The 115,343-nt window shown below is 34.5% G+C and carries 89 protein-coding genes, 3 tRNA genes, 3 rRNA genes and 1 pseudogene (2 of these 96 only partly in view); 46 read left to right on the plus strand and 50 right to left on the minus strand.

The genetic code is table 11. From position 1 onward, the window contains the following. The 3 genes from O6P34_RS09785 to O6P34_RS09795 all read left to right on the plus strand — a co-directional run. A protein-coding gene (locus tag O6P34_RS09785; RefSeq protein WP_269684327.1) for a DUF6265 family protein crosses the window boundary here: on the plus strand, positions 1 to 65 show its 3' end. 415 nt of this gene lie to the left of the window's left edge; only the last 65 of its 480 coding nucleotides appear in the window; its start codon lies beyond the left edge, outside the window; its stop codon occupies positions 63 to 65. 194 nt (positions 66 to 259) lie between these two features. Continuing rightward, on the plus strand, positions 260 to 2,482 hold the full coding sequence (locus O6P34_RS09790) for a TonB-dependent siderophore receptor (RefSeq protein ID WP_269684328.1): 2,223 nt from the start codon (positions 260 to 262) through the stop codon (positions 2,480 to 2,482). Between the two features lie 58 nt (positions 2,483 to 2,540). After that, entirely contained in the window at positions 2,541 to 3,089 is a 549-nt protein-coding gene (locus O6P34_RS09795) for a PepSY-associated TM helix domain-containing protein (RefSeq protein ID WP_269684329.1), read from the plus strand. Positions 3,090 to 3,458: 369 nt separating this feature from the next. On the opposite strand, the gene O6P34_RS09800 is transcribed toward O6P34_RS09795, so the two are convergent. Beyond that, positions 3,459 to 6,092: a valine--tRNA ligase gene (locus tag O6P34_RS09800; RefSeq protein ID WP_269684330.1), complete on the minus strand. Its 2,634-nt coding sequence runs from the start codon at positions 6,090 to 6,092 to the stop codon at positions 3,459 to 3,461. Between the two features lie 204 nt (positions 6,093 to 6,296). Between O6P34_RS09800 and O6P34_RS09805 the strand changes: the two genes are divergently transcribed. Beyond that, a complete protein-coding gene (locus O6P34_RS09805; protein WP_269684331.1) occupies positions 6,297 to 6,686 on the plus strand; it encodes a DUF1573 domain-containing protein in 390 nt (129 codons plus the stop codon). A 54-nt stretch (positions 6,687 to 6,740) separates the two neighbouring features. On the opposite strand, the gene O6P34_RS09810 is transcribed toward O6P34_RS09805, so the two are convergent. Beyond that, positions 6,741 to 8,069, minus strand: a complete 1,329-nt coding sequence (locus O6P34_RS09810; protein WP_269684332.1) for a PDZ domain-containing protein — start codon at positions 8,067 to 8,069, stop codon at positions 6,741 to 6,743. Between the two features lie 125 nt (positions 8,070 to 8,194). Here O6P34_RS09810 and O6P34_RS09815 point away from each other — a divergent pair, with 125 nt between their 5' ends. Next, positions 8,195 to 9,394: a pyridoxal phosphate-dependent aminotransferase gene (locus O6P34_RS09815; protein WP_269684333.1), complete on the plus strand. Its 1,200-nt coding sequence runs from the start codon at positions 8,195 to 8,197 to the stop codon at positions 9,392 to 9,394. A gap of 76 nt (positions 9,395 to 9,470) precedes the next feature. On the opposite strand, the gene O6P34_RS09820 is transcribed toward O6P34_RS09815, so the two are convergent. Genes O6P34_RS09820 through O6P34_RS09830 form a run of 3 tightly spaced genes read right to left on the minus strand, consistent with a single transcriptional unit; the run spans position 9,471 to position 10,281 of the window. Next, positions 9,471 to 9,854, minus strand: coding sequence for a YchJ family protein (locus O6P34_RS09820; protein WP_269684334.1), 384 nt, complete (start codon positions 9,852 to 9,854; stop codon positions 9,471 to 9,473). 26 nt (positions 9,855 to 9,880) lie between these two features. Then, positions 9,881 to 10,117, minus strand: a complete 237-nt coding sequence (locus O6P34_RS09825) for a hypothetical protein (RefSeq protein ID WP_269684335.1) — start codon at positions 10,115 to 10,117, stop codon at positions 9,881 to 9,883. 11 nt (positions 10,118 to 10,128) lie between these two features. Next, on the minus strand, positions 10,129 to 10,281 hold the full coding sequence (locus tag O6P34_RS09830; protein ID WP_269684336.1) for a hypothetical protein: 153 nt from the start codon (positions 10,279 to 10,281) through the stop codon (positions 10,129 to 10,131). A gap of 290 nt (positions 10,282 to 10,571) precedes the next feature. On the opposite strand from O6P34_RS09830, the gene O6P34_RS09835 reads away from it, so the two are divergent. Together O6P34_RS09835 and O6P34_RS09840 are read left to right on the plus strand one after the other, a co-directional pair. Further along, complete coding sequence (locus O6P34_RS09835; protein ID WP_269684337.1) at positions 10,572 to 13,412, plus strand: PAS domain S-box protein; 2,841 nt, start codon at positions 10,572 to 10,574, stop codon at positions 13,410 to 13,412. Next, on the plus strand, positions 13,412 to 13,807 hold the full coding sequence (locus O6P34_RS09840) for a response regulator (RefSeq protein ID WP_269684338.1): 396 nt from the start codon (positions 13,412 to 13,414) through the stop codon (positions 13,805 to 13,807). The genes O6P34_RS09835 and O6P34_RS09840 overlap by 1 nt, the downstream gene beginning before the upstream one ends. Here O6P34_RS09840 and O6P34_RS09845 read toward each other — a convergent pair. Further along, positions 13,804 to 14,355, minus strand: a complete 552-nt coding sequence (locus O6P34_RS09845) for a hypothetical protein (RefSeq protein ID WP_269684339.1) — start codon at positions 14,353 to 14,355, stop codon at positions 13,804 to 13,806. The genes O6P34_RS09840 and O6P34_RS09845 overlap by 4 nt on opposite strands. Positions 14,356 to 14,445: 90 nt before the next feature. On the opposite strand from O6P34_RS09845, the gene O6P34_RS09850 reads away from it, so the two are divergent. The 6 genes and pseudogenes from O6P34_RS09850 (at position 14,446) to O6P34_RS09875 (ending at position 17,374) form a co-directional block, all read left to right on the plus strand. Next, complete coding sequence (locus O6P34_RS09850; protein WP_269684340.1) at positions 14,446 to 14,691, plus strand: hypothetical protein; 246 nt, start codon at positions 14,446 to 14,448, stop codon at positions 14,689 to 14,691. Positions 14,692 to 14,844: 153 nt separating this feature from the next. Beyond that, positions 14,845 to 15,285: a KTSC domain-containing protein gene (locus tag O6P34_RS09855; protein WP_269684341.1), complete on the plus strand. Its 441-nt coding sequence runs from the start codon at positions 14,845 to 14,847 to the stop codon at positions 15,283 to 15,285. Positions 15,286 to 15,463: 178 nt separating this feature from the next. Further along, on the plus strand, positions 15,464 to 15,718 hold the full coding sequence (locus O6P34_RS09860; RefSeq protein WP_269684342.1) for a hypothetical protein: 255 nt from the start codon (positions 15,464 to 15,466) through the stop codon (positions 15,716 to 15,718). Between the two features lie 228 nt (positions 15,719 to 15,946). Next, positions 15,947 to 16,714, plus strand: coding sequence for a DUF4369 domain-containing protein (locus O6P34_RS09865; RefSeq protein WP_269684343.1), 768 nt, complete (start codon positions 15,947 to 15,949; stop codon positions 16,712 to 16,714). An 18-nt stretch (positions 16,715 to 16,732) separates the two neighbouring features. Next, positions 16,733 to 17,119, plus strand: a pseudogene (locus O6P34_RS09870) (TlpA family protein disulfide reductase); the annotation flags it as partial. Positions 17,120 to 17,293: 174 nt separating this feature from the next. Beyond that, positions 17,294 to 17,374, plus strand: a tRNA-Tyr gene (locus O6P34_RS09875). Positions 17,375 to 17,818: 444 nt separating this feature from the next. Here the strand turns inward: O6P34_RS09875 and O6P34_RS09880 are convergent. The 5 genes from O6P34_RS09880 to O6P34_RS09900 form a co-directional block, all read right to left on the minus strand. Further along, a complete protein-coding gene (locus tag O6P34_RS09880; protein ID WP_269684344.1) occupies positions 17,819 to 18,022 on the minus strand; it encodes a helix-turn-helix domain-containing protein in 204 nt (67 codons plus the stop codon). A gap of 3 nt (positions 18,023 to 18,025) precedes the next feature. Continuing rightward, positions 18,026 to 18,565: a DUF2975 domain-containing protein gene (locus O6P34_RS09885; RefSeq protein WP_269684345.1), complete on the minus strand. Its 540-nt coding sequence runs from the start codon at positions 18,563 to 18,565 to the stop codon at positions 18,026 to 18,028. Between the two features lie 169 nt (positions 18,566 to 18,734). Beyond that, positions 18,735 to 19,193, minus strand: coding sequence for a hypothetical protein (locus O6P34_RS09890; RefSeq protein WP_269684346.1), 459 nt, complete (start codon positions 19,191 to 19,193; stop codon positions 18,735 to 18,737). 641 nt (positions 19,194 to 19,834) lie between these two features. Further along, positions 19,835 to 21,070 (minus strand): Kelch repeat-containing protein, encoded by a 1,236-nt coding sequence (locus tag O6P34_RS09895; protein WP_269684347.1) that lies wholly within the window; start codon positions 21,068 to 21,070, stop codon positions 19,835 to 19,837. Between the two features lie 174 nt (positions 21,071 to 21,244). After that, positions 21,245 to 21,715 carry a DUF1905 domain-containing protein gene (locus tag O6P34_RS09900; RefSeq protein ID WP_269684348.1) on the minus strand — a complete coding sequence of 157 codons (471 nt, stop codon included), beginning with the start codon at positions 21,713 to 21,715 and terminating at the stop codon, positions 21,245 to 21,247. A 560-nt stretch (positions 21,716 to 22,275) separates the two neighbouring features. Here O6P34_RS09900 and dnaK point away from each other — a divergent pair. Next, positions 22,276 to 24,162: a molecular chaperone DnaK gene (gene dnaK, locus O6P34_RS09905; protein ID WP_269684349.1), complete on the plus strand. Its 1,887-nt coding sequence runs from the start codon at positions 22,276 to 22,278 to the stop codon at positions 24,160 to 24,162. An 84-nt stretch (positions 24,163 to 24,246) separates the two neighbouring features. Here the strand turns inward: dnaK and O6P34_RS09910 are convergent, their stop codons facing one another. Next, positions 24,247 to 25,143, minus strand: a complete 897-nt coding sequence (locus tag O6P34_RS09910; protein WP_269684350.1) for a Brp/Blh family beta-carotene 15,15'-dioxygenase — start codon at positions 25,141 to 25,143, stop codon at positions 24,247 to 24,249. A gap of 110 nt (positions 25,144 to 25,253) precedes the next feature. Here O6P34_RS09910 and O6P34_RS09915 point away from each other — a divergent pair, with 110 nt between their 5' ends. Next, positions 25,254 to 25,979, plus strand: a complete 726-nt coding sequence (locus O6P34_RS09915; protein WP_269684351.1) for a bacteriorhodopsin-like — start codon at positions 25,254 to 25,256, stop codon at positions 25,977 to 25,979. Positions 25,980 to 26,176: 197 nt separating this feature from the next. On the opposite strand, the gene O6P34_RS09920 is transcribed toward O6P34_RS09915, so the two are convergent. Beyond that, complete coding sequence (locus O6P34_RS09920; protein ID WP_269684352.1) at positions 26,177 to 28,738, minus strand: zinc-dependent metalloprotease; 2,562 nt, start codon at positions 28,736 to 28,738, stop codon at positions 26,177 to 26,179. A gap of 331 nt (positions 28,739 to 29,069) precedes the next feature. Between O6P34_RS09920 and corA the strand changes: the two genes are divergently transcribed. The 12 genes from corA to O6P34_RS09980 all read left to right on the plus strand — a co-directional run bounded on the left by corA (position 29,070) and on the right by O6P34_RS09980 (position 50,202). Then, complete coding sequence (gene corA, locus O6P34_RS09925; protein WP_269684353.1) at positions 29,070 to 30,140, plus strand: magnesium/cobalt transporter CorA; 1,071 nt, start codon at positions 29,070 to 29,072, stop codon at positions 30,138 to 30,140. Between the two features lie 57 nt (positions 30,141 to 30,197). Then, the gene (gene pta, locus O6P34_RS09930; RefSeq protein ID WP_269684354.1) at positions 30,198 to 32,291 is read left to right on the plus strand and encodes a phosphate acetyltransferase; all 2,094 of its coding nucleotides are present in this window, start codon (positions 30,198 to 30,200) and stop codon (positions 32,289 to 32,291) included. Positions 32,292 to 32,326: 35 nt separating this feature from the next. After that, positions 32,327 to 33,526 carry an acetate/propionate family kinase gene (locus O6P34_RS09935; RefSeq protein ID WP_269684355.1) on the plus strand — a complete coding sequence of 400 codons (1,200 nt, stop codon included), beginning with the start codon at positions 32,327 to 32,329 and terminating at the stop codon, positions 33,524 to 33,526. 99 nt (positions 33,527 to 33,625) lie between these two features. Beyond that, positions 33,626 to 36,370 carry a helix-turn-helix and ligand-binding sensor domain-containing protein gene (locus O6P34_RS09940; RefSeq protein WP_269684356.1) on the plus strand — a complete coding sequence of 915 codons (2,745 nt, stop codon included), beginning with the start codon at positions 33,626 to 33,628 and terminating at the stop codon, positions 36,368 to 36,370. Positions 36,371 to 36,612: 242 nt separating this feature from the next. Next, positions 36,613 to 39,621, plus strand: coding sequence for a SusC/RagA family TonB-linked outer membrane protein (locus O6P34_RS09945; protein ID WP_269684357.1), 3,009 nt, complete (start codon positions 36,613 to 36,615; stop codon positions 39,619 to 39,621). A gap of 4 nt (positions 39,622 to 39,625) precedes the next feature. Further along, positions 39,626 to 41,080, plus strand: coding sequence for a RagB/SusD family nutrient uptake outer membrane protein (locus O6P34_RS09950; protein WP_269684358.1), 1,455 nt, complete (start codon positions 39,626 to 39,628; stop codon positions 41,078 to 41,080). A gap of 20 nt (positions 41,081 to 41,100) precedes the next feature. After that, on the plus strand, positions 41,101 to 42,003 hold the full coding sequence (locus O6P34_RS09955) for a LamG domain-containing protein (RefSeq protein WP_269684359.1): 903 nt from the start codon (positions 41,101 to 41,103) through the stop codon (positions 42,001 to 42,003). A gap of 75 nt (positions 42,004 to 42,078) precedes the next feature. Beyond that, complete coding sequence (locus O6P34_RS09960; protein WP_269684360.1) at positions 42,079 to 43,464, plus strand: glucoamylase family protein; 1,386 nt, start codon at positions 42,079 to 42,081, stop codon at positions 43,462 to 43,464. A 12-nt stretch (positions 43,465 to 43,476) separates the two neighbouring features. Then, a complete protein-coding gene (locus tag O6P34_RS09965; protein WP_269684361.1) occupies positions 43,477 to 44,175 on the plus strand; it encodes a carboxylesterase family protein in 699 nt (232 codons plus the stop codon). 3 nt (positions 44,176 to 44,178) lie between these two features. Next, a complete protein-coding gene (bglX, locus tag O6P34_RS09970) occupies positions 44,179 to 46,479 on the plus strand; it encodes a beta-glucosidase BglX (protein ID WP_269684362.1) in 2,301 nt (766 codons plus the stop codon). A gap of 138 nt (positions 46,480 to 46,617) precedes the next feature. Next, positions 46,618 to 48,714 carry a glycoside hydrolase family 97 protein gene (locus tag O6P34_RS09975; protein ID WP_269684363.1) on the plus strand — a complete coding sequence of 699 codons (2,097 nt, stop codon included), beginning with the start codon at positions 46,618 to 46,620 and terminating at the stop codon, positions 48,712 to 48,714. 105 nt (positions 48,715 to 48,819) lie between these two features. Next, entirely contained in the window at positions 48,820 to 50,202 is a 1,383-nt protein-coding gene (locus O6P34_RS09980; protein WP_269686751.1) for a M20/M25/M40 family metallo-hydrolase, read from the plus strand. 55 nt (positions 50,203 to 50,257) lie between these two features. Here O6P34_RS09980 and O6P34_RS09985 read toward each other — a convergent pair whose 3' ends face one another. From O6P34_RS09985 to O6P34_RS10045, 13 genes are all read right to left on the minus strand, one after another. Further along, positions 50,258 to 51,340, minus strand: a complete 1,083-nt coding sequence (locus O6P34_RS09985) for an AI-2E family transporter (RefSeq protein WP_269684364.1) — start codon at positions 51,338 to 51,340, stop codon at positions 50,258 to 50,260. 126 nt (positions 51,341 to 51,466) lie between these two features. Then, positions 51,467 to 52,555: a PAS domain-containing sensor histidine kinase gene (locus tag O6P34_RS09990; protein ID WP_269684365.1), complete on the minus strand. Its 1,089-nt coding sequence runs from the start codon at positions 52,553 to 52,555 to the stop codon at positions 51,467 to 51,469. Between the two features lie 337 nt (positions 52,556 to 52,892). After that, positions 52,893 to 53,738, minus strand: a complete 846-nt coding sequence (locus O6P34_RS09995) for a hypothetical protein (protein WP_269684366.1) — start codon at positions 53,736 to 53,738, stop codon at positions 52,893 to 52,895. Positions 53,739 to 53,759: 21 nt separating this feature from the next. Beyond that, positions 53,760 to 54,578: a 3-deoxy-8-phosphooctulonate synthase gene (gene kdsA, locus O6P34_RS10000; RefSeq protein WP_269684367.1), complete on the minus strand. Its 819-nt coding sequence runs from the start codon at positions 54,576 to 54,578 to the stop codon at positions 53,760 to 53,762. Positions 54,579 to 54,787: 209 nt separating this feature from the next. Next, entirely contained in the window at positions 54,788 to 55,354 is a 567-nt protein-coding gene (locus O6P34_RS10005) for a YceI family protein (RefSeq protein WP_269684368.1), read from the minus strand. Positions 55,355 to 55,382: 28 nt separating this feature from the next. Beyond that, positions 55,383 to 56,015, minus strand: coding sequence for an NAD(P)H-dependent oxidoreductase (locus tag O6P34_RS10010; protein WP_269684369.1), 633 nt, complete (start codon positions 56,013 to 56,015; stop codon positions 55,383 to 55,385). 21 nt (positions 56,016 to 56,036) lie between these two features. After that, positions 56,037 to 56,492, minus strand: a complete 456-nt coding sequence (locus tag O6P34_RS10015; RefSeq protein WP_269684370.1) for a MarR family winged helix-turn-helix transcriptional regulator — start codon at positions 56,490 to 56,492, stop codon at positions 56,037 to 56,039. Positions 56,493 to 56,697: 205 nt separating this feature from the next. Continuing rightward, positions 56,698 to 56,883, minus strand: a complete 186-nt coding sequence (locus O6P34_RS10020; protein WP_269684371.1) for a YgaP family membrane protein — start codon at positions 56,881 to 56,883, stop codon at positions 56,698 to 56,700. A 16-nt stretch (positions 56,884 to 56,899) separates the two neighbouring features. After that, positions 56,900 to 57,205, minus strand: coding sequence for a hypothetical protein (locus O6P34_RS10025; RefSeq protein ID WP_269684372.1), 306 nt, complete (start codon positions 57,203 to 57,205; stop codon positions 56,900 to 56,902). A gap of 17 nt (positions 57,206 to 57,222) precedes the next feature. After that, the gene (locus tag O6P34_RS10030) at positions 57,223 to 60,450 is read right to left on the minus strand and encodes an efflux RND transporter permease subunit (RefSeq protein WP_269684373.1); all 3,228 of its coding nucleotides are present in this window, start codon (positions 60,448 to 60,450) and stop codon (positions 57,223 to 57,225) included. 249 nt (positions 60,451 to 60,699) lie between these two features. Beyond that, entirely contained in the window at positions 60,700 to 61,779 is a 1,080-nt protein-coding gene (locus O6P34_RS10035; RefSeq protein WP_269684374.1) for an efflux RND transporter periplasmic adaptor subunit, read from the minus strand. Between the two features lie 58 nt (positions 61,780 to 61,837). After that, a complete protein-coding gene (locus O6P34_RS10040; RefSeq protein ID WP_269684375.1) occupies positions 61,838 to 63,151 on the minus strand; it encodes a TolC family protein in 1,314 nt (437 codons plus the stop codon). Between the two features lie 122 nt (positions 63,152 to 63,273). Then, the gene (locus O6P34_RS10045; RefSeq protein WP_269684376.1) at positions 63,274 to 63,453 is read right to left on the minus strand and encodes a hypothetical protein; all 180 of its coding nucleotides are present in this window, start codon (positions 63,451 to 63,453) and stop codon (positions 63,274 to 63,276) included. Positions 63,454 to 64,324: 871 nt separating this feature from the next. On the opposite strand from O6P34_RS10045, the gene O6P34_RS10050 reads away from it, so the two are divergent. From O6P34_RS10050 to O6P34_RS10080, 7 genes are all read left to right on the plus strand, one after another. Further along, positions 64,325 to 64,768 carry a hypothetical protein gene (locus tag O6P34_RS10050; RefSeq protein WP_269684378.1) on the plus strand — a complete coding sequence of 148 codons (444 nt, stop codon included), beginning with the start codon at positions 64,325 to 64,327 and terminating at the stop codon, positions 64,766 to 64,768. Between the two features lie 848 nt (positions 64,769 to 65,616). Continuing rightward, positions 65,617 to 66,696 carry a DUF418 domain-containing protein gene (locus O6P34_RS10055; RefSeq protein ID WP_269684379.1) on the plus strand — a complete coding sequence of 360 codons (1,080 nt, stop codon included), beginning with the start codon at positions 65,617 to 65,619 and terminating at the stop codon, positions 66,694 to 66,696. Between the two features lie 280 nt (positions 66,697 to 66,976). Further along, positions 66,977 to 68,014, plus strand: a complete 1,038-nt coding sequence (locus O6P34_RS10060; RefSeq protein ID WP_269684380.1) for an aldo/keto reductase — start codon at positions 66,977 to 66,979, stop codon at positions 68,012 to 68,014. A gap of 55 nt (positions 68,015 to 68,069) precedes the next feature. Further along, entirely contained in the window at positions 68,070 to 68,984 is a 915-nt protein-coding gene (locus tag O6P34_RS10065; RefSeq protein WP_269684381.1) for a helix-turn-helix domain-containing protein, read from the plus strand. A gap of 300 nt (positions 68,985 to 69,284) precedes the next feature. Beyond that, positions 69,285 to 73,409: a PAS domain S-box protein gene (locus tag O6P34_RS10070; RefSeq protein WP_269684382.1), complete on the plus strand. Its 4,125-nt coding sequence runs from the start codon at positions 69,285 to 69,287 to the stop codon at positions 73,407 to 73,409. Between the two features lie 822 nt (positions 73,410 to 74,231). After that, positions 74,232 to 77,543, plus strand: a complete 3,312-nt coding sequence (locus O6P34_RS10075) for a chemotaxis protein CheB (protein WP_269684383.1) — start codon at positions 74,232 to 74,234, stop codon at positions 77,541 to 77,543. A 121-nt stretch (positions 77,544 to 77,664) separates the two neighbouring features. Continuing rightward, on the plus strand, positions 77,665 to 79,413 hold the full coding sequence (locus O6P34_RS10080) for a response regulator (RefSeq protein ID WP_269684384.1): 1,749 nt from the start codon (positions 77,665 to 77,667) through the stop codon (positions 79,411 to 79,413). 23 nt (positions 79,414 to 79,436) lie between these two features. On the opposite strand, the gene O6P34_RS10085 is transcribed toward O6P34_RS10080, so the two are convergent. The 15 genes from O6P34_RS10085 to O6P34_RS10155 form a co-directional block, all read right to left on the minus strand. Then, positions 79,437 to 80,183, minus strand: coding sequence for an LOG family protein (locus O6P34_RS10085; protein WP_269684385.1), 747 nt, complete (start codon positions 80,181 to 80,183; stop codon positions 79,437 to 79,439). Positions 80,184 to 80,197: 14 nt separating this feature from the next. Further along, positions 80,198 to 81,322: an ABC transporter permease gene (locus tag O6P34_RS10090; protein WP_269684386.1), complete on the minus strand. Its 1,125-nt coding sequence runs from the start codon at positions 81,320 to 81,322 to the stop codon at positions 80,198 to 80,200. Positions 81,323 to 81,412: 90 nt separating this feature from the next. Then, positions 81,413 to 82,519 carry an ABC transporter permease gene (locus tag O6P34_RS10095; RefSeq protein ID WP_269684387.1) on the minus strand — a complete coding sequence of 369 codons (1,107 nt, stop codon included), beginning with the start codon at positions 82,517 to 82,519 and terminating at the stop codon, positions 81,413 to 81,415. Between the two features lie 35 nt (positions 82,520 to 82,554). Then, positions 82,555 to 83,289 carry an ABC transporter ATP-binding protein gene (locus O6P34_RS10100; protein ID WP_269684388.1) on the minus strand — a complete coding sequence of 245 codons (735 nt, stop codon included), beginning with the start codon at positions 83,287 to 83,289 and terminating at the stop codon, positions 82,555 to 82,557. Between the two features lie 2 nt (positions 83,290 to 83,291). Beyond that, positions 83,292 to 84,203, minus strand: a complete 912-nt coding sequence (locus O6P34_RS10105; protein WP_269684389.1) for an ABC transporter ATP-binding protein — start codon at positions 84,201 to 84,203, stop codon at positions 83,292 to 83,294. 49 nt (positions 84,204 to 84,252) lie between these two features. Then, positions 84,253 to 85,131, minus strand: coding sequence for an HlyD family secretion protein (locus O6P34_RS10110; RefSeq protein ID WP_269684390.1), 879 nt, complete (start codon positions 85,129 to 85,131; stop codon positions 84,253 to 84,255). A gap of 31 nt (positions 85,132 to 85,162) precedes the next feature. After that, positions 85,163 to 86,413 carry a TolC family protein gene (locus tag O6P34_RS10115; RefSeq protein WP_269684391.1) on the minus strand — a complete coding sequence of 417 codons (1,251 nt, stop codon included), beginning with the start codon at positions 86,411 to 86,413 and terminating at the stop codon, positions 85,163 to 85,165. Next, a complete protein-coding gene (locus tag O6P34_RS10120; RefSeq protein WP_269684392.1) occupies positions 86,410 to 87,003 on the minus strand; it encodes a TetR/AcrR family transcriptional regulator in 594 nt (197 codons plus the stop codon). Before O6P34_RS10120 ends, O6P34_RS10115 begins: the two co-directional genes overlap by 4 nt. A gap of 98 nt (positions 87,004 to 87,101) precedes the next feature. Next, a complete protein-coding gene (locus O6P34_RS10125; RefSeq protein ID WP_269684393.1) occupies positions 87,102 to 87,842 on the minus strand; it encodes an acyl-[acyl-carrier-protein] thioesterase in 741 nt (246 codons plus the stop codon). A gap of 8 nt (positions 87,843 to 87,850) precedes the next feature. Beyond that, on the minus strand, positions 87,851 to 88,777 hold the full coding sequence (miaA, locus tag O6P34_RS10130) for a tRNA (adenosine(37)-N6)-dimethylallyltransferase MiaA (protein ID WP_269684394.1): 927 nt from the start codon (positions 88,775 to 88,777) through the stop codon (positions 87,851 to 87,853). Positions 88,778 to 88,872: 95 nt separating this feature from the next. Then, positions 88,873 to 89,712, minus strand: a complete 840-nt coding sequence (locus tag O6P34_RS10135) for an ion transporter (protein WP_269684395.1) — start codon at positions 89,710 to 89,712, stop codon at positions 88,873 to 88,875. A 27-nt stretch (positions 89,713 to 89,739) separates the two neighbouring features. Continuing rightward, positions 89,740 to 91,101, minus strand: a complete 1,362-nt coding sequence (locus O6P34_RS10140; protein ID WP_269684396.1) for an exonuclease domain-containing protein — start codon at positions 91,099 to 91,101, stop codon at positions 89,740 to 89,742. A gap of 85 nt (positions 91,102 to 91,186) precedes the next feature. Continuing rightward, entirely contained in the window at positions 91,187 to 91,852 is a 666-nt protein-coding gene (locus O6P34_RS10145) for a YggS family pyridoxal phosphate-dependent enzyme (RefSeq protein WP_269684397.1), read from the minus strand. A 28-nt stretch (positions 91,853 to 91,880) separates the two neighbouring features. Then, positions 91,881 to 92,768, minus strand: a complete 888-nt coding sequence (locus O6P34_RS10150) for a 3-hydroxyacyl-CoA dehydrogenase family protein (protein ID WP_269684398.1) — start codon at positions 92,766 to 92,768, stop codon at positions 91,881 to 91,883. A gap of 88 nt (positions 92,769 to 92,856) precedes the next feature. Continuing rightward, positions 92,857 to 93,822: a Gfo/Idh/MocA family protein gene (locus O6P34_RS10155; protein WP_269684399.1), complete on the minus strand. Its 966-nt coding sequence runs from the start codon at positions 93,820 to 93,822 to the stop codon at positions 92,857 to 92,859. 145 nt (positions 93,823 to 93,967) lie between these two features. Between O6P34_RS10155 and O6P34_RS10160 the strand changes: the two genes are divergently transcribed. Next, complete coding sequence (locus tag O6P34_RS10160) at positions 93,968 to 94,609, plus strand: protein-L-isoaspartate(D-aspartate) O-methyltransferase (protein WP_269684400.1); 642 nt, start codon at positions 93,968 to 93,970, stop codon at positions 94,607 to 94,609. Between the two features lie 27 nt (positions 94,610 to 94,636). On the opposite strand, the gene O6P34_RS10165 is transcribed toward O6P34_RS10160, so the two are convergent. The 3 genes from O6P34_RS10165 to smpB form a co-directional block, all read right to left on the minus strand. Then, positions 94,637 to 95,686: a Fic family protein gene (locus O6P34_RS10165; RefSeq protein WP_269684401.1), complete on the minus strand. Its 1,050-nt coding sequence runs from the start codon at positions 95,684 to 95,686 to the stop codon at positions 94,637 to 94,639. Between the two features lie 145 nt (positions 95,687 to 95,831). Beyond that, a complete protein-coding gene (locus O6P34_RS10170; RefSeq protein WP_269684402.1) occupies positions 95,832 to 96,470 on the minus strand; it encodes a hypothetical protein in 639 nt (212 codons plus the stop codon). Between the two features lie 84 nt (positions 96,471 to 96,554). Then, a complete protein-coding gene (smpB, locus tag O6P34_RS10175) occupies positions 96,555 to 97,007 on the minus strand; it encodes an SsrA-binding protein SmpB (RefSeq protein WP_269684403.1) in 453 nt (150 codons plus the stop codon). A gap of 144 nt (positions 97,008 to 97,151) precedes the next feature. On the opposite strand from smpB, the gene O6P34_RS10180 reads away from it, so the two are divergent. Together O6P34_RS10180 and O6P34_RS10185 are read left to right on the plus strand one after the other, a co-directional pair. Next, positions 97,152 to 97,835, plus strand: a complete 684-nt coding sequence (locus tag O6P34_RS10180) for an OmpW/AlkL family protein (protein WP_269684404.1) — start codon at positions 97,152 to 97,154, stop codon at positions 97,833 to 97,835. 146 nt (positions 97,836 to 97,981) lie between these two features. Then, positions 97,982 to 98,212 carry a VF530 family protein gene (locus tag O6P34_RS10185; RefSeq protein ID WP_269684405.1) on the plus strand — a complete coding sequence of 77 codons (231 nt, stop codon included), beginning with the start codon at positions 97,982 to 97,984 and terminating at the stop codon, positions 98,210 to 98,212. Between the two features lies 1 nt (position 98,213). On the opposite strand, the gene O6P34_RS10190 is transcribed toward O6P34_RS10185, so the two are convergent. From O6P34_RS10190 to O6P34_RS10200, 3 genes are all read right to left on the minus strand, one after another. Next, a complete protein-coding gene (locus O6P34_RS10190; protein ID WP_269684406.1) occupies positions 98,214 to 98,765 on the minus strand; it encodes a DUF3575 domain-containing protein in 552 nt (183 codons plus the stop codon). A gap of 98 nt (positions 98,766 to 98,863) precedes the next feature. After that, the gene (locus tag O6P34_RS10195) at positions 98,864 to 99,412 is read right to left on the minus strand and encodes a GNAT family N-acetyltransferase (protein ID WP_269684407.1); all 549 of its coding nucleotides are present in this window, start codon (positions 99,410 to 99,412) and stop codon (positions 98,864 to 98,866) included. An 18-nt stretch (positions 99,413 to 99,430) separates the two neighbouring features. Further along, complete coding sequence (locus O6P34_RS10200) at positions 99,431 to 100,282, minus strand: aldose 1-epimerase family protein (RefSeq protein ID WP_269684408.1); 852 nt, start codon at positions 100,280 to 100,282, stop codon at positions 99,431 to 99,433. A gap of 170 nt (positions 100,283 to 100,452) precedes the next feature. Here O6P34_RS10200 and O6P34_RS10205 point away from each other — a divergent pair, with 170 nt between their 5' ends. Next, the gene (locus O6P34_RS10205; RefSeq protein WP_269684409.1) at positions 100,453 to 102,720 is read left to right on the plus strand and encodes a M1 family metallopeptidase; all 2,268 of its coding nucleotides are present in this window, start codon (positions 100,453 to 100,455) and stop codon (positions 102,718 to 102,720) included. An 83-nt stretch (positions 102,721 to 102,803) separates the two neighbouring features. On the opposite strand, the gene O6P34_RS10210 is transcribed toward O6P34_RS10205, so the two are convergent. Next, positions 102,804 to 103,844 (minus strand): agmatine deiminase family protein, encoded by a 1,041-nt coding sequence (locus tag O6P34_RS10210; protein ID WP_269684410.1) that lies wholly within the window; start codon positions 103,842 to 103,844, stop codon positions 102,804 to 102,806. 192 nt (positions 103,845 to 104,036) lie between these two features. On the opposite strand from O6P34_RS10210, the gene O6P34_RS10215 reads away from it, so the two are divergent. Then, positions 104,037 to 105,560 carry a choice-of-anchor I family protein gene (locus O6P34_RS10215; RefSeq protein ID WP_269684411.1) on the plus strand — a complete coding sequence of 508 codons (1,524 nt, stop codon included), beginning with the start codon at positions 104,037 to 104,039 and terminating at the stop codon, positions 105,558 to 105,560. 73 nt (positions 105,561 to 105,633) lie between these two features. Here O6P34_RS10215 and O6P34_RS10220 read toward each other — a convergent pair whose 3' ends face one another. Further along, positions 105,634 to 106,521, minus strand: coding sequence for a carbon-nitrogen hydrolase (locus O6P34_RS10220; protein WP_269684412.1), 888 nt, complete (start codon positions 106,519 to 106,521; stop codon positions 105,634 to 105,636). Positions 106,522 to 106,760: 239 nt separating this feature from the next. Beyond that, on the minus strand, positions 106,761 to 107,849 hold the full coding sequence (locus tag O6P34_RS10225) for a M42 family metallopeptidase (RefSeq protein ID WP_269684413.1): 1,089 nt from the start codon (positions 107,847 to 107,849) through the stop codon (positions 106,761 to 106,763). Positions 107,850 to 107,931: 82 nt separating this feature from the next. Here O6P34_RS10225 and O6P34_RS10230 point away from each other — a divergent pair, with 82 nt between their 5' ends. The 7 genes from O6P34_RS10230 to O6P34_RS10260 form a co-directional block, all read left to right on the plus strand. Beyond that, positions 107,932 to 108,609 carry a DUF4294 domain-containing protein gene (locus O6P34_RS10230; protein ID WP_269684414.1) on the plus strand — a complete coding sequence of 226 codons (678 nt, stop codon included), beginning with the start codon at positions 107,932 to 107,934 and terminating at the stop codon, positions 108,607 to 108,609. Positions 108,610 to 109,440: 831 nt separating this feature from the next. After that, positions 109,441 to 110,954 (plus strand): 16S ribosomal RNA (locus O6P34_RS10235). Positions 110,955 to 111,106: 152 nt separating this feature from the next. Further along, positions 111,107 to 111,180 (plus strand) — tRNA-Ile (locus tag O6P34_RS10240). A gap of 91 nt (positions 111,181 to 111,271) precedes the next feature. Further along, positions 111,272 to 111,345 (plus strand) — tRNA-Ala (locus tag O6P34_RS10245). A 137-nt stretch (positions 111,346 to 111,482) separates the two neighbouring features. Next, positions 111,483 to 114,365, plus strand: a 23S ribosomal RNA gene (locus tag O6P34_RS10250). Positions 114,366 to 114,556: 191 nt separating this feature from the next. Further along, positions 114,557 to 114,666 (plus strand): 5S ribosomal RNA (rrf, locus tag O6P34_RS10255). The 16S, 23S and 5S rRNA genes sit together here with 2 tRNA genes alongside, the layout of an rRNA operon. A gap of 343 nt (positions 114,667 to 115,009) precedes the next feature. Beyond that, positions 115,010 to 115,343, plus strand: the 5' end (the start) of a protein-coding gene (locus O6P34_RS10260; RefSeq protein ID WP_269684415.1) for a HipA family kinase. It continues 461 nt past the right edge of the window; only the first 334 of its 795 coding nucleotides appear in the window; it begins with the start codon at positions 115,010 to 115,012; the stop codon falls past the right edge of the window.

The following is a 115,343-nucleotide window of genomic DNA, read 5'->3' on the forward strand; positions in this document are numbered from 1 at the left end:
AAATTTCAGGAATCCAACAAGCAAAACCCACCTCCGAACAGTTTTCGATGAAAAAAATCAAATAAATTTTTAACATATCGACTTAAATTAGTGCCTTGTTCTAAAAAAACAAGGTTTTTTTATGTTTATAAAATATTGATTTTTAGAGTTTTGAAAAGTATCTTTATTTGTTGTTTATATTAAGTCTAAATAAGTTTTGTTAATTCAAATGTGGGTTTTATATTTGCACTGTTATTTTTAATTATTCCAAATAAACGATATGAAATATATTTTGTTCCCCACGTTAACCTTATTATTTAGCTTGTCAGTTTTCGCCCAAGAAACTGCAAATGTATCTGACGATAGTAAGTATGATGAAACTGTAACTTCCCCTTTTGATACTGTAAAAAATAAAAAAGGCCAAGTTCTTAAAGAAGTTATTGTTACTGCGAATAAAGAGAAAAAGCCGGTTTCTGCTCTAAGATCAGGTTTGAAACCAATGGATACTCCACAAAGTGTACAAGTAATAGGCGCTGAAATTATTGGACAACAACAAAGCATCCGATTGAGTGATGTCGTAAAAAATGTAAACGGTGTGTATGTTGGTTCTGCTCGTGGTGGCGCACAAGAATCGTTTTTTTCACGCGGATATGATATGTCTGCCAATAATATGTTTAAAAACGGATTCCGCTATAATGCAGGTTCTATTCCTGAAGTTTCTTCCTTAGAAAAAGTCGAGGTTTTAAAAGGGAGTGCTGCTTTATTATTTGGAAATGTAGCTCCGGGAGGAATATTGAATATGGTGACAAAATCACCTTCTTTCAAAAAAGGGGGAGAAATCAGCATGCAAATGGGAAGTTATTCGTTTTACAAACCTTCAATAGACATCTACGGTCCATTAAATAATACAATTGCCTACCGATTCAATGGTTCTTATGAAAATTCAGAAAGCTTTAGAGATGTTGTAAAAAGAGAACGTTATTATGTTAATCCGTCGGTTCTTTTTAAAGTGAGCGGTAAAACGGAAATTACTTTGCAAGGAGATTATTTACATGACGATTGGACGCCTGATTTTGGAACAGGAATCATCGGTAAAGAAATTGTTGATCTTCCTCGTAACTTATATTTAGGTGCGAATTGGTCTAACGGACAAACAAAACAATCATCGGTTTCCGGATTGGTAAATCATGAATTTAGTAAAAATTGGAAATTGAATTTCAATACTTCTTTTCAAAATTACAGCCGAACTTCAAAAGGAACTGAGCGTGTTCAACCTGCCGCAAATGGTGATTGGAGCAGACCTCTTGGACAAAACAAAAATTTAGAACAAATCATTGGAGAGCAATTGAGTTTACAAGGATGTTTTACTACCGGAAAAATCAAACATCAATTATTCACCGGTGTTGATTTTGAAAACTCTTTTGCGCAAGCGTACACATTCACTTTTAGCCCGACTATATACGGAAGCGGGAATATTTTTGATTTCGAAAATTTTAATCAAGGAACCGGAATTCCTGACGGGACGAATACCAGAATAGTAAAAACAACAACCAATCGTTTTGGAGTTTATGCTCAGGATTTAATCTCGATTACTGAACAGTTCAAAGTATTGGCAGGATTGCGTTGGTCTTGGCAAGAAGCTCAAGTTGATACGCACGATTTGACTAAAACTCCGGTGGTTATCACGGAAGCTAATAAGCTTAAAGATCTTGCTTTTTCTCCAAAATTAGGACTTGTATTTCAACCTACAAAAAACATGTCTTTATTTGCAAGTTATGCCAACTCTTTTACACCAAACACAGGAACAACGGTTCAAGGTGATGCAATAGAACCTTCTATCATTGACCAGTTTGAAGTTGGGGTTAAAAAAGATTTTTGGAGAGGAATCTTGAGTACAAATGTTACTTTATACCAAATTGTAAACAGCAATTTAGCTCAAACTGCCCAATTTAAAGCAGACGGTTCAGACAATACGGATACCTCAATCAAAGTTTTGAGTGGTGAAACAACCAGCAAAGGAATTGAAATTGACATTACTGCTAAACCAACAGCTGGTTTAAATATTACCGCAGGTTACAGTTATAATGACATGCGTTACACTAAAACTTCGGGATTAAACGGCAGCTTTATCGAAGGAGACCGCTTGGTTAGAACTCCAGCAAATACAGCTAATTTAAGCTTTTTCTACACCTTGCCTTCAGGGGTTTTAAAAGGGGTGTCTTTTGGAACTATGGCTAATTATATAGGGAATCGAGTAGGAGGATGGAACAGTCAAATTGTAATTAATCCAACCACTCAGGTGCAAACTATTAATGACAGAGAAATTCCGCTTGAAGGCTACACAACAATAGATTTGTCTGCAGGATATGAGTGGAAACAATTTTCGATTTTGTGTAAACTATCCAATATTACTAATGAGTTGAATTATACCGTACACGAAAATTATAGTGTGAACCCAATTGCACCTCGCCAAGTGATGACCAGCATAAAATATAAATTCTAATTGCCCCCTTATTATTTATAACTGCGTCAACCATTAGAAAAGACTAATCTTATTAAACATGAAAAAAATTAACTTTCGGAATTTACATCGCGATTTAGGGTATTTCTATATCGGACTCATTGTTTCTTTCGCTTTCTCCGGACTTTTGATGAACCACAGAGAAGCGTGGCATCCTGATAAATATACGACTCAAACCAAAGCGATTGAAGTCAAATTGCCTGCCGAAAGTGAAATCAATGAGCAGTTTGCGGAAGATTTAGGAAAACAACTGGGCATTCAAGACAAAATGAGACGGCACATGGTTAAGAAAGGAGAATTTAAAATATCCTTCGAAAACAATGACGTTGAAATTGATATGAAAACCGGAAAAGGGGAGATTGTCACTTTTATAAAAACGCCAATCATCAGTCAAACAATGAAACTACACAAAAGCACCTCTAATTTCTGGATTTACTATTCTGATATTTTTGCGATAAGCCTTATCATCATTGCGTTGACTGGTACGATAATGGTAAAAGCCGGAAAATTCAGTTGGAAGCAAAGAGGATGGAAACTAGCAGTTGCCGGAGTTGTTTTTCCTTTATTATTCTTAATTATATTCGGTTAAATAATAGGTTTTTGGTTTGTTAAAATCCGTGGTGACACGGATTTTTTTTGTTTAAATCCATCTGGAATTTCTAACTTCTAATAGTATTCAGTTATTTGGTGGCTTCTTTATTGATATTCATTAATCAATTGGTACTTTTTATCAATTGATAAATACTAAGTGCTTATTTATTAATGTTTTTTATTAAAATATAGAGGGTTAGTTGTTTATTTTTTGATGAATTTCAATTGAATTTTAATGAGATTTATATATGCATTGATGAATTTCATCAATTGATAGGTAGTTTTAATTGATTTTTAAATGTTGAATAAAAAAAATCCCATCTCCTTTTACAGGAAATGGGATTGTTAATTCTAAAGGTTTTAACGGTTATTTCAACCCCGCCAAACTATGTTCTATTGTTTCAATTTTTGCCAAAGCATCGGTTTCTTTTTGTCTTTCGTTTGCCAATACTTTCTCCGGCGCACCAGCTACAAATTTCTCATTTGCGAGTTTATTTTGAACTGATTTCAAGAAACCTTGCGTGTAAACCAATTCAGCAGTAAGTTTAGCAATCTCCGCTTCTACGTCAATATTTCCAGTGATTGGGATGAAATACTCATTCGATTTTACACGGAAAGATAACGCACCGTCCACTTTATCCGAAACATATTCTAGTGAAGTGATGTTTCCTAATTTGGTCACAACCGAATCAAAATAAGTCGAAACGTTGTCATTATTCACCACCTTCAATTCAATAGTATCTTTGAACGGAATGTTCTTGTCTTTACGAATCGTTCTAATTCCGGAAATCACTTCGATGGTGTTTTCAAAATCAGCAATTAATCCTGCATTAAATGGTTTTATTGCTGGCCAATTCGAAACGATTAAAGCTTCTTCCGGCGTTCTTTCGGCAAGAATTTGCCAAATTTCCTCTGTCAGGAACGGCATAAACGGATGCAATAATTTCAAGTTATTTTCTAACATTTCAATGGCTTTCGCCAAAGTTACGCTGTCAATTGGTTGTTGGTAGGCCGGTTTTATCATTTCAAGGAACCAAGAACAGAAATCGTCCCAAACCAATTTATAAATCCCCATCAACGCATCAGAAATTCTGTATTTCTCGAAATTATCTTCAATTTCAAGAAGGGTTTGTTGCAATTTTGCTTCATACCATTCAATTGCCACTTTTGAAGATTCCGGTTGCGGAATTGTTTCCGAAACTTCCCAACCTTTGATTAGTTTAAAAGCATTCCAGATTTTATTGGTAAACGCTTTTCCTTGATTACACAATTCTTCGTCGAACATAATATCGTTTCCTGCAGAAGCGCTCAAAAGCAATCCTACACGAACTCCGTCTGCTCCAAATTTCTCAATCAAATCTAAAGGATCAGGAGAATTTCCTAATGATTTAGACATTTTACGACGTTGTTTGTCACGAACTAAACCAGTCAAATATACATTGGTAAATGGTTTTTTGCCCGTATATTCATATCCTGCAATAATCATTCGCGCCACCCAGAAAAACAAAATATCTGGTCCGGTCACTAAATCATTCGTTGGATAATAGTATTTAAAATCTTCGTTTTCAGGATTCATAATTCCTCCAAAAACAGACATTGGCCACAGCCAAGACGAAAACCAAGTATCTAATGCATCAACATCTTGTTTTAAGTCAGCAGTTGTAAGGTGTAAGTTTTTAGTTCTTTCTTTGGCTAAAGCCAAAGCATCTTCTATGTTTTCGGCAACCACGAAATCTTCTTTTCCATCGCCATAGAAATACGCCGGAATTTGTTGTCCCCACCACAATTGACGGGAAATATTCCAGTCGCGAATGTTGTTTAACCAATGCGCGTACGTATTATTAAAACGTGCCGGATGCAATTTGATTTCACCGTCTTCTAATACCGATTTAATTGCCGGTTTCACCAAATCTTCCATTTTCAAGAACCATTGGTCTGATAAACGAGGTTCGATTACGGCTTTGGTTCTTTCGGAAGTTCCTACTTTATTTAAGTGTGTTTCGGTTTTGGCCAAAGCGCCGATGGTTTCTAATTCTTTGGCGACAGCCTCACGAACCACAAAACGATCTTGTCCTTGGTAGTGTAATCCAAAACTATTCAGCGTAGCATCTTCGTTGAAAATATCAATAATCTCCAAATTGTGTTTTTCGCCTAAGGTTTTGTCATTCATATCGTGAGCCGGAGTCACTTTCAAACAACCAGTTCCAAATTCGATATCAACATATTCATCTTCGATAATTGGAATTACTCTTCCACAAATAGGCACAATCGCTTTTTTACCTTTCAAATGGGCAAAACGTTCGTCATTTGGATTAATACAAATCGCGGTATCTCCAAAAATAGTTTCCGGACGCGTTGTTGCAATCGTCAAGAAATCTTCACTTCCTTCGATTTTATATTGTAAGAAATATAGTTTTCCTTGTTGTTCTTCATAAATTACTTCTTCATCAGACAAAGTCGTTTTGGCTTCGGGATCCCAGTTTACCATTCGGTATCCGCGATAAATCAATCCTTTGTTGTATAAATCCACAAAAGAACGAATTACTGATGCTGACATATCAGGATCCATAGTAAACTTGGTTCTGTCCCAATCACAAGAGCATCCCAATTGCTTGAGTTGTTCCAGAATTACTCCTCCATATTTGTCTGTCCATTCCCAGGCATGCGCCAAAAATTCTTCCCGAGTCAAATCATTTTTATTGATTCCTTCGGCTTTTAACTTCGCTACAACCTTAGCTTCTGTTGCAATTGAGGCGTGATCTGTTCCCGGTACCCAGCAGGCGTTGAAGCCTTTTAGACGCGCTCTTCGTATTAATACATCTTGAATGGTGTTGTTCAACATGTGTCCCATGTGTAAAACGCCAGTCACATTAGGTGGTGGAATTACAATGGTATATGGTGTTCTATGATCTGGTTCTGAGTGAAAATAATTGTTTTTCATCCAGTAGTCATACCACTTGTTTTCAATAGTCTTAGCGTCGAATTGTGCAGGAATTGTCATTTTATTGTGGAATTTGATGATTCGGTTAATTGGTCAATCAGTTATATAATTAATAGATTAAACAGTTAGCCATTACCTTTGGTCTGATTTTTGTATTTTATTGGGCACAAAAGTAAATAATTAAGTACAGTATAAAAAGAGAAATAAAAATTTGTGCGTTAATTAAAAGAAAGTAACTTTACTAAATCAATTAAAAAAAATGAAATGAAAAAAATAATCACTTTAATAGCATTCGTATTTATCAGTACTATCAGTTTTGCTCAAAATGGACCGAAAATTGAATTTTCCGCAAAAGATAATACCATTGATTACGGAAAAATTTCAAAAGGAAGTGATTCTGGTATGCGAGTATTCGAATTTACAAATACCGGAAATTCGCCCTTGATTATTACCGATGTATTATCAACTTGCGGATGTACTGTTCCTACGAAACCGAAAGATCCAATTATGCCTGGGAAAAAAGGAAAAATTGAAATCAAATACAATATGGCGCCAGGTCCAATTCGTAAAACCATTACTGTAGAGTCTAATGCAGTAAACGTTGATGGTGGTAGAGTGGCCTTAAAAATAAAAGGTGAAGTAATTACCAATTAATTTTTCAATACAAGATATTAAACGCTTTTTGATTTTTCAAAAGGCGTTTTTTTTTTATAAAATATCTGTCAGCAGGAATTTGAATGATAAAATTTGACTGTTTCGTTCCACTTCAATAGTAATCCATTTTTCTTCTTCGGGTTTTAAAAGTGAATTAATTTCCTGCAACGTGTATCTGTAGGCTTTGACTTTATTAATGCTGACAATGATATCCCCTTTTTGCAAACCGGAAAGCGCAGCTGTAGAATCTTCCCTTAAATTTAAAATCTGATACACCGGTTTCAATTCAAATTTATATCTAAAATCATTTGTAATACTGATAGCTCCGGGATCAATATCTCCAGCATCACTAGGAACTGTTTGTAGTTTAACTGTTTCCTGAACCCATTGTAAACCATGATGTTGTATTTCGATGCCACTTTTATTATAGGTAAAAGGGGTGTAGAAATCATTGTTTTTCTTCAGATACAGGAATTTATTCGGATAGTCAAAAACCAAGGTAAAGCGTTTCAATATTTCACCACCAACAGAACCCAAACGGCCCGGTATCATTTTTACGTTTTTTATCGAACTGGTATCCGGAAAAGCCACTATAGGATTTTTAAATTCAAATCCATTCAAAGAAAATTGATCGATTCGGGCTCTTTTTCCAAAAACTTCACCACTAAAACCTTGTCCTAAGTAATCTTCAAAATTTTTCTCGGGTATTTGTATCGCTTTCGAAAGATTCTGAAAAAGCCAAAGTGCATCGCTGTTGCCAATATCAATTAATAATTTAGCCGGTAATTCAACTTCTTTAAGAATGATTTTAGTCATTAAATAAGGCTTGTTTTTTTCAAGGGTAATAGGGATTTTAGTGTACTTTTTTGCTGATTTATTTCTGTTTTTTTCGTTGTTGTTATAAATGACAACTTTCTTTTTTTCGTAGTTAATTTCTACTAAATTATTTTTTAAAAAGTTGTAGCCTATAATCCCATTTACAGGGATTCCCACATGAGAAGAAAGATTAAAATCTTGATTTAAAATGACGTAAAGGGTATGGTTTGTAGATTTTATTCCGTGGGATTCTAATATATTGCGGGTTGATTTTAGGCCTTCAACAGCATCTGAACTGCCAAGTCCTCGTAAGGTTATTTTTTCAACATTAAAAAAACTGACTTCTTTTTTGTCTTCCAGACCAAACAAAATGGTTTCTTCGACTCCGGAATCCAGCAAGAAATTCAATTCTATACCATTCACTTTGATGGGGATAAAGATGAGATTGTTAATTAACTTAAAAGGAATACTGACCTTTTTATTTTGGCTGACAAAATGAAATTCATCCTGAGCTAAAAGGGGTAGGGCAAAAACAAGTAGGAAAAATATTGAGATTGTATTTTTCATTTGGAATCATTTTAATAAAATTACACAAAAAATGGATAAATTGTATGGATTTTATAACAAATACGCTTTGGTTTTGCAGAAATTTTCGAAAAAAAAATGCAATTTTGCACTTCAATAATTGAAACATGCCAGAAATATCAAACAGAGGCAAACAAATGCCTGAGTCACCAATACGAAAATTGGCCCCTTTTGCTGAAATGGCAAAGAAAAAAGGTCATAAAGTATACCATTTAAACATAGGTCAACCTGATATAAAAAGTCCAGAAGCAGCCATTCAAGCCATCAAAAATATTGACTTAACTATTATTGAATATGGTCCTTCAGCTGGTTATGAAAGTTACAGAAAAAAATTAGCTGAATTTTACATCAATCAAAATGTAAAAGTATCTTTTGAAGACATCATGATCACAACAGGTGGTTCTGAAGCGCTTCTATTTGCTTTGGGAAGTATTATGGATCAGGGAGATGAAATCATTATTCCGGAACCTTTTTATGCTAATTACAGTGCGTTTTCAGCAGAATCCGGCGCTACTGTAGTTCCGGTAGTTTCAACTATTGAATCCGGATTTGCATTGCCTCCTATTGAGGAATTTGAGAAATTGATTACGCCAAAGACCAAAGCAATTTTGATTTGTAATCCAAGTAACCCAACGGGTCATTTGTATTCTGAATCAGAAATTTTACAATTGGGTAAGCTGGCGAAACAATACGATTTGTTCCTGATTGCAGATGAGGTTTATAGAGAATTTATATACGATGACGATATTCATTATTCTGTGATGAATCTTGAAGGATTAGAACAAAATGTCATCATGATAGATTCTGTATCTAAGCGATATAGTATGTGTGGGGCAAGAATTGGTTGTATGGTTACAAAAAATAGAGAGGTGATATCGGCAGCAATGAAATTTGCTCAAGCTCGTTTGTGTCCGCCAACAATTGAACAAATAGCTTGTGAAGCAGCAATAGATACTCCGCAGCGTTATTTTGACGAAGTAATTTCAGAATACAAAGAGCGAAGAGATACTCTAATTTCAGAATTGAATAAAATTGAAGGTGTGATTGTAACCAAACCTAAAGCTGCATTTTACTGTATTGCACAACTTCCTGTTGACAATACAGATGATTTTGCACAATGGCTTTTAGAAAGTTATGATTTGAATGGGGAAACTGTTATGGTGGCTCCCGCTGCCGGTTTTTATTCGACACCAGGAATGGGACTCAATCAAGTGCGTATTGCTTATGTTCTTAAAAGAGAAGATTTAGTAAGTGCAGTTCGTATACTTAAGGAGGCTATTCCGGTATACAATTCAAGAAAGAACTAAGAAATACCGAATATACATTTACAAAATCGGTCCGAAAGTACTTTTCGGACCGATTTTTTTATTAAAAACAGTTCAATTAATGAAATGTACCATCAACATAAAACCAACTCTCGTTTTCGAATATAAAAGTAGATTTTTCATGATGAATGTATGATTGTTGTTGTTCGCTATTTAGATAATAGGCTTTGAATTCTACTGTATTTTCAGTTGTTTTCAGAATCTCTAATCGCAACCATTGATTAGCAGTTGCCCAATCTAAAATGTCTTTTTTAGAATGGTGTTTTCTTTGCAAAATGTGTGTTGTAGCGACTAAATAATCGGCATTATGAGTGGCATAAGCAGCGTATCTGGAACGCATCAAAGCTTCGGCGGTTGGTGCTTTTTGAATTCCGTTTATATAGATTTCGCAGCATTCTTTGAACGCTTTTGAAGCTCCACAATAGCATTTTTTAGAAATCATTTTGTTTTTAATAAATGAAGTTGAATTTATAAGCCAAATTGTCCGTCTAAGGCAATCATTTTTTGTTGCAATTGATTCAACAGTACTTGATATTTACTGATTTCGATCAAGTCTTCATCCTCTTCAGAATGATCCAACAGTTCATCTAGTTCTTCACTAACATCTACCAGCTTGTTATTTGCCTCTTTGTAGTTTTTATGAGCAATCAAATCAATGATTTCCTGAACGCCGTTTTTGAATTCGCTGAATTTATTATTTTCCATTATATATTGCTTTAATTGTTCTCTGAAGCTTTAGTTTCGTTAAATTTTTTAACTATTTGTTTCAACTTTTCTTTACGAAGGATTTCGGCATTTTTTACTTTATCTTGTGCTTTATGCAACTTATCGTTATGCTTTTTTATATTTCGTTCGTTATTTCTGCCCATGGTATTTATACTTTTATTTTTTAATCAATAGGGCAAAGGTAGAAATTAGTTCTGTTGTTTCTTGTATTGGTTTAAATAATAGAAAAAAACAGGGTAAAATACAGTTAATTATCTAGCTTCTCTATTATTTTATTGCTCAATACGTATAAGGAATTAATAAATTTCTTAATTTTAAAATATTAATATAAAATTTTGGTTTAACAGTATTTAATAAATATTTCAGTTGCTGAAAAATTATATTTGTAAATTAGCGAATAATCAGCTTTGCCCTAAGCCTATCAAATTAATAAATGAGTACCGAAACTAAGTGGTCAAATTTCGTAGATTGGTTTGTAATTAGACCTAAAACTTCAGGATTTTTAATTTTCCTGGTTTTTAGTGTTGGAGTTGTTTTTCTCAATACACTTCGGTATCAGATATTGAAAGACAGCGAGCAAAATGAAATGAATATTATTCTTAAAAATATTCATCAAAATATTGAAGAATCTCTTAGAACCAGTTACGGAACAACAGTTTCATTAGCACTTTGTATTGATGACAATGGTATTCCACAGAATTTTGAAGAGATATCACGTAAACTTATAGAATCAAATCCAGTTGTAAGTGCTGTTGAATTAGTGCCAAACGGAGCTATAAAGTACATCTATCCATTAAAGGGAAATGAGGCCGCATTAAATCTAAATATTTTAGATTCCTCAACACTTCAACAAGAAGCTAGAAAATCAATAAAAACCCAACAAATTTATTTTGCCGGTCCGTTAAAGTTAAAACAAGGAGGAATGGGCATTGTTGGTAGAATACCTGTTTACAATCAAAATAAGTTTTGGGGATTTACCGCTGTAGTTATTAAATTTGAAACGTTACTAAATACTGCCGGAATCAACTCTCTAGATCAAACCAAGTATTATTTTCAGTTTTCTAAGGTAAGTCCTATTACGAATAAAGAAGTATTTTTTCTGCCGATTCAAAGTGATTTGTCTAAAGACCAGTATGTTTCTTATGTCATGCCTCAGAGTGATTGGAAGCTTTATTTGATCAAAAAAGAAACAAATAGTTTTTTGCATATTTTTATATTACCATTGCTTTTTGGGATTATTATTGCCGCTTTTTTAGGTGTTTTGACCACTAAGTTATTAAATAAACCAAAAAAATTACAGCTTTTAGTTGATGCCCAAGTAAATGAACTTCAGAAAAATGAAATGAAGTTTAAGTCTATATTTGATCAAGCCACTGTGGGTTTTGCAATTGTTGATGCAAATTCGGGTGATTTAGTTCAGGTCAACGAAAAATATTGTAGCATGTTAGGCTATTCTGAAGAAGAGATAAACAAGAAAAACCTAACTTTATTTACGCATCCGGATGATGTTTCGATAAGTTTATTACATTTAAAAAACCTCAGGGAGGGTGTTGTTCGAGAGTACTCTTCGGAAAAGCGATATGTGACAAAAACGGGAGAAATTATTTGGGTAAGTTTGACGGTTTCTCCACTTTGGAAAGTAAATGAAAAACCTACAGTAAATATTGCTTTTATAAAAGATATCACAATAACAAAACAAGCTCAGGAATTAATAAAAAAAAGTGAAACACGATTTAGATCCCTTTTTGATAATTCGCTTATGCCGTTATGGGAAGAGGATTTTTCTGGAGTGAAAAACTATCTTATTGAGCTGGATTTAATGAATAAAAGCCCCGAGTATGTTTACTCTTTTTTTAATGAAAATCCAGATGAATTTTACAAATGCATTTCGTTAGTTAAAATTATTGATGTTAATTATGAGTGTTTAAAACTTCATAAAGTCAAAGATAAAGCTACATTAATGGACAATCTAAGTCAATTAATTGACTCTGGGTCGTTTGATGAAGTAAAGAAACAATTGGTTGCCATTTCTCAAAATGCGAAACAATTTAGTATTGATTCGAGAATAAAAAATATGAATGGAGAATATCGCGATATTAATTTGAGATGGAGTGTTATTCAAGGTTACGAAGAATCGTTTGAAAGAGTAATCCTTTCTACCGAAGATATCACAGAGCGAAAAACTTCTGAAAAAATAATTATTAATTCTCAAAAAAATATAAAATCATTAATAGACACTATTGATGGTATTGTATGGGAATTTGATTTAGTAACTGCTACTTTGACTTTCATCAGTAAAAAAGTGGAGAAAATATTGGGCTATTCTGTAAAAGAATATTTGTCATGCTCCACTTTTTGGGAAGACCACATCTATTCTGAGGATAAAAAATGGGTTTTAGAATACTCAGCATCTTTAAATAAAAAAGGTTTAAACCATGATTATGAATACCGAATGGTTAATAAAAAAGGCGAAATAGTATGGATTAGAGATATCATAAATTTTGTTTTTGAAAATGATGTGCCAGTAAGTTCTCGTGGAATTATGATTGATATTACCAAAATGAAACAGGCCGAAAATGATTTAAGCAGCTCTTTAGATTTAGTCACAGAACAGAACAAGAGATTACTTAATTTTTCTTATATTGTATCTCATAATTTAAGATCCCATTCCAGTAACATTGAATCTATAACTTCATTGATAGAATTTTCGGAATCAGAAGAGGAAACGTTGGAAATGGTACAATTACTAAAAAAAGTTACCCAGTCGCTTAATGATACCATGCACAATCTTAATGAAGTTGTTAATATAAAAGCAAATATAGATATTGTATACGAATCTTTGAATTTGAAGCAATATAGTGAGGAAGCCATTGCCATTCTTACGGAACAAATTGCGATAAAAGATGTTCAAATAATAAATAATATTCCATCCGATGTTGTTGTAATGTACAATCCGGCTTATATGCAAAGTGTTTTTCTTAATTTGATTTCAAATGCTATTCGGTACAGTCATCCGGATCGCAAACCAGAAATTACAATTGATTTTTATACGGAGAAAGATAAAAAAGTGCTTCAAATCACGGATAATGGAATTGGGATTGATCTTCACAAAAATGGAGATAAAATATTTGGTATGTACAAAACATTCAGCACTAATTCTGATTCAAAAGGGATTGGGTTGTTTATCACCAAAAATCAAATTGATGCTATGGGCGGTAGTATCTCTATAGAAAGCGAACCCAATATAGGGACCACATTTAAAATCTATATTTAATGAAAAAAAAAGAGATATGGATAGTTGATGATGACAATATATACCAAATAATTGTCCGTAAAATCATTAGTAAAATAGAGTTGTTTTCATCTTTTTCTTCCTATAAAAACGGAAAAGATGCTATTGATGCTTTGAAAAAAGCAATCGAAAACAACGAAAATATACCAGATGTCATTTTATTAGATATTAATATGCCTATCATGGACGGATGGGAATTCATGGATGAAATAGTATCCTATAAATCAAAACTAAAGCAAAAAATAGCCATTTATATAGTTAGTTCATCAATTGCAGTTCAAGATAAAGATAAAGCTAAAACGTATACCGAAATTTTAGGTTTCTTGTCAAAACCCATTACTATGGATGCTTTGTATGAAATCGTATCCGAAATTTAAGCTACTTGTATTTCTCTTTTTATTTCTTCTAATGTTTTATTGGTAAAAATTAGTTCTTCAATGATTTGTTGTCTCAAAACAGTTAAATCATCATATTCAAAATACTTAGCCCAAGAAGTCAGATTTTGTAAATTTCTAATTTGTTTGATTCTTTTTGTCGTTTCAAAACTGGTGCGAAGTAATGCTTTATGATCGTAGTTGGGATTATTTTTGTGTTGGTAATTGACTGTGTTTTTTAAATAATCCGCTTCTAAATAATACAATTCTTCCAGAGCATTATCTGGATAAAATTCTGTCCAAGCGGCAAAACCTACTTTTGTTTTAGAATCTGTTTCGGGTTCCATTGGTTCTAAACGCCATTTGCTGTTAGCCAATCGTCCCCAATGATTTGATAATCGGTACATTCCGATTGTGGTGTAATAATAGCAACTGCCAGATTTACTTTGGAATTGCAATTTTAAATTCTCGATAGATTTTAAGTTTTGTTCCTTAAAAACACAAAAGGTGTTTTTGAATGAATTAGGGTTGGGTCGAAATGTTTTTTCCATAAAACAAAGATAATGAGAAAGCCTGAAAGCGCATAAGAGAAACAATAATTGATTAACTTTGCAAAATTAAATCTTTAAATTAAATTGATTATGACCAAGCCTTCTCATGAAAAAATGTTACAAAAAGGAATTTTTACCGGAATAATGGAGCAAGATGAAAACGGCAATTTTTTTTGTGGTGAATATCTTTTAGACTATAAGATGGCACAAGCCCATACTATTGGAGACTGGATTACAATAAAATCAATTATCGAAAATCCAAGCGATATCAGTTACAATAAATACCCAAAAAAGTCAAAAAACTTCGATAAAGCCAATAATAAACCGCAACAGTAGTCTTTTTTTTTATTCCAAAAAGAGTTCAATTTTCGATTATTTTTTTTGGATAAACTAAAAAGTTAAAAAAAAGTGTACCTTTGCAAAAAATTTGTCGATTTTGAATTTAAATGATATTGAATTCATGTTAAAAGACAAGTAGTTACCTTATTTATGAAAAAAATAGTTGAATACCGCAAACTGCTAAATGTAGACAAAACTGCTGAGCTTAAAGATTTAAAAACGATTTACCGTAATGCGATGAAAGAAGCGCATCCGGATAAATTTCAAGGCGATGAAATCGGATTGAAAGCTGCTGAAGAAAACAGTAAAAAAATTATTGAAGCATATCATTTCTTGGTAAGCATCAATCCTGAAACAATCAAACAAAACTTACCTGAATACACAGAAACTATTTCAACTTCTACCATTACGGATTATAAATTCGTAGAAGGAAGATTGATCATTAACTTTTCTAACGGTAGTGTTTATGAATACATTAGTGTTCCTAAAGCGACTTACGTGAAAATGGTAAATGCTGATTCTCCAGGAAGATTTGCAAAAAGACATATCTTAAATTCTTTTACTTGGAGAAAAACAATCAACCAAGACTAAGCTGGTTTTTTAGATAAAAATTCAAAAGCACTCCTTAAAAGAGTGCTTTTTTTATGGGATGAAAGGCTGTTTTTTACTTTGAGAATAATTTTTAGAAAATACCCACTTTTAGTGATTGTGTAATTCACTTGTTTTTAGTATTTTAGCCATTTATTCGACCCCGAAACCTAACCAGATTATGAACAGCTCTTTCAAACTATACCAATCTCAATACAAGAAAGCCAAGGAAACTCTTGATATGTTAAAAATGCAAAAGGATGAAATTGATTTTAAATTACAATCAAGTCCTATTTGTTCTGATTTGCACAAAGCATTGCGAATGGTCAATCTAGATATCAAAATTACATTGAATGAAATAGAACATGCTGAATCAAATATCAAAGCATGTCAATTGAAAAATAATTTTTCTGATACGGAATCCCAATCTGTATAACTATAATTTAAGTTGCGGATAACGCTTTTCAGCTGTTTGTCTCTTCCTTTTTTCCTTGTTTAACAACTTACTCTTATTAACAATCTATCATTAAATTGGCTAAATAGGAAATAGTATCTTCAAAACAATTAAAAAATAAAAACTATAACAAAAATTTAGGGTATAAAATTATTGATACTTTATAATTTTAAATACTTTTGCAGACTTAAATCAATTAACTAATTTATAATGAAAAAAATAATTTTATTACTTTCTGCTACTGTTGTTTTATTTTCTTGTAGCAAAGTGGGCAAAGATGAATACATCATTTCAGGTACTGCAACAGGAATCGAAAATGGTAAAACAATTATCTTAGAGACTCAAGATGCTAATGGTATGGGTTTAGTTGCCAAGGATACTGTAAAAGTTGAGAATGGTAAATTTGAAATGAAAGGAAAAATCACTGAGCCTTCATTTTACACTATTCAATTAGAAGGAGCACAAGCTAAAATACCGTTTATTTTAGAAAATGGAGAAGTAACCATCGCCATCAATAAAGACAGTATTGCAAAATCTAAAGTTTCAGGAACTTACAATAATGATGAGTATGCTACTTTTAACGAAGAAATTACTAAAGTTCAAAAGAAATTAATTGATTTTCAAACTAAGAATACACAATTAATGAATACTGCTCAACAAACTAAAGATACTGCTGTAATCAATGGTTTGATGAAAGAGTTTTCTAAAATTCAACAAGAAGTTGGTGAAGCTTCAAAAGCGAAATATTTGACTTATGCTGAATCTCATCCAAAATCATTTATCACGGCTTTAATCGTACAAGGAATGCTTAATGACCCAAGTACTGATGTGAAAAAAGCTGAAGCAATATACAATGGTTTGGAAGAATCATTAAAAAATACTAAACCAGGTAAAGCGATTAAATTGAGACTTTCTGAATTGAAAGGTTCTGGCGTAGGAGCAACTGCACCGGCACCAGCTCCAGCTGAGAGTAAATGAAGAACGGATTTTTCCGGACCTAATCCAGAGGGAAAAACCATTTCTCTGAAGGAAAGTTTAGGAAAAGTTACTATAGTTGATTTCTGGGCTTCATGGTGTGGTCCTTGTCGTCAGGAAAATCCAAATGTAGTGGCTATTTACAAAGAGTTACATGCTAAAGGACTTAATATTATTGGTGTTTCTTTAGATAAAGATGCAAAAGCTTGGAAAGAAGCAATTGCAAAAGATAAATTAACTTGGAATCATGTTTCTAATTTGAAATTTTGGGATGAGCCTATAGCTATTCAATACAAAGTAGAATCTATTCCTGCGACTTTTATACTTGATGCGTCTGGTAAAATTGTAGCAAAAGATTTAAGAGGCGATGCGCTTAGAGCAAAAATTATTGAACTTTTGGCTAAATAAATCCTTTCTTACTATTTAAATATAAAAAATCTCCCTAGTGGAGATTTTTTTATTTTATTCAAAGCCAACTGATTAAAAATAATACCAAAATTAAGTGCAAATTTAATTTGGAAACCCGAAAACAGTTTTTATATTTGCACCCGGTTAGCCGAATAAGTTTACTTATTTAGTCTTGGGGAGATACTCAAGCGGCCAACGAGGGCAGACTGTAAATCTGCTGTGTAAACTTCGCAGGTTCGAATCCTGCTCTCCCCACTAAAACTCTTCAATTTACTTTGAAGAGTTTTTTTTTGTACTAAAATTAAAGTTGATTTTAGAAACATTTTAAGTGAATAGTGAAAAATTCTAAATGGGCATGGTAATATCGTAACTGCAGCCACAAGAATCATAACTACAGATAGGAGAATCTTAACTTCAGGTACAAGAATCATAATTACAGGTAGAAAAATCGTAACTGCAGGTAGAAGAATCATAACTACAGATAGGAGAATCGTGACTGCAGCCACAAGAATCGCAATTGCAGGTACAAGAATGGTAACTGCAGGCAGGAGAATTCTCCCTTTTCCATTTAGGAATATCTTAAATGAATATACTGTCGCATTTTTGGTTTTAATAAAGAGATGTGATCCTTGTGGAGAGCGGTGTAGTTTTGTCTCTAATATGGAGCTGAAATGGAGTTTTGGTGGTGTTATCAAAAAGTTAGTCTGTGTATTCTAACAAATCCCCGGGCTGACAATCTAATGCTTTACAAATGGCCTCTAATGTACTGAAACGAATGGCTTTTGCTTTTCCGGTTTTTAAAATGGAAAGATTAGATAAGGTTAAATCTACCATCGCAGAAAGTTCGTTCAGCGAAATTTTACGTTTTGCCATCATTACATCTAAGTTTACTATTATTGCCATAGTTTAAATTGTTAGTTCGTTTTCTGATTGAATTTCAATTCCTTTTTTGAAAATTGCTGCTATGACATAGACCACAGCTGCCATCAAAATAAACGCCTGACTGTCAATCCAAAATTGATTTAATTGGTCGATTTCGTATCCATGCTGCTGCAAGTTTTTAGCAGTTTCTCTCGCTATGTAGCTCAAAAGTCCAATAGAAAAAGTGAAATAGCTAATTTGTGTAATTTGTTTCGAAACATAATTATTGAATGGTTTTTCCAAATCGAGTTTACTGATGAGTCGGATAACGATATAAAATAAGATGGCTTTCAGGATTGAAATGACTAAAACAAAACTATACATACCGTAGAAAGCCCATTGGCTGCGATTGTACAATTCGCTTAAATCCATTTTTTGATATAAATTATGGACCATTTCAGGTTTGAGAATACTGAATATAAAATTGACTATTAAACCTCCGGCTTCAATACATAAGCCAACGAAAATGATCCAAGCCACAATACTCAGAGCTTTAAATACGAAGTTATTTTTTTTTGACATCATTGTTTCAGATTTTTAAAGTATTTGGCTAAAATAATAAATATTTATTGATAAACAATAAATATGTACTGATAAAAGTAATTTTAAAAACTCTATAGAAAGAATTGTATGTGTTTTTTGAAATAAGAAAGCACGGATATTCATCCGTGCTTTCTACTTATTAATGCTTTTTTTAAAGGGTTTGATTTATGATTTTATGCCATTTTACACTTATTTCGATTTCATTTACTAAAGACATACTTTGGTCTTTGTCGTAAAATTCTAAACTGACATTGGGTTTGTTTTTGTCATAAAATTCCAGTTGTAATTTCAGTTTGCCGATTGCTCTATTTGTGCTTTCGGTTCTGACCAAATTGCATTTTTGTATTTGTGACAAATCAATTGTTTTATAAATGGCTGCACCATCTGTTTTTCGGGTGAAGAAAAGCATTTTGTTTGATTGGTCGATTCCGATGGCTGTTAAGTGCCAAAATTCACTTTTTTCGATGGTGCAATTGTTGGTTTTTGCGGTGTCAGAAAGATGTTGAAGTGTTTTTTTTCGTTTTTTGTTATTGTTAAAACCGATTAAAATAAAGGGTAAAATGCATATTGCTACTATTATTATGCCTATGATTGAGGTTCCTAAATCCATTGTATTTTGTTATTTAAGGTATGTAAATTGTTGTTTTGTACTTGAAAAGCAGTCGTTTTCAAATAGTAAAAAAAAAAGGGTTTGCGTACGCAATTTTCGCGGATTTACATTACCAAAAATAGTGGAAAGGGAAAATGATATCGGTTTGTTTGAACCGGGCTAAAACATTTTTTGCATAAAAATTATATTGCGTGTAGGCAATATTAAAAATCCTTTCGATTGTTTTGGTATGGACAAAAAAGGAATTATGAAATGTTTTGAATGAAGTATTCGGATTGTTTTTGGAAAAAGAAAAAGGAACGTTTGTTCGGGTTGACAAAACGATACAATCTTTTGAAACAAATGATTTTACTTTTTGTTTTTCAGGGAATTCGGTATGTGATTCGGTGTGAGTTTTTAATTCGGAAGCTCCTTTGTTTGTACTTAAAAGAAAGTAAAACAAAATAGAAAAGATAGATAGGAGAACTATTTTTAAGGGCTTTTTCACCCGCCAAAGATAGTGTTTATTTGTGATTCTATATAATTGCGAGGTACGAAGTCGGGAGACTTCGTACAGCACATCTAGCTTTTAAGAACGTTTTTTTTTGGAAGCTGCGTTTTGACTTTCTATTTGGATAATAAATTATTCTCGTTTACTGTTTTTATTTGTAAATTATTTCTAAAGGATTGAATTTCCATACGAATGTTGAAAAAGCGGTAAAAGGGTTTCTGTAAATGATATAACTATTGTTTGTCGTACTCACACTTCCGATACCCCAAGCATTGTCATATGCGTAAGGAAAAGAGGCCAATTGTTTCCAATTATTTGTATCTAAATTCAATTCATAGATATCATAAAAAGATTCATGGCCCGGATAATGGTAATTATGAGCGAGACCAATATATACTTTGTTGTTAATAACGAAGCTTACAACACTTTGGCTTTTATTTCCGGGATAGGTTGCTTTGTACTCCCAACTGCCCGTTGAAGTGTTGAACCTACGAATTTCGAAATTTTTATTAATGGCATATATATTCAAGTTTGTCTGGAAGGTATTGATGAATTCTTCCTCCACATAACTAGATAGTTGCGTAAATGAATTTGTACTTACATCGTATCGGTAGCTTTTTCTTGTATCGAAAAAATAACCAATATCATTTACTTGTCCACCAAAATATTTTGTATAATTATATAAATTTGTTGTGCCAAGGTTTTCCCAATTATTTGTTTCTGAATCGTATCGATAAAGGTCTGTTGAATCAGAAGATTTAAAATAACCATACTTACCAATTGTAAAAATACCATATTCTACCCCTGTATTTCCGGACAGTGGAAAAGGTGATTTTTGTGTTAATACTGATTCATCTTCAACGCTATAAAAAGAGTTATTTTGAAATATAATATATGGTTTATTATTAATTGAAACTCCAAAAGATCTGTCGTAACCTGTGTCATTTTTAAAGATAGAAGCACACCAAGGCGAAGGAATAAATGACTTAAGAGCGGTAAAGTATTCTAGTTTTGAAGTACAAACCGTATTATCTGTAGTAGTGATTGTAGCTTTAATTTCATACTCCAAACCACAAACCAGTGAATCCAAAAGAATAGTATTTAAATTATCTGCCAGAGGTTGGGTACTTTCGATAGTTCTTTTTTTGAGATCGCCCACCACGCCATATGTTATACTATAACTTTTTACATTGGCAGTTTGCATATTTGCTTCAATAGCTAGACCGATATTTAGTCCTTTTTCATTGTAATCCAGAACGGTGGGTTTAAGGTTGCTAAAGTATTCACAGCTGATTAGTGGCCCGTTTGGAACTGGGGTTTCTTCTTGACCGCTTTCACAAGATATAAATGTTGTGACTAACACAATCAGAATAAGTATTTTTTTCATTGGTTTTGTATTAACGATTCGTTTTTAAATTGCTGCTACATTCTGGTAATATAGCGGATTTGGTACTAAAGTAAGCTCATTATTCGGATTTAGCAAATCATCCCAAATACAAAATCAACTTTCCATTAAGCCAATTGCCAAAATCTATTATAGTAGCTTTTAGCGATAGTGTTTTTAATTTAATTGTTCAAGTTTTGCAATGAATTTTACAATTTTTTCGACTTTCTGATTTTCAGTAGCGGCTGAATTTATATTTTGAATTATTTCATTTTGTTCCTCAATTTTGAGTTTTTTGAATGTTTCTAATACTTCAGCATCTTTAAAGCATTCATTAATCATTTTATTCTCATTCTTTTTTTCAGTGTTTTCATTCACAAGATAAAGCGTAACGTTTACAGATTCTCCACCGCCTTTTCCTATAAAATTTCTTATTTCCGAATTCAAAGACATTTTTTTGTCTGAATTTTTTAAAGGAGCTAAATTTTTATTATTTATTTCATAATCATCAATTTTTCCTGAGACTTTTAAATCGCCCCATTTTCCTTTTATATTTTTAGTATTTGGTATTATAAGGTGATAAGTCCAAGCGCCATTTCCAGGAATATATTGAATCTCTAATTTTTCATTTTCTACTATAAAATTCATAGTTCAAATTCAAAGGGTTTAAGTTTCGTTTTTTTGTGATGTTGAGGAAACGGAACTGCTAACTATTTATAAGCGAATAAAACAACTGTTTTTTGTACTAATTTGGACTGTTACATGTAAGTTTTGTTCTTATTTGCGCACATTGTTTTTAGTAACGCCATACAAAAATAAAAATATTTCTTACATGTCAAAGGGGGCGAAAGTGTTTTTTAAAGAAGAGCGACTCTTTTATTTACTTGATTTGGAATGGGTTTTATCCAGTGGAAGTATTGGTTCTTTTTTGCCAGGATGCCCGCGTGAGGGATAGCAGCAAGTACCGCAGTACTGCGTATAGCCCGACAGCAGTATAAAAAGGGGCGATTAGCACTGTTGTGGAGCTGCCCCTTTTTATAGTGGTGGCACGCCCAAAGGAGAATTGAAAATGTCATCTTGTCATATATTTTTACGACAATTTTAACAAAAACTGACAATTTATGGACTGTCATTGTATTGGCACAGTGATTGACTTATCGACTTCGAGAAGTTAAAACGAGTATACAATAAAATTAAATATATTAAAAATGGGTAAAATAATCGGAATTGATTTAGGTACGACCAACTCTTGTGTTTCTGTAATGGAAGGTAATGAAGCAGTTGTTATTCCTAACGCAGAAGGAAAAAGAACAACGCCATCTATCATCGCTTTTGTTGAAGGTGGAGAAATTAAAGTAGGAGATCCTGCTAAAAGACAAGCGGTAACCAATCCTACCAAAACGATTGCTTCTATCAAACGTTTTATGGGTCATTCTTTTGCTGAAGTAACTGCTGAAGCAAAAAGAGTTCCTTATTCAGTAGTAAAAGGAGACAACAATACGCCACGTGTGGATATTGATGGTCGTTTATATACTGCTCAAGAATTGTCAGCAATGACACTTCAAAAAATGAAAAAAACAGCTGAAGACTATTTAGGTCAAACTGTTACGGAAGCAGTTATTACTGTTCCTGCTTACTTTAATGATGCACAACGTCAAGCTACGAAAGAAGCTGGAGAAATTGCAGGTCTTAAAGTAATGCGTATTATCAACGAGCCTACAGCTGCTGCACTTGCTTATGGTCTTGATAAAAAAGGTAAAGATCAAAAAATTGCTGTTTACGATTTAGGTGGAGGTACATTTGATATTTCTGTTCTTGAATTAGGAGACGGAGTTTTTGAAGTATTGTCTACTAATGGTGATACTCACCTTGGTGGAGATGATTTTGACCAAACTATTATTGACTGGTTAGCTGACGAATTCAAAGCTGAAGAAGGTATTGATTTACGTTTGGATCCAATGTCATTACAACGTATTAAAGAAGCGGCTGAAAAAGCTAAAATAGAATTGTCATCTTCTGCTGAAACAGAAATCAATTTGCCATATGTTACTGCTACTGCTTCAGGACCAAAACACTTAGTGAAAAAATTAACAAGAGCTAAATTTGAGCAATTGTCTGATTCATTAGTAAAACGTTCTATGGAGCCTGTTGCTAAAGCACTTAAAGATGCAGGTTTATCTACATCTGATATTGACGAAGTGATCCTTGTAGGAGGTTCAACTCGTATGCCAAGAATTGCTGACGAAGTAGAAAAATTCTTTGGTAAAAAAGCGTCTAAAGGAGTTAATCCTGATGAGGTTGTTGCTATTGGAGCAGCTATTCAAGGTGGAGTTTTATCTGGAGATGTAAAAGATGTTTTGTTACTTGACGTTACACCTTTATCTTTAGGTATCGAAACTATGGGTGGTGTTTTGACTAAATTAATTGAGTCTAACACAACTATTCCAACTAAAAAATCTCAAGTTTTCTCTACAGCTGCAGATTCTCAACCAACAGTTGAAATCCACGTTTTACAAGGAGACAGAGCTATGGCAGTTGACAACAAAACTATCGGTCGTTTCCATTTAGATGGTATTCCACCAGCTCCAAGAGGTGTTCCACAAATTGAAGTAACTTTTGATATTGATGCTAATGGTATCATCAAAGTTTCTGCAACTGACAAAGGAACTGGTAAATCTCATGACATTCGTATCGAAGCTTCTTCTGGATTAACAGCTGAAGAAATCGAAAGAATGAAAAAAGATGCAGAAGCTAATGCTGATTCTGACAGAATTGCAAGAGAAAGAGTAGAAAAATTGAACGAAGCTGACGGAATGATCTTCCAAACAGAGTCTCAATTGAAAGAACTTGGTGCTAAATTATCTGACGAAAACAAAGTTGCTGTAGAATATGCATTAACTGAATTGAGAATGGCTCACCAATCTCAAGACATTCCTGCAATTCAAACTGCTCTTGACAACATCAATGCAGCTTGGAAAAAAGCTACTGAAGCAATGTACGCTCAAGGAGAACAAGGTCAAGCGGATGCACAACCTCAAGGGGATGCTGCTCAAGGAGACAATGTTGAAGACGTTGAATTCGAAGAAGTAAAATAATTTTGTAGAGATGCACTGCGGTGCATCTTTACGATTGATTTAGAAAACCGTTCGCCATTGGTGAACGGTTTTTTTTATGCGTTTCTATTTTTTAGTCAGTTTTGTGCCAAACATGTTAGTAATCACTACCGCATGTGGAAAGGTTATGGCGGCCAAAAAGGAGAAAAACAAAGCATTAAAAACTTGTTCCTCTCTACATATATAATAGATTAGTGTAATTCCGACTATAGATATTAACCAATAAATCCCTGCCGCTTTGCAATAGGCAATAAAATATTTTATTGAAAAGGAACCATTCAGAAATTTAATTTGGTCAATTATTGAGGGTATGCTGTGCCACAAGATAAAATAAATAGCAAATCCAAATATAAGACTAGAAGACTTAAAAAGGATTGCAAAGAGAATTAAATAAAAAAGTTCTAAAAGCATCTTTTTTCTAATTTTTTCTTTTTTCCACAATAAATAAATACCTAAGCTAATTAAAGTGATACTTGAAGTTTGTAGTAGTAAACTAAAATATGGGTATGGTATATTGATGTTTGCTATATTTAAGATTATATTTTGTACTTCGAATGAGTGAAAATTAAACAGTAATAATAGAATAACAAATCCGTATAAAAATTGAAACAATATTACGTTCCATTTTGGAAAGTCATGCTGTAGATCCTCCCATTGTTGTTCTCCAAAATGATAGGCACTCACAATAATGAACAGTAGTAGGGCAACTTGAGGAATTGTATAAAACAATAGTATGCCTATCAAAACCACCACTACATAATACCCTAGAATTTTAAGTCCTGAATTGGATTGTTTTGTAGTATTTATATTTTTTATTAAAAGTAGATCATTTGCGCCATGCAAAATTCCAAAGGTAAAAATCAAGAAGAAACCTAATAGTATCTGAAATTTAGTCGAAAGAAATGAATCCATCCACAACCCGAAAAAGCTTGCTACAATTGCAATATTTGAATAATTTTTCATAAATTTTAATTATTGTTTAAAATTAGTCAAAAAAAATTAAACAAAATTCATTTTTATTGTTTAACATTTATTATATTTGGATAAACAAAAACAATTTAATTTATTTATTTATGACAAATTTTATGTTTATTTCAGGTTTAATCGGAAAATTATCCCCAACAGATTATGTAGGGTTTACTTTTTTTGTAGGCTGTATGGCAATGATGGCCGCTTCAGCATTTTTCTTTTTATCCTTAAGCCAGTTTGATAAAAAGTGGCGTACCTCAGTTTTGGTTTCAGGATTAATCACTTTTATTGCTGCGGTACATTATTTCTACATGAGAGATTATTGGGCCTCATTTGGTGAATCCCCAACTTTCTTTCGTTACGTTGACTGGGTGTTAACTGTGCCGTTAATGTGTTTAGAATTTTATCTGATACTTAAAGTAGCAGGTGCAAAGCAATCGTTGCTTTGGAAAATGATTATTTATTCGATAGTAATGTTAGTTACAGGTTACTTTGGAGAAGTAGTATTTACAGATAGTGCTGCGCTATGGGGATTCATTTCGGGATTAGCTTATTTTGCAATTGTATATGAGATTTGGTTAGGTGAAGCTGCAAAATTAGCTGCATCAGCTGGTGGCGAAGTACAAAAAGCGCACAAAATCTTATGTTGGTTTGTTCTTGTTGGATGGTCAATTTATCCATTAGGGTATATGATGGGTACAACAGGATGGTACAACGGATTTATACCAGCCGGTAATATTGACGTGGCCTACAACATTGCTGATGCGATTAACAAAATTGGTTTTGGTTTAGTAATTTATAGTTTAGCAGTTAAGTCTCAAAAAGATTAATTTAATTTATTTTATTTTATTTAAAAACCGAACTAGTAATAGTTCGGTTTTTTTAGTTTTGGTTAATTATTGAAATTAAATTGAACAACAGTGCGTCTCAGTAACTTTCGATTCGTAATAAAATTAGGTTATATTCACAAACAATAATACAGATAAAGGAAAATAGGTATAATACCTTACCCTTTTTTTTGTTTAAATTATTTAGGGTCTAATGCTTCGTCAATTCTGGAGATTAAATCCAGTAAATGAAACTTACTCATTCGGTCCGTTGTTTTTGATGCGGCTGTTTTGATTTGGTTTTTTAAACTAATCAATTGTCCTCTGGCTATTGATGGTAAATCGGTTTGGCTCAGATTCACTGTTTTGGTTGTGAAGCCATAAGTTACTCCTACAGGAACAGATCTTACGGTTGTAGTACCTGGTTTTAATAATCCGATTACTTTGTCAATATACAGTTTTTGAATGTTTCGTCGGTACATATCGATCGCGGCACTGCTTTTCAATTCTGAAAAAATACCGTTTTTAAGATCTGTCAGTAATTCATCAACAGAATAGTTGTTTTTGTTTGCCGAAGAAGCCTCCAGAAGACGCACCAGTCGATCTCCTGCCAAAAGATTACTTAGTGTGGCATCTTGCATGCTTTTTATAGATTCTACGCCATTTTCGGGATTGATTTTAGCAAGGATGTTTTGATCCATTAACCATTTTGGTGTAGCAAATAATTGTACGTTTAAGAAGGCAACAGCGTCTTTTTGAATCGCTTTTGGAACAACTTCAAATTGATTTCCGGTCATGTCATAGGTTTTTGGCGTGTCATATACACCGCCTACGTTTTTAGTAACATGTCCCATATATCTTCTGAACTGTCCTGTCAATGCATTGTAGAGTTGCTCTAGTTCAGCATAACTTTCGCCTTTTTCAGCACTCCATCCCATTAAATTAGGGAGAATTCTTTTTAGGTTTTTGATTCCGTATTCCGATGCTCGCATGGCATTGTCTCCAATGTCTTCTGTTTGGTATCTCGGGTCGTACGGACTGGTTTCTGTTCCAAACCATAAGCGACGATTTTTGTAGGCTTCCTTCGTCATTTCGTTCAGGATAGCTTTTTCTTCTTTTTCGCTTTTGGCATCATCAAAATAGGAGTAACCCCATTTAATAGCCCATTTGTCATAGTCCCCAATTCTTGGAAAGAATGTTTTTACTCCATCTTCCGGTTGTGCCACGTAGTTGAAACGGGCATAATCCATGATAGAAGAGGTATGACCGAATTTATCCTGAAAATCTTTATCTCTCAATTTCTCGACAGGAGTGGCAGAACTCGCTCCCATATTGTGGCGTAATCCTAACGTGTGTCCCACCTCGTGTGAAGAAACAAATCGGATTAATTCACCCATAAGATTGTCATCGAATTTTTTGGCTCTGGCAGCAGGATCAACAGCGGCGGTTTGAATCATGTACCAATTTCTCAAAAGGCTCATAATGTTGTGGTACCAGCCAATGTGACTTTCTAAGATTTCTCCTGTTCTGGGATCATTTACATTTGGACCATATGCGTTTTGAATTTCAGCGGCAAAATATCGCAATACCGAAAATCGGGCATCTTCAAGACTCATTGTTGGGTCATTTTCAGGCCAATATTCTCCTCGAATGGCATTTTTCCAACCAGCATTTTCAAAAGCAACCTGCCAATCATCAATTCCTAATTTGATGAATTTTTTCCATTTTTTGGGAGTAGCCGGATCAATATAATAGACAATTGGTTTTTTAGGTTCAATTAACTCTCCGTTTTTTTGTCGCTTAGCATCTTCTTCGGATTTGGGTTCTAAACGCCATCTTACGGCAAAAACTTCAGTATCAGATTTTTGGGATTCTTCTTCAAACAGTTCGTATTCATTGGCAAAATAGCCTACACGCGCATCAAATGTTCTTTTACGCATTGGGTTTTTTGGCAATAAAATCATGGAAGTATTCAATTCTAATGTAATCACTCCGGCATCTAAAGCCGCAGGAAGATTAGTACCGATTTTCGGTGTTGGATTCAGCGATAATTGTGGTGCTGTGGTCGCAAATGTTTTTACAGTTCTGATTTCGGTATTGATAGGGAAACTACTTATTTTTTGGATAAAAGACCTGTCTTTTTGAAATCCTTGTATGTTTAGCAATTGTTTTTTTATGGGGTCTAAAGAGAAAGTCTGCAAATCAGATTCGAATGTGCCGGTTACATCTATCACGTATCCAATATCTTTTTTTCCGGTGGAATCTTTTTTGATTGCCAAGATATCATAGTTGGCTATTATGGGGTCCGAAGTGGAGTTTTTGACAGCCTGCGCCATTGGTTTATCCTCATCAGGAGTCATAATGACATAAGTAACAGAACGCAATAACAGGTTGTTATTTAATCCTTTTTCCCATTTTACAACTTGTCTGTTGATTTCTTCTCCACCAAAAATTCCACCACCTGCCGGTGTTTTAGAATATCGGGTTGTGGTCATGATTTCACTTCCAAGGAGTGATTCCGGAATTTCAAAAAGGTATTTTTCTTCAACTTTATGAACATCAATAAGCCCTTTTTGGGTGACTGCTGTAGAGTCAATAACTTTATTGTAGGGTTTTGGTGCTTTTTTAGCATCGGGTTTTGGAGTGTCTGCGGCTGAAACGGAATTTTTATCTTTTCCTTTCTTTTTTTTGCTTTGAGCAAATGTTCCTTGATTGATACAAAAAAGCAAACAGGTAATAATTAGGGCAAGTTTTTTCTGCATGTAAGAGCTGGATTAAAAAGGTTAATATTAAATTTTTAGTATATAAAGAGAAAATGGTCTTTTAATGTATTGATATCCAAATTTATTGATATATTTTTAAAATAAATACCCTTTTGACTTATAATTTTGAATTAGTAACAATATTTGAGAATTTACTCTTATTCTGTCATAATATGATTTATCTCATAAAAGGAGTTATTATTTCTGCCTATTTTTGCGGTATTGTAAGTGATAATCCAAAATGTACTTTCATTTTCGAGAATGCCAAAAGAGGTAAATAGCGAGATTTTTGCAAAAAAAATTCGTAATATTACTACATAAATCCGTTGGAATGAGAAAAATTAAATACAAAAAAGGAAGAAAACTGCACCCCTATAATTTAGAATATACGGGAGTTCATAAAAGCAACGAATCGGAGATGCAGTTGTTTGTGTATGATGATTTGAATCTTACAGAATATGAAGATTTTAAGGTTTCGGATTTGGATAAATTTATTAATACCAAAGAAACGAATTGGCTTAATATTCACGGGTTAAACAATATTGGATTTTTACAAGCGATTGCGGGTTATTTTGATATTGATAATTTCATGTTGGCGGATATTTTAAATACCACTCGAAGAACTAAGTTAGAAGAGTCTCAGGATTGTTTGTTTTTTAATATAAAATCGCTTTTACCGGCGGAACATTCGGATAATATCAGTGTGGAGCAAATTAGTTTTTTGATGAAAGATGGCGTTTTGATTTCTTTTCAGGAAAAACGAAGCGATTTTTTCACTCACATTCGGGAACGAATACGGACACATTCGGGAATTGTAAGGGTTAAAAAAGCCGATTATTTATTGTACATTCTTTTGGACGCTATCATGGAGAATTTTTATATCACCATTGAGGCGGAGGAAGATAAAGTGGAAGATTTGATAAACCTTTCTAAAAAAAGTGCTGATCCGATAATCTTGGAGAAAATTGAAAAGCATCGCGATAATTTTAATTTTTTAAAGCGTTCCATCATTCCGCTTCGGGATTCTTTATATGATATAAAAAGCATAAAAGATGACAATGTTTTTAATGCAATGGAAATGGAAAATTTTAGTTTTTTTGCCCGTTTGCATCAAAAAAGTTTGGAACTTTTAGAACAAATCGAGTCGGATATGGGCTCGCTTGAAAGTGCTTCGAATTTCTTTTTCTCGGCGCAAACGCATAAGATGAATGAGATTATGAAGACGTTGACTATTGTTTCGGCTATTTTTATTCCGCTCACTTTTATTGTAGGTGTTTATGGAATGAATTTTGAAAATATGCCGGAGCTGAAATATCAAAATGGGTATTACACCATTGTGGGAATCATGGTAGTGCTTGTTCTCGGGATGATATACTATTTTAAACGCAGACGTTGGTTTTAACAATTGGCAAACAAACAGAAACAGAATACTTTTTTATTATAATTTAATAATACAAACATGAATAAGGCCATTTATATAGCAACAAGCGAACAGAATTGTGGGAAGTCCATTATTAGTTTGGGCTTGATGAGTTTGCTTATTGGTAAGACTGCCAAAGTTGGTTATTTTAGACCAATTATAGAAGATTTTGAAGAAGGCGGTCTCGACAATCATATCGAAACCATCATTTCTCATTTTGGTTTGGATATCGAATTTGATGATGCATATGCCATTACAAAAAGCAAGCTGATCAAAAAGAAAAACAAAGGAAAACTGGGTGATGTAATCGATTTGATTATTGAAAAATACAAACGTTTAGAAGAACGATTTGATTTTGTTTTGGTCGAAGGAACCAGTTTTACCGGAGAAGGAACAGCAATTGAATTGGATATTAATGTTTTAATTGCCAAGAATTTAGGGATTCCAACTATTATTGTGGGTTCTGGAGTGGGCAAAACCTTAGAAGAATTAATAGACAGTTTGTATCTGGTTTATGATTCATTCAAAGTAAAAGAGGTCGAAGTGCTGGCGATTATTGCCAATAAAGTGCAACCGGAAAATGTTTTATTGGTCAATGAAGGCTTGAAGAAAAATCTTCCGAATGGAGTTTTAATCAATTCGATTCCGGTAATATCCAGTTTAAATAACCCTACAATTCAAGAAATTGTAAATGAGTTAAAAGCCACCGTATTATTTGGTTCGGCATATTTGAACAATCAAACCAGTAATTTTAGTGTTGGTGCGATGCAGTTGTGCAATTATTTGGTGCATTTAAAAGAAAGCAGCCTTGTAATTACTCCCGGCGATAGAGCAGACATAATTTTAGGTGCTTTACAAGCCAATGAATCGGCTAATTATCCCGCAATTGCAGGAATTGTATTGACAGGAAATATACTACCGGAAAAAAGTATTTTAAAATTAATAGAAGGACTTTCGACAGTCGTACCTATTATTGCTGTAGAAGAAGGAACGTATTATATTACCAATAAAATAGGTTCTATCAAATCTAAGATTTACGCGAACAACAAACAAAAGATTGAAACATCAATAAGTACTTTTGAAAAGTATGTAGATTTGGATACTTTGGCACAAAAACTAATCACTTTTGAAGCGGAAGGTATGACACCAAAAATGTTTCAATACAATTTAGTAAAAAGAGCCAAAGAACATAGAAAACACATTGTTCTTCCGGAAGGAAATGACGAAAGAATTATTATTGCCGCTTCCCGATTACTAGCCATGGATGTTGTGGATATTTCTATTATTGGAAACAAAAAACAAATTGAAAATAAAGTAGCCGAGTTAGGTTTAGACTTCGATTTCTCTAAAGTCAATATCATAAATCCAATAGAGTCAAAATGCTACGATGATTATGTAAATACGTATTATGAGTTGCGAAAAGCCAAAAATGTTTCTATGGCTATGGCCAAAGATTTAATGGAAGACGTTTCATATTTTGGAACCATGATGGTGTACAAAGGCCATGCGGACGGAATGGTTTCCGGAGCAGCGCACACGACGCAACATACCATTTTACCGGCATTGCAGTTCATTAAAACAAAACCAAACTGCTCTGTGGTTTCCTCTATCTTTTTCATGTGTTTAGAGGATCGTGTTTCGGTATTTGGCGATTGTGCTATTAATCCGAATCCTTCAGCAGAACAATTGGCTGAAATTGCAATATCTTCTGCCGATTCCAGTTTGGCCTTTGGAATAGAACCAAAAGTAGCAATGCTTTCGTATTCATCAGGTTCATCAGGAAAAGGAGATGAAGTCGATAAAGTGAGAACAGCAACAGAAATCGTGCGTCAAAAACGTCCTGATTTGAAAATTGAAGGGCCAATTCAATATGATGCCGCCGTTGACTTGGAAGTAGGACAAAGTAAAATGCCAAATTCTGAAGTAGCAGGTCATGCCAGCGTTTTGATTTTCCCTGATTTAAATACAGGAAATAATACGTATAAAGCGGTTCAAAGGGAAACTGGAGCATTGGCAATTGGACCAATGTTACAAGGTTTAAACAAACCCGTAAATGATTTAAGTCGCGGTTGTACCGTTGATGATATTATAAATACTGTCGTAATTACGGCTATTCAAGCACAAGGATTGTAGTTTTTCAATCTTATAATCGTATAATAATTTTTTTAATGAAAGTAGTAATTATAAATTCAGGAAGTTCTTCTATAAAATACCAATTAATTGATATGCCGGAAAATGCAGTGATTTGCAGCGGTATGATTGACAGAATTGGATTAGAAACATCAAATTTAACCTATGTAACCGATAGCATCAAAGTGCAGGAAACGTTGCCTATTGCCAACCATAAAATTGGGTTAGAAAAAATTGCTCAATTGTTGATGGACGATAAAGTAGGAGTGATAAAAAGTACTTCGGAAATTCAGGCTGTTGGACATCGTGTGGTGCATGGCGGCAGTTCTTTTACAAAAACAGTCGTGATTACCGAAGAAGTAAAAGAGAAAATCAGACAGCTTTTTGATCTAGCACCTTTACACAATCCGGCTAATTTAGAAGGGATTAATGTTGCCGAAGAAATCTTTAATACCGCACAACAAGTGGCTGTTTTTGACACTGCTTTTCATCAGACTATTCCTGTTGTGGCTCATAAATATGCGTTACCAAATTACCTTTTAACGGAAAATAAAATTCGTTTGTATGGTTTTCACGGAACCAGTCATAAATATGTTTCGGAAAATGCAATTCATTATCTAACACAGAATTCGGTTACCAAAGGGTCTAATATCATTACCATACATTTAGGAAACGGATGTAGTATGACCTCTGTAAAAGACGGTAAAAGTATTGATCATACGCTTGGTTTTGGTCCAATGAACGGCTTGATTATGGGAACCCGAAGTGGTGATGTCGATCAGTCTGTGATATTTTATTTAGTTAATTCGTTGGGGTATTCTTTGGATGATGTCAACACGATGTTGCAAAAACAAAGCGGAATGCTGGGGCTTACCGGATTTAGTGATTTGAGAGATATTGAAGCCAATGCAGAGAATGGAAACGTAGAATGTCAGTTGGCATTAGATATGAATGCCTATCGAATAAAAAAATACATTGGTGCTTACACAGCAGTTCTAAACGGACTTGATGCCATAGTTTTTACCGCGGGAATTGGAGAGAATTCGTCTTATATTCGAAAATTAGTTTGTACCGATATGGATTATTTCGGACTAGAATTGGATCACGCTAAAAACGAGGTTCGTTCTAAAGAAATCAGAGAAATCAACACACCGGATTCCAGAACGAAAATTTTGGTTATTCCTACCAATGAAGAAATCGAGATTGCCAATCAAGTGTATGAATTACTTTTGAGTTAAAATTAAATAATGTTCAAGAAAAAGCTTCTGTATTCAGAGGCTTTTTTTGTGCTTTATATTGAATAAATGTAATTATATTTGAAGATAAATCCACACGTTTTGAAAAGCAAACTACTCTACATACTGTTTTTTATTTTAGCTTCTGTGCAATTGTATGCACAAGAATTACTCCCTTTTGTAGAAAATTACAATAAATCTGATTATCAGGGTGATAACCAAATTTGGAGTGTTGCACAAGGAAATGATTCCGCCATGTACTTTGCCAATAATTATTATTTATTGCGTTACGATGGTGTAAAATGGGAGAAATACAGCTTGCCAAATAAGACCATAATTCGTTCTGTAATGGTAGATGGCGACCGGATTTATACTGGATCTTATAAAGAATTTGGCTATTGGTTCCGAAAAAACGGAAAGATGTATTATGTATCCATTTCCAATAAAAGTAACGTTTTTGATGACAGTGATAATGAAGAGATTTGGAAGATATTTAAATTCAAGAATGAAATTTATTTCCAGTCTTTTAATGGAGTTTTTCTGTATGACGGAAAAATAATTAAAGAAAAAAAATTCCCTTTTTTAGTTTCTTATTGTTTTGGTGTAGACAATCAGTTGTTGGTTGCTTCTGTTGAAAAAGGAATTTATAAAATGACCGGTTCTGGTTTTGAAAAAATAGAAGGTTGGTCTATTTTAGAGAATAATGTTATTCATGCAATTGAAAAACACCAAAACAAAACCTATATTTTTACTAAAAAAAATGGCGTTTATGTTGAGGAAAAAGGTGTTCTGAGCGCTTGGAATAATGCGTTGAATGCCATTCTGAAAACAGCGAATATCAATGTGGCCAAGTTTATTAAAAACAATAAATTAATCATAGGAACAGCCAATAAAGGGGTTTATATTTTTGATTTAAATTCTGGTTCTTATAAAAATATTAATCGAAATAATGTACTGATGAACAACTCAATTTTGAGTATTGGTCAGGATAAAGAGAATGATTTGTGGTTGGGTCTGGACAACGGAATTGCTCATGTTGAGGTTAATTCTCCAATTTCTATTTTTTATGATAATTCGGGTATTTTAGGTTCTGTTTATTCTGTGGTGAGTACTCCAAAAGGCTATTTGATGGCTTCAAATCATGGTGTTTTTAAATACGAAGACAAGCAACTTTCTTTAATTCCAAATACACAAGGTCAGGCTTGGAATATTAATAAAATAAACAATAAATACCTGATTGGTCATAACGAAGGCACTTTTGTATATGACAACGGACTGTTTTATAAATCAAGTCCAATAAATGGAGGTTGGAATTTAACCAAAAGCAGTATTAATAATTCGTATTTACAAGCCACATACAGCGGTGTAACTATCTATAATAATGCTACTGATTTGAAGCAATATATTGTTATAAATAAAATATTGAAACCGATAAAATATGTGGCTCAAAACAGGAAAAATGAAATTTGGGCTGCCGATAATAATAGAGGTTTGTATCGAATTCAGTATAACGATGCTTATGAAACCACTAATGTTGAAAATGTTACCCAACGCAGTAAAATTGCAAATGATTTTGGAGTAAAGATATTCGAGTTCCGAAATGAAATTCTTTTTTTGGTTAACAAATCATGGTACACTTATAATTCAATTTCTAATAAATTGGAAGCGAATGAATTGTTTAATGCAAATTTCAAAAACATTTCAAACATTGTTTCTATTGATGAAAATCACTTCTTGGTACTTCAAGAAGGACTTTTGTATCACATTTATGCACATGATAATAAATTCATACGCACTATTATTCAAGAGAAATATTATAAGGGGAAAATCATTAATGACAATTTAAAAGTATTCAAAAACAATGAGAATTATCTTTTAAATCTGGATGATGGTTTTATTTCGTTGCATCTCAAATATGCCAATAAGAAAAAATCGAATATAAGTATCGAAGCCTTTGTTGATAATACTTTAGTTAAAAATAAAGAGAAGATTAAATACAATTCGGAGCTTCGTATACATGTGATATCTGGAGTTTTTGGGGCAACAAGGCCTAATTTGTTTTATAAAATAAACGGAACCAAAGAATTTATTCCTGTAAATGAAGGTTTGATTGTTTTGAATAATTTAAATAGCGGTTCCTATGAAATCACTATTTACCTTCACGACGGGTTGCATTATGATAAAATTTCTAACTTCCAATTTATCGTGGCAAAACCGTGGTATTTTTCTTTTTGGATGATTGCATTGTATTTTATTATTATAGGGGTGATACTCTATTTGTATTACAAATGGAATAATTTGCGATACATTCAAAAAATGAAATTGCAGGAAGAAGAACTAAAGCATCAAAAGAAAATTCTGGAGATGGAGTTAAAAGCCGAAAATGAATTGAACAGTCAGGAATATGAAAAACATATTTTGGAACTCGAAATACAATCCAAATCATCTGAGGTTGCCGGAAAATCACTCTCTATTGCAAAGCAAAGTGAAATGATTGAAAAAATACAAGGGATTCTGGACACAGAAACCGATTTTAATAAACTCAAAAGTGAAATTAAAAAAGCAATAAAAATCAATTCAGTGAATAAACACGAGTGGGAAACTTTTGAAACAAACCTGAATCAGATACACAATGCATTTATTGTTAATCTCTCTAAGAAATATCCTAACCTGACTCCAAAGGATATTAAGCTTTGTATTTACTTAAAAATGAATCTTTCTTCTAAAGAAATTGCACCAATGATGAATATTTCTTTCCGTGGTGTTGAGTTGCAACGCTACCGATTAAGAAAGAAATTAAATCTTGTTCAAGATGAGAACCTTTCTAAATTTTTATTAACTGTATAAAAAACAAAGTTTTTTTGTAGATAATTCAATTTTAATATTATTTCATTGCATAATTACAATACATCATTACTACATCATTGTTAGTCGTGCACTACTTCATTATCTTTCTCTTGAGGCTTTAAAACATTGGTTTTTCTATCTGTTTTAGTGTTTTGATGTATGCGTGTAGTAGTAGTGTTTTCGTTACTACAACGTTGTAATTATCTAATTTAGCACAACTAACTTAAACGTTTAATAACCCTATGAGAAATTTTATTTTTAGCTTTTTAGCACTCATTCTACTTCCAGCGTACATGTCTGGTCAAGTAATCAAAGGAAAGGTATTAGATCAAAATGGAATTGGAATTCCCGGAGCATTTATTGTTGCGTCCGATTCTAAGACGACTGCTGATACCGATTTTGATGGAAATTTTAATATCAACGCCAAAGAAGGCGAGATTTTAAAAATTAGTATGGTCGGTTTTGATGCTTTATCCATTAAAGCAACTTTGGCACCGATGAATATAAAATTGCAAGAATCCAAAGACACTGAATTGAAAGAAGTAGTTGTCATTGGGTACGGAACCAGAAAAAAGATTGATAATACGACTGCCATTACTTCATTAAAAGCAGAAGAAATATCAAAAACCAAAGTGTTGAATGCTTCTCAAGCTATACAAGGTAAGGCTGCGGGTGTTCAAGTAGTTTCTTCGGATTTACCCGGAAGTACTCCTTCGGTAATTATTAGAGGTTTAGGTACCGCATTAGGAGGACGAACTCCTTTATTTATTGTAGACGGTATGCCTACGGAAAATATTAATAATATTAATACCAATGATATTACATCATATGAAATTTTAAAAGATGCGTCTTCATTAGCCATTTATGGTACAAGAGCTGCAAATGGTGTAATCATTATTAGTACTAAAAAAGGAAAAGGCGACAAAGTTTCTGTTGAATTTGAAAGCTTTGCCGGTTTCAGAGAGCCTTTGAAGAAAGTAAAAATGGCAGGAAGTAATAAGTATTCTCATTATTCTAATGCTGCGTTGCAAACCACTACTTTCTCTCAAGATCAAACGGTTAACACGGATTGGTTTGATGAAATTACCAGAACAGGATCGTATATGCAAAATAACGTTTCTGTTTCCGGATCAACAGAAAATATTAAATACTTCTTCAGTATTGGAAATTATCAAGAAAAAGCTATTCTTAACGGATTAGATTATAGTCGCACCACTTTTAGAAATAACAATGAATACAAAATTTCTAAAAAACTGACTTTAAATCAAAATTTCAGTTTTGGTTCAACTAATTCGACTCCAAAACCATTGAGCGCTTTTACAAACGCTTACAAACAATCTCCAATTGTTCCGGTTCGTTTTTCAAATGGGCAATATGGCGTTTCTTGGGTAGGTGATGACGGTTTCGCAGGAACAACAGGTTCTTCGTTTAATAATGTTGGAAATCCTGTGGCTCAATTAAATTATTTTGATGAAGAGCAAAAAAGCATCACATTACAAGGTGGTTTGAAATTAGACTATGAAATTGTAAAATCATTGAAATTCACTTCTCAATTCAACGGTGAATACTATTCTTGGAAAAATTATAATTTTGATGATACTAGAGCAATCTGGCAATCTAGTAATAATCCGGGTCAGTTAAGCACAATTGTTTATCCAGCGGATAAAAACAACAACTTATTGACCAAAGGTAGAAATCAATATTTCAATTGGAATCTATCCAACTATTTAACGTATAACAAAGTTTTTGCTGATATTCATGATATTGAATTAACTGCAGGTATCGAAACTTCTGTAAAAGGAGCAAGAGAACAATTGACTGTTGCCAGAAAAAACGTAAATGTTGATTCTAATTATTGGTCATTAGCCGGTGTTGATTATGTAGGATCTGTTACCAGCTATAAAGATGAAGTTTTCAATGCCAATAAAATAGCTTCTTATTTTGGTCGTTTCCAATATAAATTAATGGACAGATACTTGTTTACAGGTACAATCAGACGTGATGGATCATCAAATTTTGGTAAAGATTACCGTTGGGGAACTTTTCCTGCCTTTGGTTTAGGATGGGTTGTTACCAAAGAAGATTTTATGGCTAATGTAAAAGGGATTGATCTTTTGAAATTAAGAGGAGGTTGGGGTAAATTAGGAAACCAAAATGTTCCGCTTAACAATCAAGCGTATTCTTCAGGATTGACCAGTTATTTAGGAGGTTCTATATTAAATGAAGGAACGACTATCAATTCTCAAGTAGATCCAAGTTTATCATGGGAAATTACCGAAGAAACATCTGCAGGTATTGATTTTGAATTATTGAACAACAGATTGAAAGGATCGTTTGATGTGTATGATAAAACAACAACAAATGTTATTTTGAACACCAAACCATACATGACTTCCGGTATCAGTAATTCTTCACCAGCACACGTTGGAGAAGTTTCTAATAAAGGGTACGAGATTGCTTTGCGTTGGGATGATAAACTGACTGATAATTTGAGTTACTGGGTTGGAGGAAATTATTCTAACAACAAAAATGAACTTACCGGTCTGAAAGATGCAACATTGGCTCCAATTCACGGAGGTGATTTATCAAATGGACAGTGGACAAAATTATTAGATAATACATCTATTGGTAGACCATTAGGTAGTTTCTATTTATATGAATATGCTGGTTTTGATGCTGCAAATGGTAAAATGTTGTATTATACTGCAACAGGTGCCAAAGTGACTCAAGATGCTTTGGATGAAAATAAAGATAAAAAGTATGTGGGGTCTATTTTACCAACTTCTACTTATGGAGTTAGTTTAGGATTAAACTATAAAAACATTGATTTTTCAGTAGACGGATACGGAACTTCTGGAGCAAAAGTGTACAATGGTAAAAAAGCACAACGTTTTACAGGAGAAAATATAGAAGAATCATTGGCAACAAATTTTTGGACAGTAAATAACACAACGGCTTCAAACCCGGCTCCGTTCAATTTGGTTCCAGCAGCTTCTACTTATTATTTAGAATCAGGTGATTTCTTTAGAATCAACAATATTACGTTAGGGTATAAAATTCCTTTGAAAGGAGAGTTTTTAAATTCTTGCAGAATATATGTGAACGCTATAAACCCATTTATTACTCAAAAATTCTCCGGTTTTTCACCAGAATTAAATGGTAATGGAGACCCTTATGGAACTCAAGGTATTGAGTTGGATGCATACCCAACATTAAGATCATTCGTTATCGGAGCTAATTTAAAATTTTAATACAATGAAAAAGATATATATATCAATGTTTGCGCTATCCGCCTACTTTTTCTCAGGATGTTCAAACGATTATTTAGATGTAGACCAAACGGAATCTATTTCTACAAAAGATATTGAATTATTCAATAATGATGAAGGAGCAGCCACTTTTGTAACCGCAATCTACAGTAAATTTTTAGATTGGAACATGACTTCCTTTTCTTGGATTGGGTTGTCAAGCATTGCTTCAGATGATGCTGATAAAGGTTCATCTCCTGGAGATACCGGTTCCGATAAAGATTTAATGGATGCTTTGACTTATAATGCTTCAACGCCATCTACAAGTGAGATTTTTGCCGCTAATTACGAAGGAATTAACAGATGCAATCAAGCGCTAAGTATTATCCCGCAATTAGACAAAGCAGATTCGGCTTTGCGTGCACGATTATTGGGCGAAGCTAAATTCTTGAGAGCTTTTATGTATTTTACTTTGGTAAAAACTTATGGTGGTGTTCCGATTATTGATCATTTGCCAAACCCATCTTCTGAAGAAGACAGAGTGATGCAACTAACCCGTAAATCAAGCGAAGAAGTATATGCTTATATCGAAAATGATTTGAATGATGCTATTGTTGCTTTACCAAACAAATCAGCATACCCGACTTCAGAAAGAGGAAGAGCTTCAAAAGGTGCTGCTTATGCTTTGTTGGCAAAAATAAATTTATACCAAGAAAATTGGCAAAAAGTAGTAGACAACTGTAATTTGGTTACAGGATATTCTATTGTTTCAGATTATGCTTCCATGTATAGATTAGCCGGAGAAAATGACGCTGAATCTATTTTTGAAATTCAAGGTACAGGTTCTGTTCCGGCCAAAGGAATCTCAGGATATTCTAATACACAAGGTGCTCGTGGTGCCGGTGGTTGGGGTTGGGGTTTCAATACACCATCAGTAAGTTTAGTAAACGCTTATGAAGAAGGGGATGTTCGAAAAGGGGCAACTATCATTTTTGCAGGAACTACATTATACGATGGCAGAGTAGTGCCATTAACGGTTGAAAATCCGAGATACAATTATAAAGCGTATTCTTCTGCTTTTACAGATGGTTGGGAAACCGATACAAATATCAAATATTTGAGATATGCTGAAGTATTATTGATGAAAGCCGAAGCATTAAACGAATTAGGACAAACTACTGAGGCTATTCCTTTGTTGAACCAAATTAGAACAAGAGCGGGATTAGCAAACACAACTGCTGTTTCGCAAGGTGACGTGAGAACTGCAATCTGGAAAGAAAGAAGAGTAGAAATGGCAATGGAACATGATAGATTCTTTGACTTAGTTAGAACAGGTCAAGCTCAAGCTGCTTTTGCCGTTGACGGAAAAACATTTGTTACCGGTAAACATGAATTGTTTCCATTACCACAAGCTTTCATTGCACAAACAGGTGGATTATCAACACAAAATCCTGGGTATTAATTTTTTAAAAAACAGTAAAAATGAAAAAAAATAAATATATTTTCTTATTTGCTTCTGTTTTGGTTTCACAATTTTTTGTGAGCTGTAACGAGGACAGTATAGATAAAGTTAATGCCCCAATTGCTTATGAAGCAATTGGAGGGTATGAAAGTTCAGATGATGTTGCGGCCGCTAATTTAATTAGCAAATTCAGTTTTGAAGATAATATTTCAGATTCAAAAAACGGAATAACCGGCGGAGTAGGAACTAATGTAACTTATGGAAACGGAATCAAAGGCTTGGCTTATAAAGGTTCTACAAGTTCTTTTATCGCTTATAGTACTGTAGCAAATTCTTTGGTTGATGTAAAAAGCATAACTGTTTCTATGTGGATTAATACTAACCCACACACAGGAGGCGCACAATCACTATTTATGTTGCCCAAAACAACTGATTTCTGGGGAAATATTTTCTCTTTGGTTGAAGGTACAGGTCCAGCAGCAACAATGTTAATGAAAAATCACGTTCAAAAAGATGTAACTCCAAGTATTGCATGGTCAGGTCAATTTATAGAACATACAGGAGACAATCTTTTGAAAAATATGTTTGGAACATGGAAACATGTAGTATGGACTTATAGCGGAGCCAGCTCTACTTACAGCATGTACATTGATGGGCAAAAGCTTGATTTACCTACATCAATAAGTAAGAGATACGCAAGTGATCCTCTTACCGGAGGAGTTGGGTATGGAGACTTGGCTAATTCAAATGTTTCAAAATTCATTATTGGTGGATATCAACAACATTTAGGTGCTCCATGGGGCGCTCCAGATGGTTGGATGTTGAATTATACAGGTATGATGGATGAGTTTAGAATTTATAATGCGGCGCTTTCTGATAATGAAGTTGTTGCTTTATATAAATTAGAAAAAGACAACAGATAGAAGGTTCTTTTACACACCTGGTTTTCTGAAAATCAGGTGTGTTTTTTAATTATTAATGCCTTTATTTTATAAAAAATGAAAAGCTACTTATACGTACTAATTTTTTTGAACCTTTTTATATCTTGTTCATCCTCATCTCCTGAAGGAAAAGGCAGTGGTACGCCATTACCTACAACTCCAACAACACCTGTAGTTCCTTTAACGGATGCCGAAGTGTTAGATCAAGTTCAAAAAGATGCTATCAAATATTTCTGGGAATATGCAGAAACCAATTCAAAATTAGCCAGAGAACGCTATCTTACTGATGATCCTGGTTTTGAAGCTAATGTTATTACAACTGGAGGTTCCGGATTTGGGTTAATGACACTTGTTGTAGGTGTAGAACGAGGTTTTGTTTCTAGAACAGAAGCTGTTTCTCGTCTTACAACAGCATTGACTTTTTTGGAAAATGCAGATCGATTTCATGGCGCATGGTCGCATTGGATAAACGGTACAACGGGAAAAGTAATTCCTTTTGGAACAAAGGATAATGGTGGAGATATCGTTGAAACTTCCTTTTTATGTCAAGGATTATTAACGGTTAGAGAATATTTTAAAAACGGAAATACAAAAGAGAAAGCACTCGCTGCCAAAGCAGATGATTTATGGAAAGGTGTAGAATGGGATTGGTACACCAAAGGAGAAAACGCGATGTACTGGCATTGGTCTCCAAACTACGGTTGGGAAATGAATTTCAAATTAGAAGGTTACAACGAATGTTTAATTACTTATGTTTTGGGAGCTGCTTCGCCAACACATCCAATACCTGCCGCTGCTTATCATGAAGCTTGGGCTCGTAATGGAGCTATTGTAAACGGAAGTTCTCAATATGGTTTGCCGGTAGTTTTAAATTATAATGGCGCTACAGGAAATGTTGGTCCTTTGTTTTGGTCCCAATATTCGTATTTGGGAATGGATCCTCGCGGATTAACGGATGCGTATGCTAATTATTGGACATTGACACAAAACCATTCTAAAATCATCAATAAATACTGTATTGCCAATCCAAAACAATGGACGGGTTATTCCGATAAATGTTGGGGACTTACAGCAAGTTATACCAGAAATACGGATGGTAGCACCGGATATACAGCACACCAACCCTTGAATGATACTGGAGTAATTTCGCCAACGGCAGCTTTGTCTTCTTTCCCTTTTACACCTGTTGAAAGCATGAAATTTTTACATTATCTGTACGATGAAAAAAAGAGCACTTTAGTGGGAGTTGCCGGACCGTATGATGCCTTTTCGCCGCATTATAATTGGGTAACGCCACGTTATTTAGCTATTGATCAAGGAACAATTGTTCCAATGATTGAGAACCATCGTACTGGATTAATTTGGAAACTGTTTATGCAGGCACCAGAAGTAAAAGTGGGCTTAAAAACATTAGGTTTTTCATCCACTCAATATGGATTTTAAAATAAAAATCAGATGAAATGTAAGTTAGCAGTAATCACGCTATTATTTTCCATTGTTTCTTTTGGACAAAGTGATGTAAACGGAAAAATAAAAACCGAAATCGTTCAGAAATACGAATTGGGGTACGCTTTACATATTCCGGAAAATACCAAAGAAAAAAAGCCTTTAATTATTTTTCTTCACGGTTCCGGTGAAAAAGGAACGGATATCGAAAAAGTGAAAGTTCACGGACCTTTTAAATATTTAAAAACCCACGAACTCGATGCCTATGTTTTGGCACCACAATGTCCGGAGAATGAATATTGGAACGAAGAAGTATTGTACCGTTTGATTCTGAAAATTCAAAAAGAGAACAACATCGACAGCAACAGAATTTATCTTACAGGCCTTAGTATGGGCGGTTGGGGAGCCTGGAATCTGGCTTTTGCACATCCTGAAACCTTCGCGGCTTTAGTGCCCATTGCAGGATTTGTAGATCGGGTTCCAATGATTGAAGACTGTAAAATAAAGGATATTCCAACCCAAATTTTTCATGGTTTATTAGACGATGTAGTAAATGCCGATTATTCTGTTACAATCTATAAAAAATTAAAAAGCTGTAACGCCAATGTTCAATTAACGCTCTTTGATGACGCTAATCACGACAGTTGGTCACGGGTATATGACAACCAAGAAATTTATGATTGGATGTTTCAACAAATAAAAAAATAACAAATGAATACGAAATTAATACTAATACTACTTAGTTTTTCAGTCCTTGGCTACAGCCAAAAAAAGGAAAATAAGAAAGCAGTTAAAATTAAACCTAAAACTGAATTTGTCTCTGAGTTATTATCTAAAATGACTTTGGATGAAAAAATCGGACAGTTAAACTTACCTACTTCAGGCGATATTACAACGGGTGCAGCCAATAGTTCTAATGTGGCTAAAAATATCGAAGAAGGTAAAGTTGGAGGTTTATTCAACATCAAATCAGTTCAGAAAATAAAAGAAGTTCAGCGAATTGCTGTTGAAAAAAGCCGATTGAAAATTCCATTACTTTTTGGGATGGACGTCATTCACGGGTATGAAACTACATTCCCAATTCCGCTTGGATTATCCTGCAGTTGGGACATGAAACTGATAGAAAGAAGTGCCCAAATTGCTGCAAAGGAAGCGAGTTCAGATGGAATTAATTGGACTTTTTCACCTATGGTTGATATTTCTCGTGACCCTCGTTGGGGAAGAGTTTCTGAAGGTTCGGGTGAAGATCCGTTTTTGGGAAGTCAAATTGCCAAAGCGATGGTCATTGGATACCAACAAAATGATTTGTCAAAAAACAATACCATTTTAGCCTGTGTAAAACATTTTGCTTTGTATGGAGCGCCAGAAGCAGGACGTGATTACAATACGGTTGATATGAGTCACATCAGGATGTTTAACGATTATTTTCCACCTTACAAAGCTGCTGTTGATGCAGGTGTAGGTTCGGCAATGGCTTCTTTCAACGAAATTGACGGAATTCCTGCAACTGGAAACAAATGGTTAATGACCGATGTATTGAGAAAACAATGGGGGTTTAAAGGATTTGTGGTTACTGATTTTACTGGGATTCCAGAAATGACGGAACACGGAATGGGCGATTTGCAAACCGTCTCCGCTTTGGCATTAAATGCTGGAGTTGAAATGGATATGGTGGGCGAAGGATTTTTGACTACTTTGAAAAAATCATTAGACGAGAAAAAGGTAAGCATCGAACAAATTGACAATGCGGTTCGTCTTATTTTGAATGCCAAATATGATTTAGGATTGTTTCAAGATCCGTATAAATATTGTGATGTAAAAAGAGCTAAAACTGAAATTTTCACGAACAATCACAGAGCAGAAGCCAGAAAAATTGCCTCACAATCATTGGTTTTATTAAAGAATCAAAATCAGTTGTTGCCTTTGAAAAAATCAGGAACTATTGCTGTTATTGGTCCATTGGCTGAAGCCAAAGAGAATATGGCAGGAACTTGGAGTGTGGCTACAAACATGGAAAAATCAATTTCATTAGTAGCTGGAATCAAAGAAGTAGCCGGAAGTGCAACGAATGTACTTTACGCCAAAGGAAGCAATTTAGATTATGATGCCGCTTTCGAAGAAAAAGCCACCATGTTCGGGAAAACCTTGCATCGCGATAACAGAACTTCGGCTGAATTATTGGCGGAAGCCTTGAAAGTAGCCAATCAATCGGATGTGATTGTTGCAGCGCTTGGTGAATCAGCAGAAATGTCCGGAGAAAGCAGTAGCAGAACGAATCTAGAAATTCCGCAGGCTCAAAAAGACTTATTGCAAGAATTATTAAAAACAGGAAAACCGGTTGTTTTGGTTTTATTTAATGGACGTCCGTTGGTTTTAAACCAAGAAAACGAGACCGTTCCAGCCATTTTAGATGCTTGGTTTGCAGGAAGTGAAGCGGGTACTGCTATTGCCGATGTTTTATTTGGAGATGAAAATCCTTCGGGTAAATTAACGGCTACTTTTCCAAGAAGTGTAGGACAGCTGCCTATTTATTACAGTCAAAAAAATACGGGAAGACCACTTGGCAACAAAGAGGGGAAATTCGAAAAATTCAAATCTAATTATATTGACTTGAGAAATGAACCATTATTTCCTTTTGGTTTCGGATTGAGTTATACCACTTTTGAATATTCGAATCTAAAAATATCTTCGGATAAAATGACTGTTACTGACAAAGTAACCGTTAGCGTTGACGTTACCAATACTGGAAATTTTGACGGAAAAGAAGTCGTACAATTGTACATCAGAGACTTGGTTGGTTCTGTTACCAGACCAATTAAAGAACTGAAAGGCTTTCAAAAAATAGCCCTGAAAAAAGGAGAAAAACAAACAGTGACTTTTGATATTTCTGTTGAAGAACTGAAATTTTATAACTCGGATTTGCAATTTATTGCTGAACCGGGAGCTTTTCAAGTTTTTGTAGGCACAAATTCAGATGCGGACAAGATGGTAACTTTTGAGTTGATTAAGTAAATTTGGTTAGTTTATTTGGTGAAACCCTTCAGTTAAATACTGAAGGGTTTTTTAACAAAAAAACGAATATTTGTGGCGCTTGAGGCTTAATAAAATATAGATTTTAACTATATTCGTCCATTAAAAAAACCAAACCAAATGAAACATTTATTTTCTCTTTTATTCCTTTTTACCTTAAGTGTATTGAGCGCTCAAAGTGTTCAGTCGCCTTCCGGTAAAATTGCCGTAAACTTCAAATTAGCAAGTAACGGACAACCCGTTTATTCCGTAAATTATAAAAATAAAGCAGTTGTTCTGGAAAGTGCTTTAGGAATAAAATTAAAGGAAAAACCGGCTTTAGATGCCAATTTTGAAATATTGGATTCAAAAACCGCTACTTTCAACGAGTCTTGGAAACCTGTTTTAGGCGAACAAGCATCGATTGTAAATCATTACAATGAATTAACGGTGTCGCTAATTAGCAAAGAATCTAAAGTTAAAATGAATATCATTTTTAGAGTTTTTGATGAAGGGGTTGCTTTTAGATATGATTTTCCAAGACAGGCTGAACTAAATTATTTCATTATTTCTGATGAGGTTACTCAATTTAATTTGACCGAAAATAACAAAGTTTTCTGGCTTCCAGGAGATTTTGACAGCAACGAATACGAGTACAACGAAACGAAATTATCTGAAATTGATAATTCAAAAATAAACATGAATAACGGAATTGGAGTAAAATCGATTCCGGGAAAATACATGGTTCAAACGCCTTTGATGATGAAATCACCATCTGGAGTTTATCTTAATATTTTTGAAGCAGCGGTTGTGAATTATCCGGTAATGCATTTGAATGCCGATGTGACCAATTACAAACTCAAAGCACAATTAGTTCCAAACGCGATTGGAGATAAAGCTTATTTGCAAGCGCCTTGCGTTTCACCTTGGAGAACGATAATGGTAAGTGATGACGCCAGAGATATTGTAGGTTCCAGAATGATTTTGAACTTAAACGAACCTTCAAAAATTGATGATACGTCTTGGATTAAACCTATGAAATATGTCGGGATTTGGTGGGAAATGCACGTTGGTAAATCAACTTGGGATTATGCCGGATCACAAAATGCAACGAACTTTGGAACCAAATTAGAATCATCAGGAAGACATGGCGCTACTACAGAAAACACGAAACGTTATATTGATTTTGCTGCCAAAAATGGTTTTGACGGGGTTTTAGTTGAAGGTTGGAATGTAGGTTGGGAAGATTGGTCAGGCAACTGGAAAGAAGATGTTTTTGATTTCACAACACCGTATCCGGATTTTGATTTGGCTGCAATTTCGGCTTACGCCAAAGAAAAAAATGTCAAAATGATTATGCATCATGAAACATCAGGTTCAGTGGGTAATTATGAAAGACATTTAGACCGCGCTTTAGAATTAATGAAAAAGTACAATTATCCAGCTGCAAAAACAGGTTATGTTGGCAAAATAATTCCGCGTGGTGAATTTCATGACGGGCAATCGATGGTGAATCATTTTAATTTTGTTGCCAGACGATTTGCAGATAATAAAATGATGTTGAATTCTCACGAATCTTCAAGACCAACAGGTTACAGTAGAACGTATCCAAATTATGTTGCTGCCGAAGCTGCTCGTGGTAATGAATTCAATGCATGGAGTGTTGGAAATCCGCCAATGCACGAAACGATTTTGCCATTCACAAGATTATTGGGAGGCCCAATGGATTATACACCGGGTATCTTTGAAATCAAAATGAGCTATTATGATAAAAACAAAACGGAGCAAGTTCACACGACTTTAGCCAAACAATTAGCTTTATATGTGACGATGTATTCTCCTATTCAGATGGCGGCAGATTTATTAGAAAATTATGAGAAATACCCAGATGCCTTTCAATTTATCAAAGACGTTGCGGTTGATTGGGATGATTCCAAAGTGCTCCAAGCAGAGCCGGGAGATTTCTTGACGATTGTCAGAAAAGCAAAAGGAAAACAATCTTGGTTTCTTGGTGCCATTACAGATGAAAACGCCAGAAAATCAGAAATAAAATTAGACTTCTTAACAAAAGGCCAAAAATACAAAGCCATAATTTATGAAGATGCAAAAGATGCCGATTGGCAAAAAAATCCTATCGCTTACAAAATAAGAACGATAGTGGTTACAAATAAATCAAAAATCAATTTGAATTTGGCACCAGGAGGAGGAACAGCGATAAGCTTTGAACCGATTAAATAATTAAATCATATCCTGCAAGTGTTTCAAAACTTGCAGGATTTTTTTTAGAGTTAATACTATTAAAATATAATTGAAGTGCCATACTAATAAATTTAAATAATTATGATAAAAAAAGGTATCTATTTAGCAGTCCTGTTTCTTAATGGAATTAGTCTTATCGCACAGACCAATAACGAGCAAACGTTTAAAGAAATTTACAAAGCAGCATTAACTAATGCTAAATGTTATACTTGGTTAGACTATTTGTCTAATGACATCGGTCCGCGATTATCCGGTTCTGCCAATGCCGAAAAAGCAGTTCAATATACTAAATCTCAATTGGAAACACTGGGGTTAGATAAGGTTTATCTTCAAGAAGTAATGGTTCCAAAATGGGTTCGGGGTGAAAAAGAAACGGCTTATATTTTGAATTATAAAACAAAAATGAACGTGCCAATTTGTGCTTTGGGAGGTTCTGTTGCCACGCCAAAAAATGGACTTACAGCCGAAGTTATTGAAGTACATACTATTGCGGAGTTAGAAAGCTTAGGAAGTAAAATAAAAGGTAAAATTGTGTTTTTCAATAGACCAATGGATCCTGAAAATATTGAAACATTCAAATCCTATGGAGGTTGTGTGGACCAAAGATATGCCGGAGCGATGGAAGCTTCAAAGTATGGAGCTGTAGGAACTATTGTTCGCTCTATGAATTTAAGATTGGACGATTTTCCGCATACCGGAACTCAAAGTTATGGTGATATTCCAAAATCAGATTATATTCCGACTGCTGCTATTAGTACAAATGGGGCTGAATTATTGAGTAAAACATTAAAAGAGAATCCAAAACTGCAATTCTATTTTAAACAATCCTGCAAGCAAATGGAGGATGTTTTGTCTTATAATGTCATTGGAGAAATAAAAGGCAGTGAGCATCCGGAAAAGATTATGATTGTTGGCGGACATTTAGATTCTTGGGATTTAGCCGATGGTTCACATGATGATGGAGCAGGAGTAGTTCAAAGTATGGAAGTCTTGAAAATCCTAAAAAATATTGGATACAAACCTAAAAACACTATCCGTGTAGTTCTTTTTATGAATGAAGAAAATGGAGGAAGAGGCGGAGCCAAATACGAAGAATTAGCGAAAACAAATCATGAAAACCACATTTTTGCTTTAGAAAGTGATTCGGGAGGATTTAGTCCAAGAGGTTTTTCTTTTGAAACCGATGATGCTAATTTTAATAAAATAGTGAGTTGGAAATACCTGTTCGAACCCTATCTGATTCATAGTTTTGTGAAAGGACACGGTGGTTCAGACATTGCGCCGTTGACATCAAAAACACTTGTAAAAGCAGGTTTGAAACCAGATTCACAACGATATTTTGATTATCATCATGCTTCAAATGATACATTTGATGCCATTAATAAAAGAGAATTAGAATTAGGCGCAGCAACAATGGCTTCACTAATGTATTTAATGGATCAAAATGGTATCGAAAAGAGTAATTAAGTTCATTTTAGACCAATATACAAACTGCAAGTTAAGGCTTGCAGTTTTTTTTTGATTAGGTTTTTCTTTTTTCATGATTTCCATCGCCTAGTAGCAACGATAGTGTTTTCAGACCTTCAGTTCGGTCGGCTATTAATTTTATAATACTAATAAACGGAATAAATAAAATCATTCCGGCGGCTCCCCATAAAATTCCACCAGCAGTTATCATAATGATAATGACAAGTGTATTAATTTTTAAGCGACTGCCTACCGCAAAAGGAAATATAATATACGCCTCTAAAGCCTGAACAACAGAGAAAACCAAAATTACTCCAAGCGGATACCAAATAGAATTGAAAGTAATCCAAGAAACGGCAATGGGAAGGAGTGATGAAATCATAATTCCGACATAAGGAATAAAAGTCAAAATGGAAGCAATAAAACCAAATAGAAAAGGATGCGGCACGCCAATAATCAGTAATCCAATACTGTTTAAAAGTCCAACCGTTAAATACACAACTAACATTCCTTTGATGAAATTGTAATAGGCATGAATCGTTTCTATCAAAATTTCATGAATGGTTCCCTTTTTGTCAGCTGGAAATATTTGATATAAAGTATTGGCCAGTAGTTGACGATGGTAAAGAATTAGTGCTGAAAATACGGGGATAATCAGAATGAAAAATACCGATTCAGAGAAAGAATATGCAATGGCTCTTAAAAATGCAATTAATTGTGAACCAGAATTATTAATGGAGTTTTTGAGTAAATCCAATTGTTTTTCGGTACTAATATTGAAACGTTCAGCAAGAAAATCACTCAATTGATTTATGGCTTCTAAGAGTTTTATTTTGAACGGTTCCCATTCATTCGAAAAGGCAGTTATTTGAACAATCAGCAAGTAAATAAAAAGTGCAAAGAACAACGTGACTGCAAAAAGAGTAATGGCAATTGCTATGCTTTGCGATGTTCCTTTTTTTTCTATCCATTTGCAGACAGGATAAAGGATAAAACTGATGAGTAACGAAAAACTAAGCGGAATAAATAGAGTTTTTCCAAAATAAAGGATAAAGGCTGTCAGGACCGTAAATTGAAGTATTTCAAGGGTTGAAAAAGGACTGTTTGAATATGGAGAAACGGGTGTTTTTGCTTTCATAATAGTTTTAAATTAACAACAATTATATATTTTGCAATGCCTTTATTCTTTTCTTACTAAACGGAAATCTTCAAATTTGTGAATTTATGATAAACAGATTTTGATTTAAACAGTTGTATTTTGGATTTAATCCTTAAATGAAATTGTAAATTTTGCTCCTTCGTTTATTTTACTTTCTACGGTAATATGGCCACCTAAACTCGTGACATGGTTGTAGACTAAATACAGTCCAATTCCTTTGCTGTCAATGTGGTTGTGAAACTTTTGATGTAATCCGAAAATTTTATCTTTCACAACTTCCATGTCAAAACCCATTCCGGTATCAGAAACAATTAATTGGTTAATTCCGTTTACTTTTTTAGAATAAATAGAAATTATTGTTTCAGAATCGGGTTTGGCGTATTTTATAGAATTGGTAATCAAATTTAAGAAAATACTTTCCAGATATACTTTATTAAATTGAATCGTTTCTACCTCGAAAAAATCAATATTAATTACTGCTTTTGAGTTTACAATTAATGAGCCAATGGAACGCAATACGGTTTGTAAGCATTCATTTAGGTCTAAAACTTCAATATTTGAATTCTCAATTTCTTTTTGTGTTAAAGTATCTATTGAATTATTCAGGGTTTGCTTCAGACTTTCGCTAGTTGATTTTAGCATATCTATCAACTCAAGTGTTTCGGTATCAGTGATTTTTGAAATGTCTAAAATATTAAATATAGCGAGCAAATTATTTACCGGAGATCTTAAATCGTGGGAGTTAGTATAGGTTAATTGTTTTAAATCTTTATTGTTTTTTGTGAGATTGGTCAGCAGTAAATTGCGTTCTTCTTCCTGTTTCTTTTTATGTGTAATGTTTTTGGCGATGGCAAAGACTAATTGATCATTTTCTACGGGCATAGAAGTCCAGGACAACCAAACAATTTCACCGCTTTTTGTCAAATAACGATTTTCAAAATTTAAGAGAGGATTGCTTTTTATTAAGTCATCACGATGCTTCGCTGTAATAGTTTTGTCTTCATGATAAATAAAATCACTGATAGGTCTTGACAGCAATTCCTCATTGGTATACCCTAATAACTTAGACACAGCAGGATTTATTCGTTTTAAATAACCATCAAATCCGGCGATACAAAATAAATCTGCCGATAATTCAAAAAAATGTTCGAATTTATAATTGTCGCCTATGTTATGATTGGAATTTTTTGTCATTTTTTCTTCAGAAAAAGGGGCTGTTGTTTTTATGCTGAGTAAAAGCGAATTCGTTTTGTATGCGAACAATTTTTAATAAAAGATTATAGATTTTAAGTTTGTCATTTTTACTGTAAATAAAACAAGTTTGTTTTTTGAATTTTTAAACAGCTCGTTTTTTAAATATATTTTAAACAATACTTATTTTTGTTGTCTAATTTAGCAATAAAATATCATATAACAGCCCATTATCATAAAACAAATTGTTATAAAAGGTTAGGCTAACAATTTATTTTGTTATGAGGAAAAAAAAGGCTGCCAAAAATAGACAGCCTTTATAAAAATGTATTTGCAAAAATTAAATTTTGAAAATCCCTCCAAAAGCAATGATTTTTTGAAAGAAGAAAAAATCTTGAGACGCACTGTCTTCGGCACTTATTGTGGTGCGAATGTCAGGCATGTTGATGTAACCTCCTTTTAATTCGCCCTGAATATAAAAATGCTTGAAGAAGGTGATGTTTAATCCTGCTTTAAGAGAAGTACCATAACCCGAAATGTGAAAATCATCATGGCGTTCTTTTCCTAGTAGCTTGGTATTTGTTTTTGGATAAAGGAACCCAACTCCAAAACCCTCGGTTAAATTGACTTGGATTTTGTCGGTATTTTTTATTTTAAAGACAGATGAAATATCATCATGTCTTGAAAATTCGGTATTGATGTAATTTAAACCATCCGTATGTTCGTAAGTCAAAAAATCTTCTGTCAACAAAACTTGATTGTCTGGCAAAATTTCTCCATAAGTTCCTGCATCAGGATAGTTCCCAGTTATATTGACCGTTCTGTCTTGAAACATTACATATTTCATGTGATCTACGCCAATGGTTATGCTGTAATGATCATTTACAAAATAACCTAATCTAAAGTTAGTTTGAGGAATTGTCATTTTGACCGGATTGATATAATCAATATGCCAGCCTTTTGGTTTATCATGCGCCTGAATGTTTTCTAGCGTAAAATTATAATCTTTCCCACGAAATGTTACATCCGATTTAGAATATGTTTCTCTGTTTCCTCCCCATGTAATAAAGAATTTTCCTTTGTTTTGGGCAGTGTATTTATCTTGAATTTTTAATTGTTCTTGTGAAAAAACGTTAGTTGTAAATAAAAGTATTAGTAACGAAAAAGATAAAAAAATAGGTTTCAACGAATTGTAATTGTTTTAATCTTAAAATTGATTTATTGTTTTTCTGATGGCAACTAATTTTGTCATTAAAGCTTCAAAATAATCTAAATGTAACATGTTTGCTCCGTCACTTTTGGCATTAGCCGGATCAAAATGAGTTTCAATAAAAATTCCGTCAACGCCTACTGCTATTCCTGCTTTGGCAATAGTTTCAATCATATCAGGTCTTCCGCCAGTTACACCGGCAGTTTGATTCGGTTGTTGTAACGAATGTGTTACATCAAGAACCGTTGTCGCGTATTGTTGCATAGTAGGAATTCCTCTAAAATCAACAATCATATCTTGGTAGCCAAACATAGTTCCACGATCCGTAACCATTACATTTTGGTTGTTACAATCCAATACTTTTTGTACAGCATGTTTCATACTTTCAGGACTCATGAATTGTCCTTTTTTCAAGTTTACCACTTTTCCGGTATTGGCCGCAGCCACAACTAAATCCGTTTGGCGAACTAAGAAAGCCGGAATTTGCAATACATCAACATATTCTGCAGCCATAACAGCATCTTCATTGGTATGAATATCAGTAACGGTCGGAACACCAAAAGTTTCAGATACTTTTCTAAGAATTTGAAGTGCTTTTTCATCACCAATTCCGGAGAAACTATCAATTCTGGAGCGATTTGCTTTTTTGAAAGAACCTTTGAAAACGAATGGAATTTCTAGTTTATCGGTAATGCCAACTAATTTTTCTGCAATTCGCAATGCCATTTCTTCGCCTTCAATAGCGCATGGTCCGGCAAGTAGAAAGAAATTACCGCTTTCTGTATGTTTGATCTGTGGAATTTGTTGTATGTTCATAAAGGATGTTTTTTGAAAGTGCAAATGTAGTTAGGAATTAGGAATTAGGAATTAAGATTTAACAATAATTTTGAGTTTTAGAAAGACTTAAAATTAAGAATTAAAAATAAATTGCCTTGTAATTAGCCCTTTTTTTGATATCCGTTGCTCTGCTAAAAGACAAACCCCAACAATTACTTGATGGGGTTTTGTATATTATTATGAAAATATTAGAATTTCAAAGCAACTTCTAATTCAAAATCATCATAAATTGCTTTGTCTCCAATGCTTTCGAAAAATGATTTAGAATTGTATTTAATATCGTATTTAGTTCTGTCAACATTGAATTTAGTTGTAGCAGTATTAGCAGTTGTAGCTAAATCAAAAGTAACTGGTTTAGTAATACCTTTAATTGTTAAATCAGCAGTTACAGCATATAAATTAGCTCCTTTAGTAGCTATTTTTTTGAAAACTAAAGTTGCAGTTGGGAATTTTTCAGTTCCAAAAAAGTCATCTGCTTTCAAGTGTCCGTTTAATTTTCCTTGCCATTCTCCTTGAAGATCAGTAGCAGTCAATGAAGTCATGTCTACAACAAAAGTTCCACCTGTTAATTTTTTTCCTTTGAAAACGATTGTACCTGATTTAAGATTTACTGTTCCGTTGTGTTGTCCGGTAACTTTTTTACCAACCCAGTTGATTGAACTGTTTGCTGCATCTACTTTTTTAGTTTGAGCTGTTACTGATAAAGTAGATAAAACTACTACTAATGCTAATGCAATTGATTTGAAATTTTTCATGTGTTTAAAATTTGGATTTAATTAATAATTATAGTGTAATAAATAATTCTTCGTTTGATTTTCTAACTTTTTTGTAGTGCTGAGTTGCGTCCTCATCATGTCTATAGCCTAGGGTTGCAATTAATGTGGCATTAAGACCTAATTTTTCTAAACCTAATATCTCGTTTACTTCGGCAGGAACAAAACCTTCCATTGGAGTAGCATCAATTTTTAATTCAGCAGCAGCATTCAATAGATTTCCTAATGCTAAATACGTTTGTTTTGCAGTCCAAATATTTTTTACGTCTTCCGGTAAAGTTGAAATTTTAGATTTCATGAAATCACCAAAACCGTTTAAAGCTTCAATTGGAGTATTTCTGGTTTCACTGATGTTTTTTAAATAACTATCGATTGTTATATCGTTAACATTAGTTTCATTAGCAAAAATAATTAAGTGTGAAGCTTCAACAATTTGTGATTGTCCCCATGCAGAAGGTTGAATTTTAGCTCTTAATTCAGGATTTTCAACGATGATAACTTTGTAAGGTTGTAATCCGTAAGATGATGAACTCAAACGAATGGCTTCTTTCAAAGTGTTTAAATCCTCTGTTGTTATTTTTTTTGTAGCATCAAATTTCTTTGTTGCGTATCTCCAATTTTGATTTTCTAAAAAAGTATTCATAGTGTATTTGTTGTTTTATTTTTATTGATTTCTGTATTTTTCTAACAATTGATTTAACAAATTAATTTCCTCAGCATTCAAATTTTTTGAAAAAGACTCTTCATGTTGCGTTACTTTTGGATCTAATTCTTTCAAAACATCTAATCCTTTTTGTGTAATCAACACTTCAATTTTTCGTCTGTTTTCAGGACAAACTTTCCGAGTCACTAATTCTTTTAATAATAATTTATCGACCAATCGGGTTGTATTACTTGTTTTTGCCAACATGCGTTCTTGTATCATACACATATTTGCAGGATTTCCTTTTTGTCCCCTTAAAATTCGTAAAACATTATATTGTTCGCCCGATATGTCATAAGGTTTCAATATTTCATTAAAATTTTCTGCAACTACATTTTGTGTATACAAAACATTCAGAATAATTTTTTTTGAATTATCCATTGGTACAGTTGATTTTAAAATATCTTCAATTTTCATGCCTTTATGAATCTTATTTGTTGGTACAAATGTAACACATTTTATATTTGTATATACAAGTGTTACGTTATTTTTTTGTTAAAATTATTTTAACTCTAAAAATAGATTAAGCTTTTTTTAATTTAAGTATCTGTAAATCATAATTTTATAAAATAAAAAAGCCGAAACATTTGTTTCGGCTTTTTATATTGATTGAAGTGTTATTTTAATCTTTTACTCCTAATTTTTCTAAAATAGTTTCCATCAAACACCATTTAGTAATAGCAGATTGCAGCAAATTAGCACCTACAAAAGCTGTAAACCACAACCAATTTTGATTTACATATATAGCCAAAAGTAAACTGATTAGTATAAAACTTCCGGCAACGCCTCTTACAATTCTATTTTTCATGTTTATAAATTTTAAATTAATTTGATTTTTCGATGTTCAAAACGGCGATGTGAATATGCGATAGCGTTTCTTGTTTATTATTAAAGGAAGAAACTAAATCGAATAACGGATCTACATTTTCCTTTTTTACAAAAGCATAAAAAAGGATGGATTCGGTTTCGTTTATTTCGCTGGCAAACCAATTGTTTTCAAGAGCTTCTTCCGAAATGTCTTTATATCCTTTTACTTCTTTGTAACTAAAGGTTTTTACTTCAGCTTGTTTCAACATTTTTTTGATATCTTTTTCAAATGCTGAAATGGCGGTTATGATGAGTAGTTTCATGAGATTTTAGTTATAAGTTAGGAATTAGGATTTTTTTCATCGGTTGCACTAGAGGTTGATTCCCATTTTTTTCTCTCCGTTATGTAATAAATCAAAGGCACAACAAGTAAGGTCAATACAGTCGAAACTATTGCTCCGGCTACCAATGAAATCGCTAATCCCTGAAAAATTGGGTCAAACAAAATGATAGAAGCTCCAATAACAACCGCTCCAGTAGTCAATAGAATAGGAGTAGTTCGAACTGCTCCAGCTTCAATAATGGCTTGTTTTAATGGCACGCCATCGTTTAGTCGAATCTCTATAAAGTCAATCAGCAACACCGAGTTTCGAACCATTACACCCGCTAAAGCAATCATACCAATAAAAGAGGTTGCGGTGAAATAAGCGTTCAATATCCAATGTCCCAATACAATTCCGATTAATGAAAGCGGAATCGCCAACATCATTACCATTGGTGTTTTGAAGTTTTGAAACCAGCCTACAATCAGCATGTAAATGATAACAATAACCACCATAAATGCTACTCCTAAATCACGGAAAACTTCCAAGGTAATTTGCCATTCGCCATCCCATTTAACGGTAAAATCACTTTCATCCGTTGGTTGTTCCATGTACAATTCATTGACTTTGTAACCTGCTGGCAGTTTCATTTTAGCCAATTTTTCATTCATTCCTAAAATAGCATATACAGGACTTTCTAATGCTCCAGCCATATCAGCAGTTACATACACCACGCGTTTTTGGTCTTTTCTATAAATGGTTTTTTGTAATGTATCGCGAACTACTTTTACTAAATCACTCACCGGAATCATGTTCCCTTGACTTCCTTTTATTTTCAGGTTTTGAATGTCTTGTAAACTCGTTTTGTCTTTATCGTCAAGCGAAAGAACGATGCCTACATTGTCATTTGAATTTTCATCATATAAATTTGAAACCGGATATTCTTTCAATAAATACGTCAAATTTCCAACGACTTGTTGTGGCGCAATACCGTTCAACATGGCTTTTTCTTTGTCGATTTCCAGTTTATATTCCGTTTGATTGTCTTCCACCATCCAATCGATGTCCACAATATCCGAAGTGTTTTCTAAAATCGTTTTCACTTGTTGGGCTACTTTTATTTGGTCTTCATAATTTGGACCATAAATCTCAGCAACCAAAGTCGATAGAACAGGAGGTCCAGGTGGCACTTCAATCAATTTTACATTTGCGCCATATTTTTTGGCAATTTTCTGGATTTCGGGACGCATGGATTTGGCAATCTCATGACTTTGTAAATAACGCTCTTCTTTATGTAATAAATTCACCTGAATATCCGCCATGTTACTTCCGCCACGCATATCATAATGGCGTACCAATCCATTGAACGTAATAGGAGCAGAGGTGCCAATATAATTTTGGTAATTCACCACTTCCGGTTTGGTCGATAAATACTGAGCAATTTCTTTAGTAACTGCCGAAGTTCGTTCCAGAGTTGTCCCTTCCGGCATATCAATTACCACTTGAAATTCATTTTTATTATCAAAAGGAAGCATTTTTACCACCACTGATTTGGTGAAAAACATTAATACCGAACCCAATAATAAGACCACGGTAACTGCCAAAAGGACTCTTCTTTTTATGCTGCTTTCTAAGAATGGTCGTTCCAGTTTGTTGTATATTTTATAAATACTGCTGGTTTCCATTCCTTCGGCATGTTTGTGTTCTTGCTCGTCTTTTTCTTGAAGCAAATGATACCCTAAATAAGGTGTCACTGTCAAAGCCACAAACAAAGATAGAATCATCGCAATCGAAGCGCCAATAGGCATCGGACTCATGTAAGGTCCCATCATTCCGGACACGAAAGCCATTGGTAAAATCGCTGCAATTACTGTAAACGTTGCTAAAATTGTTGGATTTCCGACTTCGTTTATCGCATAAATCGCTGCTTGTTTAAACGGAAGTCGCTTCATTTTGAAATGTCGGTGCATGTTTTCGGCAATGATAATACTGTCGTCCACCACAATTCCTACGACAAAAACCAAGGCAAAAAGCGTAATTCTATTTAAAGTATAACCCAATAAATAATAAGCAAATAAGGTCAAAGCAAAGGTTAAAGGAACGGAAAAGAATACGACTAATCCACCGCGCCATCCCATGGCAAGCATTACTAAAACGGTAACAGCAATAATGGCAATTCCTAAGTGTAATAATAATTCGCCTACTTTGTCCGATGCGGTTTCACCATAATTTCGGGTTACTTCTACATGAACATCATCGGTTATAATAGAGTGTTTTAAATGCGCTACTTTTTCCAAAATCTTTTCAGAAATCTTCATTGCATCGGCACCTTTTACTTTCCCAATAGAAATGGTTATAGCCGGATATTCTGATTTAGCTGTTTTGAATTTTTCATTGGCTTTGCCATAACCAAAAGATACATAACTTCTAGCGGTAGAAGGTCCATCTTGTACCGTTGCCACTTGTTTTAGATAAACAGGCATGTTTTTATTCACACCCACAACCAAGTTTTCTATATCTTCCGCATTCGATAAAAACTGTCCGGTGGTAACCAGATATTCTTGGTCATTTTGTACAAAACTCCCTGATTGTGAACTCCCGTTATTCGCCTGAATCATTTGCATAATGCCCAATGCATCGACACCATTTTCGGCCATTTTGTCTTTGTCCAAAATCACTTTCAGTTCGCGATTGCTGCCACCAATTTCTTTGGTAATGGCAACGTCTTTTACTTTTTCAATTTCCGAAGTCACTTCTTCGGCAATTTGGCGTAACTGAAAATCATCTTGTTTTTCGCTCCAAAGCGTAATTCCTAACATAGGAACATCATCAATCGAACGCGTTTTTACCATCGGTTTGTAAACGCCCTGCGGAAACATATCTTCGTGTTTCGCCAATTCGTCATACAATTTCACATACGAACGCTCCACATCCTGACCCACATAAAACTGTACTATCAACATCGCTTGGCCGTTCATCGCCATGGTATGCACGTGTTCAACGCCTTTTATATTCGAAATAATTTTCTCTAATGGCTTGGCCACACGACTTTCTACTTCCGTCGGACTCGCTCCCGGATAACCCACCATAACGTCAGCCATCGGCACATTAATCTGTGGTTCTTCTTCCCTTGGAATCAAAAACGAACTGTACACACCAATAATCATCAAAGCCACCATCAACAAAATGGTTAATTTCGAATTGATGAAAAAATGGGCTATTTTACCTGAAATACCTTCTTGCATTTTTTGTTTGTTTAAGGTTTAATTGTTTAAAAGTTTAAAGTTGTTCCTCAAAACTCAGTACTGATTTAACTTTATTGAATTTTATAACTATTTTTTTTACCACATAGAAACATAGTTTTTATAAACTTTGAAAGTCGTTTCACTCTATTGGAGAAAATCATAGTTATGTGAACCCAAGAATGGGCTATCCAACTCTTTTTTTCTATGTTTCTATGTGGTTAAAACTATTTACTAATAACTGAAAACTTATTACTGAATACTCACCAAAGCTCCGTTATATAATTTTCCTTCAGCTGAAATAATATATTGTTCATTTGCTGCTAAGCCGGATAATACTTCCACTTGATTGCCAAAGTTTTTACCTGTTCGCAACCACCTTAAAATGGCGGTGTTTCCTTCTCCAATGGTATAAATTCCAGTTAATTGTCCTTGTTGTACCAAAGCCGTTTGAGGAACTAATATTCGATCCGTTTGAAGAGCTTCTGTTTTATTTTCAATAGGAAATTGAACGTTGACAAACATTCCCGATAACACGGATGAATCGGTTTTGTCTAAATTGATTTTTACTAAATATTGTCCACCGGTATTTTTAGCAGATGAACTTACTTCATTTACTTTTCCCGTAAGGGTTTTGTTTGATGATTTTACCAAAACTTGTACCGGCATTCCTTTTTTGATGGCCGCAATATCATTTTCCGAAACCATCGCGGTAACTTGTAATCTTGATGCACCTTCTACGCTCACTAAAGGCATTCCTGGATTTGCCATATCGCCTTCTTTTACAAAAGTATTGGTCACCGTTCCCGAAAAAGGAGCTGTAATATTCGAATACGAAAACTGCGCCATTACTTCGTTTCGCATTTGTTTGGTACCTTCTAAACCGGCTTTTGCCATTTCGTAACGTGCCGTCATATCATCTAGTTCTTTTTGGGATGCACTTTGTTGTTTGAATAAATTCACAAAACGATCGTAGTCTTTTTTGGCATTATTATACCCTGCAGTTGCTTGAAGAATACTGGCATCTACTTGCGCTTTTTTGGCTTGCAAATCGGTGTTGTTGATGCTCACTAATAATTGTCCGGCACCTACTTTTTGTCCTACTTGTACGTGAATTTTAGTTACATAACCCATCATTCTGGTGCTTAGATTAGCACTGTTTTCGGCTTCAATTTTTCCGCTTGCGGTAACAAATGGACTATTAGTGTCTGCCGAAATTCCGCTTACTTTCACTGCAATTGCAGGTTCTGTCTTAATTGGTTCTTTTTTGTCGCCTCCGCATGAGGTTAAGAAAACTGCCGCTATGGAAAGGATTGTTATTATTTTTTTCATGATTTTTCTATTGATTATTTTGTGTCTTTTCAATTATTATTTGCTACTCCCTTTTCAACTACTTCGTTAAAAACTGTACATATTCCTGAGTGAAATTGTACTCAAAAACAGCTTGCAGGAATTCCAATTCTTTTTGGGACATTTGGGTTTCGGATTGTAATAAATCAGTTGTTTTTTCGAGTCCTTGTGAGAATCGGTTGCTACGGATTCTATACGCTTCTTGTGATTGTTCTAAAGCTAATTTGGATAAGTTTACTTTGTTTTCTGCATCTTTCAACTGGCGATTGGCTTTGTTCAAATCCAATTGGCTTTGTGCTTTGTATTGTTGGTTTTCTATTTCAGATTTTTGGAAATCGGCTTTTGCTTTTTCCATTTTTCCAATGGATTTGTAACCGTCAAAAACGGACCATGATAGTTGTGCTCCCACTACATATCCTTTGGCATTGGTTCCCAAAAAAGTATCATCATACAATTCATAACTTCCAAAAGCATTCAATCTTGGCAGGAAATTCATTTTGCTGGATTGTAGCATTTTTGCGTACGCTTCGGATGATTTGTCCATAGCTTGAATGTCTTTTCTATTGGCGGGAAGTGTGGTATTGATGGTTTCAATAACAATGCTGTTTTCTAAAGCTTCGATGGGTTTGTAGACTTTATTTGTTGTGTCTTCATTGAGAAGAAAACCTAAATAATCGGATGCGTTTTGTACATTACTTTTGGCATATTGCAATTGATTTTTGATTTCATTCACCCGTACTTGAACCGAAAGTAAATCGGTTTTTTGAAGGATTCCTTGTTTGAAATAATTTTCAATCAGTTTTAAATTGGCATCCCCCGTTGCATTTGCTTTTTCTAAAACTGCCACCGCTTTATATCCCAATTGCAATTGCATGAACGCTTTGTTGACTTCGAGTTCCAGGTATTCTTTGGTGCGCTCTGTTTGCAATTGAAAGGCTTCCATTTTTGATTTGGCTGCTTGTCTTCCGTAGAATCCATCAACATTAATCAGTGGTTGTAAGACTTCGATTTTGGTAGCGAAGTTTTGTGTTTTGGCTGGATTGTTCAATAAATCCGGATCGAAATCTGCGGCTGTTAAAATTTCCTGATTCAATTTGGATCCAAAAGCCATCAACGGATTAGTCGTTGAAATTGCGGTATGCGAAGCCGAAATACTTGGTAAAAACACGGCATTGGATTGTCTGTAATCAGCTTGTGCCGATTTGAAATCCTGATTGGCTATTTTGATTTGCAGGTTCTTGTCGGAGGCTTTTTGCCAAATTTCTTTTTTAGAAATAGCCAAAGTATCCTGACTAAATCCTGCGGCAGCAACCGAAAGCGTACCTAAGAGTAGTAGTGCATTTATTTTCTTCATGATTGTTTTCTCTAAATTGATGCAGCAAAGATAAATTCTGAAAAACGGGTAGTCAGTAACAAAAGTCACAGTCGTTTGATAAAAATGAAAAAAGCATCTTTAAATGATTTGAACGGAGAATTTTAAAATTGCATAGGAGAATCGTGAATGTGCATAGGAGTATCGCAAATGTGCATTGCAATATCGTGAATGCGCATAGGAGAATCGTAAAGTTGCATAGGAGTATCGCAAATGCGCATGGCAATATCGTGAATGTGCATAGGAGAATCGCAAAGTTGCATAGGAGTATCGTGAATGTGCATGGCAATATCCTAAATGCGCATAGGAGAATCGTGAAATGCATGCGAGTATCGCGAAATGCATAGGAGAATCGCGAAATGCATGCGAGTATCGTGAAATGCATGCGAGTATCGCGAAATGCATAGGAGAATCGTGAAATGCATACGAATATCGTGAAATGCATGCGAGTATCGCGAAATGCATAGGAGAATCGTGAAATGCATGCGAGTATCGCGAATTGCATACGAGTATCGTGAAATGCATAGGAGAATCATAACTAAAGGTAGGAGAATCGTAACTGCAGGTAGGAGAATCGCAACTGCAGCCCCGAGAATCGCAACTGCAGGTAGGAGAATCGCAACTGCAGGTACAAGAATCACAACTGCAGGTAGGAGAATCGTAACTAAAGGCACAAGAATCATAACTACAGGTAGGAGAATCTTAACTAAAGGATCGAGAATCGTAACTGCAGGTAGGAGAATCGTAAGTGTAGCCCCGAGAATCGCAACTAAAGGTAGGAGAATCGTAACTGCAGGCACAAGAATCATAACTAAAAGTAGGAGAATCGTGGTTGTGGGTTAGTGTACCCAATGCGCTAATGCTGTTATGTACGAAAAGTTCGCAACGAATTAAAAGCCGGCTTCATGATTTGTAGAAAAAAAGAATATATTTGTTTGAAAATAAAGTCTGACGTTTGTCAGACCTATCTACCCAATTTCGGGGTGATAAGTCTTACTTTGTCAGACCTATATACTAGTTAGGCGTCAGTTTAACAAAACGAAATCTAAAAATATGGTAGATATATAAAGAAGAAAAAAATTAGCATATCATCTTAGACATTTATCTATTGGATTAATAAGTAATGATGAATTTGAAGACTATATAACAGATGATGTGAGTTTTGGATGGCTTCCAGAACAATACTATAGATCTAAAGAAGCTAAATTTGATGATGGAATAATCCAACCAATACTTGAATTAAGTTGGTGCTTATATAGTGACTTAGAAGAACAGAAACTAAAAAGCAAAAACAAACTTTCAGAAGAACAATTAAAAGAAATAGCTAAATATATTTTGTTCTTAAATTCTGATATTGAATATCAATGGCCCTATTTTGACGCAATAAATCCAACAATTAGGTTTTCATTTAGTGAACATATTTCCAATCTATTATCCTTTGGAAAATATTATAAAAACAAAATGAATGAAAAAGAAAGAGAACTAGTTGAAATGAAAAAAAGTGGAGATTTTGATTATTGGCCATTCATAAATAAAGAACAATACGAAGAACAATTAAAACATCATCCGTTCTTAGCGGAAAGAAAACCGAACGCCTAACAGCTACTACAACGGATTTGGGCAATTGTCTTAATGGAAAGATGGTTTTGTATTTGGGATAATTTGGCAAATCCGAAATTAGAGCTTAATTTAGTCCCAAACCCGCTGTAGTACCCGAACGTTAGCGGTCAGTTGAAACCGAATTTACGCAAAAAAAACTTTGTAAGAGATTGATTTTGTTTAACGCAGGAAAACCGAAAATGAAATCGTGAAAAGTATAAACTTGAAAGTCAAATTTTTAAAACTTGAAAATATAAATATTGGAAGTTGAGAATTGAAACTTGAAAAGCAGAAGTTTGAGAAAGCTTTATGAATTTGAAAATGGAAAATAGAAACTTGCTGAAAAGAAAATAAATGATGAAATTCAACCAAAGAATACTTTTAATCATCTTATCAATATTAGTATGTATTTTAGAATTGACATTGCTAGTAAACTTATTTCCACAAACAGGTTTAAGTCGAATTGTCTATATTCCTTTTTGGATTATTATAGTTTTCTTTATTACATTATCGCTGACAAAAAGCAAAAAAACATTAAAGAAAGTACTAATCAATTTGATAGTAATACACTTAATATTATTTCATCTTATGATTTGGAGTTGGCCTCAATCATCCGCAATACAGAAAAACTTGGTAAAAGAGTTTTATCAAATGGTTTGTACATAAACAACCGAACCGCTAACACACGCTACAAGCAATTTGGGTATTAGGCTTAATTTGAAATTGGTTTCGTATTTGGAAAAGTAGAGATAATCCGAAATAATAGATTTATTTAGCCCGACCATCGCCTACTAGCAAAACGTTACTTGCAAGTCTACCGCACGAGAGTAGAAAATTGAACATAAACTATGAAAGACAGAATAATAGGATTTGACATAGCAAGAGCATATGCAATTTTTGGAATGTTCATTGTTAACTTTAATTTTAGTTTTGGTTCAGTAATGAATCCAACTGACAATGTTGGACATTTTCTAAATATATTTACAGGAAATTCAACTGCAATTTTTATAATTTGTGCAGGAATGGGCGTTTCATTAATGACAAACAAAACAGACTATACAACTCAAGAAAAAACAGAACTTAAATCGAAAATTTTGAAACGAAGTTGGTTTCTATTTGTATTAGGTTTATTGCTTTTTAATTGGTGGTCGGGCGACATTTTACATTTTTATGGAGGTTATATGCATATAGCAGCTTTTTTATTATTTATTCCTAAACGATATTATTTATTAGGTGCAATCATCGCAATTTCAATTTTTAATTTATTACTATTAGTCATTCCAATTACTACAAGTTGGGATTTTACAAATTATAGATATTTAGACTTTTGGTCACCTTTGGGGTTTTTAAGAAATACATTTTATAATGGTTGGAACTCAATATTTCCTTGGTTTTCTTATTTTTTAGTTGGTATGTGGCTTGGAAAGTTAAATTGGCAATTAAAACATACAAAACGCAATATTTTCATAGTCGGATTATTAGTTTTCATTTTCATACAAGGATTACGTTATATGGTCAAACGACAATTTTTTAGTCCATTTTGGAACGACTATATTATGGCTGAATATTTTCCACCTTACTTACCTTTTATTTTAGTAACAATGGCTTTTGCATTTATGGCAATTTCAGTTTTTATGTATATTGGCGAAAAATATTCAACTAACAGAATTGTTTTGGCGTTACAGAAAACAGGACAAATGACCTTATCACACTATGTTATTCATTTGACTTTGGGAATGATAATATTGGCAACATTGACAGGGAAAAATTACACAGGTTTACTTGAAGATGAACAACCGACATTGCCAATTTATATACTTGCTTTTTCCTTTATATTTTACATTTTCTGTATTCTATTTAGTATTTTGTGGAGAAAGAAATTTGAAAATGGTCCATTAGAAACATTAATGAGAAAAATATCGGGATGACAAAAAGCCCAGCAGGTAACATCGGTTTGGCAATATGGCGGCTGAAGTACTTCTATGAAACATTCGGCAAGGTTCAACAGCAGTATTTCTATTGAACTTTAGTGCTAAAATCCGCCACATCGCCAAGCCGAAAAACGTTAGCGGTAATGGTACCTCCGAAGATACTAATCAGCTACATACAAACAAATTAAACCTCATTTTGAATACAAAAAAAATCAATTTGGATACAAAGAAGCTTTATTAACTGCTGAACTTTGCACTTCATAATTAAATAAATAAAATGAAGTACAAAATTTTAGGAAATACAGGTTTGAAAGTTTCAACCCTTTGTTTAGGTACAATGAACTATGGCGGAAAAGGATTTTTTGGTTATATGGGAAATCTTGATCAAAAAGCTGTTGATGAACAAATCAAAAAAGTAACCGAAGCAGGTGTAAATTTTATTGACACAGCTAACATCTATTCCGAAGGATTATCGGAAACAATGATTGGCCAAGCAATCAAAAATTTAGATATTAACAGAGATGATTTAGTATTGGCTACAAAGGTTAGAGGTACAATGGGTAAAAGTCAAAATGATCTTGGACTTTCTAAAAAGCACATTATTCAGCAAGTTGATGCCAGTTTAAAAAGACTTGGAACTGATTATATTGACCTTTATCAAATTCACACTATTGACCCATTAACTCCAATTGAAGAAACGATTAGAACTTTAGACGATTTGGTAAGAAGCGGTAAGATAAGATATTTTGGAGCGTGTAATACTACCGCTTGGCAACTAATGAAAGGGTTGAGTTATTCAAAATACAATCATTTAGACAGATTTGCTTCTCTACAAGCCAACTATTCATTAGATGTTCGAGACACAGAACGTGAAATTGTTCCTTTACTTTTAGACCAAAACGTTGGGATGCTTATTTGGAGTCCATTAAGCGGCGGACTATTGACAGGAAAATACAAAAGAAATGGGCAAAAAGAAGAAGGAAGATTAAACACTTTTCCTTTTCCACCTTTTCACGAAGAAAGAGCTTATGATGTTTTGGACATATTGAAACCAATGGCTGAACAAAAAAATGTATCAATTGCTCAATTATCGTTAGCTTGGTTACTACACCAACCTGTTGTAACAAGTGCGATAATTGGAGCTACAAAATTACATCAGTTAGAAGATAATTTAAAAGCAGTAGAAGTTGCTTTTACAAACGATGAATTGGCACAATTAGATAATGTCAGCAAATTACCCATTGAATATCCTGGAAATGTTCTTGAAATAATGACAATGGATAGAAGCGCAGGAGTTGATTTTCAAAATGCTTAAATTTACAAACTAATACAGCAGGTAATAATTTATTATTGCCTGCAAATTTTAAATTATGAAAAATTCACAACCAAATATCATAAAAATAAATTCAGTTGTGGCTTTGCACAATTTTTTGGGTTTTCCAAGTCCATTGAATCCCCTAATTACAATTATTGACCATTCTAAAACGACTAATAATAATCAATCTCAAAATCAGAAAATGTTATTAGACTTTTACAATATTTCCATAAAAAGAAGTTTTAAAGGTCAATTAAAATATGGTAAAAATTATTATGATTTTGATGAAGGAACTATGTCATTTATTGCGCCAAATCAGATTATATCTATTGATAAAGATGAAGACAAAAATAATGATGGTTGGTCGCTATTATTTCACCCAGATTTAATAAGACAATATTCTTTAGGTCAAGCCATTAAAAATTATGGTTTTTTTAATTACGAAACTAATGAAGCACTCCACCTATCTGAAGAAGAAGAAAAAACAATTGAAATCATAGTAAAAAATATTCAAAATGAAATCAATTCACGTTTAGACAATTTCAGTCAAGATGTTATTGTATCGAATCTTGAATTAATTTTGAGTTATTGCAACCGGTTTTACAGTCGACAATTTCTAACAAGAAAAATGGCTACAAATAATTTACTCACCAATTTTGAATTTGTTTTAGAAAACTATTTCTCTAAAAATTCAGAAATACTATTACCTACAGTTGATAAATTAGCCAAGGAACTTAATGTTTCATCTGCATATTTGAGTGATATGCTACGAAATTTAACAGGTCAAAATACTCAACAACACATACATAATAAATTAATAGAAAAAGCTAAAGATATTTTAACAACCACAGAATTGAGCGTGAGTGAAACTGCTTATTTATTGGGTTTTGAATATCCACAATCATTTAGTAAACTATTCAAAAGTAAAACTAACTTGACACCAAGTGAATATCGACACAGATGTAACTAAAAACCACTACCGCTAACGCACGCTACAAGCAATTTGGGCATTTGGCTTAATGGGAAAATGGTTTTGTATTTGGGATGATTTGCAAAATCCGAAAACCGCTTTTGGATTTACTTTCGGTTTTGGAGAAAATACAGGTAAAAAACGCCTATTTTGTTAATTATAATCTGATTAGAAATGGATTGCTAAATCCTTATGTGATACAAATAAATTATTTTGAGTTACTCTTAATGGTTTTTATTAGAATATTTTTACTACATTTAAACTGTAAATCAATGTATTGATAATTATTTATTTTATAATATGAGTGAGGGTAAACCAACATATGAAGAATTAATAAAAAAAATAAAAAATCAAGAGTTAGAAATTGATCGTTTGCTCGGTCAAAAACAATCCATGGATAATTTTGAATTCTATCTCAAAGAATCTCAGGATTTAATTTGCATAGTTGGAATTGATGGCTTTTTTAAGAAAATCAATCCTGCTTTTGTAACAATGTTAGGCTATACGGAACACGAATTACTACAGAATCCTATAGTGTCCTTTATGTACCCCGATGATATTGAAAAGTCGAGTTCCGAATTTGAAAAGGTATTGGGGGGACAAACTTCAATAGCTTTTGAAAATAGATATCTAACAAGAAATAATGCAATTATTACTATTGAATGGACGGTTACTTTAGCTATCAGTAAGGATTTTATGTATGCCATTGGCAGAAATATTCAGGATGTGATTTTGAAAAAGCAGGCTGAGGATGTACTTAAGGTCAAAGAACTTGCCGAAGCTAATGATAAACTTAAAATACTGGAAGAAGAAAGTAATTTGAAGTTTAAAACCTATATCGAAAATGCACCTGACGGAGTTTTTGTATTGGATGAAAAAGGAAATTATTTAGAAATAAATAAAGCTTCTTTGGAATTTACCGGGCATTCTAAAGCCGAATTGCTTCGTATGAAATTTGGAGATTTGACTATTCCTGAATTGAAAAAAGAGGCGGAAAAAAAGTTTAAAATTCTTTTGGAAACCGGAAGTTTAAAAGGGGAGACCAAGTCAATTACTAAATCGGGAGAGATTAAGTGGCGGTCTTTTAATATTTTAAAAATTTCGGAAAATCGGTTTTTGGGATTTGACCGGGACATCACCGAGAGTAAAAAAGCCGAAGAACAACTGAAAGCCGAGAGGGATAAGTTTGTAAAAATTGCTGCTACTTCGCCGGGGTTAATTTATTCGATGCGTCAAAATAAGGATGGTTCTTTTTGTTATCCTTATGCCAGTAATGCTATTGATGAAATCTACGGTTTTACTCATGAAGCTATTGAGAATAATCCGGATAAGATATTCTACTTGATTCATCCTGAGGATATTGGGCAGGTTACCAATAGCATTTTTGAAACTAAATCAAAGTTAGTTCCGCTCAAAGGGAAATACCGTTATCACCATCCTACCAAAGGATTGGTATGGCATGAAGTGAATTCGTTGCCTGTAGTGGAGCCGGAAGGAACTGTAATTTGTCATGGAATTATCACTGATATTACGGAGCGAATTCAGGTTGAAGAGAAATTGATCAAAGCAAATAGGCTTTATTTTTTCATCAGTCAGATTAACCAAATGATTGTTCGGACTCCGGATGAGGAAACTCTTTTTAGAGAGGCTTGTAACATTGCGGTAGATTTAGGGAAGTTTAAAATGTCTTGGATAGGATTAGTTAATGAAAAGACGAAAAGAATAATACCTACGATGATTGCCGGCGAAGAGCAAGGCTATCTTTCGGTGATAAAACCTATTTCACTAGAAGATGTGCCGGAGGGAAGAGGACCAACGGGGACAGCGTTACGCAAAGGGAAATATTTTTATTGTAATGATGTAGAAAATGATTTGAATATGTTGCCCTGGCGTGACGAAGCGATGAAGAGAGGTTACTTGTCATCGATGTCGCTTCCGATACTAAAATTTGGAAAAGTAATTGGCGCTTTTACTTTCTATGCGGGGGAGAAAAACTTTTTTGATGCTGAAGAAATTGCGTTATTAGAAGAAGCCACGGGAGATGTGTCTTTTGCGCTTGAAAATTTAGAAAAAGAAAAATTAAGAAAAAAAGCAGAAGCGTTAGTTTTAGAAAGCGAACAACGGTATCAAAAACTTACCGAAGTATCCCCAGTGGGAATATTTCGTACTGATGCATCCGGTAAAACGACTTATGTTAATAAACGCTGGTGTCAAATTGCAGGAATTACTTTTGAAGAGGCTATGGGTAATGGCTGGCTTAGAGCCGTTCATGTTGAGGATAGCGCAAAGTTATTTGTCAATTGGCAGGCTGCAACCTTAAAAAAAGAAAGGATACTATCCGAATATCGTTTTGTTCGTCCTGATGGTTCGGTAGCATGGGTAATGGGTCAGGCGATTCCGGAGTTGAATTCAGAAAATAAGGTTATAGGATATATTGGTACCACTACTGATATTACGGAACGAAAACAAGCCGAAGAAGAGTTCAATAAAGTACACAAAAAGATGGAAGCGGTACTTGATGCCATTCCTGATTTGCTTTTTGAAGTTGATATTTATGGACGAATTTATAATTATCATTCCAGACGGGATGATTTGTTAGCCATGCCAGCCGAATTGTTTTTGGGCAAAAAGTTTTCGGAAGTATTGCCTCCAGAAGCTGCGGATTTGTGTATGCTGGCCACTAAAGAAGCCTCAATAAAAGGATTTTCAACCGGAAGACAATATTCATTACAATTGCCGGATGGCTTGCATTGGTTTGAACTTTCGATAGCGCCAATGACAGAAACAGAGGATCACGATACGCATTTTATATGTCTTTCAAGAGACATTACAGACGCCAAACAATCTGATTATGCATTACAGCAAAGTGAGGAAAGATACCGGGGTCTATTGAATAATCTGGATGCGGGGATACTTGTTCATGCAGCAGATACTTCTATTATTTTTAGTAATCAGAAAGCAGCAGAACTGCTGGACTTGAAGGATAATCAATTTGTTTTATCAGAAGGTAGTTTTTTGAATGAAGATAACTCTATCATGCCATTAGAAAAATATCCTGTAAACGAAATTATAAATACAAAGTTGCCTGTTAAAAATTTCATTTTAGGAGTGAACAAAAAATTGAAGGACGATACTGTTTGGTTGTTAGTCAACGGGTTTCCTATTGTTGATGAAAAGGGAAAAATTGTTGAAGTCGTAATTAGTTTTGTTGATATTACCGAACGTAAACTGCTGGAAATTGAAATCACCAAAGCCAAAGAACAAGCCGAAGCCGCCAATAAAGCCAAAACGGATTTCTTGGCCAATATGAGTCATGAGATCAGGACTCCGTTGAACGGCATCATTGGTTTCACTCATTTATTGATGAAATCAAATCTCGAAGATTCACAGTCAGAATACATGACTACGGTAAATGAATCGGCTAATTTATTGATGCATATTGTCAATGATATTTTAGATTTTTCGAAAATTGAATCCGGAAAATTAGAATTGAATATTGAATCGATAAATCTTTTTGAACTTAGTAATCAGGTAGTCGATTTATTTAAATATCAAGCCACTCAAAAAAAGTTGGACTTAATACTTTCTATACATGATAATGTTCCGCAATACATACAAGCGGATGGTGTTCGATTAAAACAAGTATTAGTAAATTTAATGAATAATGCAGTAAAATTTACCAGTATTGGTGAAATACGACTGGATATTCATAGTATAGATTCTTTGGAAGAAGAGTTTTCAACGATAAAATTCTCTGTAAAAGATACGGGAATCGGAATCAAAGAGATTAATAATCAAAAGATATTTAATTCTTTTGTGCAGGAAGATAATTCTACCAATCGAAAATTTGGAGGAACAGGATTAGGGTTAGCAATTTCAAATCAGCTTTTGAAACTGATGAACAGTAAATTGCAATTAGTGAGTCATTATGGAGATGGAAGCGATTTTTTCTTTGTCATTAGATTTAAAAAATCAGATCATAAGAAAAATAAAGATTCTGAATTAAAAAGTATCGAAGGAGAAACAATTGTTCCCGAAGAAAGTATCAGTGATAAAAGGGTTTTGATTGTTGAGGATAATAGAATTAATATGCTTTTGGCCAAAAAATTGGTGCATACTATCATTTCAAACTGTACAATTATTGAAGCAACAGATGGAAATGAAGCCATAGAAGAATATAAAAAAGAAAAGCCGGATATTATTTTGATGGACATTCAAATGCCAAATAAAAACGGGTATGAAGCTACAGATGAAATTAGAAAATTAAAGGAATCTGATGCAATTCCTATCATTGCAATTACAGCCGGAATTATGGTAGGTGATAAAGAAAAATGTATCGAAGCCGGAATGAATGATTATTTGCCCAAACCAATTATTCAATCTGATTTAGAAAAAATATTACGTAAGTGGGTCTATAAAAATTAATTTTTTTTGAACCTGGTGACAAAAAAGTGCTTCTTTTTAGAAGCACTTTTTTTTGTTAAATTATCTTGATAAAACATTAAACATTGAGCAGTTTTTAAAAGTTGTTATTTTAGCTATTTAAGAGTTTTTGTAGTAAAAAGTGTTAATTTTCTTTGTAAATTTAAATATAACAAATAATTTTTGAATCAAAATTGAGAATTTGTTGATTCAATTAAAAAAATAGTTGTAATTTTATTTCATAATTTTAAAAATTGTTTCAAGTAAATTTAAGAATTGTTTAAGGTTGTTATTGAAGTATAAAATTCCCCAAACCGATATAAAAAAATAATCCGAAAAGAAAAATAAATAATGAGAAATAGATTGATATTAGCTTAATGATTTATTAGATTTTTTTGATGAATCATATTTTCTCAACTCCTATTAGTTTTATAATAGTGATGTAATAAGTGATTCTGTATTTGCAAATTTTTTAGGTAGCCCCCTCCAAAAAAAGAAGTAATTGAATCTCCATTTTCAAATGGTTGTCTGTCAAAAAGAATGTTTTTTTGTCAGAAGAGATTTCATTTTACTTCAAAAAAAAATCCTACTAATTATGATGTCTAAAAATGTGTTGACCTAAAAACGGTTTACAGGATTGATTTTGCCATTACATAATTTATTAAAAAATAGAATAAAATGTAATGTTTTGATAATTAGTGAAATAGTGTTTTTTGTTGGTGAATATGAATTATAGATTGGGATTTTAAAATTAAGTTTAAGAAATTGGCTGAGAAAATTGTTTCTTAATCTTAATTTATAGCTTTTGAAAACTATTGTGATGCAATGAAAGTAGTAAAAAACAACACCGTTTTATTGTCGGCTGAGAAAGTGGTAAAAGCCAGTGCTGATAAAAATGAATTTCCAATTGTTGGGATTGGAGCATCTGCGGGTGGTTTAGAAGCATTAGATCTTTTTTTTAAAAACATGCCCGAAAATACGGGTATGGCTTTTATTGTTGTTCAACATTTAGCCCCAAATTACGTAGGGATTTTACCGGAATTATTGCAACGAAATACAAAAATGAAGGTTTTGCAAGCTAATGATGAACTTAAAGTAAAACCGAATCAGGTTTATGTCATTCCGCCAAATAAAAGTTTATCCATATTAAATGGGACGTTACATTTATTTGAACCTATAGAATCTCATGGGCTTCGTTTGCCTATTGATGTTTTTTTTCGTTCTTTAGCCATAGATAAATTAGATAAAAGTATAGGCGTGGTTCTTTCCGGAATGGGTTCCGACGGAAGTTTAGGAATCAAAGCCATTAAAGAAAAAAACGGATTAGTTCTAATTCAAGATCCTGCTACTGCAAAATTTGCTGGAATGCCCAAAAGTGCATCCGAAGCAGTCTTGGCAGATATAGTAGCACCGGCTGAAGAACTACCGGCAAAATTGATTGATTTACTCCAATATATCCCAATAATTCATAACGATACCGAGATCGATACTAAAAATAAAAGCAGTCTGGACAAAATTATTATTCTGTTGCGAGAGCAAACAGGACATGATTTTTCGTTTTACAAAAAAAACACGTTGATGCGGCGTATTGAAAGACGAAAAGGAATCCATCAGATTGATGAAATACACAACTACGTTCGGTTTTTACAAGAAAATCCTAAAGAAATTGAGTTACTGTTTAAAGAATTACTTATTGGTGTAACCAGTTTTTTTCGAGATACCCCAGTTTGGGAAAAATTAAAAACCACCATTCTCCCCGAATTATTAAAAGTACAACCTGACGGAACAGTTTTGAGAGCTTGGATTCCAGCTTGTTCTACTGGAGAGGAAGCTTATTCTCTGGCTATTGTGTTTAAAGAAACAGTGTCTGAAATGCCCAATCACAGGAATTTGACTTTACAAATATTCGCCACAGATTTAGATGTTGATGCGATAGAAAAAGCACGCAGAGGTATTTTTAATTCGAGTGTCGCTTTAGATATTTCACCTGAGCGGATAAGTAAATTTTTTACTGTTGAAGGTGATGACTACCGTGTGAGCGCCGCTATACGTGAAATGATTATTTTTGCACCCCATAATGTGATTAAAGATCCACCTTTTACAAAACTCAATATATTAATGTGTCGTAATATGTTGATTTATATGGAACCTGTTTTGCAGAAAAAATTAATGGAATTATTTAATTATTGCTTGGTTCCAGGCGGTATTATGGTATTGGGCTCTGCAGAATCTCTTGGCAGAAACAATCAAGAGTTTGAAATACTGGACTCTAAACTTAAAATTTTTAAACGCACTCAATCCATAGTTACCCCTGAACTTAGTGATTTCCCGAGTGCCTTTTCCTATCATAAAAAAACAGCAACAGAAAATAAAATCATGCCCAAATCTATTGAGAATATTCAAACCCTAGCGGATCAAATTTTAATTCAAAACTTTTCCCCTGCCAGTGTACTGGTCAATGACAAAGGAGATATTTTGTACATCACCGGACGTACCGGTAAATATCTTGAACCAGTGGCCGGTAAAGCCAATTGGAATATTCATGCCATGGCACGTGAAGGGTTGAAAAATGAGCTCCCAAGTGCTTTTCGCAAAGCTTTACAAGATAATAATCCGGTGGTTCTTCGAAATGTTAAAATAGGAACTAATGGAAATGTCAATTTTGTAAATGTAACCATTCAACGTATAGAAAATCCTGATGCAATGAAAGGTATGGTAATGATTGTTTTTACCGATTTGCCAATGAAAAAGGAGCAAGACACTTCCTTTCCAAAAAAAGAAAATCAAAGTTTTTCAGGAAGACAAGAAGAACTTGAAGCAGAACTGAAGCAAAGTAATCAAGATTTACAAAATTCCCGCGAGGAAATGCAAAATTCGCAGGAAGAACTAAAATCAATAAACGAAGAACTGCAGTCAACCAATGAAGAATTGCAATCGACCAATGAGGAATTGACCACTTCAAAAGAAGAAATGCAAAGTCTTAATGAGGAATTACAAACTGTAAATGCAGAACTTCAAAGCAAATTGAGCGATTTTGAGCAGGCAAATAATGATATGAAAAATTTGCTCAACAGTACCGAAATTGCTACGCTGTTTTTAGACAAAGAATTAAACATTCGACGATTTACAGATTCTGTGACTAAAATATACAAGCTTCGAGGAACAGATACTGGAAGGCCTTTTACGGATTTAGTTACCGATTTGCAGTATCCGGATATGGGAGTTCATGCCAAACAGGTCATAAAAAACCTGACCCCTATTCAAAATACTATAGCAACAAATGACGGCAGATGGTTTTCGGTTAGAATTATGCCTTATCGCACATTAGATGACCGTATTGATGGCCTTGTAATTACATTTACTGATATCACTGCAGCCAAACAAGCTGAAAAAGCACTAGTATTAGAAAATCAATACCGACGTCTTTTTGAATCAGCCAAAGATGGAATTCTTATCCTCAATGCCGAAACCGGAAAAATTATAGATGTTAATCCGTTTTTGATAGAAATGTTAGGCTATTCCTACGAACAATTTGTTGAAAAAGCCATTTGGGAAATTGGCGTTTTAAAAGATATTGTAGCCAATAAAGATAAATTTTCCGAACTCCACGAGAAAAAATTTGTCCGTTATGAGGATTTACCACTCGAAACCGTTGACGGCCGAAAGATTAATGTTGAATTCGTGAGTACACTCTATTCTGTCAATGGGAATAATGTAATACAATGTATTATCCGCGATATTTCAGATCGAAAACTCATTGAAGGAGCCTTGGCTTTTTCTGAAATTCGATACCACCATCTTTTTGAATATGCCAAAGAAGGAATCTTTTTTTTAGATTCTCAAACTGGAAAAATAACAGATTTGAATCCATCATTGATTTCTCTTTTGAATTGTAAAAAAGAAGAATGTACAAAGAAACCAATCTGGGAGATTGAATTTTTTAAAAACATAGTGAGCAGCAAAGAACAATTTAATGAATTGCAACAAAAAGAGTATGTTTCTCATGAAAATATAACTACTGAAATGAGTAATGGTCGAAAATTAAAGGTTGATTTCACAGCCAATACCTATCAAGTAGATGGTCAAAAGGTTATTCAATGTTTTATGCGAGACATTTCAAATTATAAACAACAGTAGTAGAACATAAGAATTAGATAGTAAATAGAATAAATCAAAGCAGTCATAGAATAAAGAATTTTATATAAAATGAAGTAAACAAGATCAGGCAATAAATGTAATTTTTAAAAGTGCGTCAATCATGAAAAATTCAGGAAATAAGGCAGGAAGAGTTACTACCATTCGAGAAAAAGCAGAAGAAATACACAAAAAAAATCAATTAAAATCTGATTCTGAGTTTTCAGAAGCCAAAACATTACAACTAATTCATGAATTAGAAGTTCATCAAATTGAGCTTGAAATGCAAAATGAAGAACTGTTATTGGCCAAAGAACAAGCTGAATTGGCTACGGAAAAATATACTGAATTATATGATTTTTCGCCATCAGGATATATTGTCCTTTCTTGCAAAGGAGAAGTTCTTCAAATCAATCTGACCGGTTCCAGGATGCTAGGCAAAGAAAGGTCAAAGTTAATAAACAGCCAGTTTGGATTTTTTGTGTCTGATGAAACAAAGCCCATTTTTAACCATTTTTTAGATAAAATTTTTACCACCAAAATTAGTGAATCATGTGAAGTCACTCTTTTGGTTAAGAACGAAGTTTTTTATGTTTATCTCACCGGAGTCATCAATGTAGAAGATTGCCAATGCCAGATTACCATGATAGATATCACTGATATAAAACTCATGGAAAAGGAAATCGTAAAAGCAAAAGAACAAGCCGAAGCTGCAAATAAGGCTAAATCAAGTTTTTTGGCCAATATGAGCCATGAAATCAGAACTCCTTTGAACGGAATTGTTGGTTTTACGGATTTGTTAATGAAATCGGATCTTGATAATAATCAACTCGAATACATCAGTATCGTTAATGAATCTGCCATTTCATTAATGGGGATTATAAGTGATATTTTAGATTTTTCTAAAATTGAAGCCGGGAAATTAGAATTAAATATTGAAGAAATAGATCTGTTTGAATTAGTTCATAAAGTGATTACTCTTTTTAAGTATCAAGCCAGTTCAAAAGACATAGATTTAGTTTTAGAAATAGAAGAAAATGTGCCTCAATTTATCTTTGCTGATTCTGTACGGCTAAAACAGATAATTGTAAATTTGATAGGTAATTCTTTAAAATTCACTAAAAAAGGAGAAATAAAATTAAAAATTACGGGAGAAATAGCCTCAGAAGAGAGTTTCTCAACTATAAAATTTTCTGTAAAAGATACCGGAATTGGAATAAAAAAACACAATCAAGAAAAGATATTTCAATCCTTTGTTCAGGAAGATACTTCTACCACTCGAAAATTTGGAGGGACAGGTTTGGGATTAGCCATTTCGAATCAACTGTTGGGATTAATGCAAAGCGAATTGCATCTTGATAGTGAATATGGTCAGGGAAGTAATTTTTATTTTTCTATAACAGTAAAAAAGGCTGATGCTCATATAATTCCAGAACTTTCATTTGTGGATCATTGTGATGAAATTGCAAAAGAGGTAGCCGAAAAGCTTCAAAATGCAAAAATATTGATAGTTGAGGACAATAAAATCAATATGCTTTTGACAAAGAAATTAGTAAAAAAAATAATTCCGGATTGTCATATTATGGAAGCTTATGATGGGAAAGAAGCTATAAAATTATTTAAAAAAGAAAAGCAGGATATTATTTTGATGGATGTGCAAATGCCCAAAAAAAACGGATATGAAGCTACTGCTGAAATTAGAAAATTAGAAAATTCAGAAGAAACTGTTATTATAGCATTAACCGCAGGAATCTTAGCAGAGGAAAAAGAAAAATGTTTGGAATCGGGTATGGATGATTATGTTTCTAAGCCTATTAATCCAGATGATTTACAAAAAGCATTAGGTAATTATCTAGCGAAAAAAAGAAGATAAAAACAGGGTTTTTCAAGACATTATTATTTTCTTTTGGTTTCTCCAAACCACCATTTGGCTTTGTATATTTTTTTCTTTAAACCAAATTTTTTGATGCTATATTTCTTAATATGTTCTACTAATTCCTCCACGGAATCAGTTACAAAAAGCAACTTCATATCTTCTTGACTGATGCTTTCATTTTTTTCCATGATTTTAATGTGATGCCATAATTCTTTATGATATTTTGTGTCAAAAACAACCAAGGGGAATCCATTAATCATTTTGGTCTGAATTAAGGTTAGCGCTTCAAATAATTCATCTAAAGTTCCAATTCCTCCCGGCATAACAATAAACGCATAGGAATATTTGACAAGAATCACTTTGCGCACAAAAAAATAAGGAATGTAAATCCATTTGTGTAAATAAGGATTGGGTTTTTGCTCAATAGGCAGAATGATATTACAACCTACAGAGTAACCACCTGCTTCATAAGCTCCTTTATTTGCTGCTTCCATGATTCCGGGGCCTCCACCTGTCATTACCGTAAATCCAAGTTTTGCCATTTCGGCTCCAATTTTTTCTGCATTTTGATAATGTGCAGTTTCAGGACCAAAACGCGCCGAGCCAAAAACAGTGACACAAGGTCCGATAAAATGCATTCTACGAAACGCCTTGATAAAGTTATATTGAACCTTGAATGTAAAAAGCAGGTTTTTAATTCGAGTCAAAGGTTCTGTAACGAATAATGACTCTGATTTTGATAGTCGATATCGAGGTGAATTTTTCATAAGCTATTATAAAGTTAGCTAACTTTTTTATAACTCCAAACTGCTAAACCATTTAAAATAAAAGCGTACATGAAAATTATAAAAAATTGAAACGATATATCCGAAAAAGTGGCGCCTTTGAGCATAACCATCCTGATGATTTCTACAAAATACCGAATAGGGTTGAACAAAGTTATATTTTGTGCCCATTCCGGCATACTTTCTATCGGTGTAAATAAACCGCTCATTAAGATAAAAATCACCATAAAAAACCAAGCAATAAACATGGCTTGCTGTTGGGTTTCGGTATGGTTTGAAATGAATAAACCAATGCCTAAAATTACCAATAAATAAACAGATGTAAACATATAAATCAGACCAATATTCCCCAAAATTGGAACATAAAAAACGATTTTGGCGATGGTTAACCCTACTGTTAAAATCACTAATCCCAACACCCAAAAAGGGAATAATTTGCCAATAATAAATTGGTGTTTTTTGATTGGCGTAACATTGATTTGTTCCAAAGTTCCAATTTCTTTTTCCCGTACAATATTCATCGAAGACAGAAAAAGTGTAATCATCGTAACCAATAGCACTAAAATCCCCGGAACCATAAAGGTTTTATAGTTCAACGTATTGTTATACCAAAAAGAGGGAATAGTAACAATGTTTTGAGGTTGCACCAAAGTGCCATCAGTATATTGAAACAGTTTGGTTTGCAAATTCTGATTGAATTCGGTGATAATCTGTGAAACATATACATTTTCTATTCCTGCAGCCGCACCATCAATGGCATTAATACTTACAGATAGACTTGTTTTTTTCTCTTTGATGAGGTTGCGTTCAAAATGATTTGGAATTTCGAGAATGACATCGACTTTTCCTTTTTGCATTTCTTGATTGGCTTTGACTTTTGAATCAAAACTTTCAATTATTTTGAAATAACTAGATGCTTGAAATTTAGAAATTAATGCTCTTGAAGCTACGGAATGATCGTGGTCAATATATGAAAATTGGATGTTTTTGACCTCAAAACTGGCGGCATTAGACAATATCAATAATTGCATCAAGGGCATGACAAATATAATAGGCAGCATTGCTTTATTTCTAAAGATTTGTCTGAATTCCTTTTGGACGATAAATAGTATTGTTTTCATTTTTATATCGCTAAAACATCAAGTTTTATTAATTTATAAGCACATCTCACTTTTCACATCTCACTCTTCACATCTCACTCTTTAAAATTGTCATTCTAATCTGATTTTATATTTTTTAATACTCAATACAATGAAAAACACGGTCATTCCCAATAAAATCAATGTCTCTTTCCAAATCACGGCAATCGATGCCCCTTTGAGCATAATGGCTTTGATGATGATGATAAACCATTTGGCCGGAATAATATTGCTGATAATTTGCATTGGTAATGGCATGCTCGATATTGGAAAAATAAATCCCGAAAGAATGATGACTGGCAGCATTAATCCCATGAGCGAAATCATCATCGCGGTTTGTTGTGAATTTGAAACCGTAGAAATCAATATTCCTAACGAGAGTGCCGAAACGATAAACAAAATACTTTCGAAAGCCAGTAAAAGTAAGCTTCCTTCAAGCGGCATTTTGAAGACAAAGAACCCTAAAAGTACAATTATTGTAGCATTGATTATCGAAAGAAAAATATAGGGAAATACTTTACCAATGATTACTTGGAAAGGTTTTAAAGGCGAAACCAACAGCACTTCCATAGTTCCCAGTTCTTTTTCTCGGGTGATCGAAATTGAGGTCATCATGGCCGAAACCAACATTAAAATTATGGTCATTACACCAGGAACAAAGGTGAAAACGCTTTTCAATTCGGGATTATAATACAATTGAGTTTGGGCTTGTATTTGATAATTTCCTGGAGTAGTTTTATTTATTTCCTGTGTGTAATTTTGTAAAATGGCATTCACATAATTTGTGATTGTATTGGCAATATTGGGATCTGTAGCATCTGTTATGACTTGGACTTTTGCCAGTTTTTGAGTTTGCAGATTTTTGATGAAATGGTTTTCAAAAACAAGGACTGCTTTTACTTTACCTTTTTTGAAAATGCTTTCAATTTGGTTTTCATTCGTAATTTCCTCTTGAATATTAAAATACTTGGAAGCATTGATTTTATTTATTATTTTTTGCGTTTCAGTATCTTTTGACTGGTCTAAAATAGCAATGTTTACATTGTTGATTTCATTGGTAATGGCAAAACCAAAAAGCATAATTTGTACTACGGGCATCCCAAAAAGAATGAACATAGTGCGTTTATCCCGAAAAATATGGTAGAATTCTTTTGTTACAAAACCGATGAATCTTTTCATTGCTAATTTTTTTTGGACTTCAATAGTTTGCTGTTTTATTCGATGTTTCTCGCTAATTTCAAAAAAACATCGTTCATTGAAGCCACATCGAATTGTTTTTTTAAGTTTTTTGGCGAATCCAAAGCCTCAATTTTACCTTCAACCATGATAGAAACGCGGTCACAATATTCGGCTTCATCCATGTAATGTGTCGTTACAAAAATGGTTGTTCCTTTATTCGCTTCGGCATAAATCATTTCCCAAAATTGTCTTCGGGTTATGGGATCCACGCCACCTGTTGGCTCGTCCAGAAATACAATTTTAGGTTCGTGTAATAAAGCAACAGAAAAAGATAATTTTTGTTTCCAACCCAACGGTAATGCACCAACTAATTTATCAGCGACTTCTTCGAGTCCTAATTCCCGAATCAGTTCGACTGTTTTTTGTTTAATTTGAATGCGGCTTAATCCATAAATTCCGCCAAAAAAAGTAATGTTTTCTTTAATGGTCAAATCATCATACATAGAAAATTTTTGACTCATGTAACCAATGCTTTTCTTCACCATTTCCGACTGCATTTTGATATCAAAACCCGCAACTAAAGCTTCGCCTGAAGTAGGTTTTGAAATTCCGATAAGCATTTTCATTGCCGTAGTTTTTCCGGCTCCATTAGCGCCTAGAAATCCAAAAATCTCTCCTTTATTGACTTCAAATGAAATACTGTTGACCGCGGTGAAACTTCCAAAAGTTTTGGTGAGGTTTTTTACGGTTATGATTTTTTCTTGGCTCAAAATTACTGTTGTATTGCTGTCAAATCCATGAATACGTCTTCGATTGTCGGATTTGAAATGTGAATTTCTATTTCGCTGTGCTTTTTATTTTGAAGATAATCCAGTAGTTCCTCGCTATTAAAATCTGCTTTTTTATCGATATAATGAATGTATTCTCCAAAGGCAAAAACGCTGTATTGACTTGGATACTGTTTCAAATCCAGAATAAGTTGATGCATGTTTTTGGCCCGAATATCATAAATAGTTTTATCATAATTGCTGATGATATTTTTCGGACTGTCAATTTTCAGGATTTTTCCTTTTTGGATTAAAGCGATTCTGTCACACAATGCAGCTTCGTCCATGTAAGGTGTAGAAACTAAGATTGTAATTCCTTTTTGCTGTAAGCGCTTGAGCATTTCCCAAAATTCTTTTCGCGAAACGGGATCAACTCCTGTGGTGGGTTCATCCAGAAACAACACTTTTGGTTTGTGTATTAAAGCGCAACATAAAGCCAATTTTTGTTTCATTCCTCCCGAAAGTGCTCCAGCTCTTCTCTTTTTGAAAGGCTCAATCTGAATGTAAATTTCTTTGATTAAATCGTAATTTTCTTCAATCGTAGTCCCGAAAATAGTGGCAAAAAACGTTAAGTTTTCTTCTACAGATAAATCTTGGTACAACGAAAATTTACCGGGCATATATCCCACAGCATTCCGAATGGATTTATACTCTTTAACCACATCAAAACCCGCTACAGAAACGGTTCCTTGGTTCGCCAATAATAGCGTAGTCAGTATCCTGAAAATAGTGCTTTTCCCTGCGCCATCCGGTCCTATTAGTCCAAATAATTCACCTTCTTCTACGGTAAAAGAAATATCCTCAACCGCTTTGATGTTGTTGTAGGATTTAGAAATATTTTGGACAATTATACTCATACAATGATAATTTCAAAAAATCAATTTAAATTTCCCCTCCTTTTTAAGTTTAAAGGGCTATCCACATTTCAGCAGGCATTCCAATTTTTAAACTCCCGTTATTTTTTACCTTCACCTTCACAGCATACACTAAATTGGCACGCTCTTCTTTTGTTTGAATGATTTTTGGCGTAAACTCAGCAGTTGATGCAATCCAAGAAATAGTTCCCGGATACGATTTCATTTCCTTTTCGGCATCTATTTTTACTGTAACCGTTTGTCCAACTTTTATTTGTGCCAATTGGGTTTCGCTGACATAAACACGCAAAGTCATTTCGGAAATATCGGCAATTTTATAGAGTGGTTTTCCAAAAGCAGTTACTTCATTGGGTTCAGCATATTTGGCTAAAACGGTTCCCTTTATCGGATTTATAATTTTGCTTTTCTGAATTTGATCATCGATTTTTTCAATCTGTATATCAATTGATTGGGCTTCATTTGCAATCGGTGCGTTTTGCGTTCCAACGCTTTTTATTTGCTCTTGCAAAACATTTACTTTTCCAATGACTTCATCCACTTGACGTTTAGTAGCAGCATTTTCGGCAAACATATTTTGAATCCTTTTTTGTTCTGTCAAAGTCGTTTTGAGTTGCTCTTTCAAGACATTAATTTGAGACAATACATTGCTTGATTTAGAAAGAATGGTACTTTTTGAAGCGATTAATTGTTGTTTGTTAAAATACAATTGGGTGGTATCGACTAATCCAACTTGCATATTGGGCTCCAAAACATCACCTTCTTCGAGTTTTAAATAATCAATTTTTCCGTTGGCTTCCGCCGAAATGGTTACTTCTGTAGCCTCAAAATTGCCATATCCATCCGCTTTTTCATTGTTCTTAGAGCAAGAAATCAGACTGATTAAGATAAATAATGTAAGTGTAGTTTTCATTTTTTTTGAGTATAGATTTCAATATTTTAAATTAATTTCCTTTAGTAATCTGATAATTTGCTTTGGCCAAAGCCAACTGAATTTCATGTACTTTCTGATTGATTTTGGCTTCGAATAAGTTCGTCAATTCTACTAAAAATTCAGAGGAAGTGATGACTCCGTTGCGCAATTGTGCGTCCGATGATTGTACTACAGCTTCTCGTAAAGCAATTATTTCAGCATCGGCGGTTATAATGGCATCCGCTTTATTAATCTCATTTTCCATTTCCTGTAATTGCAAGTTGTTATTTAACAGAAAGGTTTCTTTTTCGGTAGTCACAATTTCTTTGGAGATTGAAAGTGCTTGTTTTTCGGTTTTCGATTTGTTCCAGTCAAACACATTCCAATTCGCTTTTAATCCAAGCATATAAAAGGTTTGAAACGAATTATCCAGCATATTTAAACCGGGATTTCCGTAACCTGCTTGTCCAAATGCGTTTACTTTTGGCAGATTATTTTTTGAAATCACTTCTTTTGAAATTTCAATTTGTTGGTTTTGTAAATCGAATAATTTCAATTCCGGACGCGAATTATCTTTGGTAAAATCAGATGAAATACTGGGTTTTTCTAAAGCTGTATTTTCATTTAAAGGAGCTGAAATCAAGGTAGCTAAATTTGCGGTCATTCTTTTTTTATCAAATTGAATTTCGGTGAGTTGTTGTTTGATTTTTAAATTTTCGGCTTCCAAAACTTTTTCTGACGATGGAAGCAGCGCACCAAATTTAACTCCCGATTTTACTTCTTTGATTTTTAAATTCAGCTGTTCTTGTTTCGAAATTAAAATTGCTTTTCGTTCCTGTAATACTAAAACAGCAAAATACAACTGATTGATTTTGGTCTTAATTTGATACAAATTGACTTCAACCTGTTGTTGCTGAGTTTTGGTTTGAGCCACTTTCAGTTTGGCATTTGTGTCAATCATATCGCCATTATATAATAATTGATTCACATCTAAAGTTGCTCTGTATTGGTCTTTATTCAGTGGAGTTACGTTAGGCATAACAATGGGTAAACCGGTCACATCAGATTGATACGTTGCTTGGGCATTTACATCTATTTTAGGCAATTTCCCTTTGTTTAGCGCTTCAATTTCATAATTTGATTTCTGTTGTAATAATTCAGTTTGTTTGGCTAACGGATAGTTTTTATTGGCCAAAGCATAACAATCTTCCAATGTAATTTTCTGTTGTGAATACGAAAATTGGATGATAAAAATTAAAAAAAGTAGACTTAATCGTTTCATTTTTTTATAGAATTAATGATTTGTTCGGCAATGCTGGTTTTTCGTTCCTCCATCAATTGATCAAATTCTGAATCGGAGATTTGAATGATACTTTTGACCATCATTTGCGCAGCAAAAGGAAAAACGGTCATCGAAAATATATCTAATACTAATTGTTTTGGTTGAATGGGTTTTAGAATTCCCAGCGCGATTTCTTTTTCAATTTGCGAAATCAACAAACTTGGATTCGGTCTGTTATTATGATTCATAAATTTCATGACAAATTCCGGATTATTGTTCATTTCCTGAATGACAAATTGGGGTATGAATGGGTGATCAATTACAAATGAAATGTAGCTGAATGTAAATTTTCTTATTTTTTCGAAAACACTTTCATCCGAATTAAAAATCATATTTATCTGTGGTGCTAATTGGCTGAATACTTTCATAAAAACGGCTTCAAACAGCAATTGTTTGTTTTTGAAACAATAATGCAACATGGCTTTGTTGATGCCTGCTTCGTCTGCTATTTCTTGCATTCGCGCTCCGGCAAAACCCTTTTTCTGGAATACGATTCGAGCAGCATCAAATATTTTTTCTTCGGTTGTCATTGTGATTTAACTATATGGTTTAACCATTTGGTTAACAAAGGTATTTAAAAAAAGTATTTAATAATGAAATACTTTTTATTTTTTTTATAATTTGGCTTTTATTTCCAATTCAGTTGAAGCGCAAAACTGGTTTTCTCTTCTTTGGTAATACTGAAAATCGTAGTCTCGTCTGCGGTATTTTCATGAATTACGACTTTATCTTTTAAAGATAATTCTTTGAGGAAATTCATCTCAAAGCTTTTGATTCCTTGTTTTAAAATTAATTTTTCGTCTACCAAATCCAAGCACCATTCTAAGTATTTTACATTATTGGCATGATTGACAATGTCTAAATCCGATAAGAAAACAGTTCTTTCAAAAACCATTTCTTTCTCGTGAGTAATATTAATTTTCGAAAAAGTTGCTGCAGTTGCTTTGTTATCGGGATACAATTCAAAATGCTCGTAAGGCAAAGCCAAAGGTTCTGGTCTGCGTTTTTCGGTATTGAAAACAGCCCAAAAGGTTTCGGAACCCACAATCTTTTTACCATTTACATACATTTCTAAAGCCCGGACAGAACGTGAATTTTCTAAGGAATTAATCCATGTTTTTACGGTAACCGTGTCACGCCATTTTGGTAATTCGGTGATTTCAACGCGCATTCGGCTCAATACCCAAGCCTGATTGAATTCCTGCATATCCGAAAAACTGATTCCTCCAATTTCAGAGTGGGCCGCTGCGGTTAGTTGTAATAGATTACATAATTCAGTGTATTTTAAGTAGCCATTTGGAGCGCATTGTGTGAAGTTTATTTCCCAATCTTTGCTTAAAATGGAGGTGAAATTTGGTGAAATTGGCATAGGTATAATTATGAATTATGAATTTTTTCGGTGATATACTTTATAATTTTATTTCTGTCCTCCAGATAATCAAACCATTTGGTGTTTTCGGTTCGTTTGAACCAAGTGAGTTGACGTTTAGAGAATCTTCGGGTATTTTTTTTGATTTCTTCTATGGCAAAAGGCAAACTGAAATCACCGTCAAAATAACTGAATAATTCACGATAACCTACGGTTTGTAAGGCATTCAAAGTTTTGTTTGGATATAGTTTTTCGGCTTCCGCCAAAAGGCCTTCGTTCATCATTATGTCCACACGTTGATTGATTCGGTTATAGATAATACTTCTTTCGGCTTCTAATCCGATGAGAATAGGAGTGAAGTTGCGGTTGTTTTTCTTTTGGTTTAAAAAAGAAGAATACGGTTTTCCGGTTCCGATGCATACTTCTACAAAGCGCATCATGCGTTGCGGATTTTGTAAAGTTTGTGGATTTTCGGCATTTATTTTTTCAAAATAGGCAGGATCTAATGTCTGGAGTTGGTTTTGCAAATAGCTGATTCCTGATTTTTCGTAATTTGCAGTTACATCTAATCGCACAGAAGAATCAATATCCGGGAATTCGTCAAAACCTTTGAGAATGGCATCTACATATAAGCCGGAACCGCCTACGAGAATTGCATAATCGTTGGTTTGATACAGTTCGTTAAGTTTTGTAATGGCTTCTTTTTCGAAATCACCTACAGTATAGTCTTCGAAAATCGATTTGTTTTGGATGAAATGATGGGTCGCTGAAGCTAATTCTTCGGGAGAAGGAACTGCGGTACCGATGGTCATTTCTTTGAAAAACTGACGGCTGTCACACGAAATAATGTCGCATTTGAACTGTTGTGCCAGAGCGATGCTCAGGGATGTTTTCCCGATTGCTGTTGGTCCGATAATGGTAATTAAGTATTTCATTGTTTTTAGCCCAGATAGTAACGGAAACCCCGCAGGAAGAAAAACATCTTTTGTGACGAGGAGTTACAGTGTATAGCTGGATTAGCTTCAGGTTATTAATTATTTTTTAATTCTGCACCGCAATGATAGCAGAATTTGGCATTGTATTCATGACCTTCTGTTCCGCAGGAAGCACAAGGATTTAATTTATCGGGAGCTGAATTTTTAGTGTTATTTTTTGAGAATTCGGCCGTGACAATTCCGGTAGGAACGGCGATGACGCCATACCCCATAATCATCACTAACGATGCGATGAATTGCCCTAAAGGCGTGATGGGCGAAATGTCTCCGTAACCTACTGTTGTGAGCGTGACGATAGTCCAGTAAATGCTGGTGGGAATGCTGGTAAAACCACTTTCTTTGCCTTCAACAACGTACATTATTGAGCCGATTAATATGCTGCTGATGATCATAAAATAGATGAAAATGAGGATTTTTCCTCTACTGGCAATCAAAGCTTCTTTGAGATGGATGGATTGGCTGGAGAATTTGGGATGTTTTAAAATTTTGAATAATCGCAGCAAACGCAAGGCACGAACAACGGTTAATATGCTGGCTCCAACAAGAAAAAAGGACAAATACATGGGTAATGTGGCGATTAAATCGATGATGCCATAGAAACTGAAAATGTATTTGATTGGTTTTTTTATTGAGATGATTCTCAATAGGTATTCGAGAGTAAAAAAAATGGTTATAATCCATTCTAAAACAATAAGTTGGGCGTGGTATTTTGTATCAAAACCAGCGACTGTTTCGAGCATAACGATTAATACGCTGATGAGTATTATTCCTAAAAGTACGAGGTCAAACAGTCTGCCTGAAGCGGTATTTGTTCCGTATATTACCGTGTTTGTTTTTTCCCTGAAAATTTCAAATTTTGATTTTATTTTTTCCATATTTATTTGATGATTAATAAAATACGATTAAAATTTCAAGATTTTTAATGTTTTGCTTTTTCGGATATGACCTTGAATAATACTTTTTACATCCCGGTTATTTTGCATCGGAATCAGGATGTTTTTCAGGATTTCGATATTGGTGATTTGGTAATTTAAATTATAAAAAGCATAGCCTTTGTAGATTCCGTTTTCAATTAAAACTGCGGAGCGTTCGTTGACGGTTCTGCCTCTGTCGATTAATACCATATTTTGGTTTTCGAAACTGTTTTTGTCAATGAATTCCTGAATTCTGGCATTGTATTCTTCGGTAGAGATTTTGCCAATGCAAGCGCCGTCACACTCTTTTATTTTATATTGAAAACAGTCTTTTTTGGTTTGATATAATCCGGTTAATTTTTGGCATAAGTGATACTCAGCAGTAATTCGGAACAATGAATTCTTCCCTTCCTGCAAAGTAGTAAACGAGGTTATTTCTTTTTTCCGACCGTCGGCTTTTTGTAGTTTTAAATTCAAATAGCCGTTAGTATCTTTTTCGGCATACAAAGCCCATTCAAAAATGCTCTTGCGTTGCGCTCTGTTGTGTATGGGTTTGTTGATTTTTATTTCTTCACTTTCCTTCAAAAGAGCTATCAATTCGCTTCCGGTTTCTTCATAGGTTACTGCAAAAACTTCGGTTTGAATTTTTTTGCATTTGGTTGTAGTTCCTGTAAAATGTTGGTTGATGCGTTTTTTGATGTTTCGGCTTTTGCCAATGTAAATCAGCTTTCCTTTTTCATTATGCACATAATAGATTCCAGTTCTTGAAGGCAAATGTTCTACAATGTCGAGTAATTTGGGCGAAATTCCTTTCTCGATTTCAAGTTTAATGAAATCTTTCACAATTTCTTTGGTCAGATCTTTTTCTAACAACATCTGGAAGAGCTTTGTAGTTGCTAAGGCGTCTCCACTTGCTCTGTGCCTGTCTGCCATAGGAATTCCCAAAGCGCGAACTAATTTTCCTAAACTGTACGAAGGTTGTTCCGGTATTAATTTTTTGGAAAGTTCAACGGTACAAATGGTTTTAGCTTGAAAATCATATCCTAATCTTCGGAATTCTGTTCTCAAAATTCGGTAATCAAAAGAGGCGTTGTGCGCTACAATCACACAATCATTTGTCATTTCGATAATGCGTTTGGCCACTTCAAAGAACTTTGGAGCGGAGCGTAACATGGCATTATTTATCCCAGTTAGTTTTACTACAAATGGCTGAATTGGAATTTCAGGATTGACTAAACTAATGAATTGATCCACAATTTCATGACCATCAAATTTATAGATGGCGATTTCGGTGATTCCTTCTTCGTTAAATTGTCCTCCGGTGGTTTCTATGTCGAGTATTGCGTACAAATTCAGTGTTCGGTTTACAGTGTTCAGTTTTAGTAGCAGTTTTTAAATCTGAAATCAAAAAAAGGTACTTTTATCAAAAATCAAATTATCGTCCCCCAAATATACTACTTCCTATCCGAACCATTGTACTTCCGCAGTCAATAGCGAGTTTATAATCGCCAGACATTCCCATAGAAATAGTGTTCAGTTGTAAGTTATCAGTCTCCGTGGATTTTAAATTATCAAAGATAGATTTCAAATGGGTAAATTCCTTCTTAATTTGGTTTTGATTATCTGTAAAAGTAGCCATCCCCATTAATCCAACAATTCGAATGTTTTTATAAACTTCGCTATTTTGTGTGATGAATTGAATAACTCCATTTAATTCATCTTCATCTAGACCAAATTTACTTTCCTCTTCGGCAATATATACTTGAAGCAAACAATCGATAATTCTATTGTTTTTTTGTGCCTGTCTGTTGATTTCGTGTAGTAATTTCAAACTATCCACGCCGTGAATCAAACTTACAAAAGGCGCCATAAATTTGACCTTGTTCGTTTGTACATGACCAATCATGTGCCATTGAATATCTTTGGGCATGGCTTCCCATTTTTCGGCCATTTCCTGGATTTTGTTTTCACCAAAAATACGTTGTCCTGCTTCATAAGCTTCCATCAAATCCGAAATGGGTTTGGTTTTTGAAACAGCAACTAGCGTTACTTGTTCCGGTAATGTTGCTTTTATGGCAAGTAAATTTTGTTCTATAGACATGTGTCGAAAGTTTTTTATGAGCTGTAAATTATATAAACTGCTTGGCAATTTTTTCGGCTTTTTTGCTTGCCGAATAATCGTAGAAACCTTCACCAGATTTTACTCCCATTTTGCCAGCTCGGACCATGTTTACTAATAAAGGACAAGGTGCATATTTTGGGTTTTTGAATCCATCATACATCACGTTTAGAATTGCCAAACAAACGTCTAATCCAATAAAATCAGCTAGTTGTAAAGGTCCCATAGGGTGTCCCATTCCCAGTTTCATTACGGTATCAATTTCATAAACGCCAGCTACTTTGTTGTATAATGTTTCTATGGCTTCATTAATCATAGGCATCAAAATTCTATTGGCTACAAAACCTGGATAATCATTAACTTCAACAGGCGTTTTTCCTAATTTTTCGGAAAGATTCATGATGATTTGAGTCACTTCGTCACTCGTGTTGTATCCGCGAATGATTTCAACTAATTTCATAATTGGTACCGGATTCATAAAATGCATTCCAATCACTCGTTCCGGATGCGCTACAACCGCTCCAATTTGGGTAATAGAAATAGAAGAAGTATTGGTAGCTAAAATAGTATTGTGTGAGCAAGCTTCATTTAATTGTCTGAAAATATTCAGTTTCAATTCTACATTTTCGGTTGCTGCTTCAACGACCAAATCAGCACCAACAACACCATCTTTAATGTCAGTGTAAGTGATAATATTAGTAATTGTTTTTACAACATCGTCTTGAGTAATGGTTCCTTTGGCCAACATTCGATCCAAATTTGCAGCAATAGTTGCCATTCCTTTGTCTAATGATTTTTCGGAAACATCAATTAATTTTACGGTGAAACCACTTTGGGCAAACGTATGAGCAATCCCGTTACCCATTGTTCCTGCACCGATTACGGCTATTGTTTTCATTTGTGTTTTTGTTTAAAGTTAAAAAAGTTTAAAGTTTAAAGTTCCCTAATGCAACTTTAAACCTTAAACTTTGAACCAAATTTTAAATTTATTTTTTGAAACAATCAATAATTTGATAAGCAACTTTTAAAGCATCAGTTGCTTGATCTAAAGTAACAACTGGAGTTGTATCGTTATTGATAGCGTCTGCAAAGGATTCTAATTCATCCAAAATAGCATTGTTTTGTTCTACATTTGGATTCGAAAAGTAGATTTGTTTTTTAACGCCTTCTGCATTTTGCAAAATCATATCAAAATCTCCGGGAACTTCCGGCGCATCTTTCATTTTTACAACTTCACATTTCTTTTCGAGAAAATCAACGGAGATATAGGCATCTTTTTGAAAGAATCTGGATTTGCGCATGTTCTTCATCGAAATTCTGCTGGCCGTTAAATTAGCGACACAACCGTTTTCGAATTCGATTCGGGCATTTGCGATATCAGGAGTTTCACTGATAACCGAAACACCACTGGCATTTATATTTTTAACTTTAGATTTTACGACACTCAAAATAGCATCAATATCGTGAATCATCAAATCGAGCACCACAGGAACATCGGTTCCACGCGGATTGAACTCTGCTAAACGATGTGCTTCAATAAACATGGGGTTTTCAATCATGTTTTTGGTAGCAATAAAAGCAGGATTGAATCGTTCGACATGACCCACTTGTCCTTTTATATGATATTCTTTTGCCAAAGCGATAATTTCTTCGGCTTCTTCAACAGTGGTTGAAATAGGTTTTTCAATAAATACGTGTTTCCCGGATTTGATGGAAACTTTCGCACATTTGTAATGAGAAAGAGTAGGGGTAACAATATCTATAACGTCAACAGCATGAATTAATTTGGCAATAGTATCAAATTGTTTGTAACCAAATTCAGCAGCAATTTTAGCCCCGTTTTCTAGATTTTCATCATAAAATCCAACTAATTCATATTTTTCAGATTGTTGCAATAAGCGCAAATGTATTTTTCCTAGGTGGCCGGCACCTAATACTCCAATTTTCAGCATAATGATGTAATTTCTACAAAAATAGCAATAAATTGATTAAATAATTATCGATATGGAACAATTATTTATCCAATTTTAATTTTAAAATTCAGTATTTAAAATTAGAATTTGTTTTCTATTTTTACCAAAATAAAACATCAAAATTTTGAAAGACACAGCCAAACATCAAGGACTTCGGAATCAATTAGTAAGCGTTTTGCAACAAAAAGGAATTACCGATACAACTGTTTTGGATGCGATAAAAAAAATCCCCCGTCACTTGTTTCTCAATTCCAGTTTTGAAGATTATGCCTATCAGGACAAAGCATTTCCTATTGGTGCCGGCCAAACGATTTCACAACCTTACACGGTTGCATTTCAATCTCAATTATTAGAAGTAAAAAAGGAACATAAAATATTAGAAATTGGAACAGGTTCCGGTTATCAAACGGCTGTTTTGTGTACTATGGGAGCCAAAGTGTATAGTGTAGAACGCCAGAATGAACTGTTCAAAAAAACATCGGTATTGTTTCCGAAACTAGGAATTCGTCCCAAACATCTTTCTTTTGGTGACGGCTACAAAGGTTTACCGAGTTACGCTCCTTTTGACAGTATTATTGTTACTGCCGGAGCTCCAATTATTCCTCAGCCGTTGATGGCACAATTAAAAATAGGAGGAAGGTTGGTAATTCCTTTAGGTGAAGATGTTCAAATTATGACTTTATTAATTCGTAAAAACGAAACTCAATTCGAGAAACACGAGTTTGGAGAGTTTCGTTTTGTTCCTTTATTAGAAGATAAAAATTAAACTAAAACCCGCTGCTGTATTGGGTTTTTATTGACTAATAATACTGATGTAATGTTGTAAACTTTCTTTTTCTGTTTGAGCAATAAATAGTATAAAATCTTCTTTATTGTTTTTTATTTGAGCTGTTTCTAAAGCTTTATAATATTTGGTTTGGGTGTCATAATCTCCTTTGATATTAGCAATAACATAACCATTTTGTAATAAAATCAAGTTCATTATCAAGCGGGATGTTCTGCCGTTGCCATCAATGAAAGGCTGAATGGAAGCAATACGTTCGTGCATTTCGGCAGCTAAAATGACCGGATGTACTTTGTTTTTATTGATTTCATACCAAACAAAAAAATCTTCCATTTCTTTGGGAACTAAGTTTGGTTCTGGAGGCACATGAGTACTTTCGTTTATCAGCACCTGGATTTTTCTATAGCGTCCGGCATCTTGCGGAATGATTCCTCTCAAAATCAAATTGTGAATAGTCAACAGATCACGTTCATTTAAAATACTATTTTTTTGCACAAAATCTTTGATAAAAGCAATGGCTTCTTGGTGATTAATCGCTTCCAGATGTTCACGCATGCTTTTTCCGGAAATGGTGAGTCCTTCGTTGATAACCAAATCAGTTTCGTCAAGTGTCATCGTATTTCCTTCTATTCTATTACTTTCAAAAGTATATTCTAATGCTAAAACTTTATTAGTTTTTAAAGCATCAACCTTTTTGTAGGTTTCCAGTTTTGATTTTAAGGAGTCAATTTCATTCAGGATTTTTTGTAAGGACGACGAAATCTTTTTACTTGAAATAGAATTGTTGTATTTAATTTCTTGTTCGGCAACCATCAGTGCTTTTAAGGCAAATTCTTCTTGACCAATTTCGTAAAGGATTTTTTCTTTTAGCCAAATTACCATTAGTGTTTCAAAATCAATTTCTAATAAGGAAGCCAGTTTTATAATTTGATCTTTGGTTGGTTTTCGGGTGCCACTTTCAAACTTACTGATTAAGGCTTGATCAATCCCAAGTTTTTGTGCTACTTCTCGGGTTTTCAAACCTTTTTTTTCTCTTGCATTTTTGAGGAGTACTTTCATTTAAGAAGGAGTAAAGATTGTCTTGACAAACTTAGTCATTTTTTTTAAACTAAAAAAAAACAACACTTTAATAGGTATTGTTTTTTTGAATTTATTCCGCTAAAAAATTTTTAATAAATCATCTAAGAATTTTAGAAAGCAAAAACTATTTTTTGGGAAGTGAACCGTCTTTTCTCATTTCATTAATGACGGTTTCCATGATTGCATCTACTGTTTCACCCACATTAGTAATATGAGCGGATTTAGTGGTTCCTGTCCAAATTAATTTATTTCGTTTCAATGAAAAGATATTCGTCTCTACCAGATAAAAAGTAGTTTCCTGAAAGTATCCCGGATCATAAAAATGAGGGGAATACATGCCGTACCAATTGCTAAAACCGTATCCATACATTCCGCCATACATGCCTCCCATACCTCCATAATAAAGGGAAGTATTGGTTCCAGGAACATAATGGGTTTCTTTTTCGATGCTTACTAAACGCATGGTGACCACACCATCGAAATTTTCGCTGTTAAGAATTTTTAGTTTTTGTTCCTTGGTAAGGTCTAAGTTGGTTCCGTTTAGATAGTTGTAGGAAGTTTTGAATATAGGATTCCGTAATGCGATTCTGGTTTCTATAATTTTTCGGGTAGTTTCGTCTTTAACGAAAGCGACAACTAATACTTTTTTAAATTGCTCTTTTGCAATGGTGGTTTCCGGATCTCTCCAACTTTTTACAATTGAAGTAGTACTTCCGCAACTCAAAATGAAAATACAGGATAATAAAAGAAAGAACTGTTTCATAACTTTAATTTATTAAGTTTATTAAGTAATAAAATTAACAAATAAATCAATGATATATTGATTGTTCCCCTTAAATAATGAGTACTAAAATGATTTTTTAATTCGGTCTAAATCACGTTTTGTATCTTGTTCCTTAAGCGATTCTCTTTTATCGTAGGTTTTCTTTCCTTTACAAAGGCCAATTTGAAGTTTAGCCATTCCTTTTTCGTTCGTGAATAATTTTAAAGGAATTATAGTTAGTCCTTTTGCCTGCACACTTCGGGCTAAACTTTTTAATTCTCTTTTATTCAGCAAAAGCTTTCTTTCGCTTCTGGCTTTATGGTTGAATTGGTTCCCAAAAGTATATTCTTCGATGTAAGTATTGATGGCAAAAAGTTCATTATTGCTGAACTCGCAAAAGCTTTCTGTAATGTTTGCTTTTCCTAACCGAATTGATTTTATTTCGGTTCCGGCCAAAACAATTCCTGCAGTGAAAGTTTCAATTATTTCATAATCGAATCGGGCTCTTTTATTGAGTATGTTGACTGTTTTTAGCATAGATTGACAAATGTATAATAAAAAAGAAAAAATGTAAAGGATTAATCAGGAATAAGACGAAATAATTTGAAAACATGATTTATATCAGTTTCTATTGAAAAGGAAGCACTTAGTTTTGTTTAATAATTTAAAACCAAACCCAGTATGAAAAAAGTAATTTTTGCCTTTTTGGCAGTGTCATTTTTGACATTAAATGCTCAAACCAAAGAAGAGAATAAAACACAGGATTTTAAAAAATGGCAGGCTCGTTTAAGAGGAATTGCAGTGATTCCTTATGAGAGTGCAAAAATTGGAGTTATTGGCGGAGACGTAGCAATTTCTAATACTTTTGTTCCAGAATTAGATTTTACTTATTTCTTTACAGAACATTTTGCTGCTGAGTTAATTTTAGGAACTACAAAACATGATGTAAATACAGTAGGGTCTAATATCTCTGCAATTGGAGGCCCTACAAATTACAATGTTGATTTAGGAAGTGTTTATTTATTACCTCCAACATTAACGGCTCAATATCATTTTTCACCTTTTGCCGAAAAAGTATTCAAGCCATATGTAGGAGCAGGGGTTAATTATACGATTTTTTATAATGTAGATGAAGGTTCAACTGTAAAAAATATTTCTTACAAAAATAATGTAGGCTATGCTTTTCAAGTTGGATTTGATTTGATGTTGAATGAAAAATTCTTCATCAATGTTGATGCTAAAAAGTTATTCTTAAAAACAGATGTAACTGTTGATGCTTCAAATTTAGCACCGGGATTAAGTATTCCTGCAGATGTAACCATCAATCCATTAGTATTAGGAATGGGTGTAGGAATGAAATTCTAGATTTAGTTAATTTCAAATTAGAAAAAAGTCATTATCCATAACATAATGACTTTTTTTATGCCATTTTTTTAGGTATTTAAAGGGCTGGTAAACTAAATTCGAATTAATTTAGAATTTACTGTTTGATGATTTAGTATCTTTGCAAAATGGAAAATTTAAAATCAAAAGACCCGCTTCACGGAATCACGCTGCAAAAAATCGTTGAATATTTAGCGGATTATTACGGATTTGATACCTTGGGCGAATTGATTAAAATTAAATGTTTTAATGAAAATCCAAGTGTGAAATCCAGTTTGACCTTTCTAAGAAAAACAGATTGGGCCAGAAAAAAAGTCGAAGAATTGTACCTCAATACGATTACAAAGAATAGAAATTAAATCAATTTAAGCGATACGAAATCATAACGCCACCTCTGTAAGGCAACCATTCTCCGCTTTTATTGTAATCTTTAGCTTTATCGTATCGTTCGCCAGTACTGATGTAATACCCTTTGTAAAAGCCTTGTTGATTTCCGCCACCCAAAAAGCAATCTAACCCAAATTTATCGTTAATCTTGGTTTGATATCCAATGGTTGCTCCCATAACATATCCAAATCCTTTTTCGTATTTACCTGTATTCAAATAGTTCCATTTTTGAAAATTGAACAGCGTCGCACCAAGGTGAGCACCAACATAAAAACCATTGTATTTTTCATGAAAATGATACCTGTATTCAGGAATAAAAGTGTAAAACTGTCTTGGATTTCCTTTGATTGATTTCCATGGTGAAGCTAAAATATCAAATTGAAAGGTTGATTTTTTACCAATACTCGTTTCAATACCTACATTTGGAATCGTCAATAAAGTTGTAAATGCATTTACTTTTAGATTAGTTTGGCTTTGTATTTGAACCGAAAAAACAAGAATAAAGAGGACGAAAATCTTTTTCATAAAATGGGGGAATAAATTGGACTGAAATTCTCAGCAAATATAGAGATATAGAACATATGAAATAGGTTCTTTTTCAGTTCCGTAACTTTTTAATAATCTCATTTATTTAAAAGGGAATAAATAACACTATCTAAAAAACGACCTTCAAAAAATTCATTTTCTTTCAGATGTGCTTCTTTTACAAATCCATTTTTCTCTAAAACTTTTGCGGAAGCATTATTTTCAGGATCAATAACAGCTTCAATCGAATGCAGTTGCATCCCTTTAAAACCATATTTGACAACTTCTTTTACAGCCTCAGAAATTATGCCTTTTCCACTAAATTCAGGAAGCAGCATATAGCCAATTTCTGCTCGATAATGTTCTGGTTTAATTCTGTAATGTCCAATAACACCAATTAGTTTTGGATTTCCTTTTTGAGTAATCGCCCAATTGATGCCTTCGTTATTTTCTATTTTAGCATCCATCATTGCAATATGTTCAAGCGCATCTTCAATAGTTTTTACCAAAGGTCTTGGTATATATTTCATCGTTTCTGGATTCGAACGCAACGCAATTATTTCGTTTACATCTTTTACATCGACTCTTCTTAAAAATAAACGTTCGGTTTCAAGATTTGGAAAAGGAGAAAAATTAATGGCTAGCATATTATTTTTTTTAGCGTATTAAAGAATTTCAATACTGAATTTAGCTTGAAAAGTCTGGTCTTTGTCTAAAACCTGAATGCCTTCTTTTTCAAATAAATTACCCGAGTTTTCATTTGTGTCTGAATATCCAAACCATGGCTCAATGCATAAAAAAGGCGCATTCATTTTGGTCCAAATCCCTAAACTTGGAAAATCTTCGAAATGAATGGTTAATACAGGATTTGAATCCTCTAAAATGGTCAATGCATTCGATTGTAATTTTTTGAAAATTAAGGCATCATTTTCAAACAAATCATATGTCAACGGAATTTGCTTCTGTTTCGGTTGAATGGTTGCCGTCTTGTTCGAAATTAAATCATTTTCTAAAAGATAATATTCTAAAGGCTCTTCTTTTTCGAATGCAATTGAATAATTTTCGAAATTTCCCGCTAAAGCAAAAGCCGGGTGAGCTCCGATAGAAAAAGGCATTTTTGATTTTCCGGTATTAATTACTTTGTATTCAATGTCTAAATTTGAATTATGCAGTGTGTAAATTAATTGCAATTCAAATTCAAAAGGATATTTTTTTAAAGTTTCCATTGAAGATTTTATGGAGAAAGTGGCACTGTTTTCTTTTTTTTCAATTAACTCAAATGTCATATCTCTGGCAAAACCGTGTCGGGAAAGATGATATTGGGTTCCTTCATATAAAAACGAATTGTTTTTTAGAGTTCCCACAATTGGAAACAAAACCGGAGAATGTTTTCCCCAAAAATCTGGATTTCCTTCCCAAATGTATTCTTTATTATTGTTGCTTTTCAAAGAGATTAATTCCGCACCAAAAGGATTAATTTCAGCCGATAGATTCGAGTTTTTAATAGTTGTAGTCAAAATAGGTTCCGGTTAATTTTAAAAATCATTTATAGCGTAAATATATTTGATAATTTTCAATAAAAGCGGAGATTACTTCAAATTTTGTTGTCTTAAGATTTTCTCAATTTTTATAGAAATAGTTTAAAATCCTCTTTTTTTTCATTTATTTGTGAAATAAACAAAATATAATGAAAAACACCCGTTTCACAGTCATTTTACACTTGACTTTATTAGTAGCAATTTCGTCTGTTTGGGCGCAAGAAACACCTTTAAACCCAGCAAACAACTCTGTTTCAAAGTATGATTATCATGATGCTTTTGCGCCATTTTTTTATACCAAAAATGGAACAAATACCCGTTCAGCCAGCGGACAGCCCGGAGCTGAATATTGGCAAAACAGAGCCGATTATCAATTGACGGCTAAATTGAATGAAAAAAGCAACGAAATTTCAGGAACCGGAATTATAACCTATACCAACAATAGTCCGGATAAAATGAATTTTGTTTGGATGAATTTAGATCAAAATTTATTCAAATCAGATTCCCGCGGAAATGCACTTGTTCCTCTTACCGGTAGCCGAAATGGTGCGCAAGGTCAAGTTTTTGATGGCGGACACAAAATAAAATCGGTAAAAGTGATTTCAGTAACTAAAGGAAAATCTACTGAAACGGAAGCAAAATTCACGATTAGTGACACCAGAATGCAGGTTTTTCTTCCGCAAGAATTAAAATCTAAAGGTGGTAGTGTAAAAATTAAAATTGACTTTTCATTTATTGCTCCTTTTGAAGGATCGGATAGAATGGGAGTTTTGGAAACTAAAAACGGCAAAATTTTTACCATTGCCCAGTGGTATCCTCGCATGTGTGTGTATGATGATGTAAGAGGTTGGAATGTGAATCCGTACTTGGGTGCTTCGGAATTTTATCTGGAATATGGCGATTTTGAGGTGAGCATTACAGCGCCTTCAAATCATATTGTAGTTTGTTCCGGTGAATTGACAAATCCTGCTGCAGTGTACAGTATTGAAGAGCAAAAGCGTTTAGCTCAGGCAAAACTAAGTGATAAAACAGTTTTAATTCGTTCTGCGGATGAAGTGAACAGCCTTTCAAAATCAGTTTCCGGGGCTACAAAAACTTGGAATTATAAAATAAAAAATGCCCGCGATATTTCTTGGGCTTCTTCTGCAGCTTTTATTTTAGATGCTGCCAAAATCAATTTACCAAGTGGGAAAAAATCATTGGCAATTTCGGTTTATCCTATCGAAAGTGCCGGTAATGATGCTTGGGGACGTTCTACAGAATATACAAAAGCATCGATAGAAAATTATTCGAAAAGATGGTTAGAATATCCTTATCCGGCCGCGACAAACGTAGCAGGGAATGAAGGTGGAATGGAATATCCAGGAATTGTTTTTTGTGGTTGGGAGTCAAAAGGGGAAGATTTGTGGGGTGTTACCGATCATGAATTTGGACACATTTGGTTTCCAATGATTGTGGGTTCAAACGAGCGTTTATTTGCTTGGATGGATGAAGGTTTTAATACTTTTATCAATTCATTGAGTTCGGTTGATTTTAATAATGGTGAGTACAAAGCAAAACCATCCGATTTGCACGAGCAAGCGGATTATTTTACAAATCCAGAAAATGAGACTATAATGAGTTCTCCGGATAATATGAAGGAAGCTAATATTGGTCTTTTATGTTATGCTAAACCAAGTTCAGGATTGGTCATGTTGAGAGAACAGGTTTTAGGACCAGAACGTTTTGATTTGGCTTTGAGAACTTATATAGAACGTTGGGCTTACAAACATCCACAACCGGATGATTTTTTCAGAACCATTGAAAATGTTGCAGGAGAAGATTTAAGTTGGTTTTGGAGAGGTTGGTTTCAATACAATTGGCGTTTAGACCAAGGAATTAATTCGATAAAATATGTCAAAAATGATCCTAAACTAGGTGCTGTAATTTCGATTGAAAACTTTGATAAAATGGCCATGCCAATAATTTTAGACGTGAAAACGAAAAGCGGAAAAATTACTCGCATAAAATTGCCGGTTGAAATTTGGCAGCGAAATATAGATTGGTCTTTCAAACACAATTCTACAGAAGAAATTGAAAGCATCACAATTGACCCTGATCATGTGTTTCCGGATTATAATGAAAGTAACAACACTTGGTCTGCTGACAAAGGGTTAATCGAAAAAGATATTATTCTTGATGGGTATTTAGGAATATATTCTACAAAAATGGCACCTGTAAAAATTACTTTTTCTGAGAAAAATGGTGTTCTCAATGCTTTGATAACTAATTATCCAGGTTTTTCGGTGGAATCAATTGGAAAAAATACTTTTGAATCGAAATTGGCAGGACTTAAATTTGAATTTAACGATAGTTTAAACGGATTTGATATGGTTTTACCTGATGGTAAAAAGATACCGTTTACAAAAGATAAATAGTAATTGTATTTCATAAAAAAAAAGACTTGTAGTACTATGCTACAAGTCTTTTTTTTTATGGATTTTATTTTTTAGTTCTGCGTCTATTCCGGAATTTGTTGACTTAAGCAGTGTAAAGTTCCAAAACCCCAAATAAAATCTACAGCACTAATTCCGATAATTTCTCTATTTGGAAAACAATCTGCCAAAATATTTAAAGCAATTCTGTCGTTACTGTCGTTGAAAGTAGGAACCAAAACGCAAGTGTTCAAAATCAGGAAATTTGCATAACTGGCCGGTAATCGTAATCCATCAAAATCCAATCGTTTGGGCATAGGCAATTGAACTATTTTTGGTGATTTTCCGTTTTCTAATTTTGCATTTTGTAAACGTTTTAAATTGTCCTGTAAAGGTTTGTAATTGCTGTCATTTGAATCTGATTCTACAATGGTCACAATCGTATCTTCATTTACAAATCGACATAAATCATCAATATGTCCGTGTGTGTCGTCACCTTCAATACCATCGCCTAACCAAATTACATTGGTAATCCCAAGATATTCTTTGAAAACCGCTTCGTAATCGGCTTTAGTGAAATTTGGATTTCGTACCTGAATATCTGGATGCATCAAACATTCTTCGGAAGTTAATAAAGTCCCGCAGCCGTTTGTATCAATAGCGCCACCTTCAACAATCACAGGTTTTCCTTTATATAGTACAGATGTGACAGGGATATTTAGAAATTCGCCCACTTTTGCAGGAACAAACTTGTCTAATTGAATGTTTTTATATTTTGCCCAACCATTAAAATTAAAATTCAAGGCTTCTCTTTGGTTTCCGTTTTTTACGATTATCGGACCAGAATCACGCATCCAACTTCTGTTAGTTTTGTGTATAATATAAGAAACATTTGCTAATGCAACATGAGCGGTCTCCAGCATGGTGTTGACTTTCTCTTTTTGGTTTTCATCGGCAACAACCAAAAAAACTTGTTCAAAAGTGGCTACCTTTTTGATAAATTCAACAAAAGCCCATTGTACGGCTTCGTATTTTCCGGGCCAGTCTTTGCCGTTGTGCGGAAAACAAAGTAAAATACCTTGTTGTTTTTCCCATTCAGCAGGAAATCTTCTATTAGATGTGCTCATAAATTAGTTCTAAATATAAAGGATGCAAATATAATCAATCATTAGATTCAAAGCCATACTAGAATGGTTCAATTATTTTAGAATTGAGTTTTTAAATTTAGTACGAATAGTTTTAGTAAAGATTACATAATATAGGCTTAATTGACACTTAAGTCTCACTAATTATTTTTGGTAAAATTTAAAATTAAAATTATGATAAAGTATGGTTTAACATTATTTACGGCTGTTATGGTATTGTCAAGCTGTGAAAATGAAAATTCTCAAGTAAATTCAGAAAATGTAATTAATGAAAACGCAGCCACTTTCAAAGAGATTGGTACTATCACTATTGGTGCAACTGGAGCTGCTGAGATAAGCGCTTATGATGAAGTGAGCAAAAAATTATTTACAGTTAATAATAGTGGTACTAATAAAATTGATGTTATTGATTTATCAAATCCGTCTACTCCGGTTCTTCTGGCTAGTATAGATTTAGTAACATATAATGGAGCCGCAAATAGTGTTGCTACTTATAATGGAAAATTAGCGGTTGCGATGGAATCTACTGTAAGCAAACAGGATTCAGGGAAAGTTTTGGTTTTTGATACCACTACTTATAGTTTAATAAAACAAATTACCGTAGGTGCTTTGCCGGATATGATCACTTTTTCTGCTGATGGGAAATTTATTTTAACGGCAAACGAAGGAGAACCAAATGATGATTATTCAAAAGATCCTGACGGAACTGTATCTATAATTGAAGTTAGCAACAATTATGCGGTTACGACTTTAGATTTCAGCAGTTTTAGCAGTCAATTGAGTACGCTTAAAGCAAATGGGTTTAGAATTGCAAGTCCAACAAATAATTTCGCCTCAGATATTGAGCCGGAATACATAACTATTTCATCTGATTCTAAAACGGCTTGGGTAACTTTGCAGGAAAATAATGGTGTAGCTAAAATTGATTTGACGACTAAAAAAATCACAAATGTTTTTCCATTAGGGTTTAAAGATTATAATCTTACCGAAAACATAATGGATATTAGCGATAAAGATGCTGGGTTTTTGCCTAATCCTTGGAAAGCAAAAGGGATGTTTCAACCTGATGCAATCAGCAATTTTGAAGTAAATGGCACAACTTATTTTGTTACAGCCAATGAAGGTGATGCAAGAGAATACAGTGCTTTTGTTGATGTAAAAAGAATTAATGATGTTTCGGTTATTCTTGACCCAACGATTTTCCCCAATGCTGCAACACTAAAAGTTGATACTAACATGGGAAGATTGAATATTAATACTAAAATGGGCGATACAGATGGAGATGGTGATTTTGACGAATTAGTTTCTTTTGGAGCACGATCATTTTCAATTTGGAATGGAAGTACAGGGAAAATAGTATTTGACAGCAAAAATGATTTAGATAAAAGAGCACAAGATTTAGGCGTTTATGATGATAAACGTAGTGATGACAAATCGGTAGAGCCAGAATCGGTTGTTGTTGTGAAAATGGGAACTAAAAATATACTGTTTGTAGGTTTAGAAAGAGCCGATGCATTACTGGTTTATGATGTGACTAATCCAGTTTCTCCAGTGTTTTTACAAAGTTTAAAAACCGGAGATGCTCCCGAAGGATTACTTTTTATTCCTGCTGAAAAGAGTCCTACCAAAAGAAGTTTGGTTGTTGTAAGTAGTGAAGGAGATGGTTCTGTTAAAATATTTCAACCGGATTTGAATTAATATTCCTTATTTAAATATAAAAAGCCTGTTAAGTTAATACTCAACAGGCTTTTTTATTGGTTGCAAGAACGGTTTAATCAATAGCTCTTTTTGTAATATCGCCAAAAGCATCAATTCTTCTGTCTCTGAAAAACGGCCAGTTCTGACGTACATTTTCCTGTAAATCTAAATCAACTTCGGCAATCAAAATTTCTTCTTTGTCATGTGAGGCTTGCGCCAAAATTTCTCCTTGTGGTCCCGCAATAAACGAAGATCCCCAAAACTGAATTCCAGCTGTATCCGGCAAGTATTGCTCTAAACCAATTCTATTTGCTGCCGCAACATATACACCATTGGCAACCGCATGACCTTTCATCACATTCATCCAAGCGCCATGTTGGTTTTCTCCGTATTGTTCTTTTTCTAATGGATGCCAACCGATTGCTGTTGGGTAAAACAACACATCAGCACCTTGCAAAGCCGTTAATCGGGCTGCTTCTGGATACCATTGATCCCAACAAATCAGGGTTCCTATTTTTCCTTTATTGGTAGGAAAGGCTTTAAAACCTAAATCACCTGGCGTGAAATAGAATTTTTCATAAAAATGAGGATCGTCCGGAATATGCATTTTGCGGTACAATCCAGCTTCGGAACCATCAGTATTTATAATGTAAGCGCTATTATGGTAAATTCCGGCCATTCTTTTTTCGAAAAAAGGAACGATGATTACTACTCCTAATTCTTTTGCCAAAGCGCTGAAAGCAATAAAAGAAGTGCTGTATAATGGCTCTGCCAAGGCAAAATTATCAACATCTTCGCTTTGACAGAAATAATGACTGCTGTATAATTCGGGTAACGAAATGACTTCGGCTCCTTGATTTGCAGCATCACGAACCCAACTTAAACATTTTTTTAGGTTGTTTTCGGCAACATCATTGAGATTCAATTGAATAACGGCTATTTTGTATTTCTTGTTTGGCATAAGGCAAAAATTTAGAGTGCAAAAATAGGTATTTTTATAAAGAATAGGGATAATGCGAATTGGATTTTTTATGAATTACTGTTCAGGAGAAGTATTTTCAGAACTTGAGATTTTGAATTATACACCATTTTATTTAATGACAAACCTCCATTAAAAGAAAAAGAGCGGTGCTGATTTCTTTTTAATGGAGGTAAGTGAATTAGCATTTAATGCTGGCGTACCTTAATAGTACTGCAGGATTATCTGAAGTATGAAAAAGTTTCTTCGTTTTCTATCTTCAATAGTGTTTCATAAATAAGTTTGATCACGTTTTCTACATCATCGCGATGAACCATTTCTACAGTGGTGTGCATATAGCGCAAAGGAAGCGAGATCAAAGCCGAAGCTACACCGCCATTGCTATAAGCAAAAGCATCGGTATCTGTTCCGGTAACACGGGAAGAAGCTAATCGTTGAAACGGAATTTCTTTTTCCATTGCGGTATTCAAAATTAGTTCTCTCAAGTTATTTTGCACTGCTGGCGCATAAGTCACCACGGGACCTTTACCTATTTTAGTTTCTCCTTCAATTTTCTTATCAATCATGGGAGTTGTGGAGTCGTGGCATACATCTGTAATAATAGCAACATTTGGTTTGATGGTTTGCGTGATCATTTCAGCACCTCGCAAGCCTACTTCTTCTTGAACAGAATTGGTGATATAGAGTCCAAAAGGCAGTTTTATATTGTTTTCGTGAAGCAAACGAGCTACTTCGGCAATCATAAATCCTCCCATACGATTGTCTATGGCGCGACAAACAAATTTATTGTCGTTCAGAATCATAAATTCATCAGGATAGGTAATGACACATCCTACGTGAACGCCCAATTTTTCTACCTGATCTTTTGTCTCGCAGCCTAAATCTATAAAAATGTTACTTGTTTTAGGGTTTTCTTCTTTGTCTCTATTGCGGGTATGAATCGCCGGCCAACCAAAAACACCTTTTACAATTCCTTTCTTGGTATGAATGTTAACGCGTTTAGAAGGTGCAATCTGATGGTCTGATCCTCCATTTCTAATTACATAAATCAATCCGTCATCAGTAATGTAGTTCACATACCAAGCAATTTCGTCGGCATGACCTTCAATAACAACCTTATAAGGAGCCTCTGGATTAATTACCCCAACTGCAGTTCCATAAGTATCCGTGATAAAAGTATCAACATAAGGTTTCATATAATCCATCCATAGTTTTTGACCTTCAGCTTCAAAACCAGTTGGTGATGCATTATTAAGGTAGTTTTCTAAAAACGTAAGGGAAGTCTCTTTTAATATTGATGCTGTGCTCATAAAATTATTTTTTTGCTAAATTATAAATTTGGCATTACAGTTGTATATATAATGTATAATTTTGGCAATTAAATTTTTCAATATGAAGATCATTAAACTTCTCTTATTCTTGTTTTTTATTTCTATATCGGTTAATGCACAAGTAACTCAAAAGGATACTATCAAAATGGGATATGTCCTGACCGAAAATGATACCATACTTAATGACACAATTTTATTGCCTGAAATTATAATTCACAAGGAGAAACTCGATCCTGAAGGCAAAAAGCAATTTTTGATTCTTCAAAACAGAGTCTATAAAACCTATCCTTATGCAAAACTAGCTTCCGAAAGACTGGCATCCTTAAATAGAGGGATGTCAAATCTTAAAACAAGCAAAGAGAAAAAGAAGTATTTCAAAATAGTAGAAGACTACCTTAGTAATGAATTTGAAGCTAAACTCAAAAAACTATCCCGCAAGCAAGGACAAATACTGGTAAAGTTGATTCATCGTCAAACAGGAACTACAACTTATGAACTAGTAAGCACACTAAAAAGTGGATGGAAAGCCTTCTGGTCTAATGCCACAGCACGAATGTTTGATATCAATTTGAAAACTAAATACGCACCATACGAAGTAAACGAAGACTTTTTAATAGAAACAATCTTGGTTAGAGCATTTGAATCGGGTCGTTTGCAAAATCAAAAACCGGCCACAGCAGTAGATTATGACGCATTAATGGATTCTTGGCAATCCAAGAGCGACGCATTAAAAAAATAAATGCAATCATGGCGTTTCCTTATATATAAATAGGAGTGTTTCAAAAAAGAAACACTCCTATTTATATATAAGGTCGGGCTATTCGCTACAAGTCCTCGTCAAGTTGCGTTTCACTCCACTTGTCTGTGGGCTTTTCACTACTATCCCTAACGCATATAGCAATAGCCATTATCTTTAAATAACCCAAGATAATGGTTATTGTAACAGAAAGATTGAAGTTTTTAGCCTAACATTCATTTAAAGTAGGGTACTGTTTAAAAAAAGACAAAAAACTTTAGGTCTCAAAAAACTTCATATCAAGTAGTTAAACAAAAAGTTAAGAAAACATCAAAAAAAAGGATTAAAAATGTTTGTAAAAGCGGATAAAGGTGTTACTTTTGCACCCGCAACAGCGCATAGGTTCATTAATAAGTTGACAAGTAAAAGGAATAAAACTAGAAGATTTATTTTCTAAAAAAGATTCAAAAAAGCTTGTAGAATTAGAAAAGAGGTTGTAGTTTTGCACCCCGTAAACGGGCTAAGTTCATTGAGAGACTGATAAGGGAAAGAGGAGAAAAGGGGATTAAAATAATCTCAAAAAAACTTCAAAATTTTCTTGCCAGTTAAAAAGATAATTTATACTTTTGCACCCGCTTCGAGAAACACGCTAAGTGAATTGAGAAGGGAAAAATAAGATAAGACACGTTCCTAGACATATTGAATTGACAGCCGTTTTGAAAGAGATTTCAAAACAAATAAAATAAGAGTAATAGAATCGATAGATTTGAAAAAACCACTAGAATTTGAGTCGAATAAATAAAGAGAGAAGATTTATCTAATCTCAAACAATATACGATGAAGAGTTTGATCCTGGCTCAGGATGAACGCTAGCGGCAGGCTTAACACATGCAAGTCGAGGGGTATAGTTCTTCGGAACTAGAGACCGGCGCACGGGTGCGTAACGCGTATGCAATCTACCTTTTACAGAGGGATAGCCCAGAGAAATTTGGATTAATACCTCATAGTATAATGAGTTGGCATCAACACATTATTAAAGTCACAACGGTAAAAGATGAGCATGCGTCCCATTAGCTTGTTGGTAAGGTAACGGCTTACCAAGGCAACGATGGGTAGGGGTCCTGAGAGGGAGATCCCCCACACTGGTACTGAGACACGGACCAGACTCCTACGGGAGGCAGCAGTGAGGAATATTGGACAATGGGCGCAAGCCTGATCCAGCCATGCCGCGTGCAGGATGACGGTCCTATGGATTGTAAACTGCTTTTGTACAGGAAGAAACACTGGTTCGTGAACCAGCTTGACGGTACTGTAAGAATAAGGATCGGCTAACTCCGTGCCAGCAGCCGCGGTAATACGGAGGATCCAAGCGTTATCCGGAATCATTGGGTTTAAAGGGTCCGTAGGCGGTCAGATAAGTCAGTGGTGAAAGCCCATCGCTCAACGGTGGAACGGCCATTGATACTGTCTGACTTGAATTATTAGGAAGTAACTAGAATATGTAGTGTAGCGGTGAAATGCTTAGAGATTACATGGAATACCAATTGCGAAGGCAGGTTACTACTAATGGATTGACGCTGATGGACGAAAGCGTGGGTAGCGAACAGGATTAGATACCCTGGTAGTCCACGCCGTAAACGATGGATACTAGCTGTTGGGGGCAACTTCAGTGGCTAAGCGAAAGTGATAAGTATCCCACCTGGGGAGTACGTTCGCAAGAATGAAACTCAAAGGAATTGACGGGGGCCCGCACAAGCGGTGGAGCATGTGGTTTAATTCGATGATACGCGAGGAACCTTACCAAGGCTTAAATGTAGATTGACCGGTTTGGAAACAGATCTTTCGCAAGACAATTTACAAGGTGCTGCATGGTTGTCGTCAGCTCGTGCCGTGAGGTGTCAGGTTAAGTCCTATAACGAGCGCAACCCCTGTTGTTAGTTGCCAGCGAGTCATGTCGGGAACTCTAACGAGACTGCCAGTGCAAACTGAGAGGAAGGTGGGGATGACGTCAAATCATCACGGCCCTTACGCCTTGGGCTACACACGTGCTACAATGGCCGGTACAGAGAGCAGCCACTGGGTGACCAGGAGCGAATCTACAAAACCGGTCACAGTTCGGATCGGAGTCTGCAACTCGACTCCGTGAAGCTGGAATCGCTAGTAATCGGATATCAGCCATGATCCGGTGAATACGTTCCCGGGCCTTGTACACACCGCCCGTCAAGCCATGGAAGCTGGGGGTGCCTGAAGTCGGTGACCGCAAGGAGCTGCCTAGGGTAAAACTGGTAACTAGGGCTAAGTCGTAACAAGGTAGCCGTACCGGAAGGTGCGGCTGGAACACCTCCTTTCTAGAGCTTTAGTGTTAGCTTAATGCACGCTAAAGAAAGAAGACGAAAAGACTATTGGAAACAAAAAAGGACATTATATTACTCTTGCTGTTAGTTCAAATAATACACGTTAGAGACGTTGCAAAGCAGCGGCTTTATTTTTAAGAAAAGAGTGTCTCGTAGCTCAGCTGGTTAGAGTACTACACTGATAATGTAGGGGTCGACAGTTCGAGTCTGTCCGAGACAACTATTTTAGACTTAAAAAAAGGAAATTTTAGAAGTATGAGTATGAATTACTGTAATTCAAAATTCAACATTCATAATTTAAAATTAGAAATGGGGGATTAGCTCAGCTGGCTAGAGCGCCTGCCTTGCACGCAGGAGGTCAACGGTTCGACTCCGTTATTCTCCACAATATGCTGAAATAAATTCAGCATAAAAGTTCATTGACATATTGAGATAAGAAATAATAAAAAGTAGAAAGCATTTTTTGCTTGTTTATCATTAGACAAGTAAAAGAAACGGCACATTTTAATTAATGTGTTGGTACAATAAGCAAAATAAGGGCGTATGGGGGATGCCTTGGCTCTCAGAGGCGATGAAAGGCGTGATAAGCTGCGAAAAGTTACGGGGATTGGCACACACGATACGATCCGTAAATACCTGAATGGGGCAACCCACTATGTTGAAGACATAGTACACCGATAGGTGGGCAAACCCGCTGAACTGAAACATCTAAGTAGGCGGAGGAGAAGAAAACAAAAGTGATTCCGTAAGTAGTGGCGAGCGAACGCGGATTAGCCCAAACCAGTGTTGTTACGGCAATACTGGGGTTGTAGGACCACGATATTTGTTGCGGATAGAATTAGAATCTACTGGAAAGTAGAGCCAAAGAAGGTGATAGCCCTGTATAAGTAATAGAAGATAACGATAGTGGTATCCTGAGTAGGGCGGGGCACGTGAAACCCTGTCTGAATTTGGCGGGACCATCCGCTAAGGCTAAATACTCCTGAGAGACCGATAGTGAACCAGTACCGTGAGGGAAAGGTGAAAAGAACCGTGAATAACGGAGTGAAATAGATCCTGAAACCATACGCTTACAAGCGGTCGGAGCCCTTTCGTGGGGTGACGGCGTGCCTTTTGCATAATGAGCCTACGAGTTAACGTTGCTGGCAAGGATAAGTGGTTAAGCCACGGATCCGTAGCGAAAGCGAGTCTGAATAGGGCGCTTTAGTCAGTAGTGTTAGACGCGAAACCGTGTGATCTACCCATGGGCAGGATGAAGCTGTGGTAACACATAGTGGAGGTCCGAACCGGTTGACGTTGAAAAGTCTTCGGATGACCTGTGGGTAGGGGTGAAAGGCCAATCAAACTCGGAAATAGCTCGTACTCCCCGAAATGCATTTAGGTGCAGCGTTATGCGTAAAGTTATATAGAGGTAGAGCTACTGATTGGATGCGGGGGCTTCACCGCCTACCAATTCCTGACAAACTCCGAATGCTATATAATGTTTCATAACAGTGAGGGCTTGGGTGCTAAGGTCCAAGTCCGAGAGGGAAAGAACCCAGACCATCAGCTAAGGTCCCCAAATATATGTTAAGTTGAAAGAACGAGGTTTGTCTGCCCAGACAGCTAGGATGTTGGCTTGGAAGCAGCCATTCATTTAAAGAGTGCGTAACAGCTCACTAGTCGAGCGGACGAGCATGGATAATAATCGGGCATAAACATATTACCGAAGCTATGGATTTGTAATTTATTACAAGTGGTAGGGGAGCATTCTAACAGGGTAGAAGGTGTGTTGTAAAGCATGCTGGACTGGTTAGAAAAGAAAATGTAGGCATAAGTAACGATAATGCGGGCGAGAAACCCGCACACCGAAAGACTAAGGTTTCCACAGCTATGCTAATCAGCTGTGGGTTAGTCGGGACCTAAGGCGAACCCGAAAGGGACAGTCGATGGACAACGGGTTAATATTCCCGTACTAGTTATTACTGTGATGGGGTGACGGAGTGATGAAAGCGCCGCGAACTGACGGAATAGTTCGTTGAAGTACCTACCTATAAGCTGCGCAGGCAAATCCACGCGGCTTGGGGAAATACGATAGTACTCGGAGTCTTCGGACAAAGAGATAGTGCGCCTAAGGGCTTCCAAGAAAAACCTCTAAACTTCAGGTAATAAGTACCCGTACCGCAAACCGACACAGGTAGTCGAGGAGAGAATCCTAAGGTGCTCGAGAGATTCATGGCTAAGGAATTAGGCAAAATAGACCCGTAACTTCGGGAGAAGGGTCGCCAGCAGCAATGCTGGCCGCAGTGAAGAGGTCCAGGCGACTGTTTATCAAAAACACAGGGCTCTGCAAAATCGTAAGATGAAGTATAGGGCCTGACACCTGCCCGGTGCTGGAAGGTTAAGAGGAGATGTTATCTTCGGAGAAGCATTGAATTGAAGCCCCAGTAAACGGCGGCCGTAACTATAACGGTCCTAAGGTAGCGAAATTCCTTGTCGGGTAAGTTCCGACCTGCACGAATGGTGTAACGATCTGGACACTGTCTCAGCCATGAGCTCGGTGAAATTGTAGTAACGGTGAAGATGCCGTTTACCCGCAGTGGGACGAAAAGACCCTGTGCACCTTTACTATAGCTTAGTATTGACCTTGGATAAATGATGTGTAGGATAGGTTGGAGACTGTGAAGTGGCGTCGCTAGGCGTTGTGGAGTCATTGTTGAAATACAACCCTTTGTTTATCTGAGGCCTAACCCCCAATCGGGGGGACATTGCTTGGTGGGTAGTTTGACTGGGGTGGTCGCCTCCAAAAGAGTAACGGAGGCTTCTAAAGGTTCCCTCAGTACGCTTGGTAACCGTGCGTAGAGTGCAATGGCATAAGGGAGCTTGACTGAGAGACATACAGGTCGATCAGGTACGAAAGTAGAGCATAGTGATCCGGTGGTTCCGCATGGAAGGGCCATCGCTCAAAGGATAAAAGGTACGCCGGGGATAACAGGCTGATCTCCCCCAAGAGCTCATATCGACGGGGGGGTTTGGCACCTCGATGTCGGCTCGTCACATCCTGGGGCTGGAGAAGGTCCCAAGGGTTGGGCTGTTCGCCCATTAAAGTGGCACGCGAGCTGGGTTCAGAACGTCGTGAGACAGTTCGGTCTCTATCTACTGTGGGCGCAAGAAATTTGAGTGGATCTGATTCTAGTACGAGAGGACCGAATTGGACAAACCTCTAGTGTATCTGTTGTCACGCCAGTGGCATGGCAGAGTAGCTACGTTTGGAAGGGATAAGCGCTGAAAGCATATAAGCGCGAAACCCACCACAAGATGAGATTTCTTTTAAGGGTCGTGGGAGATGACCACGTTGATAGGCTATAGATGTAAAGGCAGTAATGTCATAGTCGAGTAGTACTAATAACCCGTAAGCTTATGTACGCTTTTCCTGCCGAGCAATCGGCAGGAAGAAACTTTCTTAGGTCCTGAATCAAGTTCAGGATAAACTTTTTATTTTCTTTATCTCAGTATGTTAAGATATTTGCTCGACGCAAGAGCAGTCCAAAGACGAAAGTCAACAGTCCAAAAGGCAACTTTAGACTTTAAGACCTTCGACTTTAGACTAACAACCTTAAGGTGGTTATTGCGGCGGGGCTCACCTCTTCCCATCCCGAACAGAGTAGTTAAGCCCGCCTGCGCAGATGGTACTGCAGTTATGTGGGAGAGTATGTCGTCGCCTTTCTTTTGAAAGCCTATCTGAAAAGATAGGCTTTTTTGTTTTATAGGAACGACGTGTTCGGCTAAAGCCTCGGTTCGTCGCCTTTCTTTTGAAAGCCTATCTGAAAAGATAGGCTTTTTTGTTTTTAATAAGTTTTAAAATACCTGAAGCCCACTGGGCTTCCTCCTCTTACTATCAAATGTCGCCTTTCTTTTGAAAACCCTATTCCTATCGGAATAGGGTTTTTTGTTTTATAACTGTATTTTATCTCATTGCGTTTTTTGTAGATAAAATAAGGGATGTAACTTTATGAAATAACAATTTTGTAAGTTTGTATCTAAGCATTATAGCTTTATTCAATTTGATTATGGGAGAAACACTTCGTCTTAGAACTGTAAATGTTACGAGATACATCACTCCGCTGCGGGAAGGAGGCTCTTTGCCTGCGCTCGCTGAAGCTGATGATGATTTTAAATATGTATTGAAATTTAAAGGTGCCGGTCATGGCGTTAAAGCTTTGATTGCCGAATTGATAGGTGGCGAAATTGCCCGTGCTTTACATTTAAAAATGCCTGAGCTTGTTTTTGCTCATCTCGATGAAGCTTTTGGACGTTCGGAAGGGGATGAAGAAATTCAAGATTTGCTTCAAGGGAGTCAGGGGCTTAATCTGGCTTTGCATTTTTTATCCGGTGCTATTACTT

The organism is Flavobacterium lacustre (genome assembly GCF_027474525.2).
In the GTDB taxonomy this organism is placed as follows: Bacteria; Bacteroidota; Bacteroidia; order Flavobacteriales; family Flavobacteriaceae; genus Flavobacterium; species Flavobacterium lacustre.

What these genes read in the sequence shown, in the direction of transcription:
- O6P34_RS09865 (WP_269684343.1), top strand. Translation starts at nt 15,947, where the DNA reads ATGAAAAAAATAATTTTATTACTTTCTGCTACTGTTGTTTTATTTTCT.
- miaA (WP_269684394.1), bottom strand. Translation starts at nt 88,777, where the DNA reads ATGAAATACTTAATTACCATTATCGGACCAACAGCAATCGGGAAAACA.
- O6P34_RS09945 (WP_269684357.1), top strand. Translation starts at nt 36,613, where the DNA reads ATGAGAAATTTTATTTTTAGCTTTTTAGCACTCATTCTACTTCCAGCG.
- O6P34_RS10195 (WP_269684407.1), bottom strand. Translation starts at nt 99,412, where the DNA reads ATGCTAGCCATTAATTTTTCTCCTTTTCCAAATCTTGAAACCGAACGT.
- O6P34_RS09895 (WP_269684347.1), bottom strand. Translation starts at nt 21,070, where the DNA reads ATGAAAAAAATACTTATTCTGATTGTGTTAGTCACAACATTTATATCT.
- O6P34_RS10010 (WP_269684369.1), bottom strand. Translation starts at nt 56,015, where the DNA reads ATGAATACTTTTTTAGAAAATCAAAATTGGAGATACGCAACAAAGAAA.
- O6P34_RS09855 (WP_269684341.1), top strand. Translation starts at nt 14,845, where the DNA reads ATGAAAAAAATAGTTGAATACCGCAAACTGCTAAATGTAGACAAAACT.
- O6P34_RS10075 (WP_269684383.1), top strand. Translation starts at nt 74,232, where the DNA reads ATGAAAGTAGTAAAAAACAACACCGTTTTATTGTCGGCTGAGAAAGTG.
- O6P34_RS09815 (WP_269684333.1), top strand. Translation starts at nt 8,195, where the DNA reads ATGCCAGAAATATCAAACAGAGGCAAACAAATGCCTGAGTCACCAATA.
- O6P34_RS10055 (WP_269684379.1), top strand. Translation starts at nt 65,617, where the DNA reads ATGAAAGACAGAATAATAGGATTTGACATAGCAAGAGCATATGCAATT.
- O6P34_RS09880 (WP_269684344.1), bottom strand. Translation starts at nt 18,022, where the DNA reads ATGGCAATAATAGTAAACTTAGATGTAATGATGGCAAAACGTAAAATT.
- O6P34_RS09955 (WP_269684359.1), top strand. Translation starts at nt 41,101, where the DNA reads ATGAAAAAAAATAAATATATTTTCTTATTTGCTTCTGTTTTGGTTTCA.
- O6P34_RS09800 (WP_269684330.1), bottom strand. Translation starts at nt 6,092, where the DNA reads ATGACAATTCCTGCACAATTCGACGCTAAGACTATTGAAAACAAGTGG.
- O6P34_RS10155 (WP_269684399.1), bottom strand. Translation starts at nt 93,822, where the DNA reads ATGCTGAAAATTGGAGTATTAGGTGCCGGCCACCTAGGAAAAATACAT.
- O6P34_RS10080 (WP_269684384.1), top strand. Translation starts at nt 77,665, where the DNA reads ATGAAAAATTCAGGAAATAAGGCAGGAAGAGTTACTACCATTCGAGAA.
- O6P34_RS10035 (WP_269684374.1), bottom strand. Translation starts at nt 61,779, where the DNA reads ATGAAAAAAATAATAACAATCCTTTCCATAGCGGCAGTTTTCTTAACC.
- O6P34_RS09975 (WP_269684363.1), top strand. Translation starts at nt 46,618, where the DNA reads ATGAAACATTTATTTTCTCTTTTATTCCTTTTTACCTTAAGTGTATTG.
- O6P34_RS10145 (WP_269684397.1), bottom strand. Translation starts at nt 91,852, where the DNA reads ATGTCTATAGAACAAAATTTACTTGCCATAAAAGCAACATTACCGGAA.
- O6P34_RS09950 (WP_269684358.1), top strand. Translation starts at nt 39,626, where the DNA reads ATGAAAAAGATATATATATCAATGTTTGCGCTATCCGCCTACTTTTTC.
- O6P34_RS09990 (WP_269684365.1), bottom strand. Translation starts at nt 52,555, where the DNA reads ATGACAAAAAATTCCAATCATAACATAGGCGACAATTATAAATTCGAA.
- O6P34_RS09965 (WP_269684361.1), top strand. Translation starts at nt 43,477, where the DNA reads ATGAAATGTAAGTTAGCAGTAATCACGCTATTATTTTCCATTGTTTCT.
- O6P34_RS10085 (WP_269684385.1), bottom strand. Translation starts at nt 80,183, where the DNA reads ATGAAAAATTCACCTCGATATCGACTATCAAAATCAGAGTCATTATTC.
- O6P34_RS10015 (WP_269684370.1), bottom strand. Translation starts at nt 56,492, where the DNA reads ATGAAAATTGAAGATATTTTAAAATCAACTGTACCAATGGATAATTCA.
- O6P34_RS10040 (WP_269684375.1), bottom strand. Translation starts at nt 63,151, where the DNA reads ATGAAGAAAATAAATGCACTACTACTCTTAGGTACGCTTTCGGTTGCT.
- O6P34_RS10135 (WP_269684395.1), bottom strand. Translation starts at nt 89,712, where the DNA reads ATGGAAAAAATAAAATCAAAATTTGAAATTTTCAGGGAAAAAACAAAC.
- O6P34_RS10090 (WP_269684386.1), bottom strand. Translation starts at nt 81,322, where the DNA reads ATGAAAACAATACTATTTATCGTCCAAAAGGAATTCAGACAAATCTTT.
- O6P34_RS09860 (WP_269684342.1), top strand. Translation starts at nt 15,464, where the DNA reads ATGAACAGCTCTTTCAAACTATACCAATCTCAATACAAGAAAGCCAAG.
- O6P34_RS10105 (WP_269684389.1), bottom strand. Translation starts at nt 84,203, where the DNA reads ATGAGTATAATTGTCCAAAATATTTCTAAATCCTACAACAACATCAAA.
- O6P34_RS09915 (WP_269684351.1), top strand. Translation starts at nt 25,254, where the DNA reads ATGACAAATTTTATGTTTATTTCAGGTTTAATCGGAAAATTATCCCCA.
- O6P34_RS09820 (WP_269684334.1), bottom strand. Translation starts at nt 9,854, where the DNA reads ATGATTTCTAAAAAATGCTATTGTGGAGCTTCAAAAGCGTTCAAAGAA.
- O6P34_RS10005 (WP_269684368.1), bottom strand. Translation starts at nt 55,354, where the DNA reads ATGAAAAATTTCAAATCAATTGCATTAGCATTAGTAGTAGTTTTATCT.
- O6P34_RS09845 (WP_269684339.1), bottom strand. Translation starts at nt 14,355, where the DNA reads ATGGAAAAAACATTTCGACCCAACCCTAATTCATTCAAAAACACCTTT.
- O6P34_RS09885 (WP_269684345.1), bottom strand. Translation starts at nt 18,565, where the DNA reads ATGATGTCAAAAAAAAATAACTTCGTATTTAAAGCTCTGAGTATTGTG.
- O6P34_RS09850 (WP_269684340.1), top strand. Translation starts at nt 14,446, where the DNA reads ATGACCAAGCCTTCTCATGAAAAAATGTTACAAAAAGGAATTTTTACC.
- O6P34_RS10045 (WP_269684376.1), bottom strand. Translation starts at nt 63,453, where the DNA reads ATGCACATTCACGATACTCCTATGCAACTTTGCGATTCTCCTATGCAC.
- O6P34_RS09790 (WP_269684328.1), top strand. Translation starts at nt 260, where the DNA reads ATGAAATATATTTTGTTCCCCACGTTAACCTTATTATTTAGCTTGTCA.
- O6P34_RS10125 (WP_269684393.1), bottom strand. Translation starts at nt 87,842, where the DNA reads ATGCCAATTTCACCAAATTTCACCTCCATTTTAAGCAAAGATTGGGAA.
- pta (WP_269684354.1), top strand. Translation starts at nt 30,198, where the DNA reads ATGAATAAGGCCATTTATATAGCAACAAGCGAACAGAATTGTGGGAAG.
- O6P34_RS10220 (WP_269684412.1), bottom strand. Translation starts at nt 106,521, where the DNA reads ATGCCAAACAAGAAATACAAAATAGCCGTTATTCAATTGAATCTCAAT.
- O6P34_RS10120 (WP_269684392.1), bottom strand. Translation starts at nt 87,003, where the DNA reads ATGACAACCGAAGAAAAAATATTTGATGCTGCTCGAATCGTATTCCAG.
- O6P34_RS10225 (WP_269684413.1), bottom strand. Translation starts at nt 107,849, where the DNA reads ATGAGCACAGCATCAATATTAAAAGAGACTTCCCTTACGTTTTTAGAA.
- O6P34_RS10020 (WP_269684371.1), bottom strand. Translation starts at nt 56,883, where the DNA reads ATGAAAAATAGAATTGTAAGAGGCGTTGCCGGAAGTTTTATACTAATC.
- O6P34_RS10110 (WP_269684390.1), bottom strand. Translation starts at nt 85,131, where the DNA reads ATGAAAACTACACTTACATTATTTATCTTAATCAGTCTGATTTCTTGC.
- O6P34_RS09910 (WP_269684350.1), bottom strand. Translation starts at nt 25,143, where the DNA reads ATGAAAAATTATTCAAATATTGCAATTGTAGCAAGCTTTTTCGGGTTG.
- O6P34_RS09835 (WP_269684337.1), top strand. Translation starts at nt 10,572, where the DNA reads ATGAGTACCGAAACTAAGTGGTCAAATTTCGTAGATTGGTTTGTAATT.
- O6P34_RS09935 (WP_269684355.1), top strand. Translation starts at nt 32,327, where the DNA reads ATGAAAGTAGTAATTATAAATTCAGGAAGTTCTTCTATAAAATACCAA.
- O6P34_RS09960 (WP_269684360.1), top strand. Translation starts at nt 42,079, where the DNA reads ATGAAAAGCTACTTATACGTACTAATTTTTTTGAACCTTTTTATATCT.
- O6P34_RS10170 (WP_269684402.1), bottom strand. Translation starts at nt 96,470, where the DNA reads ATGAAACAGTTCTTTCTTTTATTATCCTGTATTTTCATTTTGAGTTGC.
- O6P34_RS10025 (WP_269684372.1), bottom strand. Translation starts at nt 57,205, where the DNA reads ATGAAACTACTCATCATAACCGCCATTTCAGCATTTGAAAAAGATATC.
- O6P34_RS10065 (WP_269684381.1), top strand. Translation starts at nt 68,070, where the DNA reads ATGAAAAATTCACAACCAAATATCATAAAAATAAATTCAGTTGTGGCT.
- O6P34_RS10230 (WP_269684414.1), top strand. Translation starts at nt 107,932, where the DNA reads ATGAAGATCATTAAACTTCTCTTATTCTTGTTTTTTATTTCTATATCG.
- O6P34_RS10210 (WP_269684410.1), bottom strand. Translation starts at nt 103,844, where the DNA reads ATGAGCACATCTAATAGAAGATTTCCTGCTGAATGGGAAAAACAACAA.
- O6P34_RS09840 (WP_269684338.1), top strand. Translation starts at nt 13,412, where the DNA reads ATGAAAAAAAAAGAGATATGGATAGTTGATGATGACAATATATACCAA.
- O6P34_RS10185 (WP_269684405.1), top strand. Translation starts at nt 97,982, where the DNA reads ATGGAAAATTTAAAATCAAAAGACCCGCTTCACGGAATCACGCTGCAA.
- O6P34_RS09920 (WP_269684352.1), bottom strand. Translation starts at nt 28,738, where the DNA reads ATGCAGAAAAAACTTGCCCTAATTATTACCTGTTTGCTTTTTTGTATC.
- smpB (WP_269684403.1), bottom strand. Translation starts at nt 97,007, where the DNA reads ATGCTAAAAACAGTCAACATACTCAATAAAAGAGCCCGATTCGATTAT.
- O6P34_RS10060 (WP_269684380.1), top strand. Translation starts at nt 66,977, where the DNA reads ATGAAGTACAAAATTTTAGGAAATACAGGTTTGAAAGTTTCAACCCTT.
- bglX (WP_269684362.1), top strand. Translation starts at nt 44,179, where the DNA reads ATGAATACGAAATTAATACTAATACTACTTAGTTTTTCAGTCCTTGGC.
- O6P34_RS09825 (WP_269684335.1), bottom strand. Translation starts at nt 10,117, where the DNA reads ATGGAAAATAATAAATTCAGCGAATTCAAAAACGGCGTTCAGGAAATC.
- O6P34_RS09890 (WP_269684346.1), bottom strand. Translation starts at nt 19,193, where the DNA reads ATGGATTTAGGAACCTCAATCATAGGCATAATAATAGTAGCAATATGC.
- O6P34_RS09985 (WP_269684364.1), bottom strand. Translation starts at nt 51,340, where the DNA reads ATGAAAGCAAAAACACCCGTTTCTCCATATTCAAACAGTCCTTTTTCA.
- O6P34_RS10150 (WP_269684398.1), bottom strand. Translation starts at nt 92,768, where the DNA reads ATGAAAACAATAGCCGTAATCGGTGCAGGAACAATGGGTAACGGGATT.
- corA (WP_269684353.1), top strand. Translation starts at nt 29,070, where the DNA reads ATGAGAAAAATTAAATACAAAAAAGGAAGAAAACTGCACCCCTATAAT.
- kdsA (WP_269684367.1), bottom strand. Translation starts at nt 54,578, where the DNA reads ATGAACATACAACAAATTCCACAGATCAAACATACAGAAAGCGGTAAT.
- O6P34_RS10190 (WP_269684406.1), bottom strand. Translation starts at nt 98,765, where the DNA reads ATGAAAAAGATTTTCGTCCTCTTTATTCTTGTTTTTTCGGTTCAAATA.
- O6P34_RS09830 (WP_269684336.1), bottom strand. Translation starts at nt 10,281, where the DNA reads ATGGGCAGAAATAACGAACGAAATATAAAAAAGCATAACGATAAGTTG.
- O6P34_RS10205 (WP_269684409.1), top strand. Translation starts at nt 100,453, where the DNA reads ATGAAAAACACCCGTTTCACAGTCATTTTACACTTGACTTTATTAGTA.
- O6P34_RS10215 (WP_269684411.1), top strand. Translation starts at nt 104,037, where the DNA reads ATGATAAAGTATGGTTTAACATTATTTACGGCTGTTATGGTATTGTCA.
- O6P34_RS10165 (WP_269684401.1), bottom strand. Translation starts at nt 95,686, where the DNA reads ATGAAAGTACTCCTCAAAAATGCAAGAGAAAAAAAAGGTTTGAAAACC.
- dnaK (WP_269684349.1), top strand. Translation starts at nt 22,276, where the DNA reads ATGGGTAAAATAATCGGAATTGATTTAGGTACGACCAACTCTTGTGTT.
- O6P34_RS10095 (WP_269684387.1), bottom strand. Translation starts at nt 82,519, where the DNA reads ATGAAAAGATTCATCGGTTTTGTAACAAAAGAATTCTACCATATTTTT.
- O6P34_RS10030 (WP_269684373.1), bottom strand. Translation starts at nt 60,450, where the DNA reads ATGCAAGAAGGTATTTCAGGTAAAATAGCCCATTTTTTCATCAATTCG.
- O6P34_RS09900 (WP_269684348.1), bottom strand. Translation starts at nt 21,715, where the DNA reads ATGAATTTTATAGTAGAAAATGAAAAATTAGAGATTCAATATATTCCT.
- O6P34_RS09795 (WP_269684329.1), top strand. Translation starts at nt 2,541, where the DNA reads ATGAAAAAAATTAACTTTCGGAATTTACATCGCGATTTAGGGTATTTC.
- O6P34_RS09810 (WP_269684332.1), bottom strand. Translation starts at nt 8,069, where the DNA reads ATGAAAAATACAATCTCAATATTTTTCCTACTTGTTTTTGCCCTACCC.
- O6P34_RS09805 (WP_269684331.1), top strand. Translation starts at nt 6,297, where the DNA reads ATGAAAAAAATAATCACTTTAATAGCATTCGTATTTATCAGTACTATC.
- O6P34_RS10180 (WP_269684404.1), top strand. Translation starts at nt 97,152, where the DNA reads ATGAAAAAAGTAATTTTTGCCTTTTTGGCAGTGTCATTTTTGACATTA.
- O6P34_RS10115 (WP_269684391.1), bottom strand. Translation starts at nt 86,413, where the DNA reads ATGAAACGATTAAGTCTACTTTTTTTAATTTTTATCATCCAATTTTCG.
- O6P34_RS10070 (WP_269684382.1), top strand. Translation starts at nt 69,285, where the DNA reads ATGAGTGAGGGTAAACCAACATATGAAGAATTAATAAAAAAAATAAAA.